The organism is Acinetobacter vivianii (assembly GCF_014635885.1).
Classification (GTDB): Bacteria; Pseudomonadota; Gammaproteobacteria; order Pseudomonadales; family Moraxellaceae; genus Acinetobacter; species Acinetobacter vivianii.
On the sequence record NZ_BMDR01000001.1, the window covers coordinates 115,344 to 230,686 of the forward strand.

At 40.0% G+C, this 115,343-nt stretch carries 112 protein-coding genes, 1 pseudogene and 2 riboswitches (2 of these 115 cut by a window edge); of the genes and pseudogenes, 69 read left to right on the forward strand and 44 right to left on the reverse strand.

Annotated elements, in window-relative coordinates; all coding sequences use genetic code 11:
• Window positions 1–497, reverse strand: partial view of a linear amide C-N hydrolase gene (locus IEV36_RS00555; RefSeq protein ID WP_005257195.1) — the start only. It extends 559 nt beyond the left edge of the window; the window shows 497 of its 1,056 coding nt (coding positions 1–497); the start codon lies at window positions 495–497; the stop codon falls past the left edge of the window.
• 209 nt (window positions 498–706) lie between these two features.
• Entirely contained in the window at window positions 707–1,867 is a 1,161-nt protein-coding gene (locus tag IEV36_RS00560; protein ID WP_005257198.1) for a cupin domain-containing protein, read from the reverse strand.
• Window positions 1,868–2,069: 202 nt separating this feature from the next.
• On the opposite strand from IEV36_RS00560, the gene dnaX reads away from it, so the two are divergent.
• Window positions 2,070–4,070, forward strand: coding sequence for a DNA polymerase III subunit gamma/tau (gene dnaX, locus IEV36_RS00565; RefSeq protein ID WP_188393540.1), 2,001 nt, complete (start codon window positions 2,070–2,072; stop codon window positions 4,068–4,070).
• 49 nt (window positions 4,071–4,119) lie between these two features.
• Here dnaX and IEV36_RS00570 read toward each other — a convergent pair whose 3' ends face one another.
• The 4 genes from IEV36_RS00570 to IEV36_RS00585 all read right to left on the reverse strand — a co-directional run bounded on the left by IEV36_RS00570 (window position 4,120) and on the right by IEV36_RS00585 (window position 7,238).
• The gene (locus IEV36_RS00570; RefSeq protein WP_005257208.1) at window positions 4,120–4,563 is read right to left on the reverse strand and encodes an acyl-CoA thioesterase; all 444 of its coding nucleotides are present in this window, start codon (window positions 4,561–4,563) and stop codon (window positions 4,120–4,122) included.
• Window positions 4,560–5,720 carry an iron-containing alcohol dehydrogenase gene (locus IEV36_RS00575; protein ID WP_005257209.1) on the reverse strand — a complete coding sequence of 387 codons (1,161 nt, stop codon included), beginning with the start codon at window positions 5,718–5,720 and terminating at the stop codon, window positions 4,560–4,562. Before IEV36_RS00575 ends, IEV36_RS00570 begins: the two co-directional genes overlap by 4 nt.
• A gap of 444 nt (window positions 5,721–6,164) precedes the next feature.
• A complete protein-coding gene (locus IEV36_RS00580; protein ID WP_004771876.1) occupies window positions 6,165–6,416 on the reverse strand; it encodes a PAAR domain-containing protein in 252 nt (83 codons plus the stop codon).
• A 252-nt stretch (window positions 6,417–6,668) separates the two neighbouring features.
• Entirely contained in the window at window positions 6,669–7,238 is a 570-nt protein-coding gene (locus IEV36_RS00585) for an HD domain-containing protein (protein WP_004771878.1), read from the reverse strand.
• A gap of 405 nt (window positions 7,239–7,643) precedes the next feature.
• Between IEV36_RS00585 and IEV36_RS00590 the strand changes: the two genes are divergently transcribed.
• The 7 genes from IEV36_RS00590 to IEV36_RS00620 all read left to right on the forward strand — a co-directional run bounded on the left by IEV36_RS00590 (window position 7,644) and on the right by IEV36_RS00620 (window position 13,412).
• On the forward strand, window positions 7,644–8,153 hold the full coding sequence (locus tag IEV36_RS00590; protein WP_005257211.1) for a low molecular weight protein-tyrosine-phosphatase: 510 nt from the start codon (window positions 7,644–7,646) through the stop codon (window positions 8,151–8,153).
• Between the two features lie 13 nt (window positions 8,154–8,166).
• Complete coding sequence (gene murB / locus IEV36_RS00595) at window positions 8,167–9,201, forward strand: UDP-N-acetylmuramate dehydrogenase (RefSeq protein ID WP_005257213.1); 1,035 nt, start codon at window positions 8,167–8,169, stop codon at window positions 9,199–9,201.
• An 8-nt stretch (window positions 9,202–9,209) separates the two neighbouring features.
• On the forward strand, window positions 9,210–10,343 hold the full coding sequence (locus IEV36_RS00600) for a YdcF family protein (RefSeq protein WP_005257215.1): 1,134 nt from the start codon (window positions 9,210–9,212) through the stop codon (window positions 10,341–10,343).
• Window positions 10,343–11,371 (forward strand): alpha/beta hydrolase, encoded by a 1,029-nt coding sequence (locus IEV36_RS00605; protein ID WP_004771884.1) that lies wholly within the window; start codon window positions 10,343–10,345, stop codon window positions 11,369–11,371. Before IEV36_RS00600 ends, IEV36_RS00605 begins: the two co-directional genes overlap by 1 nt.
• 82 nt (window positions 11,372–11,453) lie before the next feature.
• Complete coding sequence (locus IEV36_RS00610; RefSeq protein ID WP_005257217.1) at window positions 11,454–11,972, forward strand: DUF4124 domain-containing protein; 519 nt, start codon at window positions 11,454–11,456, stop codon at window positions 11,970–11,972.
• A gap of 57 nt (window positions 11,973–12,029) precedes the next feature.
• Entirely contained in the window at window positions 12,030–12,758 is a 729-nt protein-coding gene (locus IEV36_RS00615; protein ID WP_005257218.1) for a hypothetical protein, read from the forward strand.
• On the forward strand, window positions 12,759–13,412 hold the full coding sequence (locus tag IEV36_RS00620) for a hypothetical protein (protein ID WP_005257219.1): 654 nt from the start codon (window positions 12,759–12,761) through the stop codon (window positions 13,410–13,412). It abuts the gene before it with no gap.
• Window positions 13,413–13,468: 56 nt separating this feature from the next.
• On the opposite strand, the gene IEV36_RS00625 is transcribed toward IEV36_RS00620, so the two are convergent.
• Complete coding sequence (locus IEV36_RS00625) at window positions 13,469–15,139, reverse strand: FMN-binding glutamate synthase family protein (RefSeq protein WP_004771888.1); 1,671 nt, start codon at window positions 15,137–15,139, stop codon at window positions 13,469–13,471.
• A 294-nt stretch (window positions 15,140–15,433) separates the two neighbouring features.
• On the opposite strand from IEV36_RS00625, the gene IEV36_RS00630 reads away from it, so the two are divergent.
• The 3 genes from IEV36_RS00630 (at window position 15,434) to IEV36_RS00640 (ending at window position 17,304) form a co-directional block, all read left to right on the forward strand.
• Window positions 15,434–15,886: a hypothetical protein gene (locus IEV36_RS00630; protein ID WP_005257220.1), complete on the forward strand. Its 453-nt coding sequence runs from the start codon at window positions 15,434–15,436 to the stop codon at window positions 15,884–15,886.
• A 154-nt stretch (window positions 15,887–16,040) separates the two neighbouring features.
• Window positions 16,041–16,520, forward strand: coding sequence for a hemerythrin domain-containing protein (locus IEV36_RS00635; RefSeq protein WP_005257221.1), 480 nt, complete (start codon window positions 16,041–16,043; stop codon window positions 16,518–16,520).
• Between the two features lie 238 nt (window positions 16,521–16,758).
• On the forward strand, window positions 16,759–17,304 hold the full coding sequence (locus IEV36_RS00640) for a glycine zipper domain-containing protein (RefSeq protein WP_005257222.1): 546 nt from the start codon (window positions 16,759–16,761) through the stop codon (window positions 17,302–17,304).
• A 166-nt stretch (window positions 17,305–17,470) separates the two neighbouring features.
• On the opposite strand, the gene IEV36_RS00645 is transcribed toward IEV36_RS00640, so the two are convergent.
• Window positions 17,471–17,938, reverse strand: coding sequence for a hypothetical protein (locus IEV36_RS00645; protein WP_005257223.1), 468 nt, complete (start codon window positions 17,936–17,938; stop codon window positions 17,471–17,473).
• Window positions 17,939–18,127: 189 nt separating this feature from the next.
• On the reverse strand, window positions 18,128–18,313 hold the full coding sequence (locus IEV36_RS00650) for a sporulation protein Cse60 (RefSeq protein ID WP_005257226.1): 186 nt from the start codon (window positions 18,311–18,313) through the stop codon (window positions 18,128–18,130).
• Window positions 18,314–18,637: 324 nt separating this feature from the next.
• Between IEV36_RS00650 and IEV36_RS00655 the strand changes: the two genes are divergently transcribed.
• The 5 genes from IEV36_RS00655 (at window position 18,638) to IEV36_RS00675 (ending at window position 20,396) form a co-directional block, all read left to right on the forward strand.
• Complete coding sequence (locus IEV36_RS00655) at window positions 18,638–18,799, forward strand: hypothetical protein (protein WP_004771897.1); 162 nt, start codon at window positions 18,638–18,640, stop codon at window positions 18,797–18,799.
• A 93-nt stretch (window positions 18,800–18,892) separates the two neighbouring features.
• Window positions 18,893–19,084 carry a hypothetical protein gene (locus IEV36_RS00660; RefSeq protein ID WP_004771898.1) on the forward strand — a complete coding sequence of 64 codons (192 nt, stop codon included), beginning with the start codon at window positions 18,893–18,895 and terminating at the stop codon, window positions 19,082–19,084.
• 57 nt (window positions 19,085–19,141) lie between these two features.
• On the forward strand, window positions 19,142–19,408 hold the full coding sequence (locus IEV36_RS00665) for a hypothetical protein (RefSeq protein ID WP_005257229.1): 267 nt from the start codon (window positions 19,142–19,144) through the stop codon (window positions 19,406–19,408).
• 273 nt (window positions 19,409–19,681) lie between these two features.
• Window positions 19,682–20,110, forward strand: a complete 429-nt coding sequence (locus IEV36_RS00670) for a hypothetical protein (protein WP_005257230.1) — start codon at window positions 19,682–19,684, stop codon at window positions 20,108–20,110.
• Between the two features lie 58 nt (window positions 20,111–20,168).
• Window positions 20,169–20,396 (forward strand): hypothetical protein, encoded by a 228-nt coding sequence (locus IEV36_RS00675; protein ID WP_004771901.1) that lies wholly within the window; start codon window positions 20,169–20,171, stop codon window positions 20,394–20,396.
• Between the two features lie 72 nt (window positions 20,397–20,468).
• Here the strand turns inward: IEV36_RS00675 and IEV36_RS00680 are convergent, their stop codons facing one another.
• From IEV36_RS00680 to IEV36_RS00695, 4 genes are all read right to left on the reverse strand, one after another.
• Window positions 20,469–21,146 (reverse strand): DUF421 domain-containing protein, encoded by a 678-nt coding sequence (locus IEV36_RS00680; protein WP_005257231.1) that lies wholly within the window; start codon window positions 21,144–21,146, stop codon window positions 20,469–20,471.
• Between the two features lie 101 nt (window positions 21,147–21,247).
• A complete protein-coding gene (locus tag IEV36_RS00685; RefSeq protein WP_264822108.1) occupies window positions 21,248–21,553 on the reverse strand; it encodes a hypothetical protein in 306 nt (101 codons plus the stop codon).
• Between the two features lie 108 nt (window positions 21,554–21,661).
• Window positions 21,662–21,862, reverse strand: coding sequence for a hypothetical protein (locus IEV36_RS00690; protein ID WP_005257233.1), 201 nt, complete (start codon window positions 21,860–21,862; stop codon window positions 21,662–21,664).
• Window positions 21,863–22,094: 232 nt separating this feature from the next.
• On the reverse strand, window positions 22,095–22,580 hold the full coding sequence (locus IEV36_RS00695; protein ID WP_005257234.1) for a CinA family protein: 486 nt from the start codon (window positions 22,578–22,580) through the stop codon (window positions 22,095–22,097).
• Between the two features lie 230 nt (window positions 22,581–22,810).
• On the opposite strand from IEV36_RS00695, the gene IEV36_RS00700 reads away from it, so the two are divergent.
• On the forward strand, window positions 22,811–24,220 hold the full coding sequence (locus tag IEV36_RS00700) for an iron-containing redox enzyme family protein (protein WP_005257235.1): 1,410 nt from the start codon (window positions 22,811–22,813) through the stop codon (window positions 24,218–24,220).
• Between the two features lie 63 nt (window positions 24,221–24,283).
• A complete protein-coding gene (gene katE / locus IEV36_RS00705; RefSeq protein WP_005257236.1) occupies window positions 24,284–26,419 on the forward strand; it encodes a catalase HPII in 2,136 nt (711 codons plus the stop codon).
• A 44-nt stretch (window positions 26,420–26,463) separates the two neighbouring features.
• Here katE and IEV36_RS00710 read toward each other — a convergent pair whose 3' ends face one another.
• From IEV36_RS00710 to IEV36_RS00720, 3 genes are all read right to left on the reverse strand, one after another.
• Window positions 26,464–27,432: a N5-glutamine methyltransferase family protein gene (locus tag IEV36_RS00710; protein ID WP_005257237.1), complete on the reverse strand. Its 969-nt coding sequence runs from the start codon at window positions 27,430–27,432 to the stop codon at window positions 26,464–26,466.
• A gap of 54 nt (window positions 27,433–27,486) precedes the next feature.
• Window positions 27,487–28,365 carry an SDR family oxidoreductase gene (locus IEV36_RS00715; protein ID WP_005257238.1) on the reverse strand — a complete coding sequence of 293 codons (879 nt, stop codon included), beginning with the start codon at window positions 28,363–28,365 and terminating at the stop codon, window positions 27,487–27,489.
• A gap of 147 nt (window positions 28,366–28,512) precedes the next feature.
• Window positions 28,513–28,941: a hypothetical protein gene (locus IEV36_RS00720; protein ID WP_005257239.1), complete on the reverse strand. Its 429-nt coding sequence runs from the start codon at window positions 28,939–28,941 to the stop codon at window positions 28,513–28,515.
• Window positions 28,942–29,321: 380 nt separating this feature from the next.
• Between IEV36_RS00720 and IEV36_RS00725 the strand changes: the two are divergent.
• Window positions 29,322–29,663 (forward strand): annotated as a pseudogene (locus IEV36_RS00725) (KGG domain-containing protein); the annotation flags it as partial.
• Window positions 29,664–29,956: 293 nt separating this feature from the next.
• Here IEV36_RS00725 and IEV36_RS00730 read toward each other — a convergent pair.
• Window positions 29,957–31,171 carry an iron-containing alcohol dehydrogenase gene (locus IEV36_RS00730; protein WP_005257241.1) on the reverse strand — a complete coding sequence of 405 codons (1,215 nt, stop codon included), beginning with the start codon at window positions 31,169–31,171 and terminating at the stop codon, window positions 29,957–29,959.
• Between the two features lie 621 nt (window positions 31,172–31,792).
• Here IEV36_RS00730 and IEV36_RS00735 point away from each other — a divergent pair.
• The 5 genes from IEV36_RS00735 to IEV36_RS00755 all read left to right on the forward strand — a co-directional run bounded on the left by IEV36_RS00735 (window position 31,793) and on the right by IEV36_RS00755 (window position 39,429).
• On the forward strand, window positions 31,793–33,133 hold the full coding sequence (locus tag IEV36_RS00735) for a sigma-54 interaction domain-containing protein (RefSeq protein WP_373869376.1): 1,341 nt from the start codon (window positions 31,793–31,795) through the stop codon (window positions 33,131–33,133).
• Between the two features lie 169 nt (window positions 33,134–33,302).
• The gene (locus IEV36_RS00740) at window positions 33,303–35,255 is read left to right on the forward strand and encodes an alkyl/aryl-sulfatase (protein ID WP_005257244.1); all 1,953 of its coding nucleotides are present in this window, start codon (window positions 33,303–33,305) and stop codon (window positions 35,253–35,255) included.
• Between the two features lie 72 nt (window positions 35,256–35,327).
• Window positions 35,328–36,698 (forward strand): OmpP1/FadL family transporter, encoded by a 1,371-nt coding sequence (locus IEV36_RS00745; RefSeq protein ID WP_005257246.1) that lies wholly within the window; start codon window positions 35,328–35,330, stop codon window positions 36,696–36,698.
• A gap of 232 nt (window positions 36,699–36,930) precedes the next feature.
• Entirely contained in the window at window positions 36,931–39,006 is a 2,076-nt protein-coding gene (ppk1, locus tag IEV36_RS00750) for a polyphosphate kinase 1 (protein WP_005257249.1), read from the forward strand.
• Between the two features lie 177 nt (window positions 39,007–39,183).
• Window positions 39,184–39,429 carry a hypothetical protein gene (locus tag IEV36_RS00755; RefSeq protein WP_004771921.1) on the forward strand — a complete coding sequence of 82 codons (246 nt, stop codon included), beginning with the start codon at window positions 39,184–39,186 and terminating at the stop codon, window positions 39,427–39,429.
• A 46-nt stretch (window positions 39,430–39,475) separates the two neighbouring features.
• On the opposite strand, the gene IEV36_RS00760 is transcribed toward IEV36_RS00755, so the two are convergent.
• Window positions 39,476–39,709 carry a hypothetical protein gene (locus tag IEV36_RS00760; protein ID WP_005257255.1) on the reverse strand — a complete coding sequence of 78 codons (234 nt, stop codon included), beginning with the start codon at window positions 39,707–39,709 and terminating at the stop codon, window positions 39,476–39,478.
• Window positions 39,710–39,894: 185 nt separating this feature from the next.
• Here IEV36_RS00760 and IEV36_RS00765 point away from each other — a divergent pair, with 185 nt between their 5' ends.
• The 3 genes from IEV36_RS00765 (at window position 39,895) to hppD (ending at window position 43,105) form a co-directional block, all read left to right on the forward strand.
• Window positions 39,895–40,860: a 5'/3'-nucleotidase SurE gene (locus IEV36_RS00765; RefSeq protein ID WP_005257256.1), complete on the forward strand. Its 966-nt coding sequence runs from the start codon at window positions 39,895–39,897 to the stop codon at window positions 40,858–40,860.
• Between the two features lie 11 nt (window positions 40,861–40,871).
• Complete coding sequence (locus IEV36_RS00770; RefSeq protein WP_005257257.1) at window positions 40,872–41,516, forward strand: hypothetical protein; 645 nt, start codon at window positions 40,872–40,874, stop codon at window positions 41,514–41,516.
• A 533-nt stretch (window positions 41,517–42,049) separates the two neighbouring features.
• On the forward strand, window positions 42,050–43,105 hold the full coding sequence (gene hppD / locus IEV36_RS00775; RefSeq protein WP_004771926.1) for a 4-hydroxyphenylpyruvate dioxygenase: 1,056 nt from the start codon (window positions 42,050–42,052) through the stop codon (window positions 43,103–43,105).
• Between the two features lie 67 nt (window positions 43,106–43,172).
• On the opposite strand, the gene IEV36_RS00780 is transcribed toward hppD, so the two are convergent.
• From IEV36_RS00780 to fahA, 4 genes are all read right to left on the reverse strand, one after another.
• The gene (locus IEV36_RS00780) at window positions 43,173–43,952 is read right to left on the reverse strand and encodes an IclR family transcriptional regulator (RefSeq protein WP_005257259.1); all 780 of its coding nucleotides are present in this window, start codon (window positions 43,950–43,952) and stop codon (window positions 43,173–43,175) included.
• 280 nt (window positions 43,953–44,232) lie between these two features.
• Complete coding sequence (locus IEV36_RS00785) at window positions 44,233–44,781, reverse strand: VOC family protein (RefSeq protein ID WP_005257261.1); 549 nt, start codon at window positions 44,779–44,781, stop codon at window positions 44,233–44,235.
• A 19-nt stretch (window positions 44,782–44,800) separates the two neighbouring features.
• Window positions 44,801–45,433: a maleylacetoacetate isomerase gene (gene maiA, locus IEV36_RS00790; RefSeq protein ID WP_005257263.1), complete on the reverse strand. Its 633-nt coding sequence runs from the start codon at window positions 45,431–45,433 to the stop codon at window positions 44,801–44,803.
• Window positions 45,420–46,724 (reverse strand): fumarylacetoacetase, encoded by a 1,305-nt coding sequence (gene fahA / locus IEV36_RS00795; RefSeq protein WP_005257264.1) that lies wholly within the window; start codon window positions 46,722–46,724, stop codon window positions 45,420–45,422. The genes maiA and fahA overlap by 14 nt, the downstream gene beginning before the upstream one ends.
• 353 nt (window positions 46,725–47,077) lie before the next feature.
• Between fahA and IEV36_RS00800 the strand changes: the two genes are divergently transcribed.
• Both IEV36_RS00800 and IEV36_RS00805 read left to right on the forward strand, forming a co-directional pair.
• On the forward strand, window positions 47,078–48,466 hold the full coding sequence (locus IEV36_RS00800; RefSeq protein ID WP_004771932.1) for an amino acid permease: 1,389 nt from the start codon (window positions 47,078–47,080) through the stop codon (window positions 48,464–48,466).
• Between the two features lie 165 nt (window positions 48,467–48,631).
• Complete coding sequence (locus IEV36_RS00805; RefSeq protein ID WP_005257265.1) at window positions 48,632–49,804, forward strand: MFS transporter; 1,173 nt, start codon at window positions 48,632–48,634, stop codon at window positions 49,802–49,804.
• A gap of 1 nt (window position 49,805) precedes the next feature.
• On the opposite strand, the gene IEV36_RS00810 is transcribed toward IEV36_RS00805, so the two are convergent.
• The gene (locus IEV36_RS00810; protein ID WP_005257268.1) at window positions 49,806–51,296 is read right to left on the reverse strand and encodes an amidase; all 1,491 of its coding nucleotides are present in this window, start codon (window positions 51,294–51,296) and stop codon (window positions 49,806–49,808) included.
• 203 nt (window positions 51,297–51,499) lie between these two features.
• Here IEV36_RS00810 and IEV36_RS00815 point away from each other — a divergent pair, with 203 nt between their 5' ends.
• Window positions 51,500–51,979, forward strand: coding sequence for a hypothetical protein (locus IEV36_RS00815; RefSeq protein WP_032864027.1), 480 nt, complete (start codon window positions 51,500–51,502; stop codon window positions 51,977–51,979).
• Between the two features lie 48 nt (window positions 51,980–52,027).
• Here IEV36_RS00815 and accC read toward each other — a convergent pair whose 3' ends face one another.
• The 5 genes from accC to IEV36_RS00840 all read right to left on the reverse strand — a co-directional run bounded on the left by accC (window position 52,028) and on the right by IEV36_RS00840 (window position 56,648).
• Complete coding sequence (accC, locus tag IEV36_RS00820; protein WP_004771939.1) at window positions 52,028–53,392, reverse strand: acetyl-CoA carboxylase biotin carboxylase subunit; 1,365 nt, start codon at window positions 53,390–53,392, stop codon at window positions 52,028–52,030.
• 17 nt (window positions 53,393–53,409) lie between these two features.
• Window positions 53,410–53,832 carry an acetyl-CoA carboxylase biotin carboxyl carrier protein gene (gene accB / locus IEV36_RS00825; protein ID WP_004771941.1) on the reverse strand — a complete coding sequence of 141 codons (423 nt, stop codon included), beginning with the start codon at window positions 53,830–53,832 and terminating at the stop codon, window positions 53,410–53,412.
• Window positions 53,833–53,859: 27 nt separating this feature from the next.
• Complete coding sequence (gene aroQ, locus IEV36_RS00830; protein WP_004771942.1) at window positions 53,860–54,309, reverse strand: type II 3-dehydroquinate dehydratase; 450 nt, start codon at window positions 54,307–54,309, stop codon at window positions 53,860–53,862.
• A gap of 725 nt (window positions 54,310–55,034) precedes the next feature.
• A complete protein-coding gene (locus IEV36_RS00835) occupies window positions 55,035–56,057 on the reverse strand; it encodes an ABC transporter substrate-binding protein (protein WP_005257280.1) in 1,023 nt (340 codons plus the stop codon).
• A complete protein-coding gene (locus IEV36_RS00840) occupies window positions 56,058–56,648 on the reverse strand; it encodes an ANTAR domain-containing response regulator (protein WP_004771946.1) in 591 nt (196 codons plus the stop codon).
• 535 nt (window positions 56,649–57,183) lie between these two features.
• Here IEV36_RS00840 and IEV36_RS00845 point away from each other — a divergent pair.
• From IEV36_RS00845 to IEV36_RS00865, 5 genes are all read left to right on the forward strand, one after another.
• Entirely contained in the window at window positions 57,184–58,536 is a 1,353-nt protein-coding gene (locus IEV36_RS00845; protein ID WP_005257281.1) for an MFS transporter, read from the forward strand.
• Between the two features lie 28 nt (window positions 58,537–58,564).
• Window positions 58,565–61,111 (forward strand): nitrite reductase large subunit NirB, encoded by a 2,547-nt coding sequence (gene nirB, locus IEV36_RS00850; RefSeq protein ID WP_005257282.1) that lies wholly within the window; start codon window positions 58,565–58,567, stop codon window positions 61,109–61,111.
• Between the two features lie 11 nt (window positions 61,112–61,122).
• Entirely contained in the window at window positions 61,123–62,757 is a 1,635-nt protein-coding gene (gene nirD / locus IEV36_RS00855) for a nitrite reductase small subunit NirD (protein WP_005257283.1), read from the forward strand.
• Between the two features lie 270 nt (window positions 62,758–63,027).
• Window positions 63,028–65,808, forward strand: a complete 2,781-nt coding sequence (locus tag IEV36_RS00860; protein ID WP_005257284.1) for a nitrate reductase — start codon at window positions 63,028–63,030, stop codon at window positions 65,806–65,808.
• The gene (locus tag IEV36_RS00865; protein WP_005257285.1) at window positions 65,805–66,413 is read left to right on the forward strand and encodes an NTP transferase domain-containing protein; all 609 of its coding nucleotides are present in this window, start codon (window positions 65,805–65,807) and stop codon (window positions 66,411–66,413) included. Before IEV36_RS00860 ends, IEV36_RS00865 begins: the two co-directional genes overlap by 4 nt.
• Before the next feature lie 15 nt (window positions 66,414–66,428).
• On the opposite strand, the gene IEV36_RS00870 is transcribed toward IEV36_RS00865, so the two are convergent.
• A complete protein-coding gene (locus IEV36_RS00870; protein WP_005257286.1) occupies window positions 66,429–67,595 on the reverse strand; it encodes a YbfB/YjiJ family MFS transporter in 1,167 nt (388 codons plus the stop codon).
• Window positions 67,596–67,842: 247 nt separating this feature from the next.
• Here IEV36_RS00870 and IEV36_RS00875 point away from each other — a divergent pair, with 247 nt between their 5' ends.
• The gene (locus IEV36_RS00875; RefSeq protein ID WP_005257287.1) at window positions 67,843–68,742 is read left to right on the forward strand and encodes a LysR family transcriptional regulator; all 900 of its coding nucleotides are present in this window, start codon (window positions 67,843–67,845) and stop codon (window positions 68,740–68,742) included.
• A gap of 127 nt (window positions 68,743–68,869) precedes the next feature.
• Here IEV36_RS00875 and IEV36_RS00880 read toward each other — a convergent pair whose 3' ends face one another.
• On the reverse strand, window positions 68,870–69,319 hold the full coding sequence (locus IEV36_RS00880) for a hypothetical protein (RefSeq protein WP_004771956.1): 450 nt from the start codon (window positions 69,317–69,319) through the stop codon (window positions 68,870–68,872).
• A gap of 600 nt (window positions 69,320–69,919) precedes the next feature.
• Between IEV36_RS00880 and IEV36_RS00885 the strand changes: the two genes are divergently transcribed.
• The 4 genes from IEV36_RS00885 (at window position 69,920) to IEV36_RS00900 (ending at window position 74,183) form a co-directional block, all read left to right on the forward strand.
• A complete protein-coding gene (locus IEV36_RS00885; RefSeq protein ID WP_005257288.1) occupies window positions 69,920–70,135 on the forward strand; it encodes a hypothetical protein in 216 nt (71 codons plus the stop codon).
• 168 nt (window positions 70,136–70,303) lie between these two features.
• Complete coding sequence (locus IEV36_RS00890) at window positions 70,304–70,753, forward strand: hypothetical protein (RefSeq protein WP_004771957.1); 450 nt, start codon at window positions 70,304–70,306, stop codon at window positions 70,751–70,753.
• A 341-nt stretch (window positions 70,754–71,094) separates the two neighbouring features.
• A complete protein-coding gene (locus IEV36_RS00895; RefSeq protein ID WP_005257289.1) occupies window positions 71,095–72,549 on the forward strand; it encodes a SulP family inorganic anion transporter in 1,455 nt (484 codons plus the stop codon).
• 443 nt (window positions 72,550–72,992) lie between these two features.
• Window positions 72,993–74,183: an MFS transporter gene (locus IEV36_RS00900; RefSeq protein ID WP_005257291.1), complete on the forward strand. Its 1,191-nt coding sequence runs from the start codon at window positions 72,993–72,995 to the stop codon at window positions 74,181–74,183.
• 61 nt (window positions 74,184–74,244) lie between these two features.
• Here IEV36_RS00900 and IEV36_RS00905 read toward each other — a convergent pair whose 3' ends face one another.
• Both IEV36_RS00905 and otsB read right to left on the reverse strand, forming a co-directional pair.
• A complete protein-coding gene (locus IEV36_RS00905; RefSeq protein WP_005257293.1) occupies window positions 74,245–75,681 on the reverse strand; it encodes a trehalose-6-phosphate synthase in 1,437 nt (478 codons plus the stop codon).
• Window positions 75,669–76,520, reverse strand: coding sequence for a trehalose-phosphatase (gene otsB, locus IEV36_RS00910; protein ID WP_005257295.1), 852 nt, complete (start codon window positions 76,518–76,520; stop codon window positions 75,669–75,671). Before otsB ends, IEV36_RS00905 begins: the two co-directional genes overlap by 13 nt.
• A 253-nt stretch (window positions 76,521–76,773) precedes the next feature.
• On the opposite strand from otsB, the gene IEV36_RS00915 reads away from it, so the two are divergent.
• From IEV36_RS00915 to IEV36_RS00955, 9 genes are all read left to right on the forward strand, one after another.
• The gene (locus IEV36_RS00915; RefSeq protein ID WP_005257304.1) at window positions 76,774–76,962 is read left to right on the forward strand and encodes a hypothetical protein; all 189 of its coding nucleotides are present in this window, start codon (window positions 76,774–76,776) and stop codon (window positions 76,960–76,962) included.
• Between the two features lie 503 nt (window positions 76,963–77,465).
• The gene (locus tag IEV36_RS00920; protein ID WP_005257306.1) at window positions 77,466–78,332 is read left to right on the forward strand and encodes a MaoC/PaaZ C-terminal domain-containing protein; all 867 of its coding nucleotides are present in this window, start codon (window positions 77,466–77,468) and stop codon (window positions 78,330–78,332) included.
• 18 nt (window positions 78,333–78,350) lie between these two features.
• Window positions 78,351–80,630: a molybdopterin-dependent oxidoreductase gene (locus tag IEV36_RS00925; protein WP_005257307.1), complete on the forward strand. Its 2,280-nt coding sequence runs from the start codon at window positions 78,351–78,353 to the stop codon at window positions 80,628–80,630.
• Between the two features lie 280 nt (window positions 80,631–80,910).
• Complete coding sequence (moaA, locus tag IEV36_RS00930; RefSeq protein ID WP_373869377.1) at window positions 80,911–81,948, forward strand: GTP 3',8-cyclase MoaA; 1,038 nt, start codon at window positions 80,911–80,913, stop codon at window positions 81,946–81,948.
• Between the two features lie 23 nt (window positions 81,949–81,971).
• Window positions 81,972–82,223 carry a MoaD/ThiS family protein gene (locus IEV36_RS00935; RefSeq protein ID WP_004771968.1) on the forward strand — a complete coding sequence of 84 codons (252 nt, stop codon included), beginning with the start codon at window positions 81,972–81,974 and terminating at the stop codon, window positions 82,221–82,223.
• A gap of 2 nt (window positions 82,224–82,225) precedes the next feature.
• Window positions 82,226–82,741: a molybdenum cofactor biosynthesis protein MoaE gene (locus IEV36_RS00940; protein ID WP_005257309.1), complete on the forward strand. Its 516-nt coding sequence runs from the start codon at window positions 82,226–82,228 to the stop codon at window positions 82,739–82,741.
• A 17-nt stretch (window positions 82,742–82,758) separates the two neighbouring features.
• Complete coding sequence (gene moaCB / locus IEV36_RS00945) at window positions 82,759–83,682, forward strand: bifunctional molybdenum cofactor biosynthesis protein MoaC/MoaB (RefSeq protein ID WP_005257310.1); 924 nt, start codon at window positions 82,759–82,761, stop codon at window positions 83,680–83,682.
• Window positions 83,682–84,911, forward strand: coding sequence for a molybdopterin molybdotransferase MoeA (locus tag IEV36_RS00950; protein ID WP_005257311.1), 1,230 nt, complete (start codon window positions 83,682–83,684; stop codon window positions 84,909–84,911). The genes moaCB and IEV36_RS00950 overlap by 1 nt, the downstream gene beginning before the upstream one ends.
• 269 nt (window positions 84,912–85,180) lie before the next feature.
• A complete protein-coding gene (locus tag IEV36_RS00955; protein ID WP_004771974.1) occupies window positions 85,181–85,663 on the forward strand; it encodes a winged helix-turn-helix transcriptional regulator in 483 nt (160 codons plus the stop codon).
• A gap of 78 nt (window positions 85,664–85,741) precedes the next feature.
• Here the strand turns inward: IEV36_RS00955 and IEV36_RS00960 are convergent, their stop codons facing one another.
• The gene (locus IEV36_RS00960) at window positions 85,742–87,139 is read right to left on the reverse strand and encodes an aminotransferase-like domain-containing protein (RefSeq protein WP_005257312.1); all 1,398 of its coding nucleotides are present in this window, start codon (window positions 87,137–87,139) and stop codon (window positions 85,742–85,744) included.
• 122 nt (window positions 87,140–87,261) lie between these two features.
• Between IEV36_RS00960 and IEV36_RS00965 the strand changes: the two genes are divergently transcribed.
• Window positions 87,262–88,125 (forward strand): DMT family transporter, encoded by an 864-nt coding sequence (locus IEV36_RS00965; protein WP_005257313.1) that lies wholly within the window; start codon window positions 87,262–87,264, stop codon window positions 88,123–88,125.
• Window positions 88,126–88,129: 4 nt separating this feature from the next.
• Here IEV36_RS00965 and IEV36_RS00970 read toward each other — a convergent pair whose 3' ends face one another.
• From IEV36_RS00970 to tusD, 4 genes are read right to left on the reverse strand one after another with little or no spacing between them, the layout of a single operon-like run.
• Window positions 88,130–88,441, reverse strand: a complete 312-nt coding sequence (locus IEV36_RS00970) for a TusE/DsrC/DsvC family sulfur relay protein (protein WP_005257314.1) — start codon at window positions 88,439–88,441, stop codon at window positions 88,130–88,132.
• Window positions 88,442–88,481: 40 nt separating this feature from the next.
• Entirely contained in the window at window positions 88,482–88,766 is a 285-nt protein-coding gene (locus IEV36_RS00975) for a hypothetical protein (RefSeq protein WP_005257316.1), read from the reverse strand.
• Between the two features lie 11 nt (window positions 88,767–88,777).
• Window positions 88,778–89,128, reverse strand: a complete 351-nt coding sequence (locus IEV36_RS00980; protein WP_005257317.1) for a hypothetical protein — start codon at window positions 89,126–89,128, stop codon at window positions 88,778–88,780.
• Between the two features lie 43 nt (window positions 89,129–89,171).
• On the reverse strand, window positions 89,172–89,540 hold the full coding sequence (gene tusD / locus IEV36_RS00985; RefSeq protein ID WP_005257318.1) for a sulfurtransferase complex subunit TusD: 369 nt from the start codon (window positions 89,538–89,540) through the stop codon (window positions 89,172–89,174).
• Between the two features lie 64 nt (window positions 89,541–89,604).
• Here tusD and IEV36_RS00990 point away from each other — a divergent pair, with 64 nt between their 5' ends.
• The 4 genes from IEV36_RS00990 (at window position 89,605) to IEV36_RS01005 (ending at window position 94,384) form a co-directional block, all read left to right on the forward strand.
• A complete protein-coding gene (locus tag IEV36_RS00990) occupies window positions 89,605–90,612 on the forward strand; it encodes an NAD-dependent epimerase/dehydratase family protein (RefSeq protein ID WP_005257319.1) in 1,008 nt (335 codons plus the stop codon).
• A gap of 115 nt (window positions 90,613–90,727) precedes the next feature.
• Window positions 90,728–92,122 carry a class II fumarate hydratase gene (gene fumC / locus IEV36_RS00995; protein ID WP_005257320.1) on the forward strand — a complete coding sequence of 465 codons (1,395 nt, stop codon included), beginning with the start codon at window positions 90,728–90,730 and terminating at the stop codon, window positions 92,120–92,122.
• A 119-nt stretch (window positions 92,123–92,241) separates the two neighbouring features.
• Window positions 92,242–92,733: a hypothetical protein gene (locus tag IEV36_RS01000; RefSeq protein WP_005257321.1), complete on the forward strand. Its 492-nt coding sequence runs from the start codon at window positions 92,242–92,244 to the stop codon at window positions 92,731–92,733.
• A 137-nt stretch (window positions 92,734–92,870) separates the two neighbouring features.
• A riboswitch (glycine riboswitch) is annotated at window positions 92,871–92,960 on the forward strand.
• Between the two features lies 1 nt (window position 92,961).
• Window positions 92,962–93,103, forward strand: a riboswitch (glycine riboswitch).
• 36 nt (window positions 93,104–93,139) lie between these two features.
• Window positions 93,140–94,384: a D-amino acid dehydrogenase gene (locus IEV36_RS01005; protein WP_005257322.1), complete on the forward strand. Its 1,245-nt coding sequence runs from the start codon at window positions 93,140–93,142 to the stop codon at window positions 94,382–94,384.
• A gap of 46 nt (window positions 94,385–94,430) precedes the next feature.
• Here IEV36_RS01005 and IEV36_RS01010 read toward each other — a convergent pair whose 3' ends face one another.
• The gene (locus IEV36_RS01010) at window positions 94,431–95,078 is read right to left on the reverse strand and encodes an A1S_1983 family putative colistin resistance protein (RefSeq protein ID WP_005257323.1); all 648 of its coding nucleotides are present in this window, start codon (window positions 95,076–95,078) and stop codon (window positions 94,431–94,433) included.
• A 98-nt stretch (window positions 95,079–95,176) separates the two neighbouring features.
• Here IEV36_RS01010 and ispF point away from each other — a divergent pair, with 98 nt between their 5' ends.
• Both ispF and IEV36_RS01020 read left to right on the forward strand, forming a co-directional pair.
• Entirely contained in the window at window positions 95,177–95,668 is a 492-nt protein-coding gene (ispF, locus tag IEV36_RS01015; RefSeq protein WP_005257324.1) for a 2-C-methyl-D-erythritol 2,4-cyclodiphosphate synthase, read from the forward strand.
• Between the two features lie 92 nt (window positions 95,669–95,760).
• Window positions 95,761–96,189, forward strand: coding sequence for a hypothetical protein (locus IEV36_RS01020; RefSeq protein ID WP_005257325.1), 429 nt, complete (start codon window positions 95,761–95,763; stop codon window positions 96,187–96,189).
• Between the two features lie 59 nt (window positions 96,190–96,248).
• On the opposite strand, the gene IEV36_RS01025 is transcribed toward IEV36_RS01020, so the two are convergent.
• The 5 genes from IEV36_RS01025 to glnL form a co-directional block, all read right to left on the reverse strand.
• Entirely contained in the window at window positions 96,249–96,773 is a 525-nt protein-coding gene (locus IEV36_RS01025; RefSeq protein WP_004771994.1) for a protein tyrosine phosphatase family protein, read from the reverse strand.
• A gap of 145 nt (window positions 96,774–96,918) precedes the next feature.
• Window positions 96,919–97,839 (reverse strand): ornithine carbamoyltransferase, encoded by a 921-nt coding sequence (argF, locus tag IEV36_RS01030; RefSeq protein ID WP_005257326.1) that lies wholly within the window; start codon window positions 97,837–97,839, stop codon window positions 96,919–96,921.
• 112 nt (window positions 97,840–97,951) lie between these two features.
• Window positions 97,952–98,593 (reverse strand): TetR/AcrR family transcriptional regulator, encoded by a 642-nt coding sequence (locus IEV36_RS01035; protein ID WP_004771996.1) that lies wholly within the window; start codon window positions 98,591–98,593, stop codon window positions 97,952–97,954.
• A gap of 138 nt (window positions 98,594–98,731) precedes the next feature.
• Window positions 98,732–100,225, reverse strand: a complete 1,494-nt coding sequence (gene glnG, locus IEV36_RS01040; protein WP_004771997.1) for a nitrogen regulation protein NR(I) — start codon at window positions 100,223–100,225, stop codon at window positions 98,732–98,734.
• Window positions 100,212–101,321, reverse strand: coding sequence for a nitrogen regulation protein NR(II) (gene glnL / locus IEV36_RS01045; protein WP_004771998.1), 1,110 nt, complete (start codon window positions 101,319–101,321; stop codon window positions 100,212–100,214). Before glnL ends, glnG begins: the two co-directional genes overlap by 14 nt.
• A gap of 328 nt (window positions 101,322–101,649) precedes the next feature.
• Here glnL and rimO point away from each other — a divergent pair, with 328 nt between their 5' ends.
• The 12 genes from rimO to lpxA all read left to right on the forward strand — a co-directional run bounded on the left by rimO (window position 101,650) and on the right by lpxA (window position 113,987).
• Window positions 101,650–102,993, forward strand: coding sequence for a 30S ribosomal protein S12 methylthiotransferase RimO (gene rimO / locus IEV36_RS01050; protein ID WP_005230215.1), 1,344 nt, complete (start codon window positions 101,650–101,652; stop codon window positions 102,991–102,993).
• A gap of 52 nt (window positions 102,994–103,045) precedes the next feature.
• Window positions 103,046–103,774: a UMP kinase gene (pyrH, locus tag IEV36_RS01055; protein ID WP_004772000.1), complete on the forward strand. Its 729-nt coding sequence runs from the start codon at window positions 103,046–103,048 to the stop codon at window positions 103,772–103,774.
• A 77-nt stretch (window positions 103,775–103,851) separates the two neighbouring features.
• Window positions 103,852–104,406 (forward strand): ribosome recycling factor, encoded by a 555-nt coding sequence (gene frr, locus IEV36_RS01060; RefSeq protein WP_004653307.1) that lies wholly within the window; start codon window positions 103,852–103,854, stop codon window positions 104,404–104,406.
• A gap of 5 nt (window positions 104,407–104,411) precedes the next feature.
• A complete protein-coding gene (gene uppS, locus IEV36_RS01065) occupies window positions 104,412–105,161 on the forward strand; it encodes a polyprenyl diphosphate synthase (protein ID WP_005257328.1) in 750 nt (249 codons plus the stop codon).
• 2 nt (window positions 105,162–105,163) lie between these two features.
• Window positions 105,164–105,988, forward strand: coding sequence for a phosphatidate cytidylyltransferase (locus tag IEV36_RS01070; protein ID WP_004772005.1), 825 nt, complete (start codon window positions 105,164–105,166; stop codon window positions 105,986–105,988).
• Window positions 105,989–107,185, forward strand: a complete 1,197-nt coding sequence (gene ispC / locus IEV36_RS01075; protein WP_005257329.1) for a 1-deoxy-D-xylulose-5-phosphate reductoisomerase — start codon at window positions 105,989–105,991, stop codon at window positions 107,183–107,185.
• Window positions 107,186–107,190: 5 nt separating this feature from the next.
• The gene (gene rseP, locus IEV36_RS01080) at window positions 107,191–108,546 is read left to right on the forward strand and encodes an RIP metalloprotease RseP (RefSeq protein WP_004772007.1); all 1,356 of its coding nucleotides are present in this window, start codon (window positions 107,191–107,193) and stop codon (window positions 108,544–108,546) included.
• A gap of 34 nt (window positions 108,547–108,580) precedes the next feature.
• Window positions 108,581–111,091 carry an outer membrane protein assembly factor BamA gene (gene bamA / locus IEV36_RS01085; RefSeq protein WP_005257330.1) on the forward strand — a complete coding sequence of 837 codons (2,511 nt, stop codon included), beginning with the start codon at window positions 108,581–108,583 and terminating at the stop codon, window positions 111,089–111,091.
• Between the two features lie 44 nt (window positions 111,092–111,135).
• A complete protein-coding gene (locus IEV36_RS01090) occupies window positions 111,136–111,636 on the forward strand; it encodes an OmpH/Skp family outer membrane protein (RefSeq protein WP_004772009.1) in 501 nt (166 codons plus the stop codon).
• Window positions 111,637–111,639: 3 nt separating this feature from the next.
• A complete protein-coding gene (lpxD, locus tag IEV36_RS01095; protein WP_005257331.1) occupies window positions 111,640–112,710 on the forward strand; it encodes a UDP-3-O-(3-hydroxymyristoyl)glucosamine N-acyltransferase in 1,071 nt (356 codons plus the stop codon).
• 6 nt (window positions 112,711–112,716) lie between these two features.
• Window positions 112,717–113,202 (forward strand): 3-hydroxyacyl-ACP dehydratase FabZ, encoded by a 486-nt coding sequence (fabZ, locus tag IEV36_RS01100; protein WP_004772011.1) that lies wholly within the window; start codon window positions 112,717–112,719, stop codon window positions 113,200–113,202.
• The gene (gene lpxA, locus IEV36_RS01105) at window positions 113,199–113,987 is read left to right on the forward strand and encodes an acyl-ACP--UDP-N-acetylglucosamine O-acyltransferase (protein ID WP_004772012.1); all 789 of its coding nucleotides are present in this window, start codon (window positions 113,199–113,201) and stop codon (window positions 113,985–113,987) included. Before fabZ ends, lpxA begins: the two co-directional genes overlap by 4 nt.
• A 46-nt stretch (window positions 113,988–114,033) precedes the next feature.
• On the opposite strand, the gene IEV36_RS01110 is transcribed toward lpxA, so the two are convergent.
• Window positions 114,034–114,966: an AraC family transcriptional regulator gene (locus tag IEV36_RS01110; RefSeq protein WP_005257332.1), complete on the reverse strand. Its 933-nt coding sequence runs from the start codon at window positions 114,964–114,966 to the stop codon at window positions 114,034–114,036.
• 189 nt (window positions 114,967–115,155) lie between these two features.
• On the opposite strand from IEV36_RS01110, the gene IEV36_RS01115 reads away from it, so the two are divergent.
• Window positions 115,156–115,343, forward strand: partial view of an alkane 1-monooxygenase gene (locus tag IEV36_RS01115; protein WP_005257333.1) — the 5' end (the start) only. The gene runs 1,057 nt beyond the window's last position; the window shows 188 of its 1,245 coding nt (coding positions 1–188); its start codon is at window positions 115,156–115,158; its stop codon lies beyond the right edge, outside the window.

Sequence of the window (115,343 nt, forward strand, 5' to 3'; positions counted from 1 at the left end):
GATAAATGTAAGGTCGTAAGACGTTGCTCACCAGGTACACTGTCAGTAATTAGGTCAAAAGGTTCTTTTTCTAACGCACTGACCGCCTCGGCAACAGTCGCATAATTATCCAGTACATATTGAGCCCAAGCGGAAATGCTGAGTTGAGGTTTATTCGAATGCTTGGTGTCTGGATATTGAGATTCGACCAGCCATAGCACATTTGCGACCAAGCCGGCTTCATTCATGCCATCTGTTGTTGAAATGTCGTAACCAGTGGCGATCACACTGCCATACTTGGCTTTCCATTTCAGTGATTTGGGGCCTGCATTGCTGTCTCTTATCACATTGCTGGGTAGAATCCAGAGGTTAGTACCAACATCTACTTTCCAGTCCATTGATCGGGCAGTAATGATATGGTTGTTATTTCCTAGATAAACTGCACGAGTACAGGCATGGCTCGTCTGAAGGATCAGAGAGGTCGCGAGAAAAGAAAAACCTAAAATTTTTTTAAACACAAGTGGTACTCCTTGCTGTTATATAAGCATGATTTCTATTCAATGTTTTTGTAATGAATTAAATTTAGTCTATTAAAAAAATTATCTTATTCAAGCAATAAAATGTAATCAATATAAAAAGTAGGGATTTATTTTTTCTTGATTCTCATAGAGGTAGCCCGATAGGGAAAAATCTTCTCTATCGGGCCAGATGTTGGAGAGTATATAGTTTAATTTGGCGGTAATAACATCACAATCGCATTGTTGAGCAAGAGTGCGATATCTTCCAGAATTTCCGCTTCATTAAAACGTTCATCCAGTAATAGGCTTTCACCATCTGCAATTTGTTTTAAATAAGGCATGAATGCTGCTGAAATACAAACCGTATCGCCATTTGCCCAGAATTCAAAAGAGTCGCCCTGTTTTCTGTAAAGCAATCTTGAAGCAGGCTCTAAAATAATCTGGTAATCCACACCAATCACTTCAGCCACATCATTCGCATCCACTTCTTCAGGTTCAGGAATGTTATTTGGATAGCTTGCTTCACTCATGTAGGCCATGATCGCAGAATCAAATTCAGGCGCTTGGGTGAGGTAGTCTAATAGTTGAGTTTTTAAATAGGCAAACTCAGTGCTATTAATTTCACCCAGATGTGCAGTCTGTTGACGTGCGATATCTGCCAATGGATTCTTGAGTGAGGTATTTTCTGCGAATTTATCACTGACCTGATCAATCATCTCTGAAAGATTTGGCATACGGAAACCAAATGAGAAGGTTAAGCAATCATCTTCTGCAACGCCGTAATGCGATAAGCCAGGTGGTACATAGAGTAAGTCGCCTGGTGCGAGCACTTCATCAAAATGCACATCCATTTCAGCTAAAAGTTTTAATGGCTGATCTGGAATAAATTGGGTTGAATCGTCACACATTTGACCTAATTGCCAACGACGATGGCCATGACCTTGTACCAAGAACACATCATAAAAATCGAAGTGTTTTCCAACAGAACCACCTTTTGGTGCATAAGACACCATGATGTCATCGCGACGCCATTGTGGGATAAACGGGAATTTTTTCCATAACTCAGCAATATCGAATGAGTAATGATCAACTGCCTGAACTAACAGTGTCCATAGATTCGGTAATTTCTGGAAGTCACCTTTGGTCAGTGGCGCTGATTTAACATGCCACTCATTTGGATTTTTATTTTTTTGACGAATCAGGCGGGCAGTGACATGTTCTTCCAATGCAAGCTCTTGTACGTCTGCTGGCTCTAAGAGGCCAATAATTTCAGGCATAGCATTACGAACTAGTAAAGGTTTTTTTTGCCAATATTCATTAAGAAATTGTTCTGCGGTAATGCCGCCGAGTACCGCTAAAGATTGAGACATGGGAAATGAAACCAACAACATTTAAATTGGTGTGTATTGTCCCTTGAGTTGAATGTTGGTGCAAGTCTTGTATAAAACCAAGAGAAACGCTAGAAATCAGCCTTAAAAATTAAAGAATGTACTTAATCTTGATCAATTGGACGCGTATTCGTTCACAGTCTTTCAAAAAAACAGTATGCTTAACAGGCGAAAAGGAGCATACATGTATCAAGTACTGGCAAGAAAATACCGTCCACGTAATTTCAATGAGTTAGTGGGGCAAAACCATGTTTCTCGTGCTTTAACCAGCGCACTGGAACGCGGCCGTTTGCACCATGCATACTTGTTTACGGGTACGCGTGGCGTTGGTAAAACCACAATTGCCCGTATTTTAGCCAAATGCTTAAACTGTGAAACAGGTGTAACATCGACGCCGTGTGAAGTATGTACCACATGTAAAGCGGTGAATGAAGGCCGCTTTATCGACTTGATTGAAATCGATGCGGCATCACGGACCAAAGTAGAAGATACCCGTGAGTTACTCGACAATGTTCCTTATGCACCAACGCAAGGTCGTTTCAAAGTCTACCTGATCGATGAAGTACACATGCTTTCAACGCATTCATTCAATGCCTTGTTAAAGACTTTGGAAGAGCCGCCTGAACATGTCAAATTCCTGTTTGCGACCACAGATCCACAAAAATTACCGATTACTGTCATCTCGCGCTGCTTGCAATTTACCTTGCGTCCTTTGGCCGTCGATGAAATTACAGAACATTTAACCGCGATTTTAAATAAAGAACATATTGAAGCGGATCAGGATGCGATTTGGCAAATTGCCGAGTCTGCACAAGGCTCTTTACGTGATGCATTGTCATTAACGGATCAGGCGATTGCCTATGGTCAGGGCGCCGTACATCATCAAGATGTCAAAGATATGTTGGGCCTGATTGACCGAACTATTATTTATGACCTGATTTTGGCGATTCATCAAAATCAGCAAGCACGCGTGAGTCAATTGCTATTGCAATTTAGACAGCAAGCTCTCGATGTGTCTCTGGTTCTGGACCAACTGGTTTCAACCTTACATGAACTTGCTTTATTGCAATATTTACCAGATCTTGCACTAAAATATAGTGAAGAAATCAATCAGAAAATTTTGCAGCTTTCGAAGTCAATTTCTGCTCAGGACTTACAGCTTTATTATCAAATTGCCTGCAAAGGGCGTGCTGAGCTACAACTTGCGGTGACGCAAGAGCAAGGCTTTGAAATGACGGTATTACGCTTGCTTGCGTTTAGACCGATGAGCTTAAATGAAGTCACTGTAAGTGCAACGCCAGTTACCCAGATTGCAGCACTAGCAGTTCAGCAACCAGTACAAAATTTAAATCCAGAAAATCAGCTTGCAGTTCAGCAAGAAGCAGTTAGTGTTGAACCTGAACCTGAACCTGAACCTGAACCTGAACCTGAACCTGAACCTGAACCTGAACCTGAACCTGTTGCGCAAAATTCAGATAGCAATTTGATGGTGTTTGATGCAGAAGCGGGTCAGTTGATCGGACTGGAAAATTCAGCACAGACAGAAGTTGTTCAATCGAGTATTACAGATTCGGAAGACGTTCTGATTTTCCCAGTTGAAGAGAATACTGAAACAGCGCTGTCAGTAGATGAGTTGCCTCTAGAATCACAGCCTGTGATGGCGACAGAACAAGCTGTTACTGTTATCGATGAACCAGTGGCGGAAATCGCTGTTGAGTTACCAGCGAATGCGGTTGCTTCTACTCAAGAAGATTTGGGCAATTTAATGCCGCAAGATATTCTTAAGTTGAGTGAGCAGAGCTTGGAAGGCGAATGGAATCTGGAAAAATGGGAATACTGGTTTAGAACCAGCCAGCTTTCGCCTGCGGTGCAAGAGTTGGCACAACATGGCATTATGCAAGGCCAGATCAATGGCGCATCTATCTTCCTGATTCCTCAGGAATATGAAGGCATGCTGTCACAGTTACAACATGGTTTGGAAGATGCTTTAAAAGCACAATGGCCTCAAACATATTTTAATGTGCAATATGGTGCGGTGGATTCAAACACGCCGTTGTTGATGCAAAATCAACGTAAGCAAAAAGCATTTAATCGTGCCGTCGAATTGCTACATCAGGAACCGACCATCAAGAGCTTGGTCGAAACCTTTGATGCAGAATTGCATAATATTCAATTGAAACCTTAAGTATTAATAAAAAGGCAAAGATTAATCGCTTTGCTTTTTTATATTAATTTTATTCACTCGGCAGCAAATATTGCTCAAGGACTTCCCGCATTGCTGGAGGAATAGCAGTACTTTTTCGATGTTCACGATCAACAAATACATGCACAAAATGCCCTTGTGCTGCTGCTTGAGGCTGACCCTGTTTAAAAATTGCCAGCTCATATCTAAGCGATGAGTTGCCAATTTTTCCTATCGCTACACCAACCTCAACCATTTCGGGGAATGAAAGTTCCTGTAGAAAGCTACATGCTGAATCGACCACTAGACCAATAATTTCACTGTTGTGAATGTTAAAACCCGTTTTTTGAATCAGCAATGAATTGGCAGCTGTATCGAAATAACTATAGTAGGTCACATTGTTGACATGACCATAGATATCGTTATCAGCCCAACGGGTCTGGATCGGAAAAAAGAATTTAAATTGTTCTCGTGTTTTTAAAATGGGTTTACTCATGCATAAATCGCCTGATAAATCTGTAAAGCATCTTGTTCGGTCATTTCTCTTGGATTGTTTTGCAAGAGTCGGGTTTGCAGCATGGCATCTTTAGCCAGTTGAGCAAGCTTGGCCTCTGGAACATTCAGATCTTTTAATTTTAGAATCAGGCCACTTTGATCTAGATGGTTTTGCATATGATCAATAAACAAATCACATAAGCCATCTGTACAGCCTGTACTTCGTGGATCTAAGAGTTGCATTAATTCCGCATAATGCTGTTTGGCTTTGGGTGCATTAAATTTTAATACCTCGACCAGTACCAATGCATTGGTATGTCCGTGTGATAGATGGAAATGTCCACCAAGTGGATAGGCGAGGGCATGTACGGCACCTACTGGTGCATTGGCAAACGCCTGACCTGCCAACATTGAACCAACTAACATATTCTGGCGCGCTTCCAGATCAGCACCATTCTTGAGAACTTTAGCCAGATTATGATTCAGTAATTTCAACGCATTTTTCGCCAGCATATCGGCATAAAAGTTCTTTTTAATATTCGAGGTATAAGCTTCAATGGCATGAACCATTGCATCTATGCCTGTTGCCGCCGTGATATGTGCAGGAAGTCCCTGTGTAAAAGTTGCATCTAAAATGGCGACATCCGCATAGAGGATCGGAGAGACCACGCCCATTTTGGTGGTTGCACCTGTGGTGACAATCGAAATCGGGGTAACTTCAGAGCCTGTACCTGCGGTGGTTGGTATCAAGATAAGTGGTAAACGTGGTGCTTTGGCTTGGTTGACACCATAGATTTCACTGAGCTGCTGTTGCTGCTCTGGGTGTGCAAGCAAAGCAATGATTTTGGCAACATCCATTGAACTGCCACCGCCAAACCCTAGGATGACATCGATCTTTTCTTGCTTGGCAAAATCTACGGCTTCTAAAACGATATGTTCGGGCGGATCAGCCTGAATATCTGAATAGATGATATGCGCCAAATCAATCTCTTGTAAAATATCAAGAATCGGCTGATGCAACTGATGCTGAATAATGCCTGTATCGGTCACGATCAGGACTTTATGATAATTATGTTGGGTTAAAATATTTTTAAGTTCTTGTATAGAACCTAGACCCGCAATGATGTTGGGAACGGTTTGAAATTGAAACGGGTTCATACATACATCCTTATTTTTTCATCATAAATACTATATTTCTTATCGTGTGACGATAGGTCATTGCTCAAATAAATTAACATAAGATGCCCTTGAAAAGTGTAATTTTGAGCTGTTGATACCATTCCCAGTAATGTATAAATATTTAGATAGTTTATTATTCAAACTATTGAAAATAATAATGAATATTGTTTTTTCTTGTGCTTAAAACTTTTTGATGTTCCATGTGAATTTTACTCTGAACATATCCCGAGCCTTAAATACTTCGAATACATCGTTTGAGTCGCTAGTTATTTTTATTATTGGAAAATATTGCAGTTTTAATCAGGTAAAAGGGAAGCCCGCCGCTGGAAGATTATTGATGAATGAATATTTTTAAAATGATAGATAGCTTTATATCCTTTAACCATAAAATGGAGGATATTGATCAAAGACTTCGGACGCAGCTTAGGCTTCTTCTGGCTGAAGTAACTTACATCCACAAGAAAGTGAGTCATGAATACGTGCCACTGATCTACCACCAAGCTGAGTTGTAGAGTCACCTGTGATGATAATCGAAACACCAGTATGCTTCGGACAGGTTGCTTCATCCCCGATACATGCAATTGCTTGACCATTGACTAAAAAATTACGATTGCCTGTGATGACTTTACCACCACCAGTTGTGGGACACCCTACAACGATATATCGAGTTGGCATATAAAATTTACTCACGGCAGCGATTTACCGTGCTATTTTATTAAATAAAGACAGTTCTGTCTATTGACCAGTCAGTCTAAAATATTTATTTAATATTTCTTCTAATCCATCCTCTGACAAGTGAGTAAATGGTTAGGGTTGTATAACTTAAATTGATAAAAATATATAAATGAAAAATGCCAATTTTGAGGATTGGCATTTTCAAGAATGATCGGAATATCTCTATTTAGAAAATACCGATCCGTTGTTATTTTATCTATTATTCAGATTTTGCATCGTTTCAGCATCTAGAAGTTCACGGATACTTTTAAATAAAGGGTGTTTATCTGTATATTTCTCACCATAGGTGAGGTTAAATTCATAATTAAAATCATCAGGGTTGATGCCTTGATTATGCTGAAGAATCGTTTCAAGCTTATCTAACGCTTTTACTGCGATCGCTTCTTGGGTTTGTCCCGCTTCGTATTCTTCCCAGAGACCGAGTAATGAACTTCTCAGCGGCTCATCTAATGATTGAGTAATTTGAAGTAGGTCATTGCGTTCTTGTACATCTTTATTGGGATAATTCTGTTTTTCAATTGCAGGAACATCACCACTCAGTGTTTCACCTAAATCATGTACCAGACACATCTTTAGGACTCTTGAAAAATCTAACTCTTTTAATTCATCTTCAAAAACTAATGCGAGTAGAGCCAATCTCCAGGTATGTTCAGCAGTACTTTCATTTCGACCCTTGGAGGTATGAGAGCTACGCATTACATTTTTTAAATTCTCAGCTTCTTTTAAAAATAATAAGCGGCCTTGAATCGTTTCAGTTTTCATTAAAGTTTCCTATTAGCATCAAAATTTTAGAATTTTTTGACCGAGGAATGGACTGATTTGCTTGGAAGGGCGTGTGTGAGTTTAGCAAAAACAACGCTTTCTAAAAATAATAGATTTTAATGTTTTGGTAATCACCATTAAAGATTCAGAGTTGAGTGAAGCTTTTGATAATTGATATGTCATTTCCATTCATCCTTAATTCCAAAAAAGTACATATTCATAAAGAATTTTCAATAATGATCAACACGATTTCCTTTCAAATCAAAGCAATTTTTGACAAAATACGAGATGTCACAATGGTCAATTCATGCATAATGAGTTTTACGTGCGGTGCCTTTGTTTGCTGGAATTTTGCAGGCAATATTTTTATCTCCACAACATTTAAATGGTCGGAACTGTTTTGTAATGAAAACACAGTATAAAGTCTTATGTGTCTGTTTAGGCAATATTTGCCGATCTCCAACCGCAGAGGCAATTCTCAGACATTATTGTGATGCACATGGCTTGGACGTGCTTGTCGATTCAGCTGGAACCAGTAACTATCATCCCAACAAGGCGCCTGATGCACGCAGTCAGCAACATGCCACGCAGCGTGGTTATGATTTGTCTGCATTGCGTGCAAGACAAATTAACCTGAATGATTTTGTTGAGTTCGACCTGATTTTGGCAATGGATCATGAAAACTTAGATGATATTCAGGCACTCATGCAAAAAGCGTCTCAGCAATTTGGTTCAGCGCAGATCCGGGCAAAAATCGCCCTGATGAGTGAGCATGATCCTCAATTCAAGCAGCAAGCTGTTCCAGATCCTTATTATGGTGGCGCAGATGGTTTTGATCGAGTGCTGGATCAGTGTGAATCAAGCAGTAAAGCATGGGTCGATATTTTTAAAAAGCAAATAACAGCAGGGTCATAGGATTTAATTTAACATGCAAGTACAAGAGCAGGTTTCGCTTAAACATTTAAATACATTAAATCTTAATGCTATTGCTTCACATTATGTTCAGATCAATCAGCCAAATGATGTGATTGCAGCGCTGGATTTTGCTGAACAGCATCAACTCAATGTATTGGTATTGTCTGGCGGTAGTAATGTGTTATTGCCACAGCAAATACAGGCTTTGATTGTTCATTTAAATATTCAGGGCATTGATGTTGTTACTCAAGATGCGGATACGGTGACTGTTAAGGTCGGTGCAGGTCAAGTCTGGCACGACTTTGTTTTATACAGCACCCAGCAGCAGTGGTTCGGTTTACAAAATCTGGCTTTGATTCCAGGTTTAGTGGGTGCCTCTCCAGTACAAAATATTGGTGCTTATGGTGTCGAAGCAGGAGAGTTTATTGATTCTGTTCAGGTTTACGACCGTAAATTGAAACAGTTTGACTCCATTCCAGCTCAAGCTTGTCATTTTGCTTATCGTCACAGTATTTTCAAAGATGATCCAGATCGTTACATCATCGTGAGTGTCACTTTTAAACTGCTGAAAAAAGCGGATCTCAGATTGAATTATGGTGACTTAAAGCAAGCTGTGGGCGATGAGCTTAACGCAGAAAATTTGCAAAATCAGGTCATCCTTATTCGTCAAAGCAAGTTACCAGATCCGAAAGAATTCCCGAATGTGGGAAGTTTTTTCAAGAACCCGATCTTGTCCCAAGCTGAATTTGACAAAATTACTCAACAATTTCCTAACATACCGCATTATCCACAGCCGAATAGCAATGTTAAAGTGGCAGCAGGCTGGTTGATTGACCAAACGGGCTGGAAAGGTAAGCAATTAGGGCCAGTTGGCATGTTTCACAAGCAGGCTTTGGTTTTGGTCAATTATGCCGATGCAGCACTGACGGATGTAAAAAATACCTATCAGGCTGTACAAAGTGATGTAAAACAAAAGTTTAGTATTCAGCTCGAACCTGAACCTGTGTTATATAGTGAACACGGTTTGATTCAAGCGCATAGTGGATGAGGAGATTTATGGCTAAAGTGCATTGGATGGTCAGTTTAGTACGAGTAATTACCATATTATTTGTGCTATTGGGCTGTTTTGTACTTTTTTTATATTCACCTTTTTATTCACAACTGGTGGTTAAAGGGCTCAACCGCTTTGTGCCTGTAGATGTGAATGAGGTCGCAGCACAAAGCCAAAAACCCGCAGCTTTGAGTGAGCATGAGACTTTAGAACCTGGTTCGAATCTGTGGATTGCACGACAGGCTTATCTCAAGTTGATGGAAAGATCTTTTCAGTCAGAGAAATCTGAAGATTTAAGACTGATTCAGGCACGTTATAAATTGCTGCAAGAGCTGATTGCTGAGGAGCAGGAAAAAGAAAGTGCTGAAGAAAAGAAGCAACCGAATATTCCCTTGATGGGTGAGCGACCTGATCAGGATCAGGCAAGTTCAGCAGTCACCATTACAACGCCATTAGATTTTCTGCAGTGGAATACACCGGATAATCAGGCTTTGATGGGTAAATACATTGCTTTTTTAGAAACTTATCCAATCGAATTACCTGTCAATGAAGATGATAAAGACGAGACCAATAAAGATCTGATTGAGCTGAAAAAGAATAAAGATGGTACACCTGAACCACAAAATATTTCTCAGCCAAATGCCATTGTTGTGCTGGGCGGCGGTTTAACGCTGGGCGCAAATGGTAAAGATATCGTGGTAAACAATTACACCCGTTTGCGTTTGGAAAAAACGCTTCAGGTCGAGCAAAAATATGCTTTGCCTATCGTGTTGAGTGGTGTTGAAGCGCCTTATATGCAGGCGTGGTTAAAAGAGCGTGGCATAGAGGCAAAACTTCTTGAAAATAGAAGTATGAATACCTGTGAAAACACCAGATTCAGCTCTTTATTGCTACAAAAGAAAGGTGGGGCGCCAACGGTGATCCTCATTACCGATGAATATCACATGCCTCGTACCCGCCGTTTATTTGCCTTAAGCGGTATTGAAACGGTTCCTGTCATTGCACCTATGCCAACCACTTTGACAGACTGGCGTCCTAGCGAACAAAACTATGACCACAGTCGCCGTGCAAACTACGAAATGCTGGCAACAATTCGTGATATGTTGATTGGTTCAAGTGATTGTCGAGAGATACCATAATGTCCAATATTCCATTTTTAAATCCGACAATTCTAAAACAACTGGATTTGCCTGTTCCAAATCGTGAAACCACACCGCAGGTACTGGAACCTTTGGATCTATCAGCGATAGTCGAGCCATCAAAACCATTACAGGCTTATCGCAAACTCTATGGTTTAAATTTGCTGGATTGTGAACATTGGCAAGGTTATGTGGAAATGCCATTGTTTCGTTTGCATGTGCAGGTCTTCCAGCCGAAACAGCAAAAGATTCAGGGTACCGTGTGCTTATTACATGGTTATCTGGAACATAGTGGTATTTATCAACCCATTATCAAGGAAATTCTGGATCAGGGATTTAGTATTGTGACCTATGATCTTCCTGGACATGGTCTCAGTAATGGTTCACCTGCGAGTATTCAGAATTTTGATCATTATCAGCAAGTCTTACATGCTGTTTATGATGCAGTTCGTGGTGCCAAGCAATTACCAAAACCGTGGTTGGGAATTGGGCAAAGTACGGGTGGTGCCATCTGGATGCATCATTTACTCGAATTTGCTGAACGCCGCGAAGACCCAATTGTGGATCGGGTTTTATTACTTTCTCCATTGATTCGACCAGCAAAAACGGCATGGTGGCATAACTCGGTCGGGCTGGGTATTATCCGCCGTATTAAGAGTCAAGTGCCGCGACATTTCCGTCGTAATAATCACAACCCCGAGTTTCTACGTTTTATCCGCCTAACTGATCCTTTGCAGCCTCGGATGATGGGGATGGACTGGATTCTTGCGATGTCGAAGTGGATGCTTGAAATGGAGCAGCGCCCAGCTTGCCGTATTCCGGTCTGGTTAGCGCAGGGTGCTCTCGATCAAACTGTGGATTGGCGTTATAACATTGAATATATTCGTCGGAAGTTTCGATTACAGACTTTGCTGATGTTAGAAGAAGGCTCACACCAATTGATTAATGAGCGTGCGGATATTCGTGCGGCGCTGACTGGTCTGATTCCAGCATTTTTACATGCGAAACCTAACCATTATTACTACTGATTTTACTTTTTTAGCCATTACTTAAGTGATAGAATCCCGAATATTATAAAAAATATCAATGCATTAGATATTCGGGGAAATAATGAAAAAAGGTACATTAAGGGGTTTTTGTGTCTTTATTCTGCTCTGTACTGCTTTTCCAGTTTGTGCAGAAGAGCTATATAAATGTGTAACCAATCAGGGTACAACCTATCAAAGTCGGCCATGTGCGATTCAATCCAGCCAAAAAACGGCTTGTACAGGCTCGGTTGCTGATGGTTTTACGGGTGATTGCCGTAAGATGGAGCAACAACGGCAGCAAGCCATTATGCATGAGAAAAATGCTTATACACAGGATTTGGCAAGCAATAAAACGAGAACCGTGACTTCTAGATCCGAATTTCAAAAAACCATACTTGAGTTCAGCCAATGTAAACAGCGCATTCAGGCTTTGCAGAGATTCGCCCGTTATACAGATCGTCCAGCGCAATTGCTAGAAAATAATAGTCAGCTTTATGCAGCAAGAATCTGCACTGAAGATGGCGGTATTTATTTAAGTTGCAATGCATCTACCAATACTTTGGTGACCCAGACCAGTTCCACCTGTTCATTTAAACGTTAAACATGGGTTATCTTAAGTTATTCATTTTCAAATATTAAAATAACAAGGAAATGCGCAATGAGAGCAGCATTTATTGTAATTGGGGCTATTTTCACAGTTTTCTTTTTGTTAAATCATTGCTCACAGCACGAGTTAACCTCTGGGCAAGCTGTACAGAACAATCCAGTTGAGCAACGTCAGAACCTTCTGGATCAGATTATTTTACTACAACAGCTGAAACAACATGCCTTTAAAGACTACGAAAGTATTCAGCAAACGGCCAATGCTGCAGTTCAAACCGAAGAAATGCTTGCTGCCGTCAGCAGTACTTTGTGGTGGAAACTTCGAGAGATTGTTGAGAAGCAAGCAGATGACGAGGGACAACGTTTATGGGCAAAAGCCTATTTACAGCAACTTTATGATGCCAAACGCAGAGGCAATTGTTTCCCGATTGCATTTCCTCTCTATGCTAAAACAACGCTAGATGAACGAAGAAATTTGCTGAGTGTCGCCACGCAACAACAGACCGCCGCTGCGCTTGATTATATTTTAACTCATCAAGGCACGCATTCAGTGGTAGACCGCATGCAAGCTCCGCCAGCGTGGATTCAGATTGCAGAAAAGTTAAGACAGGATTATGGGGCCGATGCGGACTTGATCAATGCGGGTGAAACTGCGCAGGACAAAAATAAACAGTGTGAAGTCGTTATACGAACTTTTGAATACATTTTATCTTTACCTGTGGAACAGCAAGGTCCTGTGGTTCGCTGGATGCTAGATCGTCATATTGCAGTGAGTGTTTTTTAAATGAAAGGATTTAGTAAAAATTCTCATCTCAAAGCTAGAATGAATTGGATTCGAGCTGTATTCATGCTGGGTGTCAGTATCATTTTAATTGCATGCGGTCAGGTGAAACATGAGCCCAAAGCTGGAGAATATGGCGAAAATCTGGTGAATTCGATCCTGTTAACTTCGAGTGAGATTCAGGCTTTAAATAAGGCCGTCATTGATAAACCGAAGGACACTTTTCAACGACCAAATGTGGGAATTAGCTTTCAGGCGGATGCAACAAAAAATCCTTATCGTTTTGTGCTTGTTGTGAAAGGTGTAACCATACAGTCTGGTGAAACCGAGTTGAAGTGGATGGGAGGTGTTCAAAGTGAGACCTCGAATGGCTATCATCCTGAAGTATTTCAGAGCAATGATCGGCATGATTATGAGGCAAATGAACCCATCTTGCTGGTGATTAGTTCAGATCCATTTTCAGTGAGTGAGTCGAATAACGGGATGAATTACGCCGTTCATGCTGAATTGATGGGAGCCACAAATATTCAATTTCAGTCTGTAGACGTACAAATCTGGCAAGGTAAGGGCTCACAGTACAATTGGACGTCTTATCTGAAATTCTTGTTGATTCTGATGATTGCAATTTTTGCTATTTATCGCTTAATTAGCCGCTAATTGTTTCTTGTATATGCCATAAAAAAGCCACTCTTGAGTGGCCTTTTTTACAAAAATTAGAAATGATTTGGGTCGGCAAGTTTCCACATGCGATAGTAGAAATTGTCTTCATCTTTTAAATCACCAAGCAACAACTCATTTTCCTTTAAGAAGAAATGGATCTGTGCATAGTTTTTAATTTCACGATCATTCATACGTTGAGCTAAATGATGCGCTTTAATTTCTGAAGGATGATTGAGGCCAGCCGCTGCGATCATTTCAGAAAGTGCATGTAGGGTGTTCTTATGGAAGTTAAAGACACGTTCTGCTTTACTTGGAACATCAATCGCTTTTTGACGGTCTTTATCTTGTGTCGCAACACCTACTGGACATTGGTTGGTATGACAGCTTTGTGCCTGAATACAGCCTACTGCAAACATAAAGCCACGTGCTGAATTGACCCAGTCTGCGCCCAATGCAAAAGTACTGGCAATATCGAAGGCGCTGATCATTTTACCACTGGCACCAATTTTGATTTGGTCACGTAACCCAGCACCGACCAGCGTGTTATGTACAAAGCGTAAACCTTCTCTTAAAGGGGTCCCAATATAGTCACTGAACTCGATTGGTGCTGCGCCTGTACCACCTTCTGAACCATCTACCACCACAAAATCAGGCACAATTTTAGTTTCCAGCATGGCTTTCACAATGCTCATAAACTGCCAAGGCTGACCGATACATAATTTAAAGCCAACCGGTTTGCCTCCAGAAAGTTCACGAAGCTGCTGGATAAAGTGCATCATTTCAATCGGGGTATTAAAGCTTGGGTGTTTAGACGGTGAAATACAGTCATGATCACGGGAAATACCACGGATAGCGGCAATTTCTTCTGTAATCTTATGCTTTGGCAAAATACCGCCATGACCCGGTTTTGCACCTTGAGAAAGCTTCACCTCAATCATTTTGATCTTTGGGTTTTTTGCCTGTTCAGCAAATTTTTCTGGTGAAAATAGACCTTGTGGCGTACGGCAACCGAAATAGCCACTGGCAATTTGCCAGACAATGTCACCACCATTTTCTAAATGGTAAGGACTTAAGCTACCTTCGCCTGTGTCATGATAAAAGTTACCTAAAGCTGCACCTTTATTGAGTGCACGAATCGCATTTGCACTCAAACTGCCAAAACTCATTGCAGAGATATTCATAATCGATGCGCTGTAAGGCTGGCTACATTGTGCATTACCAATCTGTACACGAAATGAAGCTGGGTCAGATGGCGGGCAAGGTGCAATTGAATGGACAATAAAACGGTAATTTGGATCATAAACATCAATAATTGACCCAAACGGTTTATCTGCATTTTCATTCTTGGCACGTTGATAAACCAGACTACGTTGCATGCGTGAAAAGGGAAGCGCATCCTGATCTGATTCAATGAAATACTGACGGATTTCTGGACGGACATCTTCAAAAATAAAACGGAAATGTCCCAGAATCGGGTAGTTTCTTAAAATGGCATGTTTCTTTTGCAATAAATCATGGAGACCTACCAAACTGAGTAAACTGGTGACTAACCACAGACCATTGAGCAAGGTGTCTGAAATAAAGTAATAAATACTATGTGGCGTATAAATTGTTTTGAACCACGTAATACTTAAAGCAATGAAAATACAAAGAAACCAAACAGAATGTCTTGAAAAGAAAGTGTTAAGTAATTTATGTCTTATAGCTTGTGCTGGACTAGCCATAGCCAGGAGATTCCTAAAAATAAAGCAATGGACAAACGATGCCAAGAACTAGCCTGAACCACAAGTAACGAATTGTTAGATATGAGAATTATTCTCTTATGAATTGAGTTTTTATGGATTACATCGGTACAAAAAAAATTTAGATTAGGAGCTAAATATTCTATAATTATTACTAAATATGAATCTATTATCATAAAAACAATATAGGACACAATAAAAGTAAAAATGATTACAAATTGAAAAAATTAATTTTAGATAATAAGGAAGAATACAAAAAAGTGGAGGACCCTCGAAATGCCACAATATTTGCGTATTGCTGAAAAAGTTTATAAAAACCTTAAAGACGAAAATAAGTTTACGCAAGCTCCAGCCGAATATATCAATTATTTACTCAAGCAAATTCGTAAAGAGCTGAAAGGGACGGATATGAAGCTTATTTATAATTTTATTGAGTTTAATTCTGGTTTTAAAAACCAGATTATAGATGGTTACTTAAATATAGATGTCAGTTTAATTCCAAATTATAAATATCAGGATGAGTTTGTGCTGTGGTTAGCGGGATTCATTGAGAAAATTACAGTTGGCGGGAAAAAGAGAATTCCGCCGATTGTAGAAAATATCCCACCCGAATTTACAGTGCATAGCGACCTTAAGCAGATCGGATTCATGAGCAATGATAAAAATGCAGAACAGATAATTTCCTATTTTAAGCATGGAGATTTTATTAATAGTTTCAATCGACATTAGCCAAACATTGCCAGCATGGAGGAGTGTTGATCCAGCATCAATACTCCTTAAATGAGTAGAAGCCAGTAAGATATTAAAATAAAGTGTTTTTAGAAATAGTTTATCAAACTGATTTTTAATATAAATTTTTCACTATAGCCTAAAGAGATAAAATATGCCAAAACGTGAAAAAGAATTGACGATATTTGAAGCTTTGCGAGAAAGTCATGAAAAGCAAAGAGCATTTTCTGAAAAGCTCATCCAAACCTCGGGAGATACAACAGAAAGACGAGAGCTATTTGAATTGTTAAAAAATGAGCTATTTGCGCATGCAGTAGCTGAGGATCGCTTTCTATATATTCCATTGATGATGTCTGATGCAGGCTTGAACATCACCCGACATGCTTTATCTGAGCACCATGAAATGGATGAGTTACTGGAAAAACTCACAGAGACTGAATTTAGTAATTCTGGTTGGCTCGCGATTGCCAAGAAATTATCTGAAGTGGTGCATCATCATTTACAAGAGGAGGAGCATAGTTTCTTCCAGCAAGCAGGTAAAATTTTAGCTGATGATCAAAAAAAGGAGCTTGCTCAGAAATATCAGACAGAATATACAAAATATTTGAATAAAGACAAAGATAGTCTGACCTGAATATAATAAAGTTTAAAATATTTATACCCTCTTTATGAGGGTTTTTATTTCAATAAGTTTCTATATCTATTTCAATATATTTCTTTCTTTACTTGAAGTCATCGTCATTAACTTAAAAAAAATTCTTATAACGGTTTTTAACAAAGAATTTATTTAGTCTGAAACTGTAAATAGTTCATTGATTGAAACTTCTATCTCATCAGAAGGTTTCAAGTAAATATTTTTAAGGAGAATAACCATGACAAATAATGACCAATATGATCGTGAACGTATTAAAAATTCATCTGACGAAGTGAAAAAAGAATTAAATGCAGATCCAATTACCGGTGAACCTGGTTCACATCCAGTCGGCACGGGTGTTGGGGCAGCAGGTGGTGCGGTTGCAGGTGCTACCATTGGTAGTGCTGGTGGACCTGTAGGGACATTAGTCGGTGGCGCCGTTGGTGCTTTTGTTGGTGGATTAGCTGGTAATGCAGTCGGTGAGGCCATTGATCCTACGGTAGAAGATGCTTACTGGCGCGAAAACTATCTTAACCAGCCTTATTATAATGAGGCAAAAGCCAAATATCCTGATCTGGACTATGATCGGGATTACCGAGGTGCATATCGCGTAGGTTATGAAAAACGTTATGGATATGATCCTGATGTGGCTTTCGAAGAAGTCGAACCTGAGTTAAGAACACATTGGGACCAAGAAGGCAAAGCGGACTCGCGTTTGTCTTGGGAAGAGGCACGACATGCTTCACGTGATGCATGGAATCGCACCACAGATTTGAGCAAATAGAAAGTTTCTATTAAAGTCTCGAAACCCTATTCTTTGTGAATAGGGTTTTTTATACGTTGGAATATGTCTAGGCAAAAGAAAACCGCCCTTAAAAGGCGGCTGCTGAATGATTTCAGCAAATCAATAGAAGTGTGAACGGTCAAGAGCCCACTTCTATTTTTGTGAATTAGTGACTTTTATTGAATGCCTCTATAAATTCATCTGACTTAAAGTAGGAGTTGATCAATTCTCCACTTTTAGAGTATTCAGGCTGCACGGCCACGGCTTTCTTGACTTCTTTAGGCTGGGTATATTTGAATTCTGGTGGTATCTCTTTGCGAATAGGTGGCAGCTTTTTCTTCCCATCTGTGGTAATTCGCTGGATAAAACCTGCCAACCATAAGATGAATTCACCTTCATTCTTTAAGGTCGGTATAAGGCTAATATCCAGCTGAATTTTACATTCAGCATTGGGCTTATTGAGACACTCTTCAAAATCAATAAAGTTATAAAGTAATTTTAATTTAGAATCTTTTATTTCTTTACGAAGCTCAATCATCAATTTATTTAAATTTTCTAACGGATCATTGCTAAATTCTTTATTTTCCTTAAGTTCTTGGTAAATTTTTTCAGCTATCCGCAAATATTGTGGCATATCAAGTTCTCCCTAAACGCTGGTCATTTTGTGATTATGAAGCGTTTTGGGTTTCTTATTGTGTCCGTTAACCCTGTTATTGTGAGTAGTAGGAGTGTTTAGAAACAACGTAAAGAAAAAATAATGACGAAATCATTGTAGGAGAGCTGATTAAGCCAGATTTCCAGCTTAATCAGACATCCCTATCTTTTAGTTATATTCATAAACAAGTAGGGCTGTAAATTTGAAGAGGGTATTTTCATTCGCATAACTATGGCTGATTTGTTTGATATTGACCTGATGATTATATTTCGTTAACTCATTTCTAAGCCACTCATTAATATTATTTTCTAAGTCCTGAATAGATGTAGATTCAAAGGCTTTTATTTTAGCCATTATTATTTCTCCTTCGTGAAAAATATGCATCTATTTAGGGTAAGTCCAGAAGAATCAATTTTTTTATATCATTTGTTTTGATTTTGAAAGTTTTTATACTTTTCTATTAACTTGTTTCGAGATATATGGTGAAAAATCTATATATAATTCAATATGAAGATAAATTTATTATTTTTAATGGCTTATGGATTTTTTGACTAAATGTTTATGTTTTATATGATTACATAAGATTTCATTTCTTAAGAAAAGTAAAAAAACTAACAGGGAAATTTACATAAAAGATGTTCAGTATAGAGGTTGCTTAAATACATTAAGAGGTGCCACATGTTAAAAACAATTCTGACTTTAGGAACAGGTGTTGCTTTAGGTTGTTATTATAAATCTCATAAAGATAAAACTAAACTATCTGATGAGAAAAAAGATGATGATCTGAGCATGGACGATAGCGTAAAAGGCAAGAAAGTGCTGAGTAAGTTCTTAAAATAATCTAAAAAAAGGAGCTTGTGATCAAGCTTCTTTTTATATAAAGCCTAAATTTAGGTAAATATAAAATTGAGTATAAATATAAGGAAATAAAATATGAGTGCTAAAGATAATCAATTGATCGGTTCTAATTTCCATTCCAGTTCTCAATATATTCCGGATCGTATGATGGATCTAGATGAGTGGGAACGAGACTCAGCCAGACATCATAAGTCTTTATCTGAGCGTCGAAAATGCAGATTGGCGCATGAACGGAAAAAGAAATGTTTGTGGATGATGGATGAATAGAGTAGATCGTTGAGAACAATCTTAGTGACTCATAAAACCAAGCGAGAGGTAATGAAAATGAAGAATTTATTGGTGAAAAGTCTAGCAATATGTTGTGTTTTTACGTTTGCAGGCTGTGAAAAGAACCGAACTGCTGATGATCCGATGACACGAGGTGAAACAACGACACCTCATTCGATGGAAGCAGCACCTGTAAGTCCGAATAATGAAATCCATGATGATACACAACATACATCTGCGCCAGTGATGATGGAAGAGCATGGTTCATCAGAGGTTCATACGGGCAATGTGACTTCAAACTCAGGCCAATCCCCAGCATCTTAATTAAAGAAGCATGATGGGAAAATGACTAAAGTATCCTGACCTTACTTTAGTCATTTTTAGTATTTATAGCGAATTAGAATAAGTTGAAGCATGAATAATACATTTTATTGTGATGTTAATCACGCTAATTTTTATTAGTGTATTTCTAATCACTTATTGTGTGGTGTTTATGTATATGAAATTTAAGGGCTATTTCATAAAGCACAACATTATTAACAATTGATTACTGTAAATACTGCAAAATTCCTAAATAGAATATAAAGGAATAATGTCATGCATCAATATTTAAAAATAGCAGAACAAATTTATGAGCAGGTTCAATCTAAACATGGGTTCACAGATGATCATGTAGAAGATCTTAATAATTTAATGATTGAGTTAAGGACTGTAGTTAAAAAATCAAATTTTAAAATGCTTTACAATTATATTAATTTTGAAGATTTATTAATGAAGTCAAAAGCATTATCTATTAATCTGGATGTGAGTATTTTACCTAAAAGTAAAAATAAAGGTGAATACATATTATGGTTATCTGGCTTTGTGGAAAAGTTGATTGTTTCTACAAAAAAAACAGAAGCAAAATTAAAAAATAAAGTGGTGATACCAAGCTATTATTACGATGAATTGGGAAATATAGTCGATAAGTCTAAAAATAGTGGTGAAGAGATTGTTTCATACTTTAAGCATAAAGAACCAATTTAATGAAATAAAATAATCACTCGTATTTTGCCACGATTATTTTGAAACAGGAGTTTTTGAGATGTCGAAACAATATATGTTAAAAGAAGTTGATGCGAGTAGTGAGGCGGGTGACAAGATTATTGTGGAGCAAATTTATGAGAAGATGCCCACAATGGATGTGAATATCAATGATTTTTCCTGGTCGCCTTTGTTTAAAGTTGTGATTACAGATAAAGTGATCGAACTCAATGATGACCTAACCTTTACTCATCCACGGACGGGAAAAGTTTTTCGCCTTAGCAGCTAAGATGATCTGCTTTACAGCACCTAAAAACTCGGCGCCAAGTTTATAAGTGACTGTAATAAGCATAAGAAAGCATTAGTTGATATGCAATGTATTTAAAGATTCTGCCCAATCTTTTCCCTTGCATCGCGGGCATTCTTCCTCAAGATTTTTTAAGTGCTGAGTCCTTCCACAATACATACAAGAATAAAAAAGCGTTGGGTTTAAATAATCTGTTTTTTTATAGTGATTTGGAAATAGAGGCAACCCCCATTTTGTTTCATCTTTAGCATAGAACAAAATACTTAAGCAGCCGTCAGTTTCAAGTAATGCGACTTTTACTTGTCCAAGATGCTCAACACTTTGCTGGCGCATTTCGGCAAAAAACTCATCATGCGAATACTTTTCTTTTCTCATATCCTGAATGACCATCAAACCATTTTCGACAATACAAAGTGGTTTTCCTTCCAGAAGCGTTTCTACTTTTTTGCTTTTCATCATGGCCCAAGTTACAAGCCGATATAAAATAATAATGGTACACATCACCACAAAAGCTTGGGCAATCGGCGCATCATCTATAAACATCGGATCGCCAGCCGCACTACCTAAGCTGAGAATGATGGCAACTTCAAATATCGAAAGTTGTCTGATGCCGCGTTTTCCTGAAAGTTTCAAGAAAATCAGGATGAGCAGAAACATGACACAGCAACGAATGATGATTTCTACGACCAATTCCCAAGTCGTATCGTGAATGAAAACACCGATGAGATCCATTTTTATATACTCTTTCTTATAGTTTGTAAGTGATTATATTCTATGCAATAAAAATGAGCTTATGTTTTAAATAAGCTCATTCTTGTATAGGAAGGGGAAAGTTAGACTTTATCCCACGCATCTTTGATGGCTTGCTTGGCCTGTTCCCATTTTAATCTTGATTCAGCTTTTAGCTCTTCCCAAGATTCTTTGAGATTACCTTCCACATCTTCGAAGTGAGTGTTGCGGTCGTGCTCAGAACGTGCGCGACTACCTAGCTCATATGCTTTGGAAAAATCCCGATCATAATCCAGATCTGGTGTATCCAGTGAAGCTTCTTGATAATAAGGGCGAGTTACATAACTTTCACGCCAATGATCATTTGGATCAATACTTACACGTGAAGCTTGATTATTTTGATCAGTAATATTCTGATTTGTCATTATCGTTCTCCAGCAAATTTTTAACTTATATAAAATTTAGGAGAATATTAATTTATTCTCCTAAATATTTACGGATCTCAAAATAATCAAAACTTATTTTTGCTGATTATTTTGGTTTGATCCTTGTTGGTTAGAATCTTTTTGATTCGATCCTTGTTGCTGACGGTTGTCGTTTTGCTGCTGTTGCTGCTGACGGTTGTCATTGTTTTGGTTCTGCTGGTTTTGCTGATTTTGTTGTTGCTGCTGCTGTTGATTATTGCGTTCTTGATTGCTTTGGTTATTTGTATTACTCATGATCGTACACCTCATTTGGTTTTTGATAATATCTGAGTAAATCAGATGATTTAATTAAAACATATTTTTATTTTAATCATAGGGTGAGCCTGTTTCACTATATTTAAATGTAATGCAGTTTTTTTATGGAAATAAAGATTTTTTAACAAGTTAAGTATTTGTGTTTGTTTTTAAAGCGAACAGTCTTAATATAAGTTTATACTAAAGTAACAAACTGCAACAAAGAATAAGCTCATTTGTTTTGGATATCTTTTTTATTGATAATCTTAATAATATTACGGCATATATCCTTGAGTAGAATTTTTAGCTTTGCTTCAGGTCTACCTTTATATATCTTTTTGAATATATAGGTTTTATTTTTATAATCTATACAATAAAAGAATGTTCCTACAGGTTTCTGTTTGCTTTCAGAGCCTCCTTCCTTGAGTAATCCTGTACATGAAATATAAATGTCTGATTTAAAGATTTTCTTTCCCTTTTTAATCATCTCTTCTGTGACCTGAATGGATTCAGCACTATATTTCTTAATGAGTTTTGGAGAAATTTTTAGCACCTTTTCTTTTACTTTTAAGTCATAACAAACCAAACTTCCTATAAGAATATCTCCAGAAAATGGACTCAAAGAAAACTGATAGGATAAATAACCTGCGGAAGCACTTTCAAGAAAGAAAATAGAAAGCTTCTTTTGAGCCAGTAATTCGCATGATTTTTTAAACATAGGTTTTTCTCACCAAATTTATTACTTAAATTATTAATTATTTTTTAATTCATTTTCTGATTAAATAATTCAAAATATTGAAATGTAAAAAAGTATTTTTCCTATTTTGTTGATATAAAAGGTTTTTGATTTTTATTTGTTTCAATCTTAACTTGTTTTAACAAAATGTTGGTAGGAATAAAGGATGAGCAACGTAAGGTAAATTTATATTTTCGATTCGGAGAATGGAAATGTCTGTTGTCGTAAAAAAAAGATTACTTGATTTGTTGCAGGACGATCATAAAAATTATTACGAGTTAGTTTCTTTCTTCCTTGATGGGGATATATCTAACTTTGAAAAAGAGAAAAAAGCAGTTAATTTCTTAGCACAAGAATTTGATACGATGAAGCCGAATAAGACTTCTTTGCCCAATGAGATTGAGGAAATCCGTAATTGGTATAACAATGAAAATCGTAAAGTATGTCTCAGCTATCAAGAGTATTTAAGCCAGCGCCAAGCAGGGAGCGAGCGAGAATATTTTAAAAACATCGGGCAGGCATTTGAATTTTTATTAAAAGTTGCCCCAGTAAAAAAAGTAGATGGTTCTTGGCTATATAGCCTCGTAAATTATTGGAATGATCCTGTTTTTCATGACCTCATTTTAATCTATCTAGAAGAGCTTGGTCTGGGGCAGGCGAAGTCCAACCATGTCTGTATCTACGATGACTTATTGCGTGTATTGGGTCTGGATGATTTTGAACTTTTCCTAGACGATGAGTATTACCATCACTCAGCAGTCCAACTGGCTTTGGCTTATGCACCACCAGAGTTTATTCCTGAAATTATTGGTTTTAATCTCGGCTATGAGCAGCTTCCTTTGCATCTTTTAATTACTAACTATGAACTTAAAGAGCTGGGAATCGAAGCCAAATACTTCAATTTGCATATTACCATCGATAATCTGGACAATGGCCACGCGCATAAGTCTTTAAAAGCTTTTGAAAATGTTTATAAAAAATATAAAGATAAAGAAACTTTTATGGCGAAGGTAAAACGTGGCTATGCTTTAAATCAGCAGGGTATGTCCTCACTACAAATTATTAAAGACCTGAATCTTGAAAATTTTGTTCATAAAATCTTAAAACGCAAAGCCTTAATTGGGCAACTGGTTCATAACGAAAAACAATTTGTTGGATGCAAATCTATTAATCAGTGGCTAGCCAATCCACAACAGATTGGGAGTTTTATCAATCAACTGGTCGAAAAGCGCTGGATTAGATTCAATTGTGATCCTGAAGAGAGCCCATTCTGGCGCATGATTAGCCATGAAGATGGGAAGATGTATGGTGTGTTTACACCCGTAGAAAGACAGATTATTCATGACTGGATTGCTGGCGATCAATACTCAACCCATGTCTTGCCTTATAAAAATAGCCTAAGTAAAGAACAACCTTTACATGATTATCTATTCAGTTACATCTCGGATGGCGAACTGGAACACTTACAAACCAGAGTTAGCCAGACAGACAATTTTGCACTCAAGCTTTGTAAATTGACGCCTTTTCTTGCCCCCGAATCTCATCACAAAAGCATAGGTCTATGGAGTACTCAGAAGTATGCCGAATTGTTATTTCCTTATTTAACCGCTTCACCGCGTTAAGTCAGGAAAACCACAACACCATTTAATCATTTTATTTAGCCAACAATAAAACAGGGTAGCCCAATGAATGACGATCTTAAAGATAACAATACTAAAAGTGCTTTAGCTGGGAATACACCAGACAAAAGTAATCAGACTGAAAAGACCAGACAGCTTGATCAGGCAAGAAGTGATGCCACCGACGAAGCATTAACGACCAATCAAGGGGTAAAAATTGCAGATAACCAGAATAGCTTAAAAGCGGGTGTACGAGGCTCAACTTTACTCGAAGATTTTATTTTGCGTGAGAAAATTACGCATTTTGACCATGAGCGTATTCCAGAACGGATTGTGCATGCGCGTGGTGTCGGTGCACATGGTTATTTTCAGGCTTATGAAGGCAATGAGCGGTTTACTAAAGCGGGTTTTCTGACTGATCCAAGCATACAAACGCCTATTTTTGTGCGTTTTTCGACAGTTCAGGGGCCACGTGGTTCGGCGGATACAGTACGTGATATCCGTGGTTTTGCGATTAAGTTCTATACCCAAGAAGGCAATTTTGATCTGGTCGGCAATAATGCCCCCGTATTCTTCGTTCAGGATGGGATTAAATTTCCAGATTTCGTACATGCGGTAAAACCTGAACCACATAGAGAAATTCCGACTGGTGCGACTGCGCATGATACTTTCTGGGATTTTGTTTCACTGGTGCCTGAGTCCGCGCATGCGGTGATGTGGGCGATGTCTGATCGTGCGATTCCACGTAATTTACGCTCGATTCAAGGCTTTGGTGTGCATACTTTCCGTTTTGTAGATGCGCATGAAAAAGCTCGTTTTGTGAAATTTCACTGGACACCGAAACAGGGTTTAAGTGCGCTGGTCTGGGATGAAGCACAGAAGCTGGCAGGTAAAGATCCTGATTTCCATCGTCGAGACCTGTATGAAGCGATTGAGCAGGGTCTGTATCCTGAGTGGGAACTGGGTGTGCAGATTGTTGAAGAAGAAGATGAGATGAGCTTCGATTTTGATCTGCTCGATCCGACCAAAATTATTCCTGAAGAATTGGTTCCAATTACGCCAATTGGCAAGTTTGTGTTGAATCGTAATGTTGATAATTTCTTTGCAGAGACTGAGCAAATTGCATTCTGCCCAGGGCATATCGTACCAGGGCTTGATTTCACTAATGATCCGCTATTGCAGGCTCGCTTATTTTCTTATACCGATACCCAATTAAGTCGTTTGGGTGGCCCGAATTTCCATCAGATTCCCATCAATAAGCCTGTATGTCCATTCCATAATAATCAGCGTGATGGCATTCATCAGCATCAAATCCATAAAGGTCAGGCTTCATATCAGCCGAATTCGATTGATAATAACTGGCCGATTGAGATTCCTGCTGCTGCACAGAATGGCGGCTTTGAAAGTTATCAGGAGCGCATTGATGGACATAAAATTCGTCAGCGCAGTGAATCTTTCTCGGATCATTTTTCACAAGCGCGTTTGTATTATCAAAGCTTGGCAGCGCATGAGCAAAAACATGTGGTCGATGCCTATACTTTTGAATTAAGTAAGGTGCAGCGACCGCATATCCGTGAGCGTGAAGTTCAGGAAGTACTGGCCAATATTGATACCGATCTCGCGAAACAAGTTGGACAAAATCTTGGAATCGAGGTGCCAGACTTAAAAGAAAACTTTAAGCAGGCCAGTATTGAAAAATCTGAAAAACTTTCTATGCAAGCATTTATTCCTGAGGATATTCAGGGACGTAAAATTGCCGTACTGATTCATGACAAAGTTAATGCGGAGACATTACGCACGATTATTAACTGGTCGATTCAGGAAAATGCCATTGTGCATTTATTAACGCCAATGCTAGCACCAGTAAAAGGGTCACGCGATGAAGTGATTACCTCGGATGGCATGCAGAAAGCGGAACCTTCTATTATCTATGATGCTGTGGTGATTGCAGATGGCGATAATTTAGATGCTGTTTTGGCGGATGGTGTGACCAAGCATTATTTACTTGAAGCCTATAAGCATTTAAAACCAATTGTATTCTTGGGTAATAAAGCTGAATTACTGGATCAACTTGATTTAGTGCCAGATGAAGGCACGCTATTGCAAGATGATTTCCGTCATGTGGCCGAGAAGCTGAAACAGTTGCTCCGGCATCATCGTGTTTGGGCGAGGGAAGCTGTGGCAGAAGCCATACCCGCCTAATGCTAAAAAGCTCCGTCATGGAGCTTTTTTTATATTCAAAAAAGTCAGGCAGCAGAGAGCTTGATCAAAACTACAGCAATTCTTTCAATATGTTGATAGGCTGGTTGTTCAAGTTCTTCCCCAAACACATCAGGGTCAATTTCTTCATAACTGTAGTTAAAGTCTGGATAATCTTGTATCCAGCTATGGACTGCTTCTAAAAACTTATTGCCGTCCTGACTGATCGCTATGCCAGTATATAAAAATAACGTGCCTTGAGGCGTCAGTCTTTTGATTGCTTCGGTGAGAATATTAAAGGATAAATCAGTGCCATCCAGCACATTACCACCGTGCCGATATTGACGTTCATGCAGATCCATCAGGTAAGGAGGGTTTGCAAAGATCAAGTCAAAATGTCCCTCCAGATTGGAAAAAAGATTACTCTGTGTGGGGAAAATATTACTCAACCCCGTAAAATCTTTATTCACCTGACTATAAAACAGTGCTTTAGGATTAATATCCGCAGTAAAAATTTCAGTAGCCTCAGGAATTAACTTGGCAATCGTAATGGCGACAGGTGAAGCGCCACAACAAAGTTCCACACTACGCTGTATAACATGTATCTGGTGGAGTAAGTATTGTTTAAGATGATAATAAAAACGATAAGTATCTGGCCCAAAGAACACAGCATCGATTTCAATCGTTGGAAAAGCCGAATGGATAAATAACTTTTCATCCAGAGATGCCACTCTAACTGTACTCAACCATTGCTGATTTTCAAGATGGATCAGGTCAGCATTTTTTAAGATCAGAAAAAGTTGTTGATCCAGAGCTTCAGGATAAAAGGGCAGATTCCAGCCAAAAATATCCTTTAAGCTCCTCGCTGTATTGGATAAGTGTTTCTTGCGCTTCAAAATCCGTTCATGACTAAGCGGTGTAATGACAGTAAAACGATAATGCTGTTCTTCTAAAAAATGGAGTAAATAGTGCAAAGCCCTTTGCTGTATACCTTCCATAGTAAAATGCTGATTCATTTTTTAGCCTCTTATTGTTATTAAAAAACCTCCCAAAGGAGGTTTTATACTGGCTTAGCCATTGATAATTTCACCGCCGTTTACATGGATAACCTGTCCTGTAATATAACTGGCATCATCGGAAGCCAAGAATAAGTATGCAGGCGCAACTTCACTCGGTTGGCCCATTCGTCCCATGGGTGTATCCTGACCAAATTTCTCTACTGTTTCTGCATCAAAACTACTTGGAATGAGCGGGGTCCAGATCGGGCCAGGGGCAACACCATTCACACGGATGCCTTTTTTCTGCTTCATGAGATTCGTCGACAAACTGCGGGTAAATGTTGTAATCGCGCCTTTGGTACTGGCATAGTCTATTAACTCATCGTGCCCGTGATAACTGGTAATACTGGTGGTATTAATAATACTGTCTCCTTCTTTTAAATGAGGCAGTACCGCTTTAGTTAAATAAAACATCGAGAAAATATTGGTTTTAAAGGTTCTGTCTAACTGTTCATTACTAATATTGATTAAATCTTTTTGCTGAAACTGAACGCCAGCATTATTAACCAAGATATTTATTTTACCAAAAGCCTTTACAGTCTCCTCCACACACTTTTCCGAGACGTCAGGATCAGTTATATCTTCTTTAAACAGTAAACATTGTCGACCTTCTTGCTCAACCAGTTGTTTAGTTTTTTCAGCATCTTCTTGTTCTTCAAGATAAATAATTGCGATATCTGCACCTTCACGAGCAAATAAAACGGCAATAGAACGGCCTATACCGCTGTCACCACCGCTAATCAGTGCAACTTTATCTTTGAGTTTATTGCTGCCTTGATGCGTCGACTTGATGATTTCAGGTTCTGGATGCATCGCTTGTTGCTTGCCAGGTTGGTGTGGCTGTTCTTGGGCAGGCGCAGAAGTTGGATATTGATTCGGATTGTTGCTCATCTCTAAAGTCCTTTGATTCGATTATTTTTTATCATCTTTGAAAAAGATGTTATTTTCGGTAAGGACAATGTTTTGATTAGTTGGAATTGTATTTATTCCGTAGAAGCGAGTAAAAAAATATAAATTTTATCCATTATCAAATGACTGCTAGACGAGACATAAAATCTTAATATGGTGACTGGCTATAATATCTTCGACAAGTGTTCTATTTTCAGTATCTTGGGCCCAATTTTCAATGGCTGTGGATTGTTCTAGATTGAGGATTAGTCTAATTATTTTCTCGGCTTCCTGTAATTGTTCGTTATTGATCGATGATCGTTGAGATTCTAGCGCCTTAGGATGTTCGTACTTTTCTTTATAAATATCAATATTTTTCATATTGTTAGTAATGTGTAGAATGCGCTGAAATGGTAATGTAATGTCTTTTTTTTCTACCTTATAAAACCAGTCCGAATCATATGCCAGCCAGTCGTGGTTATCTGTATCTAAATGAGCCAGCAAAATTTCAGGGCTAAGTAACGTCATAAAGCTAGGTTGTAGTTCCAGATCTGAACTTACTCCCATTTTTTTACTCATTTTAAATCTCCTGAAAATTTATTCAATCGCCTCTTTTAATGTCTAAAATTCTATTGTTTCTTTAAATGTGTGCTTTGTATTTTTTTATATCCACTTTAATGATTTTGATTGGGGTTGTAAAAGAATGTTTATTTGTTGTCTTTATTAATGCTTTCTTCTCTGTGTTATTTAAAGCGTAAAAAATATATAGGAATTTTAAAATATAATACTTAAAAATTGCTCATATAACATGATGATATCAGTTTTATAAAAAAATAAATTGGCAACATTTAAAAGTATTGAAACATAGCAGGGTTAGAGCAAAAGCATTTTATCTCTTATGGTGAATATAGCCGCTATATAACGTTGCATCTATAATTTTAATAGAGGAAGAAATAATCATGGCTAATCAAGATTCTAGACAAGATGATCAAGATAATAATTCAGGTACCTCAAACCGTGGATTCGCCAGCATGGATCCAGATCGCTTACGGGAAATAGCGAGTAAGGGCGGACGCGCAGCCCATGCAAGCGGAAATGCGCATGAATTTACCACCGAAGAAGCCCGTGAGGCTGGACGTATGGCTCATTCACGGGGAAATGCACATGAATTTACTTCAGAAGAAGCGCGTGAAGCCGGTTCTTTAAGTCATAAAAATGGCCGTCGTTCTAGCAGCCGCGATGACGACGATGATTATGATGATCGCGGTAGCCGCGGTCGCGGTAATCAAAAACGTGATGAATACGGACGTTTTACCAGCTAAATTAAGCCGTATTGTTGCATTAAATAATGTACAGGCTTTCTCTGCCTAAGCCATTGTTTAATAAAAGCTAAGGATGTTGAATAAATGTTTTATTCAATATCCTTTTTTAATTGCTATTTCAACTGCTGTAAATCTAAAAAGATATTCTTTCCGTAAAATGAATCGCCCGCTAAAAAATTCGATTGAACTCGATATTCCTAGATCAAGTATTCATCGCTTATTTTATATTTGATTGGTAGATAAGCGATCCCGCGCAACCTTTTAGATCAGTTCTATGTGTAGCTTTCCTCAGTAAGTTTATTCTCGTCAATAAGTGCTGGTTTTTGCTCTTGCCAAAGTTGTTGATAAAGCGTGATGATCTGTTCAACCGTTGGTACGACTGGATTATTTAATGGTGAACCTGAAGCCAATGCTTGTTCAGCCATCGTATGTACGACCTGATCAAAATCACTTTTACTGACACCAAACTCAGCTAAGCTGGGTACTGCCAAATCTCGATTAATCTCAATTAGCGTATCAATGAGCTTCTGATTGGCGACGTCATCCGAATCATCATGATTTGCACAGCCGATTGCTTTGGCACATTCTGCATAGCGTTCAGGGGCGGCTTGAATTGAAAAAGCAGTGATTGTCGGTAACAGCATTGCATTCGATAAGCCATGAGGCACATGGAAAAAAGCACCAATCGGTCGGCTCATGCCATGCACCAAGGCAACGGAGGCATTGGAAAAGGCAATGCCAGCCAAAGTTGAGCCAAGCATCATTTTTTCACGAGCGGATTCGTTGCTGGGTTGGTGATACGCTGTTTGCAAATTTGGTCCAATCAATCTCATTGCCGCGAGTGCTTGCGCATCACTATATGGGCTGGCTTTTTTACTTACATAGGCTTCCATGGCATGGGTAAGTGCGTCAATTCCTGTATCTGCTGTGGTTCGAGCAGGCAGTGACATGGTGAGTTCATAGTCGATAATCGCTGCAACAGGCAAAAAGCCTAAACCCGCACAGAGCATCTTTTCGCTGGTCAGGTCATTGGTGATGATGGTGAAACGTGTACATTCAGATCCTGTCCCAGCTGTGGTCGGGATGGCAATAATTGGAAGGCCTATTTCATTGACTTGTCGGGGAAATTTATAATCCGCGATGACACCACCGTGCTTGCTTAAAATGCTGATCGCTTTCGCACTATCTATCGGGCTGCCGCCACCAATCGCGATAATGGCATCGTAATCATGGTTTTTGACATGATCAACACCTGCTTCAATCGAGCTAGAGGTGGGTTCGGGAATGGTTTCATCAAAGTAATCACTCTCGATAAGTTCGGCCTTTAATATCTCTTGAATCTGTGCGATATATCCCAGTGAAACCATCATTTTATCGGTAATGATCAGTGGTTTTTTTGCACCTAAACTATTCAGAATCAGGGGAAGCTTGCTTCGTGCATTTTTGCCAATTTCCATAATCCTTGGCAGATTAATTTGATGAGACATTGTTATTCATCCTATTCTTGATTCTTGTATTTTTATATCCTGATACAGCTTGTATCATTATTTATGTATATATTTTACCCGTATGCAAGTCAAACAAAAAAGGGCGTGGAGTTTTCCTCAAAACCCATCATACGCACTCGCGTTCTATTTCTGATGCCCTGACTGCATCTAGCTCTGGCCTAAATTGTATTTCTGTAGAAGTGTTGATGTATAAACTTCATTGCTATTCATAGAACATCATCAATCAAACTTATTTCTCAACAATAAAAATCGTTTTCCAAAAAAGCCTCCTGTATTTGTTCAGTATTTTTATGATGAAAAAAATCATAAATAATGCTTTTTTTCATTAACTCAAAAGTCCTTATTTTTATATCTATCTGATAATTATAAACAATAAATTTTGGCATCATACTTGCTTAATCAGATTTATTAGTTGAAAGATAAATAATTAAATACCAATATGTTTTTGAAAGCATACAGATGAGATGCTGTAAAACTTAGCAATGTTCTAAATCATCACTTAGAACGGTATTTAGAGATAAGACAATGGACTGGATAAATTTCTTTGATAAGGAAAACTCAAGGGACGTGAGAATTTCAAAAAAAATGTTCATTTCAATTATGGACGCAATTGATGATGGTGTATTTATTACAGATGGGATGGGACAGATCTTATTTGCAAATGATGCCTATTTGATGCTGACGGGTCTTGAACGTAATGATCTGATTGATCATTCTATTCAGGAGCTGGTCAATGCAGGCGTACTCTCGCGCTCCGTTTCACTGGAAGTCATTAAAAGCTGTAAAAAAACCACGATCTTGCAGTCGCTAAAAAATGGCAAAGAATTACTGGTTACAGGTCATCCTGTTTTTCATGAAACCACCAATAGCTTGATTGCAGTGATCACTTCTGTACGTGATATTACGGCGTTATTACGTGCCCAAAATGCTCAGCGTGAGCTAGAAGATATTAAAAACACTCAGGAAAAGTACTCTCATTCCAAGCCATTTGCAGATTTGTTTGAACACTTAAGTGATTCAACCAACCAGATCTATCAACTGGCAGATCGGCTCGCAGCATCTGATATTAAAGTGCTGATTCAAGGCAGCACTGGCACGGGCAAGACCATGTTGGCACGTCATATCCATAATCGCAGCAAAAGGAAAGATAAACCTTTTCTGGAAATCAATTGTGCCACCATGCCTGACGGTTTATTAGAATCTGAACTGTTTGGCTATGTGCCTGGTGCATTCACAGGCGCATTGCAGAAAGGCAAAAAAGGCTTATTTGAAGCGGTGAATGGCGGCACTTTATTTCTGGATGAAGTGGGGGATTTGCCACTGGCCTTGCAGGCAAAAATATTAAAAGTGATTGAAGATAATCGGTTTATTCCTGTAGGCGGCAGTGATTATATTTATACCGATGTCAGGATTATTTCAGCGACACATCATAATTTACAAGAGTTAATGAAGAAGGGAACATTTCGGAATGACCTCTATTATCGACTGTGTGTGGCTAAGTTACATTTAGATGATTTAAAAGATCGTATTAGTGAAATCGAACCTTTAACAAATCATTATCTTAAGTTTTTTAATCATAAATATCAGCTCAATAGAACCTATTCCAAAACGGTTATCCAGATGATGAAGCAGTATTCATGGCCTGGAAATATTCGGGAATTGACTAATTTTATCGAACAGACCGTGGTCATGAGTTTGTCCGATCAGATTCAGCCTACCGATATTCCTGCCAATATTTTTGATGAACCTCAATCTTTCATTGATGTATCTGCCTCACAACCGACTGAGAGAAATCTAAAAAGACAGGTTGAGGCATTTGAATACGGCATTATTGCCAAGGCATTGACAGAGTTTAAAACCACACAAAAAGCAGCCCAAGCTTTAGGAATTGATCAATCTACTTTGTTCAAAAAGAGACAACGTTATATGGAGAATTTATAAAAGGATTTAGATCTTTCAGGCATCAAAAAAGGAGAATAGGAGCGGTTAATACATTGTTATTTAAAAATAAGTTTTAATTATATATCTGGTTTTACCTACGGTTTTGAGCATCCTAAGACACATTGAAATATAACAGTGAACGGGATAAGAGAAGTTATAAGGAAGTAATATGAAGATTAAAGTCGTTACAGCGTCATTATTATGTGTTTTACCGTTTTATGTTGGCGCAGCGGATGTCAATGTAGAAAAGGCAGTGATTGAATCTCATGCGCTCTATCAAAATAAATATAATTTACAAGATGAACAAGAGTTTAAAAATGCAGAAAGAGGGCTTGTTGCCAAGCCGAGTGGTCAGATCAAAAATGAACAAGGCGATGTGATCTGGGACTTCGATGCCTTTAATTTTATTAGCGGTGCTGCCCCTGATACGGTAAATCCAAGTTTATGGCGCCAAGCCAAGTTAAATAACAATGCGGGCTTGTTTAAGGTGACAGATGGTGTTTGGCAGATTCGCGGTTTTGATCTGGCCAATATGACCATTATTCAAGGGAAAACCGGCTGGATTATCGTTGATACTTTAACAGCAAAAGAAACGGCTGAAGCTGCAATCAAGTTTGCTCGACAATATCTTGGCGATCAAAAAATTTCGGCAATTATTTTTACCCATAGTCATGTGGATCACTTCGGTGGTGCGCTAGGCGTGATTTCGGCTGAAGAGTTGAAGCAAAGAAAGATACCGATTGTTGCACCAGAAGGCTTTATGGAAGAGGCCACCAGTGAAAATATCATGGCGGGTCCTGCGATGACGCGCCGTGCCAGCTATATGTATGGAACATATTTGCCTAAACGTATCGATGGTCTAGTCGATAATGGTCTGGGGAAGGCGGTCGCTGTCGGACAAATGGGAATTTTAGAGCCGAATAAATTGATTACACAGCCAGAACAGAAGCTCAAGATCGATGGTCTGGATTTCGTTTTTTATAATGTACCCAGCTCAGAAGCACCGTCAGAACTGACATTCTCCATTCCTTCGCTGAAACTCTACAATGGCGCGGAGATTCTGTCGCATACGTTGCATAACCTTTATACCTTGAGAGGGGCAAAAGTCCGCGATACCTTAAAATGGGTGGGTTATTTAAATCAGGCGCTAGAACAAACCAAAAATTCGGAAGTCTTTGTTGCCCAGCATCACTGGCCAGTTTGGGGCAATGCCAATATTCAGGACTTTATTAAAACGCAAAGAGATGTTTATAAGTTTATCCATGATCAGACGGTTCGTTATATGAACTCAGGGCTAAATGGTGCGGAAATCGCTGAAAAAATTAAACTGCCACCAGAGCTGGATCAGAAATTATATGTACATGGTTATTACGGGACCTTAAAGCACAACGCCAAAGCGGTATATCAATACTATATGGGCTGGTTTGATGCGAATCCTTCCAATCTTGATCCATTGCCCCCTAGAGATGCGGCAAAGAAATATATTGAGCTTGCTGGAGGAGAGGCTAACGCACTAAAAAATGCCCAGAAAGCTTATAACCAAGCGGAGTATCGATGGGCAGCAGAAGTATTAAAACATCTGGTCTTTAATAACCCTGACAATGCTCAGGCAAGACAGCTACTCGCCAAAACATACCGTCAACTTGGATACACTGCGGAAGCGTCAACCTGGCGTAATTTCTATTTAATGGGTGCGCAAGAACTGCAAGGCCAGCCTACAGTAAAAAATACCTCGAGTCGTTTAGGTTTACTGATTCATACACCAACCGAAAGATTTCTGGAGGCTATGGCCACCAATCTGGATGTTGAAAATTTAAAAAATGAAAATCAGTGCCTGAATCTGGTCTTAACTGATCGCAATGAAAACTTTGCATTGCGGATCGAGAATTCAGTCATGCTATTTGAAAAAATAGAGCGTAATCGTTTACCAGCCGACTGTCCGACATTAAGCCTTACCAAGCTTTCGTATTTGAGACTGATCAGTGGTGAAACCAATCCTGCCAAACTGCTGCAATCTAAAGACAGCGAGATAAAAGGCAATCCGATGAAAGTTGGACAATTCTTTGCGCTATTTAAAAAGCCAACGCCTAATTTTCCAATTTTGACTCGACCAGACTATTAATTAATATTTTAAGAAAATCGAAGGGAGTAGAGCAATAAAAAAGCTCCCTTTCATTCTACAAGGAAATGTAAAATGAATCATAAAATCAATTGTTTACTATTAGCGGTTTTTTCAACACAATTAAATGCCGCTGCTTTTGATCGAAATGGACAATCCATTTCAGCCTTTTTACAGCCAGGAAATTATTTTGAAGCAGGTTTATCCGTCATGGATAGCTCCCTACAAGGACAAGAAGCGGGTATCAATGCTTCGCGTCAATCGATCTCTGATATTGCAAATTCAAGTTATTGGCCCTCAGCCGCATTAAAACTACAACTCGCGCCAAAGTTTTCTTTTGGTTTTATTTATGATGAACCTTTTGGGTCAGATACGGAGTATTCAGGCAATAATAGCTTTGTCGCCACCTCAAATGATATTGTTTTATTGCCAGGAATGACGACCACGAGAATTGCCCAAGCGACCTCCAATAACGCGCCAACAGGAAATACCAAATCCAGCTTTGATATCCAGAATTTAAGTTTTATTTTTGGTTATCAGCCCAATAAAAACTGGAATTTTTATCTAGGCCCGACCTATGAAAACTTTAAGAGTCAGGTTGAACTTAGAGGTGCGGTGTTCAGTCTCTATAATGGCTATGATTTTCACAGTAAAGCCGTAGGTGACTGGGGCTGGTTGGCTGGTTTTGCCTATCAGATTCCAGAAAAAGGTTTGAAAGCCTCATTAACCTATCGTTCTGAAATAGAACATAAAGTCAATGCAACTGAAAATGCGCCGTTGATTGATATGTTAAGTACTCAGCAAGGACGTGATCTGGTCGACCAGCATTTAAGTTATATGGTTTCGATTGGGAAAATGACCGAGCAGAATAAAGCAGCACTCAACCATATTGTGGCTGAACTGCCGAATGCAAATAGCTCTGGAACCACCAAGTTCAAGACACCGGATTCCGTTAAACTTGAGTTCCAAACTGGCTTGCGCCCAGGAACATTGTTATTTGGTAATGTACGCTGGGTGAACTGGAGTGACTTTTCTTTTCAGCCTTATCGTTTTGGCGAAATTTCCAAGATTGTGGGTAGTTTGTCTACGCCAAGTCGACCAGATGGTTTTAATTTAGTTCGTTATTATGATGATCAATGGTCAGCAAATCTTGGGCTAGGACAAAAACTTTCTCAGAAATGGTTTGCTTCGATGTCGGTTGGGTGGGATTCAGGGGCTGGGGAGAAAGTGTCAAGTGGTGGGCCTGTGAAAGGCTACTATAATGTTGGGATTGGTGCACAATATAGTCCCACAGCTCAAACTTTTATTTCAGGTGGCGTGAAATATTTCTGGCTGGGTGATGCAAAAGCGCAACTGGGTGCACAGGCTGGCAGTGATTATTACGTGGCTGAGTTTAGTCAAAATCACTCCATCGGTTATGGGCTTAAACTGGGTTATAAATTTTAAAGCTTAAACATAGAGATGTTTTAATCGTCGTTTGGTTTTGAACCGATTGACTCATCTCTTTCATTTGATCTCGTATGGTTTTAACTTGAACGAGATCAAATGGTTTGTTTTTTTGGCAAACAATTTATTTATGTCATTAATCTGCAATATATTTTTAAGAAAATAGGAGATTGAAAAATCCGTTTCTAGTTGCTTTATCGCAAAGTAATTTATATATAAAAAAGAGTAATCAATGACCTCACTGCATGCACTCAAAAATGCTCAAGAACATAGTTTAGAAACATATCTAAATCGAGAGTTGTCGCTATTAGAGTTTCATAAACGTGTGCTTGCACAGGCAAAAGATGTTGAACATCCGCTACTGGAACGACTTAATTTTTTAATTATTTTCTCTCGAAATTTAGATGAGTTTTTTGAAATCCGCGTTGCCAGTCTACTGCAACAAATCAATATGTCGACTCAGGCCACAGGGCCAGATGGAATGCCGCTTGCAGAGGTGTTGCAGCAAATTTCTAAAGTGGTTCATGAGGCGGTAGAAGAGCAATATAAGATCCTGAATTATACCATTTTGCCTCAGCTACAAGGTCATGGCGTACATTACATACAACATACCGATATTCTGGAAAAGCATAAGGCTTGGATCAAAGATTATTTCTACAGTGAAGTACAGCCTGTAGTCACACCGATCAGTCTGGACCCGGCTCATCCATTTCCACGATTAGCCAATAAAAGTCTGAACTTTATTGTTACCTTGGAAGGCAAGGATGCATTTGGCCGTGAAATTGATTTAGCGATTGTACCCGCACCAAGATCTTTACCTCGACTGGTAAAATTACCTCATCATGTTTCGGGTAGCGCAGAACACTATATTTTACTGTCGGCGATTATTCAGGAACATATCTCTGACTTGTTCCCTGGCATGAAGGCAACAGGTTGTTATCAATTCCGTGTCACCCGAAATGCCGATTTAACAGTATCAGAAGATGTCGAAGATTTAGCGGTGGCATTAAAAGGTGAGCTGTCTGCAAGACGTTTTGGGCGTGCCGTCAGACTTGAAGTCAATAAAAACTGTCCAGATCATATTGCTGATTATTTATTGGAACAATTTGAACTCGAAAAAGAACATTTATATTTTGTTGATGGTCCTGTCAATCTGGCGCGTTTTATCTCAAATTTCGATTTACCTGAATTACGCTTTAAGCCTTATCTACAAAAAATTCCTAAAGCACTTTATAGCAAGAAGCCAATCTTTGATGTGCTCAAGGCAGGCGATGTACTGTTACACCATCCATTTGACAGTTTTGCTCCTGTGATCAAGCTTTTGCGAGATGCTGCTTATGATCCGAATGTGCTAGCGATTAAGCAAACGCTTTACCGAAGTGGAGCGGATTCTGAGATTGTGAAAATCCTTGCGGAAGCTGCAAGAAATGGCAAAGAAGTCACAGCTGTCATTGAGCTGAGAGCGCGATTTGATGAAGAATCAAATATTGAAGTGGCGAATGTATTGCAAGAGGCGGGTGCGGTTGTTGTTTATGGCATCGTTGGTTATAAAACACATGCAAAAATGATTCTGGTGGTGCGTCGCGAGCAAGACAAGATTAAACGTTATGTACATTTGGGTACGGGAAATTATCACGCAACCAATGCAAAAATTTATACAGATTATGGGCTACTCACGGGTGACGATGACATTTGCGAAGATGTCCATAAGGTCTTTCAGGAATTGACGGGCATGGGGAAAATGGCCAAGTTAAAGAAGCTTTTCCATGCACCTTTTACCTTACATGCACAACTGATTGATCTGATTCAGCAAGAAATCGAAAACAGCAAAGCGGGTAAAAAAGCGCATATCATGATTAAGGTCAATGCATTGACTGAAGCACAATTGATTCATGCACTTTATAAAGCATCACAGGCGGGAGTGCAGGTTGATCTGATCATTCGTTCCATCTGCTGTCTAAGACCGCAAGTGAAAGGGCTTTCGGAGAATATCCGTGTTCGATCGATCGTGGGGCGCTATTTAGAACATACTCGTGTTTACTATTTCTATAATGATGGTGATGCTAAGCTGTATTGCGCCAGTGCGGACTGGATGGGACGTAATCTGTTTTCCCGCATCGAAACCTGCTTCCCGATTGAAGACAAGAAACTCAAGAAATTGATTATCGAAGATGGCTTGAATAATTATCTCAAGGACAACCGCCGTGCCTGGGAGCTTCAAGCAGATGGGATCTGGACGCAATGTCAGCCTAAACCAAATCAGGCTGTGCATATCGCTCAGCGTTACCTGATGGATAGAGAATTTTAATCAAATTCTATTGGTCATTGAACTGTCATAACATCAGATTATTCTAATTCTATAAGAACAAGAAACAGTTGGTTAGAGCATAAAAATAATAATTTTGATGTTTTCTGACACAACATTCTGATGGCTTCTGAACCCACTTCGGTGGGTTTTTATTTCATAAGGGGTAAAATGTAAAGTATGGTTGAGCAAGACAACACAACAAGCTTAAATAGAAGACGAAATACGCGTCAAAGTTATCAACTCTTTGTCGCGTATAAAAAGTTTCTGCAAGAAAAGAAGCGGCAGAATGATGAAAATAGTCGCTTAATTTTTATTGTCAATTATCTGGAAAAAATCAATTTTGAATTATATGGCATGGATGGCAAAGAACAGCTGATTGCTGAACTGGAAAAATATTATAATGAAAATGAAATTCTGATTTAAACGTATAAATTGCAGACTTAATGATCTGTATTTTTTGGCTAGAACATCATTCTAGCTCAAGTTGATAATCATCTTTAGTGACCTTAATTTTTATCTTTTTATACCTTCTTTTATTTGGATTTAATGCTGAATCTGTCACTTCTGTGGCAAAGTTCGAGTTGCCCATAAGATGATAATAGGCTTTATAACCGATTAAAATTTTTTGTGGTCTAGCACCATGTTCATGGCTATAAGAATCAATAAGTTGGGTCAGTTTTTCGAAGGTTGATATCTCGTTCATAGTTCAATTATCGCTGTGGTCTTTATTAATTATTTATTTAAATTAATCGAACTTTGTTAAGAATTTAAGACAGCGAATAGAATCTGAATCAGGTGGTTTGCTAAAGCCTCTACGCGAATACGTCATAAATTTTTCATATTTCAACACTATTGTTTCTGGCGAATATTTTGAATAGTGATAGGACGATGAAAAAGAGTTTTTGGGGTGGATTAATTTTAGCTGCATGTTCGACGCAGACTTTTGCTTTAAATATTTTAATTGTCAATGATGATGGCTTAACCAGTAATGTCAAAGCGCTTTATGATGAGTTAAAGGCCAATGGTCATAGTGTCGCTGTATCTGTGCCATGTTCACCACAAAGCGGACGTGGTGGGGCGATTGTGATGTACAGCGCTAGCGTAATTTCGGCGGATAATGATAAGCAGATTGCGGCTGAAAATGGTTGCCATAATGGGGCGGCAGCGATTGGTGCACCAGCAGCAGGTTCTTTTACCAAAGCAGGTTATACCAATGGGGACTGGAGTTATGTACATGGCACACCTGTCATGGCAACTGCTTATGGTCTGGATGTAATTGCCAATAAGCGCTGGGGCAAAGCACCTGATCTTGTCCTGTCAGGGCCAAATGAAGGACAGAATGTTGGTCGGGTTGTGGTTCATTCGGGCACGATTGGTAATGTACAGTTTTCGGCAGCGCGGGGAATTCCTTCCATTGCCCTAAGTGCAGATCCAAATACGGTGGATGATAAGACTTTAAATAATGCCAATTCCGTGATTGTGGCAAAACAGACAGTCGTATTATTGAAAGAGCTGCAAAATAAAGCCGGTCAGGGTGCTTTGTTACCTAAAGGCATTACCTTGAATGTCAACTTTCCAAAGAACTTAAGCACCAGCACGCCGTTCGCGTTCTCGAAAATTGGTAGCTATGACTTGTATAACTTTAATTTTAAAGTCAGCAAAGATGATAAAGGTGGCAATCAATACGGTTTAGGTTTTGGCATTAATTCCAATGCACCAACAGCAGCACAAGCAACAGATGAAAGTGCTGTTGTACAAAGCAAGATTGCAGTGACTGCAATGCAAGTGGCCTATGACCATCGTCCTGCAGCGCAAGAATGGCTAAAGATCCGTCTTAAAAACCTGTTCAAGTAAGGGGAAGGCCAATGCAACGTTGTTTATGGGTATTACTTCTTGGTTTAACCTTGAGCGCTTGTCATGATGACAATAATGATCGACAAGAACAGCCAGCCGAGAAGTCAGAGCCAGTTCCTGCATTAGCAGTGGGTACTTATTCGGTTAGTATCGAAACCGATCAGGAATTACCTACAGTAGGTAAATACTATTCAGGTACGGATGGCACCAAGCTGGTGGTTTTAAATGATGAGCAAGATCGCGCTCAGATTGTGATGCATTATGATGTAGCAACTAAAACATGGCACAGCAATCAAAGCGATAAAAATCTCAAGCTTGAATTTGCCCATTATGAAAAAATTGCTGATCAAAAGCTAAGTTTGAATGAGCTGGTGGGAAGCTATACCTTATCTTTGGCTGACGGCAGTTCGATTCCTGTTGAGGTAAAAGCTCAAGGACAAATGATTTCACTTGATCAAAACTGTAGCTTCACAGCAAAAATCAGTGAGAGTTCATTGGCAAATACTGCAAGTTATCAATTCACTGAAAATAAATGTGCAGCCTTAAAAAATAATGAAAAAGGTTATGTCGTAGTCGATCAGGATCTGGAGCCTGCTGCTTTTAAATTGTTATCGGATACGGTTGATTCCAAAGATCTTTGGGCATTTCCATCTTAAAATAAGCGCATCCCGATAATATCTTGTCGGGATGCTTCTCATCTTCTATCTCCCTCATCTCGCTACCTCCTTTGTTTTGCTTCAAAATAATATTCTGCTTCTAAGGTGCTGACTTTTTGATCTTGAGACCAATGTCTGATTTAGTTGGAGGCATTTTTCTTTTTAAATTCTGTCTCCTAGCAGCTACTGCTTCGAATTGAGTTAAAACACGTTATATATGACAAGAAAAAACCAATAAAATTACACATAACATAATTTAATTATGTATTGCATAAATTTAATCTTTCTTGTAGCATGAATTTATGGTTGAGGGCCTATGCAAAGAAAGTTCATACTTTATGGTTGCATTGGCTTACTTATGGAAGGAAAGGTTTCAACACGGATGCTTTTAACATACTTATAAAAACACCTGTGACCTTTTCTAAAAGTAATGCGTATAAGTGCTGATTTGTTGAGTGAGCTGAGATGAGCCAAAACAAAATACGGTACTTTGCATTAACAACGGATGAATTTATCTAAATAAGGGAAACTAGATGGACATTTTAGATAACCCATTAGAACTATGTGGTTTTGCTTTTATTGAATTTGTTTCGACGGAAAATGGATTAGACCAAATCTTTGAAACAATTGGCTTTACCAAGGTGGCGAAGCATAAATCTAAAAAAGTTTATTTATGGCGTCAGGGTAATATCAATATCATTTTGAATTACCAGCCAGAATCTTATGCTTCATTCTTCTTTAAAGAACATGGCCCGTCAGCATGTGCAATGGGCTTTAGAACCCGTGATGCAGCGAAGGCATTTAAAAATGCAATCGAACTGGGCGCAGAGCCGATGTACTCGCAAGCTGGCCCAATGGAATTGAATATTCCTGCGATTAAAGGAATTGGTGGGATGCCAATTTTCCTCGTAGATCGTGATATTTATGAAAATGACTTTGTTTTCTTTGATGATGTCGAGCGTAATCCAAAAGGTGCGGGCTTAAACGAAATCGACCATTTAACCCATAACGTTTATAAAGGACGTATGGAATATTGGGCGAACTTCTATGAAAAAATCTTTAATTTCCAGGAAATCCGTTACTTCGACATTAAAGGTGAATACACAGGTTTGACTTCGAAAGCGTTGACTGCACCCGATGGCATGATTCGTATTCCATTAAATGAAGATTCAGACAAGGGCAATGGTCAAATTGCCGAGTTTTTGGCGGACTTTAATGGTGAAGGCATTCAGCATATTGCCTTTATTACCGATGATTTGCTTTCAACATGGGATAAGTTAAAAGGTATGGGTATGCAGTTTATGACCGCGCCACCTGAAACTTATTATGAAATGTTGAAAGATCGTTTACCAGATCATGGCGAGCCAACTGAAGAACTGCAAAAACGCGGTATCTTACTGGATGGAAATACCAAAGATGGTCAGAAAAAACTGTTATTACAGATTTTCTCTCAAAACATGCTTGGGCCAGTTTTCTTTGAATTTATTCAACGTAAAGATGATGATGGTTTTGGTGAAGGCAACTTTAAGGCGCTATTTGAATCGATCGAACGTGACCAGATTCGCCGTGGTGTGTTAGAAGCAAAATAAGCTAAAACTGAAAGAAACGAAAAAGCCAAGAAGTTTATTTCTTGGCTTTTTTATGGATGAATAAAAATTAACGAGTTTGAATATACTGATTGATCGCAGCCACTTCACGTTTAAATAGTTCCAGTTTTTCACTACCTTCCTGTACCGAGAAGAACATTTCACTGTCCAGTGCAACAATACAAAACTCCATGGAGTGATGGGCATTAAAAATTGGTAAACCGACTGCATTGATTCCGACCAGCAGGTCGCCTTGTGCAATCGCCATGCCGTGTTGTAGTGTAGTTTGTTTAAGCGCAAGGAACTCATCCCAATTACTCGGTTTGATCGGGTAGTGGTTCTGTGTCGCTTTTTCCCATTCAGCCAGCATAAGCGGCTTAATGATGGCCTCAGGCATATATGAAGCAAATACGCGCCCCGCAGCGGAGTTGATTAACGGCATAACCGATCCCACTTTGGTGACAATCGAAATCGGGTGATTTGACTCAATTGATTGCACCACTAATGGGCCTCTAGGCGACCATTTACTAATCTGGATACCGCAACCGATCTTGTTTTGTAATTCGTAAATCAGATGCTGTACCAGTTGTAATACATCGGTATGCTGAATGCAGTTCAAACCCAGACGCCATGCCTGATCACCTAAGGCATATTGGCCATCTTCAAGCTGTTTTGCATAGTTCATGCGGATCAGGCTGACCAGATAGCGGTGAACTTTGGCAGGATGCATATCCAGTCGGCTAGATAATTCTTTTAATATAATCGGTTTATTGTGTTCCAAAAGGGCATTGAGTACGGCTAGACCGACCTCAAGTGATTGAACCCCACCAGATAACTTTTCTTCAATCATTCAATAACCCTTAATCTGCATACATTTAGCTGTGTGCGTTTACTGTCAATATTTAGTGTTACATGCAGCACATAATGCCTGAGCATGACCTAAAATAGAAATCATCTTTTTAAATGATTTAAATAGGTGAATTGTATAAGCATACAATTGTTTTTAATCACCTTACACTATATTCGTATCATAAGCATAAGCCATAAAAAGCGTATACATGCCTTAAATTCAGGCAATAAAAATCGGCATTGAAGCGATAGAACCCCAATGCCGAGCGTTTGAGCCTGAATTATGCTCCTAGCTCATCTTCATGCAAGAAGTGAGTATGATGTGGAGCACGTTTGGTACGGCTCCATTCATCCAGCATTTCCATTTTCATTTCTTCTGTAATGCGTGAGATTTTGGCATTTGCGTGAACATCGTTATAGGTCAGTTCCAGACGATGACCATTTGGATCGAAGAAGTAAATTGAATGGAAAATACCATGATTGGTAACGCCTAATACTTTGACATCATTGGCTTCAAGATGTGCTTTTGCTGCTAATAATGCATTTTGGTCTTCAACTTCAAAAGCGATATGTTGAACCCACTGTGGGGTGTTCTCATCACGTCCCATTTCCGGTTGGGTTGGTAATTCAAAAAATGCCAATACATTGCCTTGTCCAGCATCGAGAAATAGATGCATATAAGGATCAAAGGCTTTGGTAGAAGGTACATGGTCTTCAGCAAATGCCAGAATGAAATCCATGTTGAGCATTTTTTTATACCATTCCACAGTCTCTTTAGCATCTTTACAACGATAGGCCACGTGGTGAATTTTTTTAATTGCAAAGCTCATGATAAAACTCCTTTTATCCCTATTCCCAATCTGGTTGTTGTTCTGGTGCAGCATGTAAAAATGCTGGAAGGGTTAAACAATGTTGATAAATCGATTCAATTTTTGGGAAAGCGCTTAAATCTATTTTGAAGCGCTTTGCGTTATAAACTTGTGGAATCAGGCAGCAGTCGGCAATCGTGGCTTGTGTACCAAAACAGAATTGCCCGTTGGAATGCTGCAACTGTTTTTCCAGACTTTTAAAGCCTTCAATAATCCAGTGCTGATACCATTGATTTTTTTGCTCATCGTTGACCGCAAGATCATTTTTGAGATATTTCAGCACTCTCAGATTATCCAGCGGGTGAATATCACAGGCGATGACCTGAGCAAAGGCACGTACTTTGGCGCGTTCAATGCGATCTTTCGGTAACAATGGGGTTGCTGGATATTGTTCTTCCAGATATTCCAGAATACTGAGTGACTGTGAAAGCGCCTGATCTTGATCAATCAACGTAGGAACAAGCTGGCTTGGATTCAGCGCAACATATTGTTCCTGTTGCTGTTCATTTTTGACCAAATGAACAGGCTGGGTTTCATAGGCAATCTCTTTCAGGTTCAGCGCAATACGGACACGGTACGCGGCCGAGCTACGAAAATAACTATACAGTTTCATAGCGCTCGTCCTTTTGTTCGTTAAAACTAAAGTGACGTGCTGGTAAAATGGTGTTGGCAACTTCGCCAAAGCCCACGCGAATACCATCTTTTTCACAATAACCTTTCATGACAACTCGGTCGCCATCTTCAAGGAAGCCACGTGTTTCGCCGTTTGAAAGGTGAAGTGGCTTGGTGGTATTCCATGTCAGCTCAAGCAAACTGCCATAAGAATTTTCAGTTGGCCCTGAAATCGTACCAGAACCCATGAGATCTCCAACCTGTACATTACAGCCTGCAATGGTATGGTGGGTGAGTTGTTGCGCCATAGACCAGTACATATATTTAAAGTTGGTCTGGCAAATCACTTCTGCTTGTTGTGCTTGAGGTGTTTGCACTTCAACACTCAGATGAATGTCATAGCTGTTTGCAACATTTTCCTGCAAATAGCCAAGAGGTTGTGGCTGTTGTTCTGGGCCTTTGAGTTTAAATGGCTCCAAAGCTTCCATGGTGACGATCCAAGGGGAAATTGCGCTGGCAAAAGTCTTGGCATTAAACGGGCCGAGCGGAACATATTCCCATTGCTGGATATCACGAGCAGACCAGTCGTTTAACAACACCATCCCAAAGATATGATCCCATGCATTTTCAATCGCAATCGGCTCACCTAGTTCAGTGGCTTTACCTACAATAAAAGCAGTTTCCAGTTCAAAGTCGAGTTTACGCGTTGCTGAAAAAACAGGACGTTCTTCATTGGGTAATTTGATCTGACCAGAAGGACGGACGATATCTTTACCGCTGACAATCACAGAGCTGGCACGACCGTTATAGCCCACTGGTAGTTCACTCCAGTTTGGCAACAAGGCATTTTTCGGGTCTCTGAACATGGTACCAACATTGGTCGCATGTTCTTTAGATGAGTAGAAATCGGTATAGCCCGGTACATGTACTGGTAAATGTAGCGTAACGGCATCTTGTTTCAATAATGCTTTCTGACGTAAGTCTGCGTTATCGCGTAATGCAGGGTTTTCAGCAGACAATAAGCTTTGTAAGGTTTTACGAACGGCTTGCCAGTTTTGCTTACCTGTTTCAATAAATTTATTTAACGTTGTTTGATTAAAACAGTTTGGGACGTTGCTGTGTAACACGCCATGCGCTTCTAATGCTGCAAGATCAAGTACCCAGTTGCCAATCGCAACACCTACACGTTTATCACCTTGTGCTGTTTCGCTAAAGATTCCGTAAGGCAAATTATGAATTGTGAAATCTGATTGTGGATCAATCTCAAGAAAAGAGTTTAATTGTTGCGCCATGTTGTACCTTCCTTGTCTCTCATTCTGTGAAAAACGTTTAAATTTTTATCTTGCTATGTTCAAGCTTTTGAAAAAACGATACATATTTTTCGTCTTATCCATTGAGTTGTCTTGGCTCAAGCAAGAAATATCGACTTTATGATTTCTATCATACTGAAAATAATTAATTACGCAATACATAATTTAATTACATTATTCATAATATTTGTTATTTATTGAATTTTCTGTTTATATGCGCGGTTATCTGAAAAGTAAATCAAATATTTTTTGATTAGAGGTAGGCATTGGTGATTAATTTATGATATACGTAATTTTAGACAAAAAAATTACGATACAAGGACGAGAATAATCATATGTCAAAACAGGAGCAAGGAAACCTGAAACATGGTTTAAGCAATCGGCACATCCAGCTTATCGCGCTAGGTGGTGCAATTGGTACAGGTCTGTTTCTCGGGATTTCCCAATCAATCAAGTTGGCAGGCCCCTCGGTCATATTGGGTTATGCGATTGCAGGACTGATTGCATTTTTGATGATGCGTCAGTTAGGTGAAATGGTCGTACAAGAGCCAGTAAGTGGTTCATTCAGTCATTTTGCCTATAAATACTGGGGCTCATTTGCAGGGTTTATGTCGGGCTGGAACTATTGGGTACTCAATGTTCTGGTCTGTATGGCAGAGTTGAGTGCAATTGGTCTCTATATTCAGTATTGGTGGCCTGAAATACCGACATGGGTATCAGCACTGGCTTTCTTTATTTTAATTAACGGTATCAACCTGTTACATGTAAAGTTTTTTGGCGAAATGGAGTTCTGGTTTTCCATCGTCAAGATTCTGGCTATTCTGGCCATGATTGCCTTTGGTTCTTATTTACTTGCAACTGGTACAGCAGGGCCACAGGCGAGTATCAGTAACCTTTGGGCATTGGGTGGATTTTTCCCATTTGGTGTTGAAGGTTTAGTCATGGCAATGGCGGTGATCATCTTTGCATTTGGTGGTATCGAGCTATTTGGTATTACCGCAGCTGAAGCACGTGAGCCAGATAAAACTCTACCAAAAGCAGTGAACCAGATTATTTACCGTATTCTGATTTTCTATATTGCGACACTTTTCATTCTGTTTGCATTATTCCCTTGGAATCAAATGGCAGCAGGTGGTAGTCCATTCGTGATGGTATTTGCCTCACTGGATAGTCAAGGTGTAGCGACTTTACTTAACTTTGTGATTTTGACTGCGGCAGTATCGGTATATAACGGTACAAGTTATTGCAGTAGCCGTATGTTGTTAGGTTTGGCTCAACAAGGCAATGCACCGAAATTCCTCAAGCATATCAATAAGCGTGGTATTCCAACCAATGCGGTATATCTTTCAGCTTTCGTGACGGTTTTGTGTGTGTTGTTGAACTATGCATTCCCCGAAAAAGCATTTGGCTTATTGATGATGCTGGTGGTTGCTGCGATTGTTATTAACTGGGTGGTGATTTCATGGACACATCTCAAGTTCCGTAAAGCCATGCAAGCAGAAGGCGTAACAACCAAATTCCCAAGTATTGCTTATCCATTTAGTAATTATCTTTGCATGATCTTTATGCTGGGAATCTTGGTGGTGATGTCATTAACACCTGATATGCGTATTGCCGTGATGATGATTCCTGCGTGGATTCTATGTTTGATGCTGGCTTATTTTCTTAAACAGCGAAAGTTAAGAAATGCGCAACATAGTGTGGCATTGAATACAGATGCATAAGTTTTGAATAAATGATGTGATGAATAGAGGGGCTGAGTTATTCAGCCCTTTTTTTATTGGCGATATCTAAAAAATAGAAGCTTCATCATGATTGAGCACGAATTAAATTTCTAAATAAGATAATATTCATGCATATATCAAGTAATAAATCTTAAGGTTTTTGAATTGTTTCAATCTCTGAATATCCAGACGCGCTTAGGTGGTTTTTACTTTTTCTACTATTCCATCGTTGGTACATTCATGCCGTATTGGAACCTGTATCTGCAAGATCAGGGTTTCAACTATCAAGAGATTGGCATTCTTTCTTCAATTGCGATTATTACCCGTTTCTTTGCACCACTCATCTGGGGCTGGATCGCCGATAAGTCTGGCAAACGCATGTTGCTGGTACGCATTGCCACTTGGATGGAAGCCTGTATCTGGTTTGCAATATTTGTGATTCCAAACAGCTTTCAATCGGTTGCTTTGCTCATGCTGATTTTTAGCTTCTTCCAGAATGCTATTCTGGCTCAATTTGAAGGGGTGACATTATTCTGGCTGGGTGAAAAACGCGCTGAACTGTATGGCAAAGTGCGTAAGTGGGGTTCAGTCGGTTTTATTGTCGGAGTGTTTGTGATTGGCGCATTATTGGAGATTATCCCAATTGCGATGTTGCCAGTTTTACTTTTGGCGATTTCATTTCTCGCTTTTCTATGGTCATTTAGCATTAAAGAGCCTGAGCATGCACCAAGCTCACAAAAAAAATTACAACCGCTATGGCCTGTTCTGAAAAAACCTATTGTTGCTGCATTCTTTAGCATTGAATTTATTTTATTGTTTTCACTGGCGCCATTTTATAGTTTCTATAGTAATTTCCTCAAAGAAATTGGTTTCAGTACTACACAAATTGGCAGTTTGTGGGCGATGGGTGTTATCGCCGAGATTGTGATGTTTGCAGTCGCGCAAAAAGTATTTTTCACTCGCTTTTCTTGGCGGACACTGGTGGTGATTTGTCTACTGCTGACCAGTCTTCGCTGGTGGCTAGTGGGGATGTTGGAGACAAATTATATCGGACAATTGCTGACCCAATGCCTGCATGCATTTAGTTTTGGGTTGTTCCATCTTATTGCCATGAAAGTGATTTTTCAGAACTTCTCGGCAGAGCAACAGGGACGTGGACAAGCGTTGTATAGCACCATGTGGGGCTTAGGTGTTGCTTCTGGAAGTTTATTGGCAGGGCATTACTGGCAGATGTTTTCAGGTATGACCATCTTTTTCTGTGCCAGTGTAGTGGTGTTGCTGGGACTATTACTGGTGTTTTGGCTGCCGAATCACATTGAAACAGCAGCCAAAAGCTAAATTAGAGTTGAATGTTTTGATATTGAGGCATCCACGGTTGCGCCTGTTCGAGCTGGGCTGCCAGTTGAAGTAAGCGATCTTCACGTCCAAACGGCGCGATAAACTGACTGCCAAGCGGCAGGCCTTGTTGATTCCAGTACAGCGGCACCGACATGGCTGGTAAGCCAGTAACATTGGCCAATTGGGTAAAGGGAACCCAGCTCAAGTTATCTTGTACCATTTTTTCGACCAGTTTACCTTGTGCGAGATAATGCGCTTTGCCAAGTTTTAACAAGCCTTTTAAGATGGGTTTCTGCCATGTTGGCGTGGCAACTTCACCATTCTTGGGTGCAACTGATGCTGTGCTTGGAGTGAGATACAGGTCATATTGTTCAAAGAAGATGTTCATCTGGGTGCTATACACACCCCAATTATCTAGAGTGTGAATATATTCTGTTGCCGTAGTTTTTGCTCCAAAAGCCGCCAATGCAATGGAATCCAGTTCAAAGTCCTGATCGGTTGCCCCATATTGTTGTTTGATTTGTGCCTGCATATAAGAGAACTGGCTGAACCATGTGGTTACAAAGTCTTTTGCCAATGCCAAACCATCAATTTTCGGGTGATCTTCCACTACAATATGACCCAATGATTCCAGTAGTTTTGCAGTGTGTTGCACTGCTTGAATCGCATCTTTAGACACTTTGGTGCCAATCGGAGATTGGGTATTAAACGCGATTCTGAGCTTTTTAGGTGCTTGTTGAATAATGTCACTGTATTTTTGTGCTGGCGCTTCAATTCTAAACAGTGAAGTTTGTTCTGGGCCTTGCTCGGCATCAAGCATGGCTGCACTATCTCGCACAGTTTTGCTTAAAATATGCTGCATTGCTGCGCCGTGCATTGCTTCACTGAATTGTGGCCCCCACGGCGTGCGTCCACGACTAGGCTTTAAGCCAAATAGACCGCAATAAGAAGCAGGGATACGGATGGAACCGCCGCCATCGCCTGCACCAGCAATCGGGACAAGGCCTGCAGCTACCGCAGATGCTGAACCGCCTGAAGAACCGCCACTATTATGTTTTAAATTCCACGGGTTATGGCATGCACCCCATGCTTCGGGTTCGGTAATACCTTTAATGCCAAACTCTGGCGTGTTGGTACGGCCAAAAGTGACAATACCGGTATTTTCCCAGCGATTGACAATTTCAGCATTAAAATCAGGGACGTAATTGCATTTTTTAAGTGCACGGCTACCATAGGAGGTCGGGATGCCTTGGTATTCCTGAAACAGATCCTTTACCAAGAAGGGAACGCCTGCAAATGTGCCAGAACGTTGTTGGCTTGCGCGTTGTTTTGCCTGTTCATACATGGGAATAATGATCGCATTGAGCTTGGGATTGACCTGTTGAGTGCGTTGTAATGCAATGTCTAGTAATTCAGAAGGATGGATTTGTTTTGTGCTAACTAAGTGAGCTAATCCAAGACCATCGTATTGCACATATTCTGAAAATTTCATGGCTTTTATCCCTAAAGCTAAATTGTTATAAAGTAAAAATAAATCTAAGTTGCGAAATAGAATACCCGAAAAAAATAACAGAACAATCAATTAAATTACCTGCTAAAAATATTGTGTTTATATGGTTATGAATGCGTGTTTTTATCAAAAAATATGCTAATTTAAGCGCATGCACCGTTTTAGATGACGACTTAATTAAATCTATGAAAAATATTTATATTATTGGATTATTATGGGCTTGCTCAACATGGACCATGGCAGAGACGGTCGTAAATAACAAGGCAGCGCCAACGCCTCAGCAAGTGGCTAAAGCGAATGCGATTCGTGTAACAACACGCCCTGAAATTATGGGTTTATGGGGAATGGAAATTCCAAATAATAAAAAATGTGTTGAGTACTATAATTTTCGTGGTTCCAGCGATGTGGTGATTAAAAGCGGACAGGAATGGTCTTACGGTTTATATGATTATCAACCTTCTGAAGATCATAAAGAGCGTTTACCTGCGCTGATCTTACAGATTAAGTATGACAATAATGAAAAAGATTGTTCTGGCCAAGCTCAGGATCAAACAGGCGAGGTTTCTCAGTATTTCGTGAAATGGTCAAACGATCACACCATTGATTTCTGTGCCAGCGAGAAGGGCGATAAATGCTTTGCTACCTTGCGTCGTGTCTTACCTTAATGAATCTGTAGATATAAAAAAAGCCTCTTATTTAAGAGGCTTTTTTATTTAGGCTTTTTCAGCTTGCGGTTCAAGCTGTTTAAGTAAATGCTTTTCTAGGTAATGAATATCCATTGCCTGTTCACAGAAGTTCTTATCTTGCAGGATAAGATCTTTATGCAATGGAATATTGGTTTTAATCCCAGTCAAAATCATTTCATCTAAGGCTTGACGCATACGAGCCAGAGATGTTTCACGATCTTTACCATGAGCAATCAATTTTGCAATCATTGAATCATAGTAAGGCGGAATGCTATAACCTTGATAAATATGTGAGTCTAGACGAATACCCGCACCACCTGGTGCATAGAAGCTTTCAATCTTGCCTGGTGAAGGCAGGAATGTAGTTGGGTCTTCGGCATTGATACGACATTCAATCGCATGACCTTTAACTTCGATTTGCTCCTGTTCAAGCTCTAGACCTAAACCAGCAGCAATGCGAAGCTGTTGTTCAATAATGTCGACGCCTGTCACCATTTCAGTCACAGGATGTTCAACCTGAACACGTGTATTCATTTCAATAAAGAAGAATTCACCATCTTCAAACAAGAACTCAAATGTTCCCGCGCCACGGTATTGCATCAATTTACATGCATTGACACATGCTTCCAGAATGTCAGCGCGCGCTTGTTCTGGTAAGTTTGGTGCAGGTGCTTCTTCTAATACTTTTTGATGGCGACGTTGTAAAGAACAGTCACGATCATATAAGTGAATCGCATGGCCGTTACCATCACCAAGAACCTGAACTTCGACATGGCGAGGTTTCTGTAAGAAACGTTCCATATAGACGGTATCATCACCGAACCACATTTCAGCATCACGCTGTGCAGCCTGAACAGATTCAAGTAGGGTGTCGACACGTTCTACAATACGCATACCACGACCACCACCACCTGCGGCAGCTTTTACGATCAACGGGAAGCCAATTTCTTTGGCTTCAGCAAGTGCATTGTGAATCGTAACTGCATGGTCACAACCCGGTACGGTTGGAACACCTGACTTTTTCATGGCAATAATGGCAGAAACCTTATTTCCCATGAGGCGGATATGTTCAGGGCGAGGGCCAATGAAAATGAAACCTGAGCTTTCTACAATTTCAGCAAATTCAGCATTTTCAGACAAGAAGCCATAACCAGGATGGATTGCATCTGCACCTGTAATTTCTGCAGCAGTAATAATCGCAGGAATATTTAAATAGCTTTCACTTGTGGTACCTGGCCCAATACATACAGCTTCATCAACGAAGCGTAAATGCATCAAGTCTTTGTCAGCATCTGAATAGATACCAACTGTTTTAATGCCAAGAGTTTTACAAGCCCGAGTAATTCGTAAAGCGATTTCACCACGGTTTGCAATTAATACTTTTTGCAACATCGGAATCCCCAAACAAATTAAGCACGGTAGCGGAAAAGTGGTTGACCGAACTGGATCACTTCACCATTTTTCACCAAGATTTCTTCAATAACACCGCTCTTTGTTGCTTCGATCGGGTTCATGATTTTCATCGCTTCGATAATACCAAGTGTTTCACCCGCAGAAACTGTTTGACCTACATTTACAAATGGTGCTTCACCCGGGCTTTGTGCTGCATAGAACACACCAACCATTGGAGAAGTTTCAACTGCACCACGTGGTGTTTTAGCTGCTGGAGCCGCTGGAGCAGAGGCTGCTGGCGCTGCCGCAACAGGTGCTGCTGCATAAACAGGAGTAGGACGAGTTAATGAGATGGACTGGTCACCTTCCTTAACTTCAATCGCTTGTAAGTCAGATTCAATCATCAAGTCGATGAGCTTCTTGATTTTACGGATATCCATGAGTGAGCATTCCTAATGTGTTTAAAATTAGTTAGAAGATTGAATTTTTTCGATAGCGTAATCGAGTGCAAAGGAATAACCCTTCGCACCTAAGCCACAAATCACGCCAATGGCCTTATCTGATAAATATGAGTGATGACGAAATGCTTCACGGGCGTGAACATTTGACAAATGAACCTCAATAAATGGAATGGCAACGCCGAGAAGGGCATCGCGTAAAGCAACTGATGTATGAGTCAGGGCAGCAGGGTTGATAATGATAAATTTTACCCCTTCAGCTTGTGCCTGATGAATGCGATCGACAATCGCACCTTCCCAATTGCTTTGAAAAGTATCTAGTGTAAGTGATGCGTGTTTAGCCTGAGCGGTGAGTTGCTGGTTAATATCATCTAAAGTGAGATAACCATAAACTTCTGGTTCGCGCTTTCCTAGCAAGTTCAAATTCGGTCCGTGAATCACCAAAATGGTTGAGCTCATTCAGCCTGCTCCAATTCTAAAACTGCAAATATTTTTTGCAAGATGTCTGCAAAGTTTGCTTATTATGGCATAAATTTCTGCAATTTTTTTATAAATTGTTTTAATTGATGAAGAAAGTTGCATACCAAGCATGGTGCATATAATGAAAACTTTGCAAGGAATTGGCAATGTTAAAATATGACAAATTTCAGCGTATTTTCGTTTTTTTATATTTTAAACTGAATTGCCCCAATTCGTTCATGGGATTTGTGTAACTCAGCAGTCAATCTTGCCGAAGCCTGTTTGTTTTTACATGACTTGTAGCTCACTATATCGTGGAAACCAGTGTTTGAAAACCTGAATAATGGAATCTATATTTTTATTGTAAATTATTGATTTTATGTTTTTTAATCTTGGTTCTTATTTTGGTTTTAATCGGCTGTAGCAAATGGTCAGGCTTAAATTCTTCTCCCTTCATCTGAGTATTCTCATTTCGTGGGTAGGTACTATATAGAGACCTATTGTGCTGCTTATGGATTGAACACTCTGCTTGTTGTTGCCATTGGCAAAAATGATGAAATCCCTGATTCTGGATGGCAGTTAATGACATAAAAATGTCCGAAAAAGATATGCATGACTTCAATATGATAACAATCACTTAAAGGATTACATCTGATTGGCGTAATCTTTTATGGGTCTTTCAATGCTGTCTTGGTACTTCAAGACAGCTTTTTTTTGTTCAAGATTTAAGTTTCTTTGGCAGCTTGATAAATCGAGCCCAAGATACAGTGCTGTGCTTGCTCAAGATAGGTGGTTTTTTCTGACGTCACATCATTCCATTTATACATTTGCTGAAATAGCCATTCAAAATCTTCTGCTTTGGGTTCAGCACTATTTTGTACGAAGTTCCGAATAATCTTCTGAATACTAAAATACTTCTCGACGTGAATCTCTGCTGAACATGGAAATTGAATCACATCAAAGTCCATCAGCATTTGCCACACCTGAGTAAAATCTTGCAATTCTCGTAATTCCTGTTGTGCTTTCAGAATCGCACGGCTCAGTGCAATGAGTGTATGGGGGTGCTGTTTGGCCCAGTCTTGTGTTACGGCAAGCACTTTATCTGCAACATTGGGAATGATTTGTTGGCTGGAGCAGACGATATGGCTCAGGCCCTGAATTTCAGCTTGTGTATTCCACGGTTCGCCTACACAAAATCCATCAATCAGGTGATTGCTGATGGCTTCAACCATATAGGGTGGTGGTAATGTTTTTAACTGAATAGATTGTGCCAATTTAGGACTGGCCAAGGCCAGCCATTCTCTTAAGCAATAATGATGAATTGAATGCTGAAATACATGAGCAAGAGACAAAGGATGATTATTCTGGATATATTCAACGACTTTATGGGCGGAGGACTCAGCCGAATCTTGGGAAACAATATTCAGTTGATAGCATAATTTTTGGCTGATGCTAATAAAGGCACGATTTTCACTTAGCACTAAGGGTGTTTGCAGCGGAATACCTATCTGATCAGCGCCTATAGCCGCAGCGGGAAGCATGGCGGATAAGCAATGGGCAGCATCTAGCAGGCCAAAAGCCAAACGGTCTCGTAAACTTGCCCAAGATGCTTCTTTGACCAGTTGAACATTTAATCCATTTTCGGCAAAAAAACCACGCTGTTTAGCCCAAAGCAGTGCAACACAGTCGAGTAAAGGAATATAGCCCAGTTGTAAGTCAGTTTTTTCTAATACGATAGAATGAACCATTTACTCATCCTTTAATTGATTATTTAACAGTTGTTGAGCATCAAGGAGGCGCCGCGCCATTTCTCCAATGGTCATGCGATGGCTCATGGCATTTTTTCTGAGCAGTTGAAAGGCGGTATCTTCGGTCAACCCATGTAATTGCATCAGCAACACTTTGGCCTTTTCAATATCTTTACGATCTGCCAGTTTGGTCTTGGCATCTTTGAGATCACCTTCCAGCTTTTTATGTTTCTTATATTGCTCAATGGAAATATCGAGAATGGTATGTAAGCGGCTTGGGTCAATACCATCAACGATATAGGCGGTAATACCCGCGTCAATGGTTTGTTTAATGGTGTCTTTATCTGCATTTTTGGTAAACAGGACAGTCGGTAGATCAAAGTTGCTGACACAACTTTCGATTACATCACGATGTGGATGATCCATATCCAGCAGAATCACATCTGCTTGGAGGTGTTCGAGTTTAAATAGATTGAAGTGATCCAGCGTAAAACAAGCCACCACATCAAAGTCATGTTCAATCAAGCATGCTTTTAGGTATTCAGCCCGAGCCTGGTCGTCATCAATAAGAGCGATCTTGAGTTTCGGCATAAGTATAAAGGTCAAACGCTAAGTCAAAGCACATCTAAGGTCATGTGCGGTATAGGATAGAGATAATTGTTTTGAAGCAAATTTAGTGCCAGTCAATGAGGAGTTAAATCTCGATCTGCATTCATAGCTAGATGCTTCATAGAGATTAGTGTACTGCGATTGATAGAAAGAAAAATGAAAAAGATGTGACCAACCAACACAAAATAAATATGCGCATTTTTGGTGCGGAAAAAGAGTTTTTTTGAGGCGGTTTCAATGCTGCTATAAAACAGTTCATTTCTTATTTTTATGAATATAGTAATGAAATAGAATGCATTTTTAGGAGAATGTCTTTAATTATAATTAATATAAAACAATTATTTATGCTGTTTTTGAAGCTGTATTTTAAAAAGTTGGCATAGCAATTGCTAAATATCTCATGAGTCAAAGATGACTTGTAAAGTTATAAGACGGCCAACGATGTCCGATCTGATCGATTTGTTCACACAACCTGATGTGTCAACAAAGCAAATTACGTTCAGTATGGGAGATGGCTATGTCTTTAGATTTATCTGCTAAAAAAGCAACTTCAATCAAGTTATTTAACTTTTCTGCACCAGCAATGCGGGCATTCCACATGAGCTGGCTGGCTTTCTTTGTTTGCTTCTTTGCTTGGTTTGCCTGTGCGCCTTTAATGCCGGTGATCGCAGGTGAATTCCATTTAACCAAAGACCAAATCGCAAATATCAATATTGCTGCTGTTGCAATCACCATTGTAGTCCGCCTCATTGTCGGGCCGCTGTGTGATAAGTATGGCCCACGTAAAACCTATACCGCTTTGTTACTCATCGGCAGTATTCCTGTATTTGGTGTAGCCGCAGCCAACAGTTACGAATCCTTTCTCTTCTTCCGTTTGCTGATTGGTGCCATCGGTGCCAGCTTCGTGATCACGCAATACCATACCAGCATTATGTTTGCGCCAAATGTGGTGGGAACCGCGAATGCCACTTCAGCGGGTTGGGGTAATGCGGGTGGTGGTGCTACACAAGCTTTGATGCCATTGCTATTGGCTGCATTGGTGATGTTTGGTGTTGAACAGGCGATGGGTTGGAGAATTGCGCTGATCGTCCCGGGTGTGATGATGGTGATCGTCGGTATTCTTTACTGGAAGCTTACTCAAGACTGTCCTCAAGGCGACTTTAAAGCATTGCGCGAGCAAGGTGTCGTGGTTGGAAGTGACAAAAAAGGTGGTGTTGCAATCTTGATGCACGCAGCACGCAACTATCGTGTCTGGATTTTGTTTGCCTCTTATGCCGCGTGTTTCGGTATCGAAATTTTCATGCACAACATCATTGCGATGTATTACGTCGAGCACTTCAATTTTGGATTAAAAGAAGCGGGGCTGGCTGCGGGAATCTTTGGTTTATTGGCTCTATTTGCTCGTGCCTTAGGTGGACTGGTTTCAGACAAAGTCGCACTCAAAAAAGGACTGGATGGTCGTACCAAAGTGCTGTTTATCCTGATCTTGGGTGAAGGCTTATTCCTGATGCTGTTTTCACAAATGAATAGCGTTGCACTTGCCATGATGAGTATGACGGTATTTGCACTATTTACCCATATGGCTTGTGGTGCAACTTATGCCTTAGTTCCATTCATTGATCGTGATGCTTTAGGCGGCGTGGCAGGCATTATTGGGGCAGGTGGCAATGTGGGTGCAGTTGCAGCAGGCTTCCTATTAAAAGGCATGGTCGATATTCAAACCTGTTTGATGGTTTTAGGTGGCCTAGTCGTCTTTGCAGCAGGTTCAGTCATGTTGATTCGCTTTTCAGTCGAACATAAAGAAAAAGAACAACGTCTGTTTGAGCAGGCCGTTTTAGAACGTGGCTCAGAACAAAGCAGCATAGCTTAATCATTCGTCAGATTTTAGGAGAAACACAATGAAATTAGTGATGATTGGTCACGGTATGGTGGGACATAAATTCATCGAAGCCATCTTGGAGAAAGCGGATGATGAATTAGAAATTACCATTCTTGCGGAAGAACCTCGTATTGCTTATGACCGCGTACATTTGACCGAATATTTCTCTGGTAAAACAGCAAAAGACTTATCACTGGCTCGTTTTGACTTTGCCGATGCGCATGGGATTGACCTCCGATTAAACACCAAAGCGGTTGAGATCAATCCTGCTGAGCAAACGGTGACCACCAATTTCGGTGATGTGATTCATTATGACAAATTGGTATTGGCAACAGGTTCTTATGCCTTTGTTCCGCCGATCTCAGGCAATGACCGTGAAAACTGTTTTGTCTATCGTACCATCGAAGACTTGGATGCGATTCGTGCAGCAAGTCTGAATGCGAAGACAGGTGTGGTGATTGGTGGTGGCTTATTGGGGTTGGAAGCAGCCAAAGCACTACGTGATTTAAATTTGGAAACGCATGTGGTGGAATTTGCGCCACGTTTGATGGCGGTACAGATTGATGATCTTGGTGGTAAAGTTCTACGCCGTAAAATTGAAAATCTTGGGGTTAAAGTTCACACACAAAAAGCCACGCAATGTATTGAAGCGGGTGAAAGTGCAACACATGTGATGAAATTTGCTGACGGTAGCGAACTGGAAACCGATATCATTTTATTCTCGGCAGGGATTCGTCCACGTGACGAATTAGCGCGTGTCAGTGGCTTAGTACTTGGTGAGCGTGGCGGGATTAAAATCAATGATTATTGCCAAACCTCAGATGACAATATTTATGCGATTGGTGAATGTGCACTGTGGGATAACAAAATTTATGGCTTAGTTGCACCGGGCTATGACATGGCACGAATCGCGGCAAAACATATCCTCGCTGAAGATACGCATTGTTTTGCAGGTGCAGATATGAGCACCAAATTGAAATTGATGGGTGTTGATGTGGCATCCGTTGGTGATGCGCATGGCATGACGCCAAACTCACTCAGCTATTTCTATGCTGATGAGGATGCATTGGTTTATAAAAAAATTGTGGTTGACGCAGACAAAACCAAATTGCTTGGTGCAGTCTTGGTTGGTGATGCCAAAGAATACAATGACCTGCTTCAAATGATGTTGAATGGTTTGACGCTTCCAGAAACGCCTGAAAGTTTGATCATGCCGGGATTTGCCGATTCGGGCGCTAAAGCAGGTGGCAGTGGTGTCGATTTATTGCCTGATAGTGCCACCATTTGTTCATGTAACAACGTCTCTAAAGCCGATATTTGCCAAGCGATTTGTGATGGCTCAACCTCTTTGGGTGCGTTAAAAAAATGTACTAAAGCGGCGACGGCTTGTGGTGGTTGTGCACCTTTAGTGACCCAAGTGTTGAAGTCTGAACTACAACGCCAAGGCGTAACGGTCAATAACCATGTTTGTGAGCACTTTCCATACTCGCGCCAAGAAATTTATCACTTGGTTCGTGTCAATGAAATCAAGACCTTTGACGATTTGATTCAGCAACATGGTCATGGTCTAGGCTGTGATATTTGTAAGCCGATGGCGGCCAATATTTTGGCATCGTGCTGGAATGATTTTGTACTTGAGCCAAGCCATGCGGGTCTACAGGACAGTAATGATTACTACTTGGGCAATATTCAAAAAGATGGCTCTTACTCAGTAGTTCCGCGTATGGCAGGCGGTGAAGTTACGCCAGATGGTTTAATCGCTGTCGGTCAAATTGCCAAAAAATATAACCTGTATACCAAAATCACAGGTGGACAACGGGTCGACTTATTTGGTGCGCAAATCCATCAACTCCCATATATTTGGGAAGAGCTCAACGCAGCTGGTTTTGAATCAGGTCATGCTTACGGTAAATCCTTACGTACCGTGAAATCATGTGTCGGTAGTACATGGTGTCGTTATGGCGTCGATGATTCTGTGGGCTTGGCGATTGAACTTGAGAATCGTTATAAAGGCTTACGTTCACCGCATAAACTGAAAATGGCTGTGTCAGGCTGTACTCGTGAATGTGCAGAGGCACAAGGTAAAGATGTTGGGGTAATTGCAACTGAGAAAGGTTGGAACCTGTATGTCTGTGGGAATGGTGGCATGAAACCACGTCATGCAGAGCTACTGGCATCAGATCTTGATACTGAAACCTTGATTCGTTATATCGATCGTTTCTTTATGTTCTATATCCAAACAGCAGATCGTTTACAGCGCACCAGTGTATGGCGTGACAACATGGAAGGTGGTTTAGATTATCTTAAATCGGTCATTGTCGATGATTCGCTAGGGCTAGCCGAAGAGTTAGAACTTCGTATGAGCCATGTGATTGGCACTTATCAAGATGAATGGCGTACCGCGGTTGAAGACCCTGAAATCCGTAAACGTTTCCAAACCTATATCAACGCCAGTGCAGAAGAGCAAGCTGATCCACATATTCAATTTACTCAAGTGCGTGATCAGATTCGCCCATTAAATGACGCTGAACGTTCAGTCGATCGTATCCCAATGGTTGAAGCATAAGGAGAATTCAAATGACCAGTTTAAAGAACATGAATATGCTGCCAGAAAATCAATGGGTTGAGGTATGTGCGCTGGATGACATCACACCAAATACAGGTGTCGGCGCATTGATTGAAGGTCAATCAGTGGCACTGTTTCGTGTTGGGCATGAAAAACGTATTTATGCTTTAAGCAATAAGGATCCGTTCAGCCAAGCCAACGTGATGTGCCGTGGCATTATTGGCGATTTACAAGGTGAACGTGTCATTGCGTCGCCGATTTATAAGCAACATTTCAGCTTAGCGACGGGTCGTTGTCTGGAAGATAAAGACCAAAAGTTATTGGTTTTCCCAACAAAAATTGAAAATGGTCGTGTTTGGGTTGGGTCTGTTCCGCAAAAAACCTATATTACCAATAATGGCGCTGCGCAAGAAAAGCTGAAACTGGTGCTGATTGGCAATGGACTGGCGGGGATGCGTTGCTTAGAGGACTTACTAGACATGGCACCAGATCGCTATGAGGTGACGGTGATTGGTGAAGAACCTTGGGGTAATTACAACCGTATTATGCTGTCACCAGTGCTTTCAGGTGAAAAAACCATTGATGACATCATGCTGCATCCACATGCATGGTATCGCGATAAAGGGATTCAATTTATCGCTGATGATCCTGCGATCAAGATTGATCGTACTCGCAAAGTGGTACATACCGAGAAAGGCGAAAGCGTTGATTATGATCGTTTGATTATTGCGACTGGTTCATCGCCATTTATTCCACCTGTGCAAGGTGTCGATTTAAAAGGCGTGATCAGCTTCCGTGATATTTATGATGTCAACACCATGATCAAATATTGCGAAACCAAGAAGAATGCCGTGGTGATTGGTGGTGGTTTGCTGGGTCTGGAAGCGGCGTATGGACTGAAACAACGCGGTATGAATGTGACCGTTCTACACCTGATGGATCGAATTATGGAACGTCAGTTGGATGGCCGTGCCAGCCGGATGTTGCGCCATAGTATTGAGCAAAAGGGCATCAATATCATTACAGAAGCCAATACTGAAGCATTGATTGGTGAAGAGGGTCATGTCAGTCAAGTCCGTCTTAAAGATGGAACGATACTGGACGCAGATTTAGTCATTTTTGCTGTTGGGATCCGTCCAAATATTGCTTTGGCTCAAAGTGCAGGACTACGTTGTAATCGTGGCATCTTGGTGAATGACACCATGCAAACCTTTGATCCAAGTATCTATGCTGTGGGCGAATGCATTGAGCATCGTAATCAAACTTTTGGTCTGGTTGAACCCTTGTGGGGACAAGCCTTCATCTGTGCAACGCATTTGGCTGAACATGGCAGCTTAACCTTTAAATCGCCAACCGTACCGACACAGTTAAAAGTCAGTGGTGTCGACGTATTCTCTGCTGGGCGAATTGATTTAGAAAATAGCGAGCCGAAGGAGGATTATGAAGACATCATCCTTAATGATGATAAGCGTCAAATTTATAAGCGTATCATTATCCAGAAAGACAAAGTGATTGGTGCAGTTTTGTTTGGTGATACCGAAGATGGCATGTGGTATGCCGAGTTGATTGCAGATCAAACACCCGTTTCTACATTTAGAAACAAGCTGTTATTTGGTAAGGATTTTGCAATGAAAAAGGCAGGGTAATATTTCTAAGAGATTAAATTCCTAAGTAAGTAATTTGATACTCGGAAGGGTCATCTGCAACCTGCATAGTTTTTGTAAGAAATGTTTCTGCGATGAAGCTAAATAGGTGACAGAAGAGAACAGGTTTTGCAGATGACAATGGTTTTGCCTACTTTTCCCGAATGAAAAGTAGGTCGAGCCGAAGGCTTAGCCTGAAAATAAGATGAGAACTCGGTAAGACTCCCGAGAGTAAGCATCTTGAAAAAGATTAACTAGGTAAAAGGGGCAGTCATGAACAGTATTCAAAATTTAGAACACAGTCGCTCCGATCAAGCAGAAACAATCATAACAAAAACAACATGCCCCTATTGTGGGGTTGGCTGTGGTGTGGATGTCAGTGTCCAACATAAAACGCATGGCACGACGGTACAAGTTGTAGGAAGTCCGGATCATCCTTCCAACTTCGGACGGCTTTGCATTAAAGGCAGCAATCTTGTAGATACGTTGGGCTTGGAAACTCGTGTCTTGCATCCGATGTTTGGTCGTAAAAACCATCGTCAAGTCACCACATGGGATCAAGCCATCGAGAAAATTTCAGATCAGTTTCAAACCTGTATTGATCAATATGGCGCAGACAGTGTTGCATTTTATGTCTCAGGTCAGTTGCTGACGGAAGACTATTATGTGGTGAATAAGTTTGTAAAAGGCTATTTAGGCACTGCTAATATTGATACCAATTCACGCTTATGTATGTCATCTGCGGTTGCGGCACATAAACGTGCTTTTGGTGAAGATATTGTTCCAGCCAGTTATGAAGATTTTGAACATACTGACATGGTGGTTTTAGTCGGCTCCAATACTGCATGGTGTCATCCTGTTTTGTATCAACGCATCATGCAGGCCAAAAGTAAGAATCCAGATTTATTTGTGGTGGTGGTCGACCCTCGTTTTACCAGTACCTGTGAGCAAGCGGATTTACATTTGCCGATCTTACCTGGTCAAGATGTGGCTTTATTTAACGGCTTGTTTCAGTATTTATATCGCAATGATTATATCGATCAGCATTTTGTAGAGACCTATACTGAAGGTTTAGCGGCACTTTTAGCTGCGAGTGCCAGCGAGCAAGATTTTAATGGATTAGTGAAACGGACAGGGATCTCCGCAGAAAAACTACAACTTTTTTTTGATAAATTTGCCAAGACGGAGAAAGTGATTACGCTATTTTCAATGGGCGTGAATCAATCCTCTCAAGGGGTGAACAAAGCCAATAGCATTATCAACTGTCATTTACTGACTGGGAAAATTGGCAAATTAGGTGCAGCGCCATTTTCTATGACGGGTCAACCCAATGCCATGGGCGGCCGTGAGGTAGGTGGGCTCGCCAATATGTTGGCTGCGCATCTGGATTTGGACAATTCTTCACATCAAAAACTGGTACAAGATTTCTGGAACAGTCCTGTGATTGCCAAGCAAGCAGGCTTAAAAGCAGTTGATTTATTCCAAGCCGTGGAAAGCGGAAAAATCAAAGCGATCTGGATTATGGCAACCAATCCTGTAGTGAGCTTACCCGATGCAGATCAAGTCAAACGTGCATTGGAAAAATGTGAGTTTGTGGTGGTCTCTGATATTTGTGCAGATACAGATACCACGGCGTATGCCGATGTGTTGTTACCTGCACTGGGGTGGGGGGAGAAAGATGGCACAGTTACCAATTCTGAACGCCGTATCTCACGTCAACGTGCATTTTTAACGCCGCCAAAACAAGCCAAAGCCGATTGGTGGGCAGTTGCTCAGGTTGCAAAAAAACTGGGGTTTAACGGGTTTGATTTTAATTACGCTGCTGACATTTTTAATGAACATGCGGCTTTATCGGCTTATCAAAATGCCAGTGTTGACCAACGCGACCAAGTTGAAAATTTCCGTTATTTCAATTTAAAGGGCCTTATGAATTTAAGTCTGGATGAATATGATCATCTACGCCCAATCCAATGGCCTGTATGGGAGAAAGGTCAAAGTGTTGCGGTGGAGCAGTTATTTGATCGAGGTCGTTTTAGCCATAAAAACCAAAAAGCCAAATTGATTCCAACCGTTGCCATAGATCCAGTGCATGCGATCTCTGAAGATTATCCTTTGGTGTTGAATACGGGGCGTATCCGTGATCAGTGGCATACCATGACTCGCACGGGTTTATCGGCAAATCTCACCACACATCGCGCTGAACCATTTTGTGAGATTCACCCGAATGATGCGTTAAAATTTGGTATTCGTGATAAAGCTTTGGTCGAAGTTCGCTCGGAATGGGGCCGTTGCGTGCTGCGGGTGACCTTGGCGCAAGGGGTTCGCCGTGGTCAAATCTTTGCACCGATTCACTGGACTGAGCAAGTCGCTTCTGATGCGCGGATTGGTAAAGTAGTCAATCCTGTGGTGGATGCGATTTCAGGGGAGCCAGAGTTTAAACATACCCCTGTCGCGATTCAGCCGTTCCATACCACTTGGCAAGGCGTCCTCTATGTACGTGAAGGCTTTGAACATCATATCAAAGCTTCATTGCAAAATTGTGCGTGGTGGACCAAGATCAAAACTGCAAAAGCCATTCGTTATGAAATTGCTGATCGTCAGAGTATTGATCAAACCCAAAAGAATTTAAAAAGCTTCCTGCCTTTTGTTGATGAAACTTATGAATGGTTAAGCCTTGAAGATATTTCATCGCAACTCAGTCATAGTGTGATTTTAAAAGAAGGTGTTCTGGTTGCCAGTTTATATATCGCTCCTGCCGATTTATTACCTGATCGGGATTGGGTGGCAAGCTTATTCAAACGTGAAAGATTAAGTGCTCTGCATCGTAAAGCACTGCTGGCTGGTATGCCAATGTCCGCTGCAAATAATGATGGACCATTGGTCTGTAGTTGCTTTAAAGTGGGTAAAAATAAGATTATTGAAGCCATTAAAACGCAAAATATCACGCATGAAAAACAAGTCACTGCATGTTTGAAAGCAGGCGGAAATTGTGGTTCCTGCTTACCTGAAATTCGTGGCCTGATCAAAACCTGTCAACTGGAGGCAGAAGCATGAATACCGAATATCCTGCTACGGATCTGGTGATCTTGGCGGGAGGGCAAGCGCGTCGTATGAATGGCGTGAACAAGCTACTGCAACAGTTCGATGATCAGATTCAACTGTTAAAAATTTCTGAGCATTTTAAGACCCAAGTACAACAGATTTGGGTGAATAGCCATCGTGATCGTTCGATTTACCAACAGATTGAACCAGATATTCAATGCTATGCCGATGATCAGCAGGGTTTTCTAGGCCCATTAATGGGTATGAAAAGCGCATGGTCGCATGTTAAAGCTGACTATGTTTTATTTATTCCCTGTGATGTGACTTATATTCCCAATCAGGTTTTAGTCAAACTGCATCGAGCTTTACACAAGACGCCTCAAGCACAGGTGGCGTACGTCACAATGAATGGAGATGCGTTATATCCATTTTGTTTGCTGAAGCGAGAAAGTTTGTCGGTGTTGGAACAAGCAATCGCTGAGAACAAACTCAGCTTGCGAGATTGTTTTAAACAATTGAATGCACAGATGGTCGCATTTCAGAAGCAAAGCCTGTTTTGTCATAGCATTAACTCCTTAGATGAGTTGCAACAATACAAGCAGATGAAGGTTTTTTAAGTCATCTATTCCAGCTTAATGAATCGCTTCAGTTGATTTTAGACTCATCAGTGTTGCAATCAATAAAGCCCCCGCAGCAGTTATTAGTGAGCTATTAAGGGTGTGATAGATTGAAAATAGGGCATTTGCTGTGATTGGCCCTATAATCTGACCGAGGCCATAGACGACGGTCATGATGGCAATTAAATTATTTTTACTTTGATGAGCAATTCGCTGTGCGACAGGCATGGCAATGGTCACAGTTCCCATAAAGGTTCCACCCACTAGTAACGCACTCAACAGATAACCTAAAGTAGTTGGCAGCATGATAGGTAAGACAACACCGACAGCCTGTACCCCCAGATTAGAAGATAAAGCGATTCGTGTCCCAAGTCTCTGATGTAGGTAATGCCAGAAAAAACAGGAAGGAATCGCACCCAAACCGAAGATCGCCCAGATATGTGTCGCATCAATATTCGGTAAGGCCTGTTTGACCAGCAAAGGTAAATAGGTTGCCGTGATAATGTAGCCAAAACCTGCCAAGGCATAAATCAGAATGAGTGCGATGGCTTTGGGTGTTTTAGCATTGGTGTGTGATAGATGCGACTCTATAACCTGTCTGGGCTGAGCTCGAGATAAACCAACAATAGCAGCGAAGCCAAGGACAAAACTGGACAGCCCAAGCAATAACCACAAGCTTTTACTCTGCCACCCAAGTTCTGTACCGAAAACCAAAAGTTCAGCGGACAAGGCAATCCCAAGACCAACGCCTGCATATAAAATAGGGGCTTGATGCACTTGCTTCTGTTGTTCTAACAGCCATAACGAGGCTGAAATCATAGCGAAGGCACTCAATACACCTGCAAGACCACGAATAAAAATAATAACCGAAGCTGAATCTACATAAGCAAGAAGGGTGAGACAAAGTGCTGTACCTACCGTTGCAAATACACAGGTGAAATAGCTGTGCTGCGACTGGATTTTAATTGCGAATAAAGCCCCAAACAAATAGCCTGCATAGTTAGCGGATGCTGCGACACTGGCACTATGCAAATTTAAAATGTCTTCCTCAATCATATGTGGATAGACCGCCGTGAATGCAAAGCGGCCAAATCCCATCCCAATCGCCATAATCAGCGCTGCACAGAATGCGGATTGCAGTGTTTGCTGCTTATGAGCGTTTATTCCCTCAGTCTTGATCATGTTCAGCACCAAAATTTAATCGCTATAGTTGATGTGATCTAAAGGTCGTGCTTTGCCAAAGATTTTGCTATCGACCAAAAAAAGCCCATAGCTAAAACAACTTAGAATACAGATGAGAAATATAAGTTTAGACATGTTCATTTTGAATCAGCATGACATCTGGAGAAATTTAATAAAATTTAAACAAGAGTCACTAATCATGTAAAATGATTTGAATTGATACTAACTATCTTTAATAGTGATAGCGATGCAGATTAAGTCTTTAGAAATGTTCATGGCAGTGGTGAAGTTAGGCAGTTTTTCCGAAGCTGCAAAGCGATTACATACGGTGCAGTCCAATGTCACCAGTCATATCAAAAAACTAGAAACCGAACTTAAAGTTGAACTGTTGCATCGGCAGAATCCAATTCAGCCGACTCGGGCAGGTATACAGTTATATAGTTATGCAGAAAAAATGCTCGATCTACAACAAGAGCTGCTGGATACCTTTTGTAATACCCAACTGGCAGCCCGTTGTCCTTTAGAAATTGGCAGTATGGAAACAACAGCGGCGGTGAGGCTTCCAGCCTTATTTCGGGATTTACAAGAATCTGCGCCCGATTTTCCTTTTGCCTTATCAACTGCTCCGAGTCGAGAGCTGATCGATTTGGTAAAAATCTCCAAGCTGGATTGTGCATTTGTTGCCAATCATGCCCCGATCGAAGGCATGTTTAATTTCCATGTTTGGACAGAGAAACTGGTTTTAATTTCTTCAAAAAAAGCACCACAACAACTTTCAAAGGAATATCTGGTTCAACAGAAATTTATTGCCTTCAAGCAAGGCTGTAGTTATCGCAAAGCAATTGATTCCTTTCTTTCATCATTTCAACTTCCAGCAGCGAATATCATAGAAATGGGAAGTTTGGATGGCATCGTTAGTTGTGTCAGTCTAGATGTTGGGCTTGCGATTTTGCCTGTGAGTTATGTACAGCAATCACATTTTGCTGATCGGGTGCAGATACATGACATGGATTTTGTTGGAGATATCAACACTTATCTGATTGTAGATAAAGATATGAGCAAATGGGCAACCAATATGCATCATTTTTTTGAGCATTTACAGACGATGTCACATTCAAATGCGAATACAGAAGCAGTATGCGGGTAATAGAAATAGAGTAGACAATACAGCACCTTTTTATTTTTAGAATATCGCTAGACTTTACTCTTTTTTGTTCGAGTATAAAATAATAAGACTATATTTTATACTCGAATATTTCACTTGAAAGATAAACTTATTTTCTTTGTAAATATTTTAACACTTGATCATAAATAGACTGTAAATAAGGATTTAATGGAATGAGGTCTTGTCCAGATTTACTACGCACATATTTAAAATAAGGTGTTAAAGGATACTGGGCACTTTCACAAACAATGACTTTAGGAAACCATTCTTTATGAAATTGATCGGCTGTAAGATCAAGAATAACGCCATTTACGACCAGATAACAGTGCGCGATTTCTGGTGTGCGTGAAGAAATCTGAACTTTTCCGACCCGATAATCAGACTTAATATAATGGACATTGAGTAAATAATACTGCAATAGGTCACAGGCATCAGAACCACATTCCTTTGGAAATTTACTAAATGCTCCTGTAATAAAGCCATTCGTCACGTGATCTAAAGCTTCCCGAAAGGTAGTTGCAAGATTAGTTAAAGTCTGTATTTCGTTTTGGTACGTCATTTGCTCTCATTCTTCAAGTGATAAGTATTCATTCTAGTAAAACCCGATTAAATGTAAGATTTAACTAAATTTATTTATTAAATTGTTAATACTATTATCACGTGTAACCTTGAGATTCAGTGGAATTGACTCGATTAGTGGCGTGCGCTGAGCAGGGATTTCTTGTGTGCTTATCCATCTCATCTTTAGCTTTTATTTAAGCTCATGTATTGTTCTGGTCTTGCTTTTAAGACACTGACTTTTGCGCATTGTCATCTTAATTTTAACTTAAATTAACTCTAATCTTATGGAATGTGAATACTGAAACTGCATTAGAATAATTAAGAGAATTTTGTAGAGTAAAGTGTAAGTTATATTTTCTTTTTCTAAAAAATAGTAACATTTGTTCTTATGATTAATTTTGGTTAAAAATGATTTTCATTTAAATTAATAGTTGGATTTTTATCGTAAGTGGAATTGTTGGAAAATATTTTATTGTAAAGTTATAAGCTAGATAAATAATATTTGAATATTGGTTGTTGTTGAATTGTTTAGAATAACTTCTAATTAATGGTTTTAGATTATTATGAAATAGTAGTACGAAAATAATAAGGTAAAGCTATGAATAAAATGCTTAGGCTTGAAGAAAATATTACCGAGCTAGGTGTCGGTGAGTTCTTATTTATAGGATATGGCTATGAAATTGAGGAGATGCAAAATATTCTTCTTTTCCTAAAAGATTTGGAGACGAAGCAAATATTACAAATTGTATATCAACATACAGAGCGAGAAACAGGAAAGCATCTAACCGATATCATTAAGATTCAAAAATGTTAAAAACATCACTCTTTTTACTTGATCTAATGGTGAATCCTGACTGCGCTGCTCAGAATTTTCTTTAAACATTACAGTTACATAGTAAAAATAAAACTAAACAATCATTACAAATGATAACTAGGATATCTCCATAATTTATCCTGTATAGATAAATGGAGGATATAAGAAATGCCACAATATTTGCGTATAGCGGAAAAAGTATATAACAAGTTTAAAGATGAAAAAAAATTTACGCAAAAGCCTGTTGAGTATCTAAATTTTTTAATTAAAGAGGTGAGAAAGGAAATCAAGGGCACAGAAATGAAATTGCTGTACCAGTATATCGATTTTCAGGAAGGTTTCCAAAAGCCTTTACGCGAAGATGCCTTGAATATTGATGTGAGCTTGGTGCCACATCATCAACATCGGGACGAATTCATTTTATGGCTGGCAGGGTTTATTGAGAGAATTACTATTGGAGGTAAGAAAAAACTGCCGCCAATTCTTGAGAATATTCCACCTGAGTTTACAGTTCATTATCAGCTTGAAAAACTGGTTCGTCCTCAGCAAGAGAACTGCTATGACGAGTTGGTATCCTATTTTAAAAGTGAAGAATTCAAAGAACATTCAATGAGTTAAACAAGTTGTGCTAAAGAAGTATGAGGCTCCGAACCCCTCATACTTCTGCAATCGCTGGACTGCAGCGTACCGCCATTAAAGGCGGTATTTTTTTTATTCAAAGAAAGAGTCAGAGCGAAATATAAGGAGATGATCAGATGACATCATTTTGAACCCATGTTAGTCTAGCGCCACAATTCATTCTGATCTCTTCATTCATCTTATGCAGCTTACGCCACCCTAGTTGATTTCTCTTGCTTGAAAATTAACTCATCACTTTGACTAGTGAGGTGGTGTAGTCGTGTGCATGTATATATCACATCACTAGCCTTGATTTAAAATTATACGAATAGGCTATTTCTATGTTATCCAATGTTCGGGAACAATGGTTCTCCAATATTCGCGGGGATATTTTGTCTGGACTTGTGGTTGGTCTGGCACTTATTCCAGAAGCGATCGCTTTCTCTATTATTGCTGGTGTCGATCCTAAAATTGGTTTATATGCCTCTTTCTGTATTGCGGTCGTGATTTCCTTTGTCGGCGGTCGTCCAGCCATGATTTCTGCCGCAACAGGGGCTATGGCTTTGCTCATGGTCACGTTAGTTAAAGAACATGGACTGCAATATTTACTTGCAGCCACTATTTTGACCGGTATCTTCCAGATTATTGCGGGTTATCTGAAGCTGGCCAAGTTGATGCGTTTTGTATCGAAGTCAGTGGTCATTGGTTTCGTGAATGCTTTAGCGATTCTGATTTTTATGGCGCAGTTACCTGAGCTGATGAACGTGACGTGGCATGTATATGTTTTTGTCGCTCTGGGTTTAGCCATTATCTATTTATTTCCTCTAATTCCAAAACTAGGAAAGCTTCTACCATCGCCGTTGGTCTGCATTATCATCATTACCCTGATCGCCATGTCGATGGGAATTGACCTTAGAACGGTAGGCGATATGGGCGAGTTACCCAATACGCTTCCTATATTTTTATTGCCTGATATTCCTTTAAACCTCGAAACACTCATGATTATTTTGCCTTACTCGATTCCAATGGCTGTCGTGGGTCTGCTGGAATCGATGATGACGGCAACCATTGTGGATGAAATGACTGATACACCAAGCGACAAGTTTCAGGAATGTAAAGGTCAGGGCATCGCCAATATTGCTTCTGGATTCATGGGTGGGATGGCTGGTTGTGCCATGATTGGTCAATCGATGATTAATGTGAAATCAGGTGGTTTGACCAGATTATCGACCTTTTGTGCGGGTATATTTTTACTTATTCTGGTGGTTTTTCTGAGTGATTGGCTCAAAGTCATCCCGATGGCTGCTTTGGTCGCCGTGATGATCATGGTTTCGATCAGCACCTTTGAATGGAAATCGATTACCCAGTTCACCGCTAATCCCAAGAGCAGTAATGTGGTGATGATCGCGACAGTTGCTGTTGTGGTCGCTACGCATAATCTGGCCTTAGGTGTATTAACAGGCGTACTGTTATCCGCATTATTCCTTGCCAATAAACTGGAAAATGATATTCATGTGAAGACATCATGTGAAGGCGCTACACGTTTATATGAGCTGCATGGGCAAATCTTTTTTAGTTCGTCAGAAAAGTTCTTACAGCGTTTTGACTTTAAAGAAGGGGTGAAAGCAGTGATTATTGATTTAACTCATTCTCATATTTGGGATGTCACTTCCGTGGCAATGCTGGATTCGGTCATCAGCAAATTCCAGAAAAATGGGATACATGTCACCGTACGTGGTTTGAATGAAGCCAGTTCCATCATGATTGATAAGTATGGTACACATGCCAAAATCTAAATCTGTTTCTATAACATAACAATGATTAAGCCTCTACACGGGCAGAGGCTTTTTTGTTGCACATTGAACCTTTTATTTGCCAAAGAAACTCAAGTTGATCATTTTTTAATATGCAAATATTTTAAGACAAGAAAACTTTCAGATTTTTAGATTAAAAAACACTAAGTGGTGAATATGCATCAATTTATTCTTTATTATATTGATGTAAATTAAAAAATCCTTAGAAATAAGTACTTTAATTTTATTGTAGATTTGAAACTAAATTATTGAAATATAATGACTTTATATTTGTAAAAAATAGTGTTTTTACCGTAATTTTGTGTATAATTTCGCCATAAAAGCCTCTGTGGATTTATAGAACTTCTCTATAGATTAGCAGGGGTTTTTCTATGGAGATTTATCTGAGATGGAAGATCTGAGTTAATTTGTGTGGATGGTATTAAATGATCCTTTTTTCCAGAACTGCTCTTATTGATCCTGAAATTCAATTAAGTGCTCAACGTCTTTCAACTCGTTTTAGCTTTTTCGGTCTTGGTTTTGCCACGGCTGCATGGGCGCCGTTGATTCCTTTTGCTCAGCAACGTTTGCATTTTAATCATGCAGATTTTGGCTTATTACTCTTATGCAGTGGCTTAGGTGCAATGCTGGCTATGCCTGCGACAGGTAAAATTGTTCAGCGTATTGGCTGTCGTGCGCCGATCGGGTTCGCTTTACTCTTGCTTGCCGTTCTATTGCCAAGCCTCAGCTTATGGAATACGCCGTTAATGATGGCGATCACCTTATTCTTATTTGGCACAGCAGCAGGAAGTTTGGGCGTTGCACTCAATATTCAGGCCGTAGTGGTTGAGAAGAATAGCTTAAAATCATTAATGTCTGGCTTTCATGGTATGGCAAGTCTCGGTGGATTAGCAGGGGTGCTAACCATTACTGCATTGCTTGCTTTAAATATTTCGCCTGTAGTTAGTGCACTTGCTGTGAGTTTACTATTGGCGGTTATTGCTTTTCTGTCAGTGCCATTCAGCATAAAAGCGGTGGAAAATACGGATTCAGAAGCAGCATCGACAGTGAAAAAGTCGATACGTCAGCGTTTGCCGCGGCCTTTAATTGTGTTAATTGGTATTGCCTGCTTCATCATTTTCATGACAGAAGGCGCGGCGATGGACTGGAGTGGTATTTATTTAACCCATGAATATGGGGTTAATGCCGCTTTTGCAGGATTGGCGTATACCTTCTTCGCGATTGCCATGACCACAGGTCGTTTTACAGGGCATTTCCTGATCCGTTATTTTGGTGAGAAAAAGCTTTTAACCTATAGCGCGATTTGCGCAACTTTAGGTTTGGCTTTGGTCGGTATCGCACCGCATTGGTGGCTGGTTTTAGTGGGATATACACTGGTTGGCGCAGGTTGTTCCAATATCGTTCCGATCATGTTTTCCCGTGCTGGACGTCAGACGGTGATGGCAAGCGCAGTTGCTTTGTCTTGTGTTTCGACTTTGGCTTATACCGGTATTTTGGTTGGACCTGCTTTCATTGGAATGATTGGTGAGCTGATTGGTTTAAGTACAGTGTTTATGGCGTTATCTGTTCTATTATTATTGATTGTGGCTTTAAATCGTTTTACTTACGTGAAATAAGCGTCAGAGTGAACTGAACTGGCAATATCTGGATACTGCCAGTTCTTTACAAATCGAAGTACTATAAATTTTGATAAATAGGGTTAACGTTACGCATGCCCATAAATCTGAAATCCTGCAAAGAAGTTTTGTACTGTAAGTCATTAAGAAATGCATTGCGCCAGTCATTAATATCAAAATCTTTTAAACCTTTCATCAGTTGTTTGTAGCGTGAAATACGTTCTTGTCGTGGCATTTCCAGTGCTGTTTTTAAAGTATCGACCATTGCCGTTTTGTCGGTAGGATCAACTAGTAGTGCTTCTGACATATGCTCCGCAGCACCTGCATATTTGGATAGAATCAATACACCTGGATTCGATGGATTTTGCGCGGCAATATATTCTTTCGCGACCAGATTCATCCCATCTCGTATTGAACTGATCCAGCACACATCCGCTTGACGGTAGATTTGCATCAAATGATGATGTTTCATCGCATCATAAATACATTCCACGGGTTGCCAGTCTTCCTGTGCAAATTCCTGATTAATCATCTCGATCTTAATCTTGAAACGCTCAAATAAACGCTGATAAGCTGGAACTTCCAAGCGGCATGGGCAGGCAATCTGTAAATGTTGAATATGCTGCTGATACTCAGGATATTTTTCTAAGAACTCTGCATAGGACAGAAAGCGTTCCAGCAAACCTTTTGAATAATCAATCCGATCTACGCCAATAATGGTTTTCGCAGCATTCAACTCTACTGGGCGGGTAAAGAGGTCTTGTACATCAATAAACTGTTGGGCCGCTTTTTGAATCGCTGCTGGATTTACCCCAATCGGGTAGCATTTAATCATGGTCAGACGCTGATGATAGCTGACTAAGGTCTGTTGAATCTTCTGTGCTTTCAATAAAGATGTGCATACTTGCATACATACTTTTTGATCTTTATCGGTTTGTAGACCCACCACATCGTATTGGCATAAATCCTCAATTAATTGTTGGGCACACGGAATTCTTTGCCAGATAAATAAAGGTGCAAAAGGAATATGCAGGAAAAATCCGATCTTATTTTGCATACCCAGTTCACGACAATATTTTGCCACACTTAAAAAATGATAATCATGCACCCAAATGGTATCTTCTGGTTGTGCAATTTCAGCAAGTTTTTGAGCGAATAAATAATTGACTTGCTGATATCCCTCATATTCTGATGACTTATATTCAATCAGGTCTGAACGATAATGCATAGCCGGCCAAAGCGTATTATTGGCAAATCCAGCATAATAATCTGAATATTGATTATGTGTTAAAGGGCAGGTGATATATTCAACATTGTCTTTACGAAGTATATTAAAATGAACGTCGTCTTGTGTATCGACTTTTTCTCCATTCCATCCCAACCATACACCGCCAATATCATCTAACGCATCTTGTATGGCGACAGCAAGTCCGCCTGCGGCAGGTTTTTGTCCATTTGGAATACTGACACGATTGGATAAAATAATTAATTTAGACATATTTTCTCTCCACCTAAGTTGTTGTTACCCTTAACCTTGTTGTCATAGTTCTGAATGTGTTCTAAAAATAATTCTAAAAAATCATGCACTTGTTTTGTATCTTGAAGCTGGTATCTGGCATGGGTAAGCCCTTGACCGACCTTGATTGAGATGCCATGTTCCACCTGATTGACAAAATAAAAACCATCTTCATCCGTGACGTCGTCACCAATGAAAACGGGAATATAAAGATCATGCTGGTTGAAATGCGCTAAAACTTCCTCGATTGCCAAGCCTTTATTCGCTTGAGCAGGGATTAATTCATAAACGAATTTTCCTTGAATCAGTTTTAGGTTGGGGAATACCTGCTGACTTTCCAATATTATTTTTTTTGCTATAGATTCCAGCGCTGGTGCTTTTCGATAATGTAGTGCAATTGAAGATTTCTTATTTTCAATCAGTAAATCTGGATATGGGATACATGCCTTAGTTAACATATTATAAATATAAGAAATTTCTAGGAAATTCTTGGATACATGTAATTCTTTTTCTTTTCCAAGGTATATATCTAATCCATGCAATGCAGCAATTGGAAGATCAAGAGATTCAAATAATTTACGTGCAGAATCAATATCCCGTCCTGTTACGGCAACCACAGGGATTTTATTTGAAATTATTTTTTCTAGAGTATTTAAAGTCTTAGCTGGAATAAAACAGTCATTTGGATCGAGTTGAAAATCAGCTAAAGTTCCATCTATATCTAGAAATAGACATGGCTTATTATAATTTGAGCTAAGCTTATCTCTCAAACTCTGTAAATAATCTAATGTTGAACTTGTTTTATCTATTCTGTTGTTCAATTTTAATCTCTCTTATTGCCATTTTATTTTATTATAGAGCGATAAAATTTTTATAATAGTTGATTTGTCAATAAGTAAACACAAGCAGAACGTAATTTACATTAGTAATGCTTGTAATACATCGTAAATTTTCCTTACATTTCTCATATAGAATCTTTTAGCGTTTACCATTTATATAGTGCATGGCTCTGTTGTGGTACATACTTTAATATATTAGTTTTTAATAATCTGTATTGAGTCATAGGAGATGAATATGCAAAAAGTATCTGATTATTATGATGATTTTCCTGAATTTAATCCTGCTAATTATGATCAGGAAGGAAATTATAAGCCCGAATTTATGTTTAAAAAAAACAAGATGTATCAATCAAAAGATATGAATGAGCAATTATCTAGTGAAAAGAAAGATCTAATGTTAAAACACAAGAAGTTAATATATTGATGAGTATTATGTGATTGATTAATCATTCTTGGATCAGTTTGTTGTAATATGTCTCATATGGAAGGGCTTTTGTATTAATATGCAAAAGTCCTTTTTTTATTATCAGTGTTTTATCCTGTTTTAATCTTGATATTTAGGTAATTGTTTGAGATATAAAAGAAATATTTCGTCTAATTTTTTATTTATTAAATTAGGGTGTTTGGTATGCATTTTAATTCTTTGTGAAAATATCATGCCTAAATAAAAGACATTAGGTATTAATCACTAATTAAATTTTTATATCGTTATTTATTATTTCTATAAGATATAAATAAAAATGGTCGTTTGCATGCGTCTGTCATTATTTCCTGATTCAGACAGAAGGTCTTGACCTTTCTCTTGTTGAGTTCTATTTTAGAACTTGATTAAATTTCAAACATGTCAGGCTCGATACAATTAAGCCAATACTTGTATGCGTGCAGTGAACATCGTAATAGAAAAATAAAAGGAAGAAGGAGTAAGAGATGAGGGGAGTTCGTTATCAGCAGATTCCATTGCAGTTTTTATTTGAGCATCAGACAACCTTGGCTGGGCTTGGGAAAATTGTATTACGAAGCTTCTCAAAAGCTAAAGTTCAGCAAGGTGATTGGCAAGCGTTGGCACCGATTAAAGAAATTATTCAACCACCAAGCGATGAGTTGGTGAAGCATTATATTGAATGGAGTGGAGCATCAGCTCGTAAATATCCAGATTCCATCCCCGCACATATGGTTTCACAATGGGGACTTTCATTTGCAACCCGTCTGCTTTTACAAACAAGTTACCCGCTTAGTCAGGTCATCAATCAAGGTGTGAGCCTAAAGATTTATGGTGACATTCCCAGAAATAAAAAGCTATTGATTCAGGCCAAGATCGCATCTGTGGATGAGCGTAATGGCTTGGCTCGTGTTTCAGTGCAAATTATCACGGGTACGATTACTCAGCCAACGCTGGTCGAAGCGGTATTGCATATGGCATTTATTTTGCCCAATTTTGAGAAAACCAAGCGTACTGAAACGACAGATAATGAAAACTGGCACAGTTTAGGCGAATGGTCTGCGACAGCCGATGACGGTTTTAAGTTTGCATTATTGACGGGTGATTTTAATCCAATTCATTGGGTTGGACCGTTAGCAAAACTATCGAGCTTTGGGCAAAAAGTCCTACATGGTTTTGGCGTATTTGCACGCAGCTTTGAGTTTCTTCCTGAGCCAATTCAGCAAATTGATGTTCGTTTTTTAAAACCTGTTAAATTACCCTCAACAGATAACCAAGTAGAAATCAGCACTGAGCAACATATTCGTGTTGTGGGTTCAGCAGGGCAAATCTGTTTAATGGGCCAATATTCATAAAACAATAAGGTGAGAACAATGACGACTGGAACAGCACTAAGACAGGATGTAACGGCTTGTATTTTATGTTCACGCAACTGTGGGCTGAGTGTTGAAGTTGCAGATAATCAGTTTAAAAAGATAAAAGGTGATACCCAGCATCCTTTTTCTCAAGGCTATATTTGCCAAAAAGCAGCACGTTTGCAGCATTACCAGCAACACGCAGATCGTTTGACCGCGCCATTAAAACGTCAAGTCGATGGTTCATTCAAGGAGATCAGTTGGGATCAAGCGATTGAGGAGATTGCTGATCAGCTTGTACAGATTCGGGATACACATGGGGGAACGGCATTCGCTTCTGTCGGTGGTGGCGGCCAGGGAAACCATTTGGGAGCTGCCTATGGTCGGCAACTGTTATATGCCATGAAAAGTTTTTATTCTTATAACTCCTTAGCACAAGAAAAAACCGGAGATTTCTGGGTCAATGGTCGTTTGTTCGGTAGTCAAGCCTGTCATACCACGGAAGATGTCGAGCATGCTGACTATGTCCTGTTTATTGGAACCAATCCATTTCAGGCACACGGCATTCCAAATGCCCGTGATACCTTGAAACATATTAAGAAAGATCCGAATCGGACGATGGTGGTGTTTGACCCACGTGTTACTGAAACGGCTAAACAAGCCGATATTCATGTACAACTGAAACCTGGAACAGACGCCTATCTGATGTCTGCCATGATCGCAATCCTGCTTAAAGAGGAATTGTATGATCAGCAATTTATTCAGCAACATACACATGGTTTTGACGAAGTTAAACAGGCGTTTGAAGCGATTCCGATAGCGGAATATATCCAGAAAGCGGATGTTTCAGTTGAATTGATTTATCAGGTCGTGCGTGACTTTGCCAAAGCTAAACGTGGCTGTGTACGTATTGATTTAGGTATTCAACACACTTTAAACACGACCTTGAATGGTTATTTGGAAAAACTTTTGTATTTACTTACAGGACATTTTGGTCAGCAGGGAACCAATAACCTACATACCATGTTTATTCCAATCCTGAGCAATACCGATGAGCGGAATCCAAAGTATCGCCGTACAGTTCACCATAAAATGTTCCCCATTTCTGGTTTCTTTCCCCCGAATATTTTGCCTGATGAAATTTTAAAGGCTGGGGAAAAACGAGTTCGTGCCGTATTCGTGGATAGTTGCAATCCTTTACTGACTTATCCTGATACCGGCGCTTATGAGCAAGCCTTTCAATCACTGGAACTTTTGGTCGTGGTTGATGTTGCAATGACAGAAACTGCACGTCTGGCACATTATGTTTTACCAGCGCACACCCAATTCGAAAAATGGGAATTTACGGGATTCAACTTAGAATTTCCTAAAAATGGCTTTCATTTACGGCATCCACTTTTTAAAGCACAAGGTAATACTTTACCTGAAGCGGAAATTTATACGCGATTATTGGAAGCCATGCAGGTTATTCCCCGACAGTTTCCAATCCTGAGTAAAATTGCGGAAAAAGATCGTGCGAAAACGGCTTATCTTGCCTATTTCGCAGCGCTTGGCGCCTCTTTTGTAAAAAATAAGAAGCTGATTCCTTATGCGGCATCCATTGTATATCGCACTTTGGGCAAAACATTACCCGATGATGCTGCCTCGACAGCTTTGTTATTGCCTTTATGTATGCAATACGCAGCACAGCATTTCAAAGCAGTGAAGCGGGCGGGCTATGAAGGCAATCGTTTTAATCTTGGGGTAACGCTTTTTCAGGCCATTTTGAAACAGCGTTCAGGCGTTGTATTGTCTGCACATGATTATGCTGATGTCTGGGAGCTGATTGCCTATAAAGACAAAAAAATTCGTTTGGCAATTCCAGAAATGTTTATCGAGCTGGCTGAATTAAAGCATCAGAAATTTGCAGCCACAGCAGATTATCCTTTTATTTTACTGGCAGGTGAACGACGTAGCTACAATGCGAATCAGATCTATCGAGATCCAGCATGGCGTAAAGTGGATGCAGAAGGACGTTTAAGAATGAATCCTGATGATGCCTTGGCGTTAGGTGTTGAAACAGGACAAATGCTGCAATGTATTTCAGAGCATGGTCGTATTCAGGTTACGGTTGAGCTTGATGAAGGGATGCGAAAAGGTGTAGTGTCATTACCGCATGGTTATGGATTAAGTTATGCTGGCGCTGAGCCAGTTGGGCCACAATTGAACCGCCTGACTTCAACAGGGCATTGTGATCCGTTGTCCAAAACGCCATATCATAAATATGTACCTGTGCGTTTACAGCATTTGACGGTTTAGACGATCAGCGTATTGATTTTATGAGCATCATGCACCAAATATTATCAATACAAGGAAAGCTGCCTGAAAATAGTGCAAGGGGGCTGAACAAAAATATGCAAGACATCAGATATTTTTATGCGTAAATTGAAAGTGTTGCTTATTTGTTTGAATAAGCAACAGCAAGCCTGAACAGAGGATGTGATTGGAATAATTATTGCTGTAATAAAAAACTTTAGTTTGATACATGAACAAGCTTGCACAGAACTTGTGCTTAGCCAGTAAAAAGATCTACAAATGAGTGCGTATGATGAAGCATGAGAAACTTGAAACGACTTTACCGATTCTTCAGGATCAGTATGGTCGTATTAAGCGTAAGTTACGGATTTCCGTGACAGATCGCTGCAATTTCAAATGCATTTATTGTATGCCTGAGCATCCTGAATGGATGAAGAAACAGGATTTGCTCAGTTTCGAAGCCTTATTTGCTTTTTGCCAATATATGGTTGGACAAGGAATCGAAAATATTCGTATCACGGGCGGTGAACCGTTAATGCGTCAGGGCGTGGTTCATTTTATTGCTGATTTACAACAGTTAAGAGCACTCGGCTTAAAACGGATTTCGATCACGACCAATGCCCATTATTTGGCAAAATATGCCGAAGCATTGAAACAGGCGGGTTTAGACGATCTCAATATTAGTCTGGATAGCCTGAATCCGACCCAGTTTAAGCAACTGACCAAAAAAGAACTTACACCCGTACTGAATGGTATAGAGGCTGCAAAAAAGGCAGGGCTACCCTTTAAACTCAATTGTGTGTTGATGAAAGGTCATAATGATGACCAGATTTTGCCGATGGTACAGTGGGCAAAACAACACAACATTCCATTGCGCTTTATTGAATTTATGCCGTTGGATGGAGATCAGCATTGGACAAATGATGCTGTGGTGAGTGAAGCAGCAATTTTAGAGCAGCTTCAGCCTCATTATGATGTCCAAGTCTTACAACAGCAGCATGAGCCTGCACGTATTTATCAGCTTGATGGACATTATCCACTTGGCATTATTTCGACGATTACCCATTCATTTTGTGGGGACTGTGATCGAATCCGTTTAACGGCTCAGGGCGAACTGTATAACTGTCTATTTGCTCAACAAGGCTTAAATATTAAGCCCTATTTACAAGATTTAATTCAGCAAAATAATGAGTCAAAACAGCGTGCATTGCTGCAACTCGACCAACAGGTGAAGCCTTATATCTGGCATAAAGCCAAAGGCTATCATGCGATACAACATCAACAAGCCCGTAAAATCAGTATGCACATGCTGGGTGGTTAAAGAGCAAGTGATCTGGAGAAAATATGCAAACCATTGAGATCAAAATTGAAGCTTTTGGCGCAATTGAAAGGTTGTTGCCAAAGGCCCTTGCATTTGAGTTTGCAGAAAATCGAAGTGTTAAAGATGTATTAACCCATATTGTAACGCTTTATCCAGAAGCACATCAGGCAATGGAAAAATGTGCCTGTGCAATAGGAGAAGATATTGTGACACGTCAAATGGAATTAGATCAATCTTGTACTTTAGTACTGTTGTCGCCAGTGGCAGGGGGATAAAGATGCGTGAATTTGCCAGAGTTCAAGATCAGGCTTTAAGCCTCGACAGTTTCGACTCAATACAGGTATTTCCTGAATGTGGTGGCGTTGATATCTTTATTGGAACCGTGCGTAACCATCATGAAGGTAAAGCAGTCAAGGCATTGAAATATACCTCCTATACGCCAGTTGCTGAAAAGATGATTCGTGAAATCGAGCAGCAAGTCAAAGAGAAGTATCAAGTTTCTTATGTTCGGGTCATGCATCGTATTGGTTATTTAGAAGTCAGTGAAACTGCCATTATTGCCATTGCTTATGCTGCTCATCGCCGTGAAGCTTTTCAAGCCTGCGAAGAAGCCGTAGAGCGGGTAAAACATGAAGTACCGATCTGGAAAGAAGAATTTTTCATGGATGGTACCAGTCACTATGTTGAAGGCTGTTGTATCCGTAAAGATACCGCTGAATCAACGTCTCACACTGAACGGCATCAACATGCTCATCATCCAGAAAATTGCACACATGCGCATACACACGAATAAAGCGTTAGGAAGTTAAAATGAAAAATGTTGGGATGAAACCCGAAAGTTACCGTGTAGCAGAAGCACAAGCAATTTTACACGCACCCGCACATTGTATTCAGTTACTGCGTGATGGAAATACCGAAAAAGGCGATGCTTTAAAAACTGCACGTATTGCAGGCATTCTGGCAGCAAAACGCACAGATGAACTGATTCCACTATGCCATCCTTTACCGATTTATCGTGCTGATGTCGAGTATGACTTGCAAGATGATCATGTGGTGATCTTAACCACAGTTGAAACTATTGGGCCAACAGGTGTCGAGATGGAGGCTTTGACAGCTGCAAGTCTGGCTGGCTTAACGCTGTATGACATGCTGAAACCGCATTGTGAACCGGAAGAGTTGTGTCTGGATCAATGCAAATTGCTGAAGAAAAAAGGTGGTAAATCCCACTTTAAACGGACTTTACGCCAACCTGTTTCTGCAGCTGTGATTGTCCTTTCGGATACCGTGGCTGCGGGGCGTAAACCTGATACTGCAGGAAAGTCCGTAGTAGAGACCTTGACCGAAGCAGGCTTTGATCCGATTCATTATCAGATCCTGCCTGATGAAGCTGATCAATTAAAAGATCTGGTTCTGGAGTTAACCAAATCTTATGCTTGCATCATGACGGTTGGTGGTACAGGGATTGGCAAGCGTGATATTACAGTGGATACGCTTGAGCCGCTATTAGAAAGAAAGCTGGATGGTCTGATGGAAGCGGCACGTTCATTTGGACAGAAACGGACGCCTTATGCGGCAATGTCACGTGGTGTTGCAGGATTTATTGATCGTTCATTGGTTGTGACTTTACCAGGCAGCCGTGGCGGTGCCAGTGAGTCTATGGCAGCGATTTTACCAGCGTTGGTGCATATTTTTGATGTATGTCGAGACTTACCTCATCCAGGGGGCTACGAATAATGTCAGGATGTGGTGCTGAAAAAGGATTGATCAGTATTGATGAAGCATTTGCACTGATCCAATGCCAAGCTAAAACCTTAGCAACCGAGACCTTGCCCTTAGGCGAGTGTCTCAATCGCTATCTGGCCCAAGCTATCGTTTCTCAGGTGAATTTACCGAGCTTCTCACAAAGTGCAGTCGATGGCTACGCAATCCATAGCGCTCATGAAAACTTGCAAGATGCTACTTTCTCGGTGATTGGCGAAATTAAAGCGGGCAGTGAGTCTGATGTACAGCTTAGGGATGGACAAGCCGTTCGTATTTTTACTGGGGGGAAAATTCCTGAAGGAACCACTCATGTCGCTCGACAGGAAATCGTAAATATTGAAAGCGATAAGCTGATTCGGTTGACTGAACATATCAAGGCTCAGGCAGATATCCGCTTTACAGGTGAAGAAATTCAATGTGGGCAGCAACTGACAGAGCTTGGGCAGCGCATTAATATTGGGGCTTTAGCAGCACTGAGCATGGCTGGGGTAAAAACTCTTGAAGTGTTTAAACAACCTAAAGTTGCCGTCGTGATTACAGGTGATGAAGTTGCGGAAACACCTGACGATTTACAGGCTGGAAAAGTGTTTGATGCCAATGGCCCACTGTTAAAAGCTTGGTTGCAAGATTATGGATTAGCGGTAGAAATACGCCATATTGCCGATGAGGCTGAACAGGTGACACAATGCTTCGAACAGCTCAAACAGCATTATGATGTCATTATTACCACAGGCGGTGTTTCTGTAGGCGATTATGATTTTGTGCGACCGTGTGCCTTTGAAGCAGGCTTTGAGCAGGTTTTCTGGAAGGTGAAACAAAAACCGGGTAAACCTTTATTTTTTGCCGAATATACAGCGCAAAATCATCACTGTTATATACTTGGTTTGCCAGGCAATCCAGCAGCTGTTTATGTGTGTATGCAGATGTATGGTAAATCGCTATTCGATGCCTTACAAAACCAGACTCAATCTTTGGAATGGTTTAGTGCAATACTGACCCATGATTTGAAGTCCGATGCACGTGAACGATTCTTAAGAATGCATGCCTATTTTGAACAAGGTCAGCTCAAGCTGAAAAGCCTTGCTAAGCAACAATCGCATATGTTGAGTAATTTGATGCAAGCCAACTGTCTGGTGCGTATTCCTGCCCATATTCAGCCAGAAGCAGGAATGGAAGTGAACGGTGTATTCATTCGCAATTAAAGGTTCAGCAGAAATGAGTAAAATTTGTGAATTTTGTCACTTTTAGCCAAGTGCCAATATTGCATCTGATGGACAAGGTGGTTTAGTGTATATTTTATATTGCTTGGTTAGGGGCTGTTGACATTTCGTCCATGCATTATGTTATTGGTTAAAACGACTTAAACAAGGCATGAAATGCAGGCAATGGCGACCCCCTTGGCAAATTTCGACGGTTCAAGACATAGATTCCATGTCTGCAAAAACTTTAAAAAAATGATTAGGTGATAATAATGAAATGGGAAGAAATTGGCGATCAGCCATGTTCAGTGGCTCGGACGCTTTCAGTATTAGGTGATCGTTGGACAATGCTCATCTTACGCAACGCATTTATGGGTGTACGCCGTTTTGATGACTTTCAACGTAGTCTTGGCTTAACCCGTCATGTCCTTTCAGAACGCTTGAAGCGTTTGGTTGAGCACGAGATTTTAATGAAAGTGCCTTATGTCGACCGTCAGGAACGTTTTGAGTATCAATTGACTGAAAAAGGTTTAGATCTGTATCCGATCCTTCTGGCGATGGTGCAATGGGCGGATAAATGGATGGATATGGGACTGGGCAAGCCAATCGAATTTACACATAAAACCTGTGGCAAGAAAATCAGTCCTAAAGTGATTTGCTCAGATTGTAATGAACCTATCCATGTTAAAGATGTACGTGTTGCTGCGGGGCCCGGTTATTTTGCGTTTATCGAGCAAAAACAAAAAAGTGCTTGATGAGGAGTGAGTAAAATTCCAGTCATGCATTATTTTATCGGCTAAAAGGCCATGAAATGATCATTTCCTTATTAGGTTTTAAAGATTTTGATGTGCTATTTCCTGTTGAATTGCATGCGATAGCACCTCGAACACTTTTGGATCTTGGCATTGCGCTACATTAAAACGAATAAAATTTTTAAAATTCTGACTTTGGCTAAAGGCATTGCCGGGAGCCAGAATAACGCCTTGTTCCAGACAATATTGAGCGATTCGTGCCGTATCAAAATGCTCTGCTAACTCACACCATAAAAATAAACCTGCCTGAGGTTTCACCCACGGTGTAATCCCCATTTTTTCTAATTTTTTAACCGTGGCGTCCATGGCTTGGGCCAGATCTATTTTGAGTTCATCGAGATATTTACGATAACTGCCATCGGTTAAGGCTGAAAATAAAATTTCCGAGGAAAGATTATTACCACCGAAACTGGTTGCAATTTTGATATCAGTTAAATCCTCAATCCATTCTGGTTTGGTTGCAATATAACCTGTTCGGACTGCACCCGATAAGGTTTTAGAGAAACTGCCAATATGAATAACGCGAGACAGCCCATCCAGTGCTGCAAGTCTTGGCGCCGTGTGGAGCTCCAGATCTGCAAAAATATCATCTTCAATCACAATCAGATTTGACTGCTCAACCAGTTTTAATACCTGATAGGCTTTGGATGCGGTTAATACTGCGCCAGTCGGATTGTGAATTCCTGAATTGGTAATGTATAAGCGGGGATTATGCTTGTGAATCGCCTCCGCAAATGCCTCAATATCTGGCCCATTTTGTGTGTAAGGCACACCAATAATTTGAATTTGGTGAACTTTGAGTAAGGCGTGAAAATTAAAATAACACGGATCATCGACCAGCACGACATCATTTGGTTTCAGAAAATAGCGGCAAATTAAATCAATGGCTTGGGTTCCAGAATCCGTCAATAAGATCTGATTCGGAACTGCTTCAATGCCTTTTGCTAAGATTTTACGAGAAAGTAATTCACGTAAGGGCGCTAAACCGAGCGGCGTTGAATAATCGGTGAGAATACTTGAATTGGCTTTGGAGACTTTGCGAATTGCTTTACGTATATTTTCATGAGGCATCCAGTCATCTGGTAACCAGCCACATCCAGGTTTTAATACCCCTTGTTTTGCTTCCAGTGCTTGTCTCGAAATCCAGAGGGGATCAATATTGCGGTCAATTTTAGGATGAATTTCCGAGATGGATAATGGCGCAATCGGGCCTGCGACAAAGAAGCCTGAACCTGTTTTTGCCTCGATCAGGCCTTGTGCTGCCAGACGTTCATACGCCTCCACAATAGTGGAAATAGACAGATTTAAAAGACCAGCCAATGCACGAACCGAAGGAAGCCGAGAGCCAGGCACTAAAGAGCGGTTTTTAATCTGTTCATGAATATGCTGTATCACAAAATCGATTTTTGTACTTTTCATGTGTTTATGCCTGACTGTATTGGGCTTTATACCAGTACAGTTATTTAAAATTGTACTGCATTGTGTATGGTGCATTTACCATAGCACAGTTTAAATTCTGCATATAGATCTGGAGAATTTAAATGAAGTCTTTAAGCAGTGGCTGGATAAATGGATTCATTGGCGTGGTTATTTTTGCGGGTTCATTACCAGCCACCCGTGTTGCAGTGATGGATTTTAGTCCGACTTTTTTAACCGCAGCAAGAGCAGCAATAGCAGGGCTTTTAGGCTTGGCATTGGTCTTATTATCACGTCAGAAGTTACCCCAGAAAAAAGACTGGTTGTCCTTATTCTATGTTGCCATCGGGGTTGTGATTGGATTTCCGCTTTTTACTGCCTTGGCGCTTCAATATGTGAGTGCTGCACATACCATTGTGTTTGTTGGGCTATTGCCATTGGCGACTGCGATTTTTGGGGTATTGCGAGGGGGTGAACGGCCTAATCTGGTGTTTTGGTTATTTGCGATTTTAGGTGGTGCACTGGTTTTTGGTTTTATGTTGATCCAGACAGGTACATGGTCATTTAATTATGGTGACTTGTTCATGTTATTGGCGATATTGCTTTGTGGTTTTGGCTACGCAGAAGGTGGGCAGCTTTCGAAACATTTGGGTGGTTGGCAAGTGATTTGCTGGGCACTGATTTTAACCTTGCCGATTATGCTTCTGGTTTCTTATCTCTATATGCCAGTGAGCTTTGACCAGATCTCGATTTCTGCCAAGCTGGGTTTAGCTTATGTTTCATTGTTCAGTATGCTGATCGGTTTCTTTTTCTGGTACAAGGGCTTGGCCCAAGGTGGAATAGCCACTGTAGGCCAATTACAACTCCTGCAACCGATATTTGGACTGATCATTGCAGCGGTACTTCTGCATGAACAGGTCAGTATCGCAATGTTTGCGGTAACGGTTGCAGTTATTGCATGTGTGGCGTGTGCAAAGAAATTTGCGTGAACTCTTATAAACAGTTTGCAGGTTTGGGCACGCCCGCTAAGCGACTTAAATGACGAGCGACCAGACCTGTATTAAATCGTTGCTGTAACTCGGCATTATTAATCTCAGGACTGACAGTCTTCATTAAAAACTTAATCAATGGACGGGTCGAAGGCGAATGTCCAAACTGCTGATAAAACTGGCGTACTGCATGAAGTACATCAAAATGCCAATCGGTAAGTTCTAAGTCCAGCGTTTTCGCCAGTTCTTGAGCAACCTCAGGATTCCAGATGGTGTAATCGACCAGATGACCGTCTTGATCTAACTCTAATTGCATAAATAGCCTAAGTAAATTTTAAATAAATCGAATCAAAGCATTATTTTAACGTGATACAACGTTCAAATTGTAAAACTAAATCTGCAAATGCTGCGTAATCAATGGATTTAACCTGTTCCTGATCTTCTTTACTCAGCATCTCCTGTTCATTCGCTAAGCAGTAAAGATGAGGATAGTGGCTAAAAACTGAAGATGGAATAGACAACGTCGCATCACCCATAAGCACGATATGATCATCAGATTGTGCCATTTGTGCCAACTGTTTCCAGATTTTATCGAGATTGCTATAAGGCGATTGGATTAAAAATAAAACACTATTTTTCATTGTGAAATACCTTACCAATACAAGACATGATCAAATGAGCGGATGAGTTCAGGGGTAATCTCGATAAATTCAATTTCCTGATCGGTATTCTTTATGATGTTAAGTTGTTGATTTTTAGTCTCAACCAAGATTGGGGTCAAATCATAGAACTCAAAACTGTCCACCATATTGGCTGCAATTTTAAAGGCATGTTTTAGCTGGTCGAATTCTATTTTATTGTCCAATAAACTCAAGGCTGCGTCTCTTAATAATACTTTGACAGAAATACCAAAGGTTGCTAAAACCATAGTGGCAGACAGACTTTCATTGGTCTGCAAATTCGTTAAATTAGGCTGCGTTAGGATGACAAGTACAGATTTCACACAATTTACCTTTTTAAAGCAACACTCTATTAAAGAACTTAAATTAAAATTGAATTAAACGAGAACAGCTTTGCACTGCATCAGCAAGCTCTCCAAGCCCAACCAGCTCAAAACCTTGTGCCAAGTTGTGATGTTGAAGCGAATGACGTTGTGCATTGCTTGCATCAGTGATTCCCCGAGCAAGGGCAGCACTGACACAGACAGGGAGTCGAATGCCCAGCTTTTGCCATTCTTGTTTCAGGTTGCGTTGATCATCAGGAAACCACTGTAAATCGTTCGCAACATGAACAGCGTCTTGGTAAAAGAAAACACGAAATTCTTCATGCTTATTTTGTAATGCTTGCGCTAAACCCAATGCATGCCATGCGATCACAGAAGTTGGTGAGGAAGTAATTAACAGTAGTGTACTCATTGAACATTCACTATGGTCATAGTAGGCAAAATGATGGACAGATTAAAAAGAAGGTAAGTATACAATGATTTTGGTGACAGGTGGTTTAGGCTTTATCGGTTCACATATTGCTTTGAGTTTATTGGCTCATGGGCAAGAGATTGTCATTGTTGATAACCTGGCTAACTCAACTTTACAAACTTTGGAACGTTTGGAATATATTTCAGGCATGTATATTCCTTTTGCAAAACTGGATGTACGTAATACGCCTGCTTTAAATAAAGTATTTGAACAATATTCAATTGATACCGTTATTCATACCGCAAGCTTTAAGTCGCTTGAAGAATCGGCCTTAAAACCGCTTGAATATTATAATGATAATGTCAGTAGCATTATGAGCTTGTTACGTGCCATGCAACGGATGGGTGTGAGACAATTATTAAACCTGTCCAGTCTGGCTGTGTATGGCAAGTCGGATACCGCACTCTCTGAAGATACGGTCTTTAACTACGGTTATGCTAATCCTTATATTCGCTCGCAGCAAATGGTAGAAGACATTATTGCCGATACCTATAAAGTTGATCCTGAGTGGAAGATAGTCAATCTACGTTTATCTAATATTGTTGGTGCATTCGAGCATGGCGTTCTAGGCGAGTATGTTACTCAGCTCCCTAAAAATATTGTGCCTTTAGCATTGCAAGTTGCAGCGATGCAACGCGATTGTATTGAATTGCAAAATCAGGCTCAGACCAAAGATGGTACGGTGGAGCGCAGTTTCTTGCATGTTCTGGATGCCTGTGATGCCATCTTAATGACCTTGAATTGGCTAAAAACGCAATCTGGATGTCTGGAGTCATTTAATATTGCCCATCAGCAGCTGACTTCTATTCAAAGTTTATTGGATGAGATTTCAAAGGTGACGCAGGCCGAAGTTCGCGTTCAGCCTGCAATCTATCAACATGAGGAATTAGCTCAGCTTGGTGCAAATATAGATAAAGCACAGCGTATTTTAAACTGGACACCGAAACGGCCTTTAGCACAAATGATTGAAGATGAATGGCGTTTTTATCTAAATACCTTAAAAGGTAATTAAGATAATGATTCTTATTTACATGTTTGGCTGGTTTGATTAGGATAACCACAACCAGCCAAAGCATTAGCTTGCTTCAGCCCGTGAAAATTTTAACCAAATAGAGCAGAGGTTGTTTATGCAAATGCGAATTGAACACGACACCATGGGTGAAATCGAGGTTCCGAATGAAGCCTTGTGGGGTGCGCAAACGCAAAGAAGTTTACAGAACTTTAAAATTGGTCAGGAGCGTTTACCACGCCCGATGATTCGTGCAATGGGCTTAGTAAAAAAAGCTGCTGCGATCACCAATGCTGAATTAAAACAACTTCCTGAAGATTTAAGTCAATATATTGTTGGTGCTGCTGAAGAGGTGATTGCTGGACAATGGGATTCACAATTTCCCTTGGTGGTTTGGCAAACAGGTTCTGGTACGCAAAGTAACATGAACTGTAATGAAGTTATTGCAAACATTGCCAACCAGAAACTAGGTCAGATATTAGGCGCGCAAAAACCTGTGCATCCAAATGATCACGTTAACCGCGCGCAATCAACCAATGATTCGTTCCCAACTGCAATTCATGTTGCTGCAAGCCTTCAAATTAATGAATTACTCATTCCTGCTGTTGAAAAGCTAAAAAATACCTTACAGCGTAAATCAGAAGAATTTGATGACATTGTTAAAATTGGCCGTACTCATTTACAAGATGCAACGCCTTTAACTCTGGGACAAGAGTTTAGTGGTTATGTATCACAACTGGAACATGGTTTAAAACGTTTACAACAGGCTCTGGCTGGACTGTACGAATTGCCTTTGGGTGGTACAGCAGTTGGAACGGGCTTAAATGCTCATCCTGATTATGCGGTGAAAGCGGCTGAGCAATTAGCTGAATTAACTGGCCTGCCATTTGTGACTGCGCCAAATAAGTTTGAAGCTTTGGCAGGTCGTGATGCAGCAGTATTTGCATCGGGTGCCTTGAAAACCTTGGCTGCAAGTTTAAATAAAATTGCCAATGATATTCGCTGGTTGGCAAGTGGGCCACGCTGTGGTTTTGGTGAAATCCGTATTCCTGAGAATGAACCTGGTTCGAGTATCATGCCAGGTAAAGTCAATCCAACCCAGAGTGAAGCGATGACCATGGTGGTCGCTCAAGTTTTAGGGAATGACACAACGATTAACGTTGCGGGTGCATCAGGGAACTTTGAGCTGAATGTGTTTATGCCAGTGATTGCTTATAACTTGTTGCAGTCAATCCAGTTGCTTGGTGATGCATGTAATAGCTTTAATGACCATTGTGCAGTTGGTATTGAACCGAATCGTGACAAGATTGATCACTTCTTACATAATTCATTGATGTTGGTGACAGCACTGAATCCTGTGATCGGCTATGAAAACTCTGCCAAAGTTGCGAAAACAGCTTACAAGGAAAATAAAACCTTGAAACAGGTGGCTGTGGAGTTAGGTTTGGTGACAGCAGAGCAATTTGATGAAGTGGTTAAACCTGAAAATATGGTTTCGCCAAATAGCAAATAAAAATATTTAATCAGCAAGATAAAAATCCTTCTGCTTATAGAAGGATTTTTTATGAGAGTAGTTTTTATAAAGTGAACTGCGTACAATATACTTTTGATTGACGAAACTGTTGCTTCATTATGCTCTCGATTTATTTAACAGATACTAAAACCAATATTCAGTTCTCTGATTTACCCAATGAAAATCCTGTTAAGTTTCTGTTGAATTTAAAGAAAATTTTTCCAAGTACGGCTGATTTACTGTTACCTGTATTGCCAGAAGACAATAATCTGGAAAATGTAACTTGGGAAGCAACCTCAAAAGATTTTGAAGTATTTAAAAAGTTACTCGAAGGTTGGGGCGTGATCGAGCTTCGTTTAAGTGCGATTACGACTTATAAAGATAAGAACTTTGCCAATGAGCTGGTTAAAAAAGCACAAGTTAAGCGTAAGCAGATTGCGCAGGCACAACCTCAATTATCCCTGATTGCCTTGGACTATGTGTTAACGCATGAGATTCATGCCTTGATTGATGCTGAACTGGTGATGATTGGTGAAAAATTCTATTTACCAACATTGCGTGAACTTTGGAAAGGTCAATTCTCCGAGCAAATTTTGCAATGTAAATTCTAAGATTTAAAAGCAGACATCGAGTCTGCTTTTTTATGCTCGATAAATAAGTACATACGTATAAATCTTGATCTACAAACATTTACAAGATTTTAGTGTGCGTATTTTGGAACGGCATATATATTGCTTATAAGGATATAAATATTATTGCGGGAGAGAAGTTCTTCAATGAACTCGCCGAAGGAGCAACGACCCCGGAAACTCTCAGGCAGAAGGACTGTAATAATAGACATAAAATCTGGAGAGCAGTGCTCAATTTGTAGGAACACAGGACTTTTTTCTTCTACGATAAACACTCACCGAAGGGGAAGGCTTAATGATTAATTGGTAATCATCTGCCGAAACTCTCAGGTACCATGACAGATGGGGCTAAGCATTATGAAATGTTATGCATTTCAAGGAGTTTGCTATGCCACATGTTGTTGTAATTGGTGCGGGGATTACGGGTGTAACGTCTGCTTATGAATTAATTAAACTGGGCTATGAGGTGACGGTGATCGATCGTCATCTTTTTCCTGCAATGGAGACTTCGTTTGCCAATGGTGGACAATTGTCTGCCTGTAATGCAGAAGTTTGGAACCAGAAAGCCACGGTGCTGAAAGGCATTAAGTGGATGAGTAAGAAAGATGCACCATTGCTGCTCAACCCATCCTTTAGTGCGCATAAATATCGCTGGTTAATTGAATTTTTAACGCATATTAAAAATTATAAAGTCAATACTATTGAAACTGTGCGTTTGGCATTGTTGGCCCGACAACGTCTATTTGAAGTTGCTGAAAAAGAAAGTCTTTCTTTTGATTTGGAAAAACGTGGCATTTTGCATATGTATCACACCAGAGAAGACTATGAGATTGCCAAGAAGGTCAATGATGTATTGGTAGAAGGCAAACTTGAGCGGAATGCAATTACGCCTGAGGAAATGAAAGCAATTGAACCGACCTTAACAGGCGAATATTTTGGTGGTTATTACACTGCTGGGGATGCAACGGGAGATATCCATAAATATTCTGTGGGGTTAGCAGAAAGAACTCAGCAATATGGGGCAAAATATTGTTTTGGTCTGGATGTGGTTGATGTTCAGTTCAATCAAGACAAAGCAATTGTTCATTGCAAAAATAGCTCGGAAAATGTGAACCCAACTGCGGACGGCATTACGGAAATTATTGCAGATGTGGTGCTGGTTTGTGGTGGAGTCGGCAGTTATCAATTGGCTGATATGTTGGGGGACAGTGTCAATGTCTATCCAGTCAAAGGTTATTCGATCACTGTCCAGCTTAAAGATGAGCGTAGTGTAAATAATGCGCCGTGGGTCAGTTTGCTGGATGAGAGTGCAAAAATTGTAACCTCTCGTCTAGGTGCAGATCGTTTACGGATTGCGGGAACGGCTGAGTTTAATGGTTATAATCGGGATATTCGTGCTGACCGGATTCAACCGTTAATTAACTGGGTCAACCAGAATTTTGATATTTCGACTGAACATGTGGTGCCGTGGGCAGGATTACGTCCAATGATGCCGAATATGCTGCCTGTGGTAAAACAAGGTAAGCAACCACGAGTCTTTTATAATACGGGGCATGGGCATCTAGGCTGGACGTTATCGGCTGCAACGGCAGTGTTGATTAGTCAGGAAATTGCGCAAAAATTCCCAAGCTGAAACTCAAAAGCCGATGTTATAACATCGGCTTTATTCCACCGAAGACTTAATCGTACAGGCGATAAATCCCTGTAAAACGCTCACAACCTTTCTGCTCTGATTTGACAATCAAAAGTGCTTTCTGAAAATCAAACTGATATTGGCACTTTTTTTCATTATCAATGATCTGATTTTTTTGCTCAGGGGTACTGTAAGCAAGCAATGACATGGTTTGAGTTTCTAGACGATTGTTAGGATTGCGGTAAGCGATCCCTTCAATTTTTAACTTGTCTTTATCGAGCTGATGAATTTGTAGATGAACAGGTTGAGATGCGATTTTGCCCTGTTCATATTTTAGATAATGTTGAGTCAAGGTCTGATTCATTGACGTGTAAAAGTTCAGGTCATCCAGACGTGCTTCAAATTGCTGCTGAAAACAGGTTTTGGTTTTACATTGGTCTATCTGGTTGAGCCACTGTGTCTGCGTATCATGTAACAATTGCAAAGGCGCATCCGTTACCAGATATGCTGTTAAAAACTTGCTATTTAGCTTTTGACGCTGTTCTTTATATTGCTTGGTGCATATTTTTTGTGCTTCCAAAGCAGAGCTGTTGCAGTCAATAGATTCCGCATAGGCAAATGTTGAGCAAAAACAACCCAATGTGATGATATAACCAGATTTCTTTAATTGATTTCTTACAGTGTTAAACAGCATAATCACTTATACTTTCAGTCTAATTTGCTCAACGTACTATAGCGAAATAGAAAGCCTGAATACAAGATTAGTTCGGTATATTGTAAAAGGAAAATCATATGGTTGCTCAAATTCGTATTGGACAAGGGATTGATGTGCATGCATTTGAAGAAGGTGACTTTGTTACTTTAGCAGGTGTCAAAATTCCGCATACGCATGGTCTAAAAGCACATTCGGATGGAGATGTGGTTCTGCATGCGCTGAGTGATGCATTACTGGGTGCTTTAGCATTGGGTGATATTGGACAGCATTTTCCAGATACAGATCCAGAATATAAAGGTGCAGACAGTCGTTTGTTGCTAAAACATGTATATCAGTTGATTTTAGATCGTGGTTATCATCTGAATAACGCAGATATTACGGTCGCGTGCGAACGTCCAAAACTGGCAAAGCATAATTTGGAAATGCGTCAAAGTATTGCGGATGTATTAGATGTGGATGTGACTCAAATTAGCATTAAAGCCACAACGACAGAGAAGCTTGGTTTTACAGGTCGTCAGGAAGGGATTCTGGCAACCGCAACCGTATTGGTTTCACATCAAGCAAAATAATGTGAAATTAGTAATTTTCATTTGATATAAGATGAATTTTTCAAGTTTTAAAAGTAATTTTTTAGATGTAAAAAGTGGTAAAAGAGGGAAAAATGAAAAATTTAATTCTGGGTTTAGTTTGTATCGTTTCTATTACTGGTTGTACTACAGCAACGACTATAGAGAAAGCTTCAACAGTACAAATTAATAAGTTTTTTAAACCAGAGTATCAGTCAAAAACAGATGAGCGAAATGCAAGTATAGTGATATTAAGAGATAAGGGTGTTTGGGGTAGTGCTTGCAATTTTATTGTATCTATTGATAACAAAAAAATTCTAACGATTAAATCAAATCAACAGGCGATGATCTATGTTAAGCCTCAATCTACATCGATTGAAGTCGAATTTTCGCCATCTGGCTTTTGTCCATATGCAAGAGTAACAGAAGAGTTAAATTTAGTTCCTAATGGCTCTACCAAATTTAGAATTAGATCATCTGGTTCTATGAATAATGCATTACAACTAATTAAAGTTGATAATTAGTAACTAACATCTTATATAAACACACATCTAAATCTTGATGCGTGTTTATATAATTTCTATCAAGCAAAATGATTGGTATTGATGAGTGACTGCTCTAATTCTTGTGTTGCTTTACGGCCTTGTAGCTGTAGAGTAATACTATGAATTAAACCTGTCCATGTTTCATTCGGTTCCCAGATCTGATGTAGTAATTCTTGTGCAGTCGGTAGATCCATATTGAGATAAAACTGACGATATAAGTACATTAAGCTACTGACACGTGTATTTTCAGTGCAATGCAGCCAAACGATCTCGTTTTGAACCAAATGGTCAATTAAGTCCAGAATTAATAAACATTGCTCAGAGCAAGGTACGTCCCAGTCAATTGGAATGTGAATATAGTTTAGACCTAAATCCAGACAGATTTGATCCTGATTCGCTAAATAGCGTTCTGATTTGCTGGTCGCAAGGTTAATGACCGTACTGCAACCATATTCCTTAATCTGTTGTAATTGCTCGGCTGTTGGTTGAGCTGAGCTAAACAGATGCTCATGCACCAAAGAAAAACTTGGTATTTGAGATAATGCTTGTTCGAGTGAAGTCATAACGTCCGCTGTGTGTTGAGTGAGGTTCTCATATGATGAGAAACTTATTCTAAAGGGCTTAGCTTACTATAAGTGTTTTTATTTCAGTGTTCAATTTAAAGCGCACAAATAAAAACAGCATCAAAAGATGCTGTTTTTTTATCACTTAATCTTTCTTAAGATTCTCATTGAGTAAGAATTCCATCAATGCTTTCTGAGCATGCAGGCGATTTTCAGCTTCATCCCAAACCACAGCATTTTTATGGTCAAGCATGTTTTCTGAAATTTCTTCACCACGGTGTGCTGGTAAGCAGTGCATGAAGAGGCAATCAGGATGCGCTAAGTCCATGAGTTTTTCATTAACTTGGAAATCTGAGAAAGCTTTCTCGCGTAACTTCTGTTCTTCTTCCTGTCCCATGCTTGCCCATACATCTGTGACGATCAGGTCGGCATTGACAGCGGCATCTTCTGCTTTATTGAATACTTCTGCACAATCTGCAAATTCAGCTAAAAATTCAGGTTTTGGTTCATAGCCTTCAGGTGAAGCAATTTTAAGTTTAAAGCCCATCATATGTGCAGCTTCAATATATGAGTTACACATATTGTTGCCATCACCAATCCATGCAACCGTTTTGCCTTCGATGCTACCGCGGTGTTCCTGAAAAGTTTGTAAGTCAGCGAGTAGCTGGCAAGGGTGGTGATCATCGGTCAGACCGTTGATGACTGGAACTTTTGAATATGATGCAAAACGTTCGACGATGTCATGTCCGAAAGTACGGATCATCACGATATCCAGCATACTTGAAATAACACGAGCTGAGTCTTCAATTGGCTCACCACGTCCTAATTGTGTATCACGTGGAGAAAGGAAGATCGCGCTACCACCGAATTGGCAAATACCCGCTTCAAAAGAAATACGTGTACGTGTACTCGATTTCTCGAAAATCATTCCTAAAACTTTACCTGCAAACGGTTGGTACACCGTATGACTATGTTGCATGCGTTTGAGTTCTTGTGCACGATCTAAAATGCGTTGCAGTTCTAGTGTGGATAGGTCACGTAAAGTTAGGAAATGCCGAAGCGCCATAGCTACTCCCACAATAATTATTGAGAAAAATCAATAATTAATTGTTGTTTGACGAGTGGTGGATAAAAAAGAATTGACTACTATACTATAGGTTCAAGAAAATGCAAAAGAATTAGACCTTTTGATGAGCCTTTAAAAACAAGTCTACAGAATAGTTAATATAATCAATGATTTCGATATCGTTTTCTGGCACATCAAGCCCCATGAGATTGCGCCATTCGACATCTCTTAGCGTACCAAAATACATCATTGCAGAAAATTTAGGTTGAGCACAGAAAATTTCATTGTTGTTATGTGCATGCTCTAGTGCATAGGCAATGGTGTTTTGAATATTGAGAGCGCATTGATTATAGAAATAATGAGCGAGCTGGATATCTTTTTGTGATTGTTCAGTAAACATGCGCATAAAAGCAATATTTTCAGGCTGAATAATATGCTGATAAAAACGATGCAGTGTCTGGGTCAGGTAGGCTCTTAAATCAGTTTTTTCTGGAACATAAGGCAAACATACTCCTTGAAAGAAAACTTCCCGACGATAATCACAAATCGCGGTAAACAGACCTTCTTTATTGCCAAAATATTTATAAATAGAGGTTTTTGAGCCACCCGCATGATTGACAATATCATCCAGAGAAACCGCTTCATAACCTTTCTCAAGAAATAAATCGGTTGCGCACAATAATAGGGCAAGGCGACGTTCATGTCCTCGACGGGTTTGCGGTTTACTACAGCTTGGATAACAAAGATCGGTCATTATTTACTTTTGGGATGTTGGGGTGCTACTAGTATAACAAAAACCATATCTATTGTATGACTATGAAATTTAGCTATGTTTCAAAAGATCTCAAAATGTTAAAAAAGCGAGTCATTTCGACTCGCTTTTTGGTGTTATTTAAGCAGAGCGGCTTTCTTCCTCTTCATCGTCATCTGTTGAGTCCATACCCAGTTCTTTCAATTTCCGAGTCAGGGTATTACGGCCCCAGCCTAAAAGTTCAGCTGCATGACGTTTACGGCCGCGCGTTTGTTGTAGGGCTGCATTAATCAGCGTACGTTCAAACATTGGAGTGGCGATATCAAGAATCTTCATTTCGCCATTTTTAAGTTTCTGGATTGCCCATTGACCTAATAACTCATCCCAATGATGAACTGCGATACGTTCAACTAAAGCAGGACTGGTATTTGATGCTGCTTGACTATCACTTGTCTTTTGGACAGAGGCTTGTTTCAGTTCAGCAGGTAGGTCTTCAGGATAAACCTCACGTCCCGTGATCATCACTGTTAACCAACGACAAGTATTCTCTAATTGACGAACATTTCCGGGCCAAGGGAGTTGCTGCATATAATCAGTGGTTTCAGTACGTAAGATTTTTGGACTGACACCAAGCTCTTTACCTGCACGTGCCAAGAAATGCTGTGCCAGCATTGGGATGTCTTCGCTACGGTGAGACAGTTTTGGAATGTGAATTCGAATCACATTCAAACGATGATAAAGGTCTTCACGGAAGCGGCCTTCATTTACCAGTTTCTCTAGATCTTGATGGGTTGCTGCAACGATACGTACATCCACCTTAACAGGGATATGTCCGCCAACACGGTAGAATTCACCATCGGCCAAAACACGAAGTAAACGTGTTTGGGTTTCAAAGGGCATATCACCGATTTCATCAAGGAATAAAGTACCGCCATTGGCTTGTTCAAAACGACCTTGATGTTGCGTATTGGCGCCTGTAAATGCACCTTTTTCATGACCAAATAATTCGGTTTCGATCAGGTCTTTTGGAATTGCTGCCATATTTAGCGCAATAAATGGTTTGGCGCGTCGAGGTGAGTGCTTATGTAAGGCGTGAGCAACTAACTCTTTACCTGTACCCGATTCACCATTAATCAATACGGTAATATGTGATTGTGACAAGCGACCGATAGCACGGAAAACTTCCTGCATGGCAGGCGATTCACCGATGATTTCAGTCGACTGTAATGGAGAAGCCGCTTTGGTGGCTTCTTGTTGCTGTAACTTATTAATATGCAAAATTGCACGATTAACCAGCGCTAATGCTTCATCAATATCAAAAGGCTTCGGTAAATATTCAAATGCACCTGTTTGATAACTTGAGACAGCAGACTCTAAATCAGAGTGTGCGGTCATAATAATGACAGGTAAGTCAGGATGAGTATTCTTCACTTTAGAAAGGAAAGTTAAGCCATCAATCCCGGGCATACGAATGTCCGTCAGAATGACATCTGGTGCATCCTCATGTAAGCGTTCAAGCGCAGTTTGGGCTTCTTCAAAGTTGGTGACATCGAAACCTTCTTCTTTAAAGGTTTTTTCCAGTACCCAACGCATGGCACGATCGTCATCTATTACCCAAATTTTATTTCGTGACATGGTTTAACTCCCAAGGTAGATATAAGCTAAATACGGTTTTTCCTGGAACTGATTGACATTCAATCATTCCGTTATGTTGATGCATAATATTTTGAGCAATACTGAGTCCCAGTCCTGTACCTTTGGCACGTCCTGTGACTAAAGGATAGAAAACAGATTCCAGAATACTTTCAGGAACTCCGGGGCCATTGTCTTCAATATCAATACGCACGGTTGAACGATTGAGAACGCCGTTAATCGTGACTAGACGCTGGATGCGGGTTCTCAACACCAGCTCTGGTTCTGAGTCGGTAAAAAAGTCTTTATTTTCGGTCATGGCTTGCACAGCATTGACACTGATGTTGAGCATGACCTGAATCAGTTGATCACGGTCTGCCATGACATCAGGTAAGGAAAGATCATAATCGCGGGTAATCTTAATTTTCTTTTTTGTCTGGTTGGCAATTAACGAGCGAACACGTTCCAGTGGCTCATGTACATTGACATGTTCATAGCTCGGTAATTGACGTGAGCCGAGCATCGTATCCGCCAGATTGGTCAAACGATCGACTTCACTAATAATAATGTCGGTAAATTCACCATAGCGATCATCATTTAAACTACGTGCCAGTAATTGCGTCGCACCACGGATACCTGCTAACGGGTTTTTAATTTCATGTGCCACACCACGCACTAACTGACGAGCCACTTGATGCTGTTGAACCAGATTTTCTTCTTTCGAAATTTTCAACATACGGTCAATCGGGTTGAGTTCAATCAATAAAAGAGGGTGATAGCTTTTGCCCGCATTCAGTTGAGATGCGGTATAGTCAACATGAATCGCTTTAAAGTTAACATTAATGACCGCTTCGCGACGGGTGTAGTGTTGTCCACTTTCCAAAGTGTTTAATAAAGCTTCATGTGTGTTGAATGTGTCGTCGTGTGCATGTAACAAGTTAAGAACAGGCTGACCCGATGCACGCAGCAAACTGATATCAAATAATGCTTCACAAGCAGAATTTAAATAAAAAATATTAAGCTGACTATCGACCAGTAAAATGGCAGTGCTCAAATTATCTACTAAGAGTCGATAGTCGATAATGTTCTGTTGATCCATTTGTGAATCATCCTGTTTTAAAATGGCGCAATAAATATAAATTTTAATGAATAGCCATTAACTTCTAAAATGTATTTTATGCAAAATACAAGCCAACTTTGTATTAATGAAATTTCAACAACTTAATTTTAAAAAAAGGGATTTATGCAGTATTTTTCACATACATGCAGTGATTTCAATAAATTATTATGTTCCAAAATAGTGCGCTTGTGGATTTTATTTAAAATTTTGGTCGTATTTTGGTGCATTACACAAAGAGATGGCTTTGCAGCTATGCGTAAGCCAAGAAAAGTCATACAATACGCCGATTCAAGTGGAGCGCAGATTCATGAAGACCCCCAAAGTCGGTTTTGTATCTTTAGGTTGTCCTAAGGCATTGGTAGATTCTGAACGAATTTTAACTCAGTTAAAGACTGAAGGTTATCAAGTTGCATCAGATTATGATGGTGCGGATCTGGTCGTTGTAAATACCTGTGGTTTTATTGAATCTGCAGTACAAGAGTCTTTAGACGCGATTGGCGAAGCCATGAGCGAAAATGGCCGAGTCATCGTTACAGGCTGTTTAGGTAAAGACGAAGACAAAATTCGCCAGATGCACCCAAATGTTCTTAAAGTTACAGGTGCAGCAGCCTATCAAGATGTAATGGAAGCAGTACATGAATATGTACCAGCACCGCCAAAACACAACCCATTTATTGATTTAGTCCCTGAGCAAGGTGTTCGCTTAACACCAAAGCATTATGCTTATTTAAAAATCTCGGAAGGCTGTAATCACCGTTGTACATTCTGCATTATCCCAAGTATGCGTGGCGACCTTGTGTCTCGTCCGGTCGGAAAAGTGCTGGATGAAGCTGCTGCATTAAAACGTGCCGGTGTAAAAGAAATTCTGGTCATTTCTCAGGATACCTCTGCTTATGGTGTAGACACCAAATATAAGCTGGATTTCTGGAATGGTCAGCCTGTTAAAACCAAATTCTATGACATGTGTGAAGCCCTTGGTCAGTTAGGCATCTGGGTGCGTTTACATTACGTTTATCCATATCCACACGTTGATGCTGCGATTGATTTGATGGCGCAGGGCAAAATCCTGCCATATTTAGATATTCCTTTTCAGCATGCCAGTCCGCGCATTTTAAAATTGATGAAGCGACCAGCTCATAGTGAAAATACCTTAGAGCGCCTTAAATTGTGGCGTGAAAAATGCCCTGAATTGGTGATTCGTTCAACATTCGTGGTAGGTTTCCCTGGTGAAACTGAAGAAGATTTCCAAATTTTGCTGGAATGGTTAAAAGAAGCGCAGTTAGATCGTGTCGGCTGCTTTACCTATTCACCAGTTGAAGGTGCAACTGCAAACGATCTTCCTGATCATGTGCCAGAAGAGATCAAACAAGAGCGTTATGAACGCTTCATGGAAGTGCAACAAGCCATTTCAGCAGCAAAACTACAAAAGCGTATTGGTCAGAAAATGACGGTGCTGGTTGATAGTCTGGAAGATGAATTCCCAGTTGCTGTTGCCCGTTCTTATGCAGATGCGCCAGAAATTGATGGCAACGTTTTTGTTGAAGATATCGATAAGAGCGTGATTAAAGCAGGTGATTTGCTTGAAGTCGAAATTACCGATGCAGATGAATACGATTTATTTGCAAAGTTAATCCAGATTAAATCTGCTTGATGTTGAATTAAATTTAAGAAAATTTTGAGATTGGTCGGTTTGGAGTAAAAGTATGTCAGCTTCTAAAAATCCACGTTATGCACGAATTTTGCTAAAGCTTTCTGGTGAAGCTTTGGCAGGTAATAAAGATATGGGTATCGATGCCCAAGTATTAGATCAAATGTCACTTTCAATTGCTCACTTGGTAGGTTTGGGTGTGCAAGTGGGTATCGTTGTTGGTGGTGGTAACTTATACCGCGGTAGCCAGCTACAAAAAGACGGTCTGGTTGGACGTGTAACAGGCGACCAGATGGGCATGTTGGCGACTGTGATGAACGGTTTGGCAATGCGTGATGCATTGGTGCGCCGTAATATCAAAACACGTTTAATGTCAGCATTGTCGATTGGTACGGTTGTTGAACCATACTCAAGCCGCGATGCGATCCGTCATTTAAGCCAAGGTGAAGTGTGTGTCTTTGTTGCTGGTACAGGCAACCCATTCTTTACTACAGATACCGCAGCTTGCTTGCGTGGTATCGAGATCGAAGCGAACCTGATCTTGAAAGCGACCAAAGTTGATGGCGTTTATAACAAAGATCCAAGCAAATACGATGATGCGGTTAAATATGACAATTTAACTTTCGATCAAGTACTTGATGAAAAGCTTGGCGTGATGGATCTTACGGCAATTTGTTTGTGTCGTGACCACAATGTGCCATTACAAGTTTTTGATATGAACAAATCTGGTGCATTACTTTCTGTGGTAATGGGCGAAAAAGAGGGTACTCACGTTACTAATTAATGTACGTGAGCCATAAAGCTCTTTATACTAATGTTTAAATATTTTGTAATACCTAATGAATAAGTAAGGAAGATCATATGATTAACGATCTCAAACAAGATAGCGAACAGCGCATGCAGAAGTCGCTTGACTCTTTAGAGTTGGGCTTTGCCAAAGTTCGTACAGGTCGTGCGCACCCATCTATTTTAAATGGTGTGATGGTTTCTTACTACGGCTCTGATGTTCCGTTGAATCAAGTCGCAAATATCGGGCTTGAAGATTCACGTACGCTGTTGGTTCAACCATTTGAACGTTCAATGGTTGCTGCGATAGATAAAGCGATTCGTGAAGCAGGTTTGGGCTTGAACCCTATTACTGCTGATGCAATCCGTGTACCAATGGCTGCGTTAACAGAAGAAACTCGTCGTGATATGCAAAAAGTTGCACGTGCAGAAGCTGAAAATGCCAAAGTTGCGATTCGTAACATTCGTCGCGATGTATTAGGTGATCTCAAAGCATTATTGAAAGAAAAAGAAATTTCTGAAGATGATGATCGTCGTGCATCAGATGATATTCAGAAAATCACTGATAAATATGTTGCAGAGGTTGATAAACGTCTTGCAGCAAAAGAAGCAGAATTGATGAAGGTCTGATTTTTATGACCTCGCAAGAAGAACAGCTTCTTCCTCAACATGTTGCCATCATTATGGATGGCAACAATCGTTTTGCCAAAAAAAATCAAATGCAAAAAGGCGATGGGCATCGTGAAGGCAAAAATGTCTTGGATCCGATTGTCGAGCATTGCAAGAAAGTTGGCATTCGCGCTTTAACCGTTTTTGCATTTTCAAGCGAAAACTGGAACCGTCCCCAATACGAAGTTGATTTGTTAATGAAATTGTTGGAAGAAACAATTCATGAGCAACTGCCGCGTATGGAAAAGTTCAATATTGCACTACGTTTTATTGGTGACCGTTCTCGGTTGTCTAATGAATTGCGTGATTTGATGCAATATGCCGAGCAAAAAACAGCAGCCTACAGCTCTATGACACTGACCATTGCGATTAGCTATGGTGGAATGTGGGATATGGCGCAAGCTGCGAAAATGATTGCTCAGGATGCGCTTGCAGGAAAGCTTCAAGCAGATCAGATAAATGTTGATTTATTTGATAAATATGTCAGTCTAAATGATCTTCCAGCTGTTGATTTATTGATCCGTACAGGTGGGGATTATCGTTTGTCTAACTTCTTACTCTGGCAAGCTGCTTATGCAGAATTGTATTTTACCGATACTTTGTGGCCAGAATTTACCATAGAAGAGCTAGATCATGCCTTTCGTGTTTTTTCAGGACGTGAACGACGCTTTGGCAAGACATCAGAACAGATTCAACAAGCGAAAATAGAGAATTAATAATGTTAGAGCGGATTATTACCGCATTGGTGTTAGTTGCTGTTGTTTTAAGTTGCATGTTTGCAACGCAATCACATTATCCAATGTTTATGCTTATGATTTTAGCTGCGGGGGTTGCAGGCTACGAATGGTTTAAGCTTATGCCACGTAGTGTAACCGCTGTTTCAAAGCCGAAGGCTTGGGTATATGGTGGCTGTGTTGCAGCAGTATCAACACTTGCATTATTTTTTGATGATGTTGCTCTTTTACTTTGGGCAGCATCAATTCTCACATGGTTGGGCAGCATCTATTGGGTCAAGAATTATCCTGAATCGGACAATTGGTACAATCCATCCCTCTATATCATCGGATTTATCCTGATTTCTGCTGCGGTAACTTCACTTTATGCCGTTTGGCATAGCTCACCGTGGTGGCTGATGTATTTGTTCCTGCTGGTTTGGGGAGCGGATAGTGGTGCTTATTTTGTTGGTCGTAAGTTTGGTAAGAAAAAACTTGCACCTTCTGTTAGCCCGAATAAATCAGTGGAAGGTTTATATGGCGGTATTGCGACAACGGTTATCATTATGCTGGTTGTGCAATATTTCTATTTAAACTTAACCGCAATACAGCTAATCTTATTCTTAATTCTTTCGATCATTACTGTGTTCGCATCAGTGCTGGGTGACTTGTTTGAATCCATGATTAAGCGCCGTGCTGGAATTAAAGATTCCGGGCGTGTACTGCCGGGACATGGTGGTGTGCTTGATCGTATTGATTCTTTACTTGCTGCCGCACCGATTTTTGCAACAGGTATGTATATATTAAAACTTATTGGTGTAGATCTTTAAATGACTCAAGCTGTTTGTATATTGGGTGTTACTGGTTCAATTGGTCAAAGTACTTTAAAAGTATTGGAACAGCACCCAGACCAATACACCGTATTTGCAGTCTCTGCATATAGTCGTTTAGATGAACTTTTAGAAATTTGTAAAAAACATCATCCAAAAGTAGTTGTTGTGCCGAATGAAAAAGCATTTGAGTTACAACAACGTTTAAATCAAGAAAATTTAAAAAATATTGAAATCCTCACAGATGAGGCTGGCTTAATTGCAATTGCAGAGCATGCTGACGTAGATATCGTCATGGCGGCCATTGTTGGTGCGGCAGGTTTGTTACCCACGCTTGCGGCAGTAAAAGCAGGTAAGCGTGTTTTATTAGCCAACAAAGAATCATTAGTGATGTCGGGTGACATCATGATGCAGGCGGCACGCGAGCATAATGCATTATTGTTGCCGGTTGATTCTGAACATAATGCGATTTTCCAGTCTCTACCGCACGACTATCTAAATGCAGAAAGAACGGGACAGCCACAATTGGGCGTGTCTCGTATTTTGCTGACTGCATCAGGTGGGCCTTTTCTCAACCATTCCTTGGCACAACTGCATGATGTTACACCGCAACAGGCATGCAAGCACCCAAACTGGTCAATGGGACAAAAAATCTCGGTTGATTCGGCGACCTTAATGAATAAAGGTCTGGAATTGATCGAAGCGTGCCATTTGTTTTCAATATCAGAACATTTTGTTACAGTTGTTGTTCACCCACAAAGTATCATTCATTCCATGGTGCAATATGTGGATGGATCAACTTTGGCACAAATGGGTAACCCAGATATGTGTACGCCAATTGCGCATGCATTAGCTTGGCCTAAACGGTTGGCAACAGATGTTCCTGCGCTTGATCTATTTGAGACAGCTCAACTGAATTTTCAGCAACCAGATATTGTTAAGTTTCCAGCATTGGATTTGGCACGTCAGACAATGCGTGCAGGTGGTTTGGCACCTACAGTATTAAATGCAGCAAATGAAATTGCAGTTGCTGCATTTTTAAAGCAAAAAATCCGATTCACCGAGATTCCTCAAGTGGTCGATCATACTTTGCAAGCTGTACAAAATGCTAAAGCAGAAAACATAGACATCATTTTACAGACTGATATGATCGCTAGACAGATTGCAGAAAAGTATATTGTGAGAAAAGGAGGCTAAATCGTATGAATGCACTATTTATGATTGTTGCAGCGATTTTATTGCTTGGTCCTCTGATCGCAATTCATGAATTTGGTCATTATTGGGTCGCGCGTAGATTAGGCGTTAAAGTTCTAGTTTATTCGATTGGTTTTGGGCCAACATTATTAAAATGGCAGTCTAAAAAATCAGGTATCCAATATCAGCTTTCTGCTTTGCCACTGGGTGGCTATGTCAAAATGCTGGATGAGCGCGAAGGCAATGTTGCAGAGCAAGATTTACCTTATGCATTTAACCGACAATCTCCGTGGAAACGTATTGCAATTGTTGCTGCTGGACCATTGATTAACCTGTTTTTTGCAGTTTTCCTGTTCTGGATTTTGTTCCTTCCTGCGCAAGAACAACTGAATACACGTATTGGTAAAGTGATGCCAAATACACCTGCTGCACAAGTTGACTTGAAAGTGGGTGACAAGATTATCAATGTTGACGGACAAACAACGCCAACATGGGAAAAATTGAATTACGCTTTGGTAAATCGTGTTGGTGAAACTGGGCAAGTCTCTATCATTGTTGATCGTGCTGGCACTGAAAAACAGTTTAGTTTACCGATTAAAGATTTCCTGAAAGATCAAAGTCAGTCTCCATTGGATGTATTGGGCTTTTTGCCTTACCGTCCAGTGATTCCTGCTAAAGTGAAAGAACTTAGTGCAGATGGTGCGGCAGTGCGTCAAGGCATGAAAGTGGGCGATCAGATCGTTGCAATTGATAATGTTGCAATGAAAGATTGGTTTGATGTGGTTGATGTAGTTCAAAGCTCTCCAGAAAAGTTGCTGAATATTGATGTATTGCGCGAAGGTCAGATTGTGCATTTGCAAGTCATGCCTCAAGGTCAACGCGATAATATGGGCAATACCACGGGCGTGCTTGGGGTGAAGAGTGATGCAGGTAAGATTACGATTCCAAACGAATACAAACAAACCATTCAATATTCACCGATTGAAGCTTTGGGTGTCGCAGTGGATAAGACCACTCAGCTCTCGGGCATGATTTTTAACTCTATTATCAAGATGGTGCGCGGTTTAATTGGACTGGATAATTTATCTGGCCCAATCACGATTGCGAAAGTGGCTGGTCAAAGTGCTGAAATGGGATGGCAAACGTTTATCTCCTTCATGGCTTTGATGAGTGTCAGCTTAGGGATTTTGAATTTATTGCCGATTCCGATGCTTGATGGTGGTCACTTGGTGTATTACTTTATCGAAGCAATTCGTGGTAAACCTGTTTCTGAACAAATACAGATGTTTGGTCTAAAAGTTGGTATGGTACTGCTCGGTAGCATGATGCTTTTGGCTTTATTTAACGACTTCATGCGTTTATAACAACGCAAATGGAATTTAACTTACTGGAAAATATATGGGCATGCGTCACACACATTTATTAATGCCTTTGGCACTGGTTAGTGCGATGGCAGTGGTACAACAAGCATACGCTGCAGATGAGTTTCTTGCACAAGATATACGAATTGATGGCTTAGTGCGTTTAACACCTGCAAGTATCTATTCTATGTTACCAATAAATAGTGGCGATAGAGTAAGTGATCCTATGATTGCTGAGGCAATCCGTACTTTATATGCTTCTGGTTTATTTGATGACATCAAAACCTATAAAGAAAATAATGTTTTGGTCTTTAAAGTTGTTGAACGTCCAGTTATTTCAAAGCTGGAATTCAAAGGCAATAAACTGATTCCAAAAGAAGCCTTAGAGCAAGGCTTAAAGAAAATGGGTATTGCGGAAGGTGAAGTTTTCAAAAAATCTGCATTACAGATTATTGAAACTGAGCTTGAGCAACAATACACCCAGCAAGGTCGTTATGATGCTGATGTTTCGGTTGAAACAGTTGCACGTCCAAATAACCGTGTTGAATTAAAGCTAAACTTCAATGAAGGTACGGCTGCTAAAGTATTTGATATTAATATCATCGGTAATACAGTCTTTAGTGATAGCGATATCAAGCAAGCCTTTGCAGTGAAAGAAAGCGGCTGGGCATCTGTCGTTACCCGTAATGACCGCTATGCACGTGAAAAAATGGCTGCCAGTCTGGAAGCTTTACGTGCTTTGTACTTAAACAAAGGTTATATCAACTTTAATATTATTAATTCACAACTGAATATCAGTGAAGATAAAAAACACATCTTTATTGAAGTTTCAGTAGATGAAGGTAGCCAGTTCAAGTTTGGTGAAACCAAATTCTTGGGTGATGCACTTTATAAACCAGAAGAGTTAACAGCGCTTAAGCTTTATAAAGATGGTGAAACTTATTCGCAAGAAAAAGTAAATGCAGTTAAACAACTTTTGCTTCGTAAATATGGTAATGCAGGTTATTACTACGCTGAAGTAAATGTTGTACCTGAGATCAATAATGAAACAGGCATTGTTAACCTGAATTATTATATTAATCCAGGTCAGCAAGTGACTGTACGTCGAATCAACTTCACAGGTAACAGTAAAACTGCAGACGAAGTTTTACGTCGTGAAATGCGTCAAATGGAAGGTGCATTAGCAAGTAACGAGAAAATCGATCTTTCTAAAGTTCGTTTAGAACGTACCGGTTTCTTTAAAACGGTTGATGTAAAACCTGTTCGGGTACCAAACTCTCCTGACGAAGTCGATTTGAATGTAAATGTTGAAGAGCAGCATTCCGGGACGACGACACTTGCTGTAGGTTACTCACAAAATGGTGGTGTAACTTTCCAAGCAGGTTTAAGTCAAACCAACTTTATGGGTACAGGTAACCGTGTAGCGATTGATTTGTCGCGTTCAGAAACACAAGATTACTATAACTTAAGTGTGACGGATCCATACTTCACCATTGATGGTGTAAGTCGTGGTTATAACGTTTACTACCGTAAAACCAAGTTAAATAAAGACTATAACGTTAACAACTATGTGACGGATAGTATTGGTGGTAGTTTAAGTTTTGGTTATCCAATTGATGAAAACCAGAGTTTAAGTGCATCTTTAGGTCTTGACCAAACTAAAGTTCGGACAGGTCCAAGCGTTTCAACTTATATTCGTGATTATTTATTGGCAAATGGTGGTAAAGCGACAGGTAGCGCGACTTACTGTCCGGAAGATCAATGGGAAGTGATTGATGATAAATACACGGGTAATTGTAAACCTGGCCAGGAAAGAACCTATGAGAATGCTTTCGAGGGTGAGTTTCTGACTTATATGTTAAATCTTGGTTGGTCTTATAACACACTCAACAGACCAATTTTCCCAACCTCAGGTATGTCTCATCGTGTTGGCTTAGAAATTGGTTTGCCAGGTAGTGATGTTGACTATCAAAAAGTAACTTATGATGCACAAGCCTTTAAATCATTAGGTGCCGGATTTGTACTTCGTGGTTATGGTAAATTAGGTTATGGTAATGATTTACCATTCTATAAAAACTTCTACGCGGGTGGTTATGGCTCGGTTCGTGGTTATGACAACAGTACCTTGGGACCAAAATATCCAAGTGTTATTTTCCAAAAAACTGATCAGAATGATCCAGATCCAGAAGAAGTCGGTGGTAATGCGCTGGTACAGTTCGGTACAGAACTGGCATTACCTTTACCATTTAAAGGCGACTGGACACGTCAAGTTCGTCCAGTATTGTTTGCAGAAGGCGCACAGGTATTTGATACTAAATGTGATATCGCAACTGGCACAATGAAGATGAATGGAAGCAATATTGATGTCAAACAATATTGTAATGACAACTATAAGTTTGACTTTGGCAATATGCGCTATAGCGTGGGTGTCGGCTTTACATGGATTACCATGATTGGTCCATTGTCACTTAGCTATGCATATCCGTTAAATGATAAGCCAGGCGATGATACTAAATCTATCCAATTCGAAATCGGTCGTACTTTCTAAGTACGGCCTTGCTTAGCGCTGTAAGATATATAAAGGATGCAATAATGAAAACATTAACAAAGCTGATGTTGGGTTTGGGTTTAACGGTTTCTGCAACAGTAAATGCTGCTGGCTTGGCTGTAGTAGATTTGGCTAAAGTTGTAGAAAGCAGTACTTATCTCAAGCAACAAAATGCGAGCTTGAGCCAGTCGGTAAAACCGACTTCAACTCGTCTTGAGCAATTGGGTAAAGAGTTAGAGTCTTTGCAACAAAAAGCACAGACTGAAGGCCAGAAAATGAATCAGGCTGATATTCAAAAGTTAACTGCTCAATATCAGTCAAAACTGAGTGAATTCAACTCAACTCAGCAAGGTCTACAAACCAAAGTTCAGTCTAGTTTGCAGGCAATGAATACAACTTTTGAAACACGTGTGAAGCAAGCTGCTGAACAATTGCGTAAAGAGAACAACTTAGACTTCATTTTGAATAAAAATTCTACGATTGCCTCTGACGCTCAGTATGATTTAACTGATAAAATGATTCAAAAGGTTAATTCAATTAAATAATCAATGAATAGACGTACTTATCGTTTAGAAGAAATTGCTCACCTTGTCAAAGGTGAGTATTTCGGTGCACAAGATTTTCAGATCTCGGGCTTGGCAAGTTTAGAACATGCACAAGAAAATCAGATCTGTTTTGTGAATGGCGAAAAATATCTAACGCAGGCAGAAGCAAGCCATGCGGGTGTATATATCGTCACAGCTTCACTTAAATCACAACTGATCAATAAACAAAATTTTATTGTTGTCGATAATCCTTATTTGGCTTTTGCGACTTTAACGCATTTATTTGAAAAAAAGATTACCCAACGCGGCATTGAAAGTACTGCCAAAATTCATCCATCTGCCATGATTGCCGATGATGTGTATATTGGACATTATGTCGTGATTGGTGAAAATTGTGTTGTTGGTAACAATACAATTATTCAGGCACATGCTTTTGTTGATGATGAAGTCGAAATTGGTAAAGAATGTTTTATTGATGCGCATGTGACGATTACAGGTGCTGCAAAACTGAAAGATCGTGTGCGTATTCATGCCAATACTGTTATTGGTACGGAAGGTTTTGGTTTTGCACCGTATCAGGGTAAGTGGCACCGTATTGCACAACTGGGCTCGGTTCGTATCGGAAATGATGTTCGAATTGGATCAAATTGTAGTATTGATCGCGGTGCACTGGATGACACAATTCTAGAAGATGGTGTCATTATTGATAACCTTGTGCAAGTTGCTCACAATGTGCATATTGGTGAAAATACGGCCATCGCTGCAAATTGTGGGATCGCAGGGAGTGCCCGGATTGGCAAAAACTGTATTCTAGGTGGTGCATCAGGGGTGGTTGGACACCTTACAATTGCAGATAATGTGACACTTACTGCAATGTCAATGGTCACAAGAAATATTTCTGAGGCTGGAACGTATTCTTCTGGCATGGGACTTTTTGAAAATAGTCACTGGAAAAAGACGATTGTACGTCTCAGACAATTAGCAGATGTGCCATTGACCCAAATCACTAAAAGGCTTGATCATATGCAAGCTCAATTAGAGTCCCTTGAATCAACCTTTAAGTTACGTAAATAATTTATTATGACTGAGTCTACATCTCCAGCATTTACGATGCCTGAATTACCAATGGATATTCTTACCATTCGTGAATATTTACCCCATCGTTATCCATTTTTATTAGTTGATCGCGTTACGGAAATAACTGAGAACAGTATTGTCGGTTATAAAAACGTCTCGATTAATGAAGAGTTTTTCCAAGGGCATTTCCCGACTTATCCAATTATGCCTGGCGTACTGATGATTGAAGCATTAGCGCAGGTTTCTGGAATTTTGGGTTTTGTCTTAACTAATCAAAAGCCGAAAGCAGGTTCACTGTTTTTATTCGCAGGTGCAGAAAAGATCAGATTTAAAAAACAAGTTGTTGCAGGTGACCAGCTTGTCTTAAAATCTGAACTTGTGATGCAAAAACGTGGCATTTACAAGTACAATTGTACTGCTAGCGTTGATGGCATTGTTGCTGCAACGGCAGAGATTATTATTTCACACCAGAAAATTGAGCAGACATGAGTAGTCAGAATTTAATACATCCCACAGCAATTATTGACCCGTCTGCAGAAATTGCATCTGATGTACAAATTGGTCCGTATTGTGTTGTGGGTCCAAATGTAAGTATTGACTCTGGTACAAAATTACATTCACATGTTGTCATTGGTGGTTTTACGAGAATTGGTAAAAATAATGATATTTTCCAGTTCTCGAGTATTGGGGAAATTTGTCAGGATTTAAAATATCAAGGCGAAGAAACCTGGTTAGAAATCGGTGACCATAATTCGATTCGCGAGCATTGTACTTTGCATCGTGGTACGGTTCAGGATCACAGCCTGACCAAAATTGGTAGCCATAACCTGTTAATGGTCAATACGCATATTGCCCATGACTGTGTTATTGGTAACCATAATATTTTTGCTAATAATGTTGGTGTTGCAGGGCATGTCCATGTCGGCGATCACGTGATTGTCGGTGGTAATGCGGGTATTCATCAATTCTGCAAAATCGACTCATATAGTATGATCGGTGGTGCAGCGCTTATACTTAAAGACGTACCTGCTTATATCATGGCCTCTGGTAATCCAGCGCGTGCTTATGGTATGAATATTGAAGGGATGCGTCGTAAAGGATGGTCTCGTGATACGATTCAGGGTTTACGAGAAGCTTACAAGCTGATCTATAAATCTGGTTTAACCACTGAACAGGCGATTGAACAGATTCGTAATGAAATTCTGGTCAAAACACCTGAGGCTCAGCTATTCATCGATTCATTGGAACAGTCCACACGTGGTATTGTGCGTTAATCGATAATGCAAAGCAAAAAAGACACGATAGTGTCTTTTTTTATGCTCAATTTTCTTCTTCTACAAATTGCTGTCGATATTGTTTAGGTGAATGCTCAAAGGTGCGTTTAAAGGCTTGGCTAAAAGCAGTTTCTGAGGAGTAACCCACTTTATTGGCAATCTGTTGTATTGAGTGATTGCTTTTACGCAGATATTGACTTGCCAGACGCATGCGATGCTGCTGTAAATAGGCGAGAGGTGATTCACCAATCACTTCATGGAAGAGGCTGGCAAACTTGGAGCGTGACATACAGCATTGTTCTGCCAATGATTCAACCGTCCAGGCATCTTCGGGATGGTTATGGATGGCCGCTAGACTATTGCTGAGTTCTGGATGATTTAAGGCACTGAGCCAACCATGTTGAGTTGAGATTTGTTGAATATGATCTCGAATACATTTGATTAATAAGATATTCACGAGATGATCAATGATGATATCGCGGCCTGCCTGAATATTTTGTGTTTCTAAGGCAAGGAAATGTAAGCCAATTTGTAGCCATTCGGGTGCATTGGTATCTCCGCGTTGGAGATGAATAATGGGAGGTAAGGCCTGAATAAAAGGACGCGCCATAATGGTGTCAATCTGGCAGCGTACCGTCAGAATGAGAGTTTTTTCGGATGACTGTGTGCCGAATTCGATGGCTTCCTCTTTATGACCATCGAACAATTTTGAAATATCAACAGCATCGACCAGTTTGGTAATCGCATTATCTGCACCTGTATGGGCTTTCCCTGAAGAAATCACCACAATTTCGCCCGCATGTGCAGTTAAACTATTTTGCGCATCAATTTGAATAAAAACAGAACCAACTAAAACAATATGAACAATTAAGGCGCTTTGATCTTGGCAGATAAAACTCCATTCTCCTTGAGTTTTCAAGTAGATATATTCAGTGTGATTTAAATGAATATCAGCAAATATTTTACTTAAAGCATCCATATGATTTTTTAACGATGTATTCATTTAAATTATAGAGAGCTGTGCCAATAACTCAATATGTGTTTATAGGACAAAAACAGGGAGGATGATGCCAAAGACTTTGACATAGCTTTTTTGGACGCTTGCAACTGTCATGAATTCCATAATTCCTCAAAATATACTTATATATACAAAGACATGGATTCGATGATGAATGCGCCAGTAAATGTTGAGCAAGAACTTACGCCAGTAAGCATTCCAAAGTCAAAAACTCAGTTGGATCGGAAACGTTATTTATGGGCCATTAGCCCAGCTTTGCCTGTAATCGGAATTGGTATTTTGGCAGGTTATCAATTTGCACCACGCCCATTGAAAAAAATCTTTGCTTTAGGTGGTCC

What these genes read in the sequence shown, in the direction of transcription:
- IEV36_RS00915 (WP_005257304.1), top strand. Translation starts at nt 76,774, where the DNA reads ATGCAAAAAGTATCTGATTATTATGATGATTTTCCTGAATTTAATCCT.
- accC (WP_004771939.1), bottom strand. Translation starts at nt 53,392, where the DNA reads ATGTTGCAAAAAGTATTAATTGCAAACCGTGGTGAAATCGCTTTACGA.
- IEV36_RS00620 (WP_005257219.1), top strand. Translation starts at nt 12,759, where the DNA reads ATGAAAGGATTTAGTAAAAATTCTCATCTCAAAGCTAGAATGAATTGG.
- IEV36_RS00720 (WP_005257239.1), bottom strand. Translation starts at nt 28,941, where the DNA reads ATGAGTAAAAAAATGGGAGTAAGTTCAGATCTGGAACTACAACCTAGC.
- IEV36_RS00660 (WP_004771898.1), top strand. Translation starts at nt 18,893, where the DNA reads ATGAGTGCTAAAGATAATCAATTGATCGGTTCTAATTTCCATTCCAGT.
- IEV36_RS00650 (WP_005257226.1), bottom strand. Translation starts at nt 18,313, where the DNA reads ATGGCTAAAATAAAAGCCTTTGAATCTACATCTATTCAGGACTTAGAA.
- IEV36_RS00755 (WP_004771921.1), top strand. Translation starts at nt 39,184, where the DNA reads ATGGTTGAGCAAGACAACACAACAAGCTTAAATAGAAGACGAAATACG.
- IEV36_RS00990 (WP_005257319.1), top strand. Translation starts at nt 89,605, where the DNA reads ATGATTTTGGTGACAGGTGGTTTAGGCTTTATCGGTTCACATATTGCT.
- IEV36_RS00955 (WP_004771974.1), top strand. Translation starts at nt 85,181, where the DNA reads ATGAAATGGGAAGAAATTGGCGATCAGCCATGTTCAGTGGCTCGGACG.
- IEV36_RS01035 (WP_004771996.1), bottom strand. Translation starts at nt 98,593, where the DNA reads ATGACCGATCTTTGTTATCCAAGCTGTAGTAAACCGCAAACCCGTCGA.
- bamA (WP_005257330.1), top strand. Translation starts at nt 108,581, where the DNA reads ATGGGCATGCGTCACACACATTTATTAATGCCTTTGGCACTGGTTAGT.
- IEV36_RS00965 (WP_005257313.1), top strand. Translation starts at nt 87,262, where the DNA reads ATGAAGTCTTTAAGCAGTGGCTGGATAAATGGATTCATTGGCGTGGTT.
- aroQ (WP_004771942.1), bottom strand. Translation starts at nt 54,309, where the DNA reads ATGAGCTCAACCATTTTGGTGATTCACGGACCGAATTTGAACTTGCTA.
- IEV36_RS00900 (WP_005257291.1), top strand. Translation starts at nt 72,993, where the DNA reads ATGATCCTTTTTTCCAGAACTGCTCTTATTGATCCTGAAATTCAATTA.
- IEV36_RS00740 (WP_005257244.1), top strand. Translation starts at nt 33,303, where the DNA reads ATGAAGATTAAAGTCGTTACAGCGTCATTATTATGTGTTTTACCGTTT.
- IEV36_RS00615 (WP_005257218.1), top strand. Translation starts at nt 12,030, where the DNA reads ATGAGAGCAGCATTTATTGTAATTGGGGCTATTTTCACAGTTTTCTTT.
- IEV36_RS00735 (WP_373869376.1), top strand. Translation starts at nt 31,793, where the DNA reads ATGGACGCAATTGATGATGGTGTATTTATTACAGATGGGATGGGACAG.
- IEV36_RS00780 (WP_005257259.1), bottom strand. Translation starts at nt 43,952, where the DNA reads ATGATTGAAGAAAAGTTATCTGGTGGGGTTCAATCACTTGAGGTCGGT.
- IEV36_RS00770 (WP_005257257.1), top strand. Translation starts at nt 40,872, where the DNA reads ATGCAACGTTGTTTATGGGTATTACTTCTTGGTTTAACCTTGAGCGCT.
- IEV36_RS00590 (WP_005257211.1), top strand. Translation starts at nt 7,644, where the DNA reads ATGAAAACACAGTATAAAGTCTTATGTGTCTGTTTAGGCAATATTTGC.
- fumC (WP_005257320.1), top strand. Translation starts at nt 90,728, where the DNA reads ATGCAAATGCGAATTGAACACGACACCATGGGTGAAATCGAGGTTCCG.
- IEV36_RS00670 (WP_005257230.1), top strand. Translation starts at nt 19,682, where the DNA reads ATGCATCAATATTTAAAAATAGCAGAACAAATTTATGAGCAGGTTCAA.
- fabZ (WP_004772011.1), top strand. Translation starts at nt 112,717, where the DNA reads ATGACTGAGTCTACATCTCCAGCATTTACGATGCCTGAATTACCAATG.
- glnL (WP_004771998.1), bottom strand. Translation starts at nt 101,321, where the DNA reads ATGGATCAACAGAACATTATCGACTATCGACTCTTAGTAGATAATTTG.
- IEV36_RS00970 (WP_005257314.1), bottom strand. Translation starts at nt 88,441, where the DNA reads ATGCAATTAGAGTTAGATCAAGACGGTCATCTGGTCGATTACACCATC.
- nirD (WP_005257283.1), top strand. Translation starts at nt 61,123, where the DNA reads ATGACCAGTTTAAAGAACATGAATATGCTGCCAGAAAATCAATGGGTT.
- IEV36_RS00975 (WP_005257316.1), bottom strand. Translation starts at nt 88,766, where the DNA reads ATGAAAAATAGTGTTTTATTTTTAATCCAATCGCCTTATAGCAATCTC.
- IEV36_RS00765 (WP_005257256.1), top strand. Translation starts at nt 39,895, where the DNA reads ATGAAAAAGAGTTTTTGGGGTGGATTAATTTTAGCTGCATGTTCGACG.
- IEV36_RS00810 (WP_005257268.1), bottom strand. Translation starts at nt 51,296, where the DNA reads ATGAAATTTTCAGAATATGTGCAATACGATGGTCTTGGATTAGCTCAC.
- IEV36_RS00610 (WP_005257217.1), top strand. Translation starts at nt 11,454, where the DNA reads ATGAAAAAAGGTACATTAAGGGGTTTTTGTGTCTTTATTCTGCTCTGT.
- IEV36_RS01070 (WP_004772005.1), top strand. Translation starts at nt 105,164, where the DNA reads ATGTTAGAGCGGATTATTACCGCATTGGTGTTAGTTGCTGTTGTTTTA.
- IEV36_RS00690 (WP_005257233.1), bottom strand. Translation starts at nt 21,862, where the DNA reads ATGAGTAATACAAATAACCAAAGCAATCAAGAACGCAATAATCAACAG.
- IEV36_RS00895 (WP_005257289.1), top strand. Translation starts at nt 71,095, where the DNA reads ATGTTATCCAATGTTCGGGAACAATGGTTCTCCAATATTCGCGGGGAT.
- glnG (WP_004771997.1), bottom strand. Translation starts at nt 100,225, where the DNA reads ATGTCACGAAATAAAATTTGGGTAATAGATGACGATCGTGCCATGCGT.
- IEV36_RS00730 (WP_005257241.1), bottom strand. Translation starts at nt 31,171, where the DNA reads ATGTCTCATCAAATTAATCTGCCAAGGATTATGGAAATTGGCAAAAAT.
- IEV36_RS00905 (WP_005257293.1), bottom strand. Translation starts at nt 75,681, where the DNA reads ATGTCTAAATTAATTATTTTATCCAATCGTGTCAGTATTCCAAATGGA.
- IEV36_RS00655 (WP_004771897.1), top strand. Translation starts at nt 18,638, where the DNA reads ATGTTAAAAACAATTCTGACTTTAGGAACAGGTGTTGCTTTAGGTTGT.
- fahA (WP_005257264.1), bottom strand. Translation starts at nt 46,724, where the DNA reads ATGGCGCAACAATTAAACTCTTTTCTTGAGATTGATCCACAATCAGAT.
- uppS (WP_005257328.1), top strand. Translation starts at nt 104,412, where the DNA reads ATGACCTCGCAAGAAGAACAGCTTCTTCCTCAACATGTTGCCATCATT.
- IEV36_RS00885 (WP_005257288.1), top strand. Translation starts at nt 69,920, where the DNA reads ATGAATAAAATGCTTAGGCTTGAAGAAAATATTACCGAGCTAGGTGTC.
- IEV36_RS00865 (WP_005257285.1), top strand. Translation starts at nt 65,805, where the DNA reads ATGAATACCGAATATCCTGCTACGGATCTGGTGATCTTGGCGGGAGGG.
- IEV36_RS00935 (WP_004771968.1), top strand. Translation starts at nt 81,972, where the DNA reads ATGCAAACCATTGAGATCAAAATTGAAGCTTTTGGCGCAATTGAAAGG.
- IEV36_RS00760 (WP_005257255.1), bottom strand. Translation starts at nt 39,709, where the DNA reads ATGAACGAGATATCAACCTTCGAAAAACTGACCCAACTTATTGATTCT.
- IEV36_RS00675 (WP_004771901.1), top strand. Translation starts at nt 20,169, where the DNA reads ATGTCGAAACAATATATGTTAAAAGAAGTTGATGCGAGTAGTGAGGCG.
- IEV36_RS00880 (WP_004771956.1), bottom strand. Translation starts at nt 69,319, where the DNA reads ATGACGTACCAAAACGAAATACAGACTTTAACTAATCTTGCAACTACC.
- tusD (WP_005257318.1), bottom strand. Translation starts at nt 89,540, where the DNA reads ATGAGTACACTACTGTTAATTACTTCCTCACCAACTTCTGTGATCGCA.
- IEV36_RS00695 (WP_005257234.1), bottom strand. Translation starts at nt 22,580, where the DNA reads ATGTTTAAAAAATCATGCGAATTACTGGCTCAAAAGAAGCTTTCTATT.
- rseP (WP_004772007.1), top strand. Translation starts at nt 107,191, where the DNA reads ATGAATGCACTATTTATGATTGTTGCAGCGATTTTATTGCTTGGTCCT.
- ispF (WP_005257324.1), top strand. Translation starts at nt 95,177, where the DNA reads ATGGTTGCTCAAATTCGTATTGGACAAGGGATTGATGTGCATGCATTT.
- IEV36_RS01010 (WP_005257323.1), bottom strand. Translation starts at nt 95,078, where the DNA reads ATGCTGTTTAACACTGTAAGAAATCAATTAAAGAAATCTGGTTATATC.
- lpxD (WP_005257331.1), top strand. Translation starts at nt 111,640, where the DNA reads ATGAATAGACGTACTTATCGTTTAGAAGAAATTGCTCACCTTGTCAAA.
- ppk1 (WP_005257249.1), top strand. Translation starts at nt 36,931, where the DNA reads ATGACCTCACTGCATGCACTCAAAAATGCTCAAGAACATAGTTTAGAA.
- IEV36_RS00600 (WP_005257215.1), top strand. Translation starts at nt 9,210, where the DNA reads ATGGCTAAAGTGCATTGGATGGTCAGTTTAGTACGAGTAATTACCATA.
- IEV36_RS00890 (WP_004771957.1), top strand. Translation starts at nt 70,304, where the DNA reads ATGCCACAATATTTGCGTATAGCGGAAAAAGTATATAACAAGTTTAAA.
- IEV36_RS00635 (WP_005257221.1), top strand. Translation starts at nt 16,041, where the DNA reads ATGCCAAAACGTGAAAAAGAATTGACGATATTTGAAGCTTTGCGAGAA.
- IEV36_RS01000 (WP_005257321.1), top strand. Translation starts at nt 92,242, where the DNA reads ATGCTCTCGATTTATTTAACAGATACTAAAACCAATATTCAGTTCTCT.
- IEV36_RS00950 (WP_005257311.1), top strand. Translation starts at nt 83,682, where the DNA reads ATGTCAGGATGTGGTGCTGAAAAAGGATTGATCAGTATTGATGAAGCA.
- IEV36_RS00920 (WP_005257306.1), top strand. Translation starts at nt 77,466, where the DNA reads ATGAGGGGAGTTCGTTATCAGCAGATTCCATTGCAGTTTTTATTTGAG.
- frr (WP_004653307.1), top strand. Translation starts at nt 103,852, where the DNA reads ATGATTAACGATCTCAAACAAGATAGCGAACAGCGCATGCAGAAGTCG.
- IEV36_RS00860 (WP_005257284.1), top strand. Translation starts at nt 63,028, where the DNA reads ATGAACAGTATTCAAAATTTAGAACACAGTCGCTCCGATCAAGCAGAA.
- pyrH (WP_004772000.1), top strand. Translation starts at nt 103,046, where the DNA reads ATGTCAGCTTCTAAAAATCCACGTTATGCACGAATTTTGCTAAAGCTT.
- katE (WP_005257236.1), top strand. Translation starts at nt 24,284, where the DNA reads ATGAATGACGATCTTAAAGATAACAATACTAAAAGTGCTTTAGCTGGG.
- lpxA (WP_004772012.1), top strand. Translation starts at nt 113,199, where the DNA reads ATGAGTAGTCAGAATTTAATACATCCCACAGCAATTATTGACCCGTCT.
- IEV36_RS00845 (WP_005257281.1), top strand. Translation starts at nt 57,184, where the DNA reads ATGTCTTTAGATTTATCTGCTAAAAAAGCAACTTCAATCAAGTTATTT.
- IEV36_RS00680 (WP_005257231.1), bottom strand. Translation starts at nt 21,146, where the DNA reads ATGGATCTCATCGGTGTTTTCATTCACGATACGACTTGGGAATTGGTC.
- moaCB (WP_005257310.1), top strand. Translation starts at nt 82,759, where the DNA reads ATGAAAAATGTTGGGATGAAACCCGAAAGTTACCGTGTAGCAGAAGCA.
- IEV36_RS00585 (WP_004771878.1), bottom strand. Translation starts at nt 7,238, where the DNA reads ATGAAAACTGAAACGATTCAAGGCCGCTTATTATTTTTAAAAGAAGCT.
- IEV36_RS00800 (WP_004771932.1), top strand. Translation starts at nt 47,078, where the DNA reads ATGTCAAAACAGGAGCAAGGAAACCTGAAACATGGTTTAAGCAATCGG.
- IEV36_RS00575 (WP_005257209.1), bottom strand. Translation starts at nt 5,720, where the DNA reads ATGAACCCGTTTCAATTTCAAACCGTTCCCAACATCATTGCGGGTCTA.
- IEV36_RS00925 (WP_005257307.1), top strand. Translation starts at nt 78,351, where the DNA reads ATGACGACTGGAACAGCACTAAGACAGGATGTAACGGCTTGTATTTTA.
- IEV36_RS00560 (WP_005257198.1), bottom strand. Translation starts at nt 1,867, where the DNA reads ATGTCTCAATCTTTAGCGGTACTCGGCGGCATTACCGCAGAACAATTT.
- IEV36_RS00875 (WP_005257287.1), top strand. Translation starts at nt 67,843, where the DNA reads ATGCAGATTAAGTCTTTAGAAATGTTCATGGCAGTGGTGAAGTTAGGC.
- IEV36_RS00625 (WP_004771888.1), bottom strand. Translation starts at nt 15,139, where the DNA reads ATGGCTAGTCCAGCACAAGCTATAAGACATAAATTACTTAACACTTTC.
- IEV36_RS00715 (WP_005257238.1), bottom strand. Translation starts at nt 28,365, where the DNA reads ATGAGCAACAATCCGAATCAATATCCAACTTCTGCGCCTGCCCAAGAA.
- IEV36_RS00960 (WP_005257312.1), bottom strand. Translation starts at nt 87,139, where the DNA reads ATGAAAAGTACAAAAATCGATTTTGTGATACAGCATATTCATGAACAG.
- murB (WP_005257213.1), top strand. Translation starts at nt 8,167, where the DNA reads ATGCAAGTACAAGAGCAGGTTTCGCTTAAACATTTAAATACATTAAAT.
- ispC (WP_005257329.1), top strand. Translation starts at nt 105,989, where the DNA reads ATGACTCAAGCTGTTTGTATATTGGGTGTTACTGGTTCAATTGGTCAA.
- IEV36_RS00835 (WP_005257280.1), bottom strand. Translation starts at nt 56,057, where the DNA reads ATGGTTCATTCTATCGTATTAGAAAAAACTGACTTACAACTGGGCTAT.
- IEV36_RS00700 (WP_005257235.1), top strand. Translation starts at nt 22,811, where the DNA reads ATGTCTGTTGTCGTAAAAAAAAGATTACTTGATTTGTTGCAGGACGAT.
- IEV36_RS00640 (WP_005257222.1), top strand. Translation starts at nt 16,759, where the DNA reads ATGACAAATAATGACCAATATGATCGTGAACGTATTAAAAATTCATCT.
- IEV36_RS01020 (WP_005257325.1), top strand. Translation starts at nt 95,761, where the DNA reads ATGAAAAATTTAATTCTGGGTTTAGTTTGTATCGTTTCTATTACTGGT.
- IEV36_RS00815 (WP_032864027.1), top strand. Translation starts at nt 51,500, where the DNA reads ATGAAAAATATTTATATTATTGGATTATTATGGGCTTGCTCAACATGG.
- IEV36_RS00645 (WP_005257223.1), bottom strand. Translation starts at nt 17,938, where the DNA reads ATGCCACAATATTTGCGGATAGCTGAAAAAATTTACCAAGAACTTAAG.
- IEV36_RS00580 (WP_004771876.1), bottom strand. Translation starts at nt 6,416, where the DNA reads ATGCCAACTCGATATATCGTTGTAGGGTGTCCCACAACTGGTGGTGGT.
- maiA (WP_005257263.1), bottom strand. Translation starts at nt 45,433, where the DNA reads ATGAAACTGTATAGTTATTTTCGTAGCTCGGCCGCGTACCGTGTCCGT.
- IEV36_RS00940 (WP_005257309.1), top strand. Translation starts at nt 82,226, where the DNA reads ATGCGTGAATTTGCCAGAGTTCAAGATCAGGCTTTAAGCCTCGACAGT.
- IEV36_RS01110 (WP_005257332.1), bottom strand. Translation starts at nt 114,966, where the DNA reads ATGGATGCTTTAAGTAAAATATTTGCTGATATTCATTTAAATCACACT.
- accB (WP_004771941.1), bottom strand. Translation starts at nt 53,832, where the DNA reads ATGGATATCCGTAAAATCAAGAAGCTCATCGACTTGATGATTGAATCT.
- IEV36_RS00870 (WP_005257286.1), bottom strand. Translation starts at nt 67,595, where the DNA reads ATGATCAAGACTGAGGGAATAAACGCTCATAAGCAGCAAACACTGCAA.
- IEV36_RS00630 (WP_005257220.1), top strand. Translation starts at nt 15,434, where the DNA reads ATGCCACAATATTTGCGTATTGCTGAAAAAGTTTATAAAAACCTTAAA.
- dnaX (WP_188393540.1), top strand. Translation starts at nt 2,070, where the DNA reads ATGTATCAAGTACTGGCAAGAAAATACCGTCCACGTAATTTCAATGAG.
- IEV36_RS00745 (WP_005257246.1), top strand. Translation starts at nt 35,328, where the DNA reads ATGAATCATAAAATCAATTGTTTACTATTAGCGGTTTTTTCAACACAA.
- IEV36_RS00570 (WP_005257208.1), bottom strand. Translation starts at nt 4,563, where the DNA reads ATGAGTAAACCCATTTTAAAAACACGAGAACAATTTAAATTCTTTTTT.
- rimO (WP_005230215.1), top strand. Translation starts at nt 101,650, where the DNA reads ATGAAGACCCCCAAAGTCGGTTTTGTATCTTTAGGTTGTCCTAAGGCA.
- IEV36_RS00605 (WP_004771884.1), top strand. Translation starts at nt 10,343, where the DNA reads ATGTCCAATATTCCATTTTTAAATCCGACAATTCTAAAACAACTGGAT.
- IEV36_RS00665 (WP_005257229.1), top strand. Translation starts at nt 19,142, where the DNA reads ATGAAGAATTTATTGGTGAAAAGTCTAGCAATATGTTGTGTTTTTACG.
- IEV36_RS01090 (WP_004772009.1), top strand. Translation starts at nt 111,136, where the DNA reads ATGAAAACATTAACAAAGCTGATGTTGGGTTTGGGTTTAACGGTTTCT.
- IEV36_RS01025 (WP_004771994.1), bottom strand. Translation starts at nt 96,773, where the DNA reads ATGACTTCACTCGAACAAGCATTATCTCAAATACCAAGTTTTTCTTTG.
- IEV36_RS01005 (WP_005257322.1), top strand. Translation starts at nt 93,140, where the DNA reads ATGCCACATGTTGTTGTAATTGGTGCGGGGATTACGGGTGTAACGTCT.
- nirB (WP_005257282.1), top strand. Translation starts at nt 58,565, where the DNA reads ATGAAATTAGTGATGATTGGTCACGGTATGGTGGGACATAAATTCATC.
- IEV36_RS00840 (WP_004771946.1), bottom strand. Translation starts at nt 56,648, where the DNA reads ATGCCGAAACTCAAGATCGCTCTTATTGATGACGACCAGGCTCGGGCT.
- hppD (WP_004771926.1), top strand. Translation starts at nt 42,050, where the DNA reads ATGGACATTTTAGATAACCCATTAGAACTATGTGGTTTTGCTTTTATT.
- IEV36_RS00710 (WP_005257237.1), bottom strand. Translation starts at nt 27,432, where the DNA reads ATGAATCAGCATTTTACTATGGAAGGTATACAGCAAAGGGCTTTGCAC.
- IEV36_RS00785 (WP_005257261.1), bottom strand. Translation starts at nt 44,781, where the DNA reads ATGAGCTTTGCAATTAAAAAAATTCACCACGTGGCCTATCGTTGTAAA.
- argF (WP_005257326.1), bottom strand. Translation starts at nt 97,839, where the DNA reads ATGGCGCTTCGGCATTTCCTAACTTTACGTGACCTATCCACACTAGAA.